General features: G+C 57.7%; 94 protein-coding genes, 3 tRNA genes and 1 riboswitch (1 of these 98 only partly in view). Of the genes, 49 read left to right on the top strand and 48 right to left on the bottom strand.

The window, feature by feature from the left end:
* Window position 1: 1 nt before the first annotated feature.
* From AC2FFP_RS06940 to AC2FFP_RS06915, 6 genes are all read right to left on the bottom strand, one after another.
* Window positions 2-76: transfer RNA gene (locus tag AC2FFP_RS06940), tRNA-Glu, on the bottom strand.
* Between the two features lie 24 nt (window positions 77-100).
* Window positions 101-175, bottom strand: a tRNA-Glu gene (locus tag AC2FFP_RS06935).
* A gap of 98 nt (window positions 176-273) precedes the next feature.
* Window positions 274-2016, bottom strand: coding sequence for a single-stranded-DNA-specific exonuclease RecJ (gene recJ, locus AC2FFP_RS06930; RefSeq protein ID WP_496880845.1), 1743 nt, complete (start codon window positions 2014-2016; stop codon window positions 274-276).
* A gap of 90 nt (window positions 2017-2106) precedes the next feature.
* Window positions 2107-3090: a class II fructose-bisphosphatase gene (gene glpX, locus AC2FFP_RS06925; RefSeq protein ID WP_058274789.1), complete on the bottom strand. Its 984-nt coding sequence runs from the start codon at window positions 3088-3090 to the stop codon at window positions 2107-2109.
* 69 nt (window positions 3091-3159) lie between these two features.
* On the bottom strand, window positions 3160-4446 hold the full coding sequence (locus AC2FFP_RS06920; protein WP_496766858.1) for a homoserine dehydrogenase: 1287 nt from the start codon (window positions 4444-4446) through the stop codon (window positions 3160-3162).
* Between the two features lie 127 nt (window positions 4447-4573).
* Window positions 4574-4822 (bottom strand): hypothetical protein, encoded by a 249-nt coding sequence (locus AC2FFP_RS06915; RefSeq protein WP_058274791.1) that lies wholly within the window; start codon window positions 4820-4822, stop codon window positions 4574-4576.
* A 99-nt stretch (window positions 4823-4921) separates the two neighbouring features.
* On the opposite strand from AC2FFP_RS06915, the gene AC2FFP_RS06910 reads away from it, so the two are divergent.
* Window positions 4922-5509: a TetR/AcrR family transcriptional regulator gene (locus AC2FFP_RS06910; RefSeq protein ID WP_496766857.1), complete on the top strand. Its 588-nt coding sequence runs from the start codon at window positions 4922-4924 to the stop codon at window positions 5507-5509.
* Window positions 5510-5523: 14 nt separating this feature from the next.
* Here the strand turns inward: AC2FFP_RS06910 and AC2FFP_RS06905 are convergent, their stop codons facing one another.
* On the bottom strand, window positions 5524-6435 hold the full coding sequence (locus AC2FFP_RS06905) for a pirin family protein (RefSeq protein WP_496766856.1): 912 nt from the start codon (window positions 6433-6435) through the stop codon (window positions 5524-5526).
* Window positions 6436-6593: 158 nt separating this feature from the next.
* Between AC2FFP_RS06905 and AC2FFP_RS06900 the strand changes: the two genes are divergently transcribed.
* Window positions 6594-7091: a hypothetical protein gene (locus AC2FFP_RS06900; protein WP_496844035.1), complete on the top strand. Its 498-nt coding sequence runs from the start codon at window positions 6594-6596 to the stop codon at window positions 7089-7091.
* Here AC2FFP_RS06900 and AC2FFP_RS06895 read toward each other — a convergent pair.
* From AC2FFP_RS06895 to AC2FFP_RS06885, 3 genes are read right to left on the bottom strand one after another with little or no spacing between them, the layout of a single operon-like run.
* Window positions 7021-7659, bottom strand: coding sequence for a TadE/TadG family type IV pilus assembly protein (locus AC2FFP_RS06895; protein WP_496880844.1), 639 nt, complete (start codon window positions 7657-7659; stop codon window positions 7021-7023). The genes AC2FFP_RS06900 and AC2FFP_RS06895 overlap by 71 nt on opposite strands.
* A 1-nt stretch (window position 7660) precedes the next feature.
* Window positions 7661-8194, bottom strand: a complete 534-nt coding sequence (locus tag AC2FFP_RS06890; protein WP_496722072.1) for a TadE/TadG family type IV pilus assembly protein — start codon at window positions 8192-8194, stop codon at window positions 7661-7663.
* The gene (locus AC2FFP_RS06885) at window positions 8191-9999 is read right to left on the bottom strand and encodes a TadE/TadG family type IV pilus assembly protein (RefSeq protein WP_496766854.1); all 1809 of its coding nucleotides are present in this window, start codon (window positions 9997-9999) and stop codon (window positions 8191-8193) included. The genes AC2FFP_RS06890 and AC2FFP_RS06885 overlap by 4 nt, the downstream gene beginning before the upstream one ends.
* A 325-nt stretch (window positions 10000-10324) precedes the next feature.
* Between AC2FFP_RS06885 and AC2FFP_RS06880 the strand changes: the two genes are divergently transcribed.
* The 4 genes from AC2FFP_RS06880 to rpoD all read left to right on the top strand — a co-directional run bounded on the left by AC2FFP_RS06880 (window position 10325) and on the right by rpoD (window position 16338).
* A complete protein-coding gene (locus tag AC2FFP_RS06880; RefSeq protein WP_496704433.1) occupies window positions 10325-11755 on the top strand; it encodes a Glu/Leu/Phe/Val family dehydrogenase in 1431 nt (476 codons plus the stop codon).
* A gap of 153 nt (window positions 11756-11908) precedes the next feature.
* Complete coding sequence (locus tag AC2FFP_RS06875) at window positions 11909-12205, top strand: hypothetical protein (RefSeq protein ID WP_496738824.1); 297 nt, start codon at window positions 11909-11911, stop codon at window positions 12203-12205.
* An 80-nt stretch (window positions 12206-12285) separates the two neighbouring features.
* Complete coding sequence (gene dnaG / locus AC2FFP_RS06870; protein ID WP_496766853.1) at window positions 12286-14235, top strand: DNA primase; 1950 nt, start codon at window positions 12286-12288, stop codon at window positions 14233-14235.
* A gap of 114 nt (window positions 14236-14349) precedes the next feature.
* The gene (gene rpoD, locus AC2FFP_RS06865) at window positions 14350-16338 is read left to right on the top strand and encodes an RNA polymerase sigma factor RpoD (RefSeq protein ID WP_058277324.1); all 1989 of its coding nucleotides are present in this window, start codon (window positions 14350-14352) and stop codon (window positions 16336-16338) included.
* Window positions 16339-16531: 193 nt separating this feature from the next.
* Here rpoD and AC2FFP_RS06860 read toward each other — a convergent pair whose 3' ends face one another.
* Window positions 16532-17569 (bottom strand): helix-turn-helix domain-containing protein, encoded by a 1038-nt coding sequence (locus tag AC2FFP_RS06860; protein ID WP_496766852.1) that lies wholly within the window; start codon window positions 17567-17569, stop codon window positions 16532-16534.
* A 150-nt stretch (window positions 17570-17719) separates the two neighbouring features.
* Here AC2FFP_RS06860 and AC2FFP_RS06855 point away from each other — a divergent pair, with 150 nt between their 5' ends.
* From AC2FFP_RS06855 to ribD, 6 genes are all read left to right on the top strand, one after another.
* Window positions 17720-18268, top strand: a complete 549-nt coding sequence (locus tag AC2FFP_RS06855; RefSeq protein ID WP_496766851.1) for a thiol-disulfide oxidoreductase DCC family protein — start codon at window positions 17720-17722, stop codon at window positions 18266-18268.
* On the top strand, window positions 18269-18817 hold the full coding sequence (locus AC2FFP_RS06850; RefSeq protein ID WP_496781062.1) for a DUF4166 domain-containing protein: 549 nt from the start codon (window positions 18269-18271) through the stop codon (window positions 18815-18817).
* Window positions 18818-18895: 78 nt separating this feature from the next.
* Window positions 18896-19297, top strand: a complete 402-nt coding sequence (locus tag AC2FFP_RS06845) for a hypothetical protein (protein ID WP_496766849.1) — start codon at window positions 18896-18898, stop codon at window positions 19295-19297.
* Window positions 19298-19315: 18 nt separating this feature from the next.
* Window positions 19316-19729 carry a secondary thiamine-phosphate synthase enzyme YjbQ gene (locus AC2FFP_RS06840; RefSeq protein ID WP_496766848.1) on the top strand — a complete coding sequence of 138 codons (414 nt, stop codon included), beginning with the start codon at window positions 19316-19318 and terminating at the stop codon, window positions 19727-19729.
* Window positions 19730-19850: 121 nt separating this feature from the next.
* Window positions 19851-20321 carry a transcriptional regulator NrdR gene (gene nrdR, locus AC2FFP_RS06835; RefSeq protein ID WP_037307671.1) on the top strand — a complete coding sequence of 157 codons (471 nt, stop codon included), beginning with the start codon at window positions 19851-19853 and terminating at the stop codon, window positions 20319-20321.
* The gene (gene ribD / locus AC2FFP_RS06830) at window positions 20318-21418 is read left to right on the top strand and encodes a bifunctional diaminohydroxyphosphoribosylaminopyrimidine deaminase/5-amino-6-(5-phosphoribosylamino)uracil reductase RibD (protein ID WP_496766847.1); all 1101 of its coding nucleotides are present in this window, start codon (window positions 20318-20320) and stop codon (window positions 21416-21418) included. Before nrdR ends, ribD begins: the two co-directional genes overlap by 4 nt.
* Here the strand turns inward: ribD and AC2FFP_RS06825 are convergent.
* The 3 genes from AC2FFP_RS06825 to AC2FFP_RS06815 form a co-directional block, all read right to left on the bottom strand.
* On the bottom strand, window positions 21415-23412 hold the full coding sequence (locus tag AC2FFP_RS06825; RefSeq protein WP_496844032.1) for a capsule polysaccharide biogenesis protein: 1998 nt from the start codon (window positions 23410-23412) through the stop codon (window positions 21415-21417). The two genes, ribD and AC2FFP_RS06825, sit on opposite strands and share 4 nt — an antisense overlap.
* The gene (locus AC2FFP_RS06820; RefSeq protein ID WP_496880843.1) at window positions 23412-24545 is read right to left on the bottom strand and encodes a polysaccharide biosynthesis/export family protein; all 1134 of its coding nucleotides are present in this window, start codon (window positions 24543-24545) and stop codon (window positions 23412-23414) included. Before AC2FFP_RS06820 ends, AC2FFP_RS06825 begins: the two co-directional genes overlap by 1 nt.
* An 80-nt stretch (window positions 24546-24625) precedes the next feature.
* Window positions 24626-25924 (bottom strand): capsule polysaccharide biogenesis protein, encoded by a 1299-nt coding sequence (locus tag AC2FFP_RS06815; protein ID WP_496766844.1) that lies wholly within the window; start codon window positions 25922-25924, stop codon window positions 24626-24628.
* A 141-nt stretch (window positions 25925-26065) separates the two neighbouring features.
* Here AC2FFP_RS06815 and AC2FFP_RS06810 point away from each other — a divergent pair, with 141 nt between their 5' ends.
* From AC2FFP_RS06810 to nusB, 4 genes are all read left to right on the top strand, one after another.
* The gene (locus tag AC2FFP_RS06810) at window positions 26066-26653 is read left to right on the top strand and encodes a riboflavin synthase (protein WP_496781066.1); all 588 of its coding nucleotides are present in this window, start codon (window positions 26066-26068) and stop codon (window positions 26651-26653) included.
* A gap of 112 nt (window positions 26654-26765) precedes the next feature.
* The gene (gene ribB, locus AC2FFP_RS06805; protein WP_496880842.1) at window positions 26766-27887 is read left to right on the top strand and encodes a 3,4-dihydroxy-2-butanone-4-phosphate synthase; all 1122 of its coding nucleotides are present in this window, start codon (window positions 26766-26768) and stop codon (window positions 27885-27887) included.
* A 2-nt stretch (window positions 27888-27889) separates the two neighbouring features.
* Complete coding sequence (locus tag AC2FFP_RS06800; protein WP_496880841.1) at window positions 27890-28441, top strand: 6,7-dimethyl-8-ribityllumazine synthase; 552 nt, start codon at window positions 27890-27892, stop codon at window positions 28439-28441.
* On the top strand, window positions 28438-28920 hold the full coding sequence (gene nusB / locus AC2FFP_RS06795) for a transcription antitermination factor NusB (protein WP_058274810.1): 483 nt from the start codon (window positions 28438-28440) through the stop codon (window positions 28918-28920). Before AC2FFP_RS06800 ends, nusB begins: the two co-directional genes overlap by 4 nt.
* A gap of 154 nt (window positions 28921-29074) precedes the next feature.
* Here nusB and AC2FFP_RS06790 read toward each other — a convergent pair whose 3' ends face one another.
* The gene (locus AC2FFP_RS06790; protein WP_496880840.1) at window positions 29075-29854 is read right to left on the bottom strand and encodes a helix-turn-helix transcriptional regulator; all 780 of its coding nucleotides are present in this window, start codon (window positions 29852-29854) and stop codon (window positions 29075-29077) included.
* A gap of 94 nt (window positions 29855-29948) precedes the next feature.
* Here AC2FFP_RS06790 and AC2FFP_RS06785 point away from each other — a divergent pair, with 94 nt between their 5' ends.
* The gene (locus AC2FFP_RS06785) at window positions 29949-30245 is read left to right on the top strand and encodes a hypothetical protein (protein ID WP_496722108.1); all 297 of its coding nucleotides are present in this window, start codon (window positions 29949-29951) and stop codon (window positions 30243-30245) included.
* Between the two features lie 255 nt (window positions 30246-30500).
* On the opposite strand, the gene AC2FFP_RS06780 is transcribed toward AC2FFP_RS06785, so the two are convergent.
* Both AC2FFP_RS06780 and AC2FFP_RS06775 read right to left on the bottom strand, forming a co-directional pair.
* Window positions 30501-30926 carry an SRPBCC family protein gene (locus AC2FFP_RS06780; protein WP_496766840.1) on the bottom strand — a complete coding sequence of 142 codons (426 nt, stop codon included), beginning with the start codon at window positions 30924-30926 and terminating at the stop codon, window positions 30501-30503.
* Entirely contained in the window at window positions 30923-31243 is a 321-nt protein-coding gene (locus AC2FFP_RS06775; protein WP_108858970.1) for an ArsR/SmtB family transcription factor, read from the bottom strand. The genes AC2FFP_RS06780 and AC2FFP_RS06775 overlap by 4 nt, the downstream gene beginning before the upstream one ends.
* 116 nt (window positions 31244-31359) lie before the next feature.
* Here AC2FFP_RS06775 and AC2FFP_RS06770 point away from each other — a divergent pair, with 116 nt between their 5' ends.
* Window positions 31360-31791: an MmcB family DNA repair protein gene (locus tag AC2FFP_RS06770; RefSeq protein ID WP_496722113.1), complete on the top strand. Its 432-nt coding sequence runs from the start codon at window positions 31360-31362 to the stop codon at window positions 31789-31791.
* Between the two features lie 4 nt (window positions 31792-31795).
* Here the strand turns inward: AC2FFP_RS06770 and AC2FFP_RS06765 are convergent, their stop codons facing one another.
* Entirely contained in the window at window positions 31796-31984 is a 189-nt protein-coding gene (locus AC2FFP_RS06765) for a DUF6324 family protein (RefSeq protein WP_058274816.1), read from the bottom strand.
* A gap of 77 nt (window positions 31985-32061) precedes the next feature.
* Here AC2FFP_RS06765 and AC2FFP_RS06760 point away from each other — a divergent pair, with 77 nt between their 5' ends.
* Both AC2FFP_RS06760 and AC2FFP_RS06755 read left to right on the top strand, forming a co-directional pair.
* Window positions 32062-32544 carry a GNAT family N-acetyltransferase gene (locus AC2FFP_RS06760; RefSeq protein ID WP_496766839.1) on the top strand — a complete coding sequence of 161 codons (483 nt, stop codon included), beginning with the start codon at window positions 32062-32064 and terminating at the stop codon, window positions 32542-32544.
* A 47-nt stretch (window positions 32545-32591) separates the two neighbouring features.
* Window positions 32592-32668, top strand: a tRNA-His gene (locus tag AC2FFP_RS06755).
* Between the two features lie 105 nt (window positions 32669-32773).
* Here the strand turns inward: AC2FFP_RS06755 and AC2FFP_RS06750 are convergent.
* The 11 genes from AC2FFP_RS06750 to secG form a co-directional block, all read right to left on the bottom strand.
* Complete coding sequence (locus AC2FFP_RS06750; RefSeq protein ID WP_496738807.1) at window positions 32774-33580, bottom strand: ABC transporter permease; 807 nt, start codon at window positions 33578-33580, stop codon at window positions 32774-32776.
* On the bottom strand, window positions 33577-34464 hold the full coding sequence (locus AC2FFP_RS06745; protein WP_108858966.1) for an ABC transporter permease: 888 nt from the start codon (window positions 34462-34464) through the stop codon (window positions 33577-33579). Before AC2FFP_RS06745 ends, AC2FFP_RS06750 begins: the two co-directional genes overlap by 4 nt.
* A gap of 71 nt (window positions 34465-34535) precedes the next feature.
* A complete protein-coding gene (locus AC2FFP_RS06740) occupies window positions 34536-35249 on the bottom strand; it encodes a transporter substrate-binding domain-containing protein (RefSeq protein ID WP_058276110.1) in 714 nt (237 codons plus the stop codon).
* A 31-nt stretch (window positions 35250-35280) separates the two neighbouring features.
* Window positions 35281-36057, bottom strand: a complete 777-nt coding sequence (locus tag AC2FFP_RS06735) for an ABC transporter ATP-binding protein (RefSeq protein ID WP_496766838.1) — start codon at window positions 36055-36057, stop codon at window positions 35281-35283.
* Window positions 36058-36182: 125 nt separating this feature from the next.
* The gene (locus AC2FFP_RS06730; RefSeq protein WP_496880847.1) at window positions 36183-36926 is read right to left on the bottom strand and encodes a phosphate/phosphite/phosphonate ABC transporter substrate-binding protein; all 744 of its coding nucleotides are present in this window, start codon (window positions 36924-36926) and stop codon (window positions 36183-36185) included.
* A 5-nt stretch (window positions 36927-36931) separates the two neighbouring features.
* Window positions 36932-37369, bottom strand: a complete 438-nt coding sequence (locus AC2FFP_RS06725) for a tellurite resistance TerB family protein (RefSeq protein WP_496722123.1) — start codon at window positions 37367-37369, stop codon at window positions 36932-36934.
* 20 nt (window positions 37370-37389) lie between these two features.
* Window positions 37390-37839 carry a tellurite resistance TerB family protein gene (locus tag AC2FFP_RS06720; RefSeq protein WP_058276107.1) on the bottom strand — a complete coding sequence of 150 codons (450 nt, stop codon included), beginning with the start codon at window positions 37837-37839 and terminating at the stop codon, window positions 37390-37392.
* 110 nt (window positions 37840-37949) lie between these two features.
* Window positions 37950-38726, bottom strand: a complete 777-nt coding sequence (locus AC2FFP_RS06715; protein ID WP_058276116.1) for an isocitrate lyase/PEP mutase family protein — start codon at window positions 38724-38726, stop codon at window positions 37950-37952.
* A gap of 160 nt (window positions 38727-38886) precedes the next feature.
* The gene (locus AC2FFP_RS06710) at window positions 38887-39369 is read right to left on the bottom strand and encodes a bacterioferritin (RefSeq protein WP_496722126.1); all 483 of its coding nucleotides are present in this window, start codon (window positions 39367-39369) and stop codon (window positions 38887-38889) included.
* Between the two features lie 123 nt (window positions 39370-39492).
* A complete protein-coding gene (pyrG, locus tag AC2FFP_RS06705) occupies window positions 39493-41136 on the bottom strand; it encodes a CTP synthase (RefSeq protein WP_496844025.1) in 1644 nt (547 codons plus the stop codon).
* Window positions 41137-41294: 158 nt separating this feature from the next.
* Window positions 41295-41660, bottom strand: a complete 366-nt coding sequence (gene secG, locus AC2FFP_RS06700; RefSeq protein WP_058276104.1) for a preprotein translocase subunit SecG — start codon at window positions 41658-41660, stop codon at window positions 41295-41297.
* 150 nt (window positions 41661-41810) lie between these two features.
* Between secG and nthA the strand changes: the two genes are divergently transcribed.
* The 5 genes from nthA to AC2FFP_RS06675 all read left to right on the top strand — a co-directional run bounded on the left by nthA (window position 41811) and on the right by AC2FFP_RS06675 (window position 45181).
* On the top strand, window positions 41811-42425 hold the full coding sequence (gene nthA / locus AC2FFP_RS06695; RefSeq protein WP_496880839.1) for a nitrile hydratase subunit alpha: 615 nt from the start codon (window positions 41811-41813) through the stop codon (window positions 42423-42425).
* Window positions 42422-43099, top strand: a complete 678-nt coding sequence (nthB, locus tag AC2FFP_RS06690; RefSeq protein ID WP_496766834.1) for a nitrile hydratase subunit beta — start codon at window positions 42422-42424, stop codon at window positions 43097-43099. The genes nthA and nthB overlap by 4 nt, the downstream gene beginning before the upstream one ends.
* On the top strand, window positions 43096-43431 hold the full coding sequence (locus AC2FFP_RS06685) for a nitrile hydratase accessory protein (protein ID WP_496766833.1): 336 nt from the start codon (window positions 43096-43098) through the stop codon (window positions 43429-43431). Before nthB ends, AC2FFP_RS06685 begins: the two co-directional genes overlap by 4 nt.
* Window positions 43432-43646: 215 nt before the next feature.
* Window positions 43647-44939, top strand: coding sequence for an adenylosuccinate synthase (locus AC2FFP_RS06680; RefSeq protein WP_496722134.1), 1293 nt, complete (start codon window positions 43647-43649; stop codon window positions 44937-44939).
* Complete coding sequence (locus tag AC2FFP_RS06675) at window positions 44939-45181, top strand: DUF2842 domain-containing protein (protein ID WP_496722135.1); 243 nt, start codon at window positions 44939-44941, stop codon at window positions 45179-45181. The genes AC2FFP_RS06680 and AC2FFP_RS06675 overlap by 1 nt, the downstream gene beginning before the upstream one ends.
* A gap of 73 nt (window positions 45182-45254) precedes the next feature.
* Here the strand turns inward: AC2FFP_RS06675 and AC2FFP_RS06670 are convergent, their stop codons facing one another.
* Window positions 45255-46886, bottom strand: a complete 1632-nt coding sequence (locus AC2FFP_RS06670) for a hypothetical protein (protein ID WP_496766831.1) — start codon at window positions 46884-46886, stop codon at window positions 45255-45257.
* Between the two features lie 121 nt (window positions 46887-47007).
* Here AC2FFP_RS06670 and AC2FFP_RS06665 point away from each other — a divergent pair, with 121 nt between their 5' ends.
* Complete coding sequence (locus AC2FFP_RS06665) at window positions 47008-47715, top strand: thiamine diphosphokinase (RefSeq protein ID WP_496880838.1); 708 nt, start codon at window positions 47008-47010, stop codon at window positions 47713-47715.
* On the opposite strand, the gene AC2FFP_RS06660 is transcribed toward AC2FFP_RS06665, so the two are convergent.
* Genes AC2FFP_RS06660 through AC2FFP_RS06645 form a run of 4 tightly spaced genes read right to left on the bottom strand, consistent with a single transcriptional unit; the run spans window position 47660 to window position 51125 of the window.
* A complete protein-coding gene (locus AC2FFP_RS06660; protein WP_472723490.1) occupies window positions 47660-48574 on the bottom strand; it encodes a DMT family transporter in 915 nt (304 codons plus the stop codon). The genes AC2FFP_RS06665 and AC2FFP_RS06660 overlap by 56 nt on opposite strands.
* Window positions 48575-48613: 39 nt before the next feature.
* Complete coding sequence (locus AC2FFP_RS06655) at window positions 48614-49024, bottom strand: GFA family protein (RefSeq protein WP_496880837.1); 411 nt, start codon at window positions 49022-49024, stop codon at window positions 48614-48616.
* Between the two features lie 24 nt (window positions 49025-49048).
* On the bottom strand, window positions 49049-50422 hold the full coding sequence (locus tag AC2FFP_RS06650) for an L-serine ammonia-lyase (RefSeq protein WP_058274837.1): 1374 nt from the start codon (window positions 50420-50422) through the stop codon (window positions 49049-49051).
* 1 nt (window position 50423) lies between these two features.
* Entirely contained in the window at window positions 50424-51125 is a 702-nt protein-coding gene (locus AC2FFP_RS06645; RefSeq protein WP_496766827.1) for a glutathione S-transferase family protein, read from the bottom strand.
* 167 nt (window positions 51126-51292) lie between these two features.
* On the opposite strand from AC2FFP_RS06645, the gene rpiA reads away from it, so the two are divergent.
* From rpiA to AC2FFP_RS06615, 6 genes are all read left to right on the top strand, one after another.
* Window positions 51293-52078, top strand: a complete 786-nt coding sequence (gene rpiA / locus AC2FFP_RS06640) for a ribose-5-phosphate isomerase RpiA (protein ID WP_496766826.1) — start codon at window positions 51293-51295, stop codon at window positions 52076-52078.
* A 323-nt stretch (window positions 52079-52401) separates the two neighbouring features.
* A complete protein-coding gene (gene gor, locus AC2FFP_RS06635; RefSeq protein ID WP_496722148.1) occupies window positions 52402-53760 on the top strand; it encodes a glutathione-disulfide reductase in 1359 nt (452 codons plus the stop codon).
* A gap of 72 nt (window positions 53761-53832) precedes the next feature.
* On the top strand, window positions 53833-54978 hold the full coding sequence (gene hflK, locus AC2FFP_RS06630) for an FtsH protease activity modulator HflK (RefSeq protein ID WP_108858948.1): 1146 nt from the start codon (window positions 53833-53835) through the stop codon (window positions 54976-54978).
* Window positions 54978-55874, top strand: a complete 897-nt coding sequence (gene hflC, locus AC2FFP_RS06625; protein ID WP_282118761.1) for a protease modulator HflC — start codon at window positions 54978-54980, stop codon at window positions 55872-55874. Before hflK ends, hflC begins: the two co-directional genes overlap by 1 nt.
* Window positions 55874-56068 (top strand): DUF2065 domain-containing protein, encoded by a 195-nt coding sequence (locus tag AC2FFP_RS06620; RefSeq protein ID WP_496766825.1) that lies wholly within the window; start codon window positions 55874-55876, stop codon window positions 56066-56068. Before hflC ends, AC2FFP_RS06620 begins: the two co-directional genes overlap by 1 nt.
* Before the next feature lie 185 nt (window positions 56069-56253).
* Complete coding sequence (locus AC2FFP_RS06615; protein WP_261307915.1) at window positions 56254-57690, top strand: Do family serine endopeptidase; 1437 nt, start codon at window positions 56254-56256, stop codon at window positions 57688-57690.
* A gap of 220 nt (window positions 57691-57910) precedes the next feature.
* On the opposite strand, the gene AC2FFP_RS06610 is transcribed toward AC2FFP_RS06615, so the two are convergent.
* The 5 genes from AC2FFP_RS06610 to AC2FFP_RS06590 all read right to left on the bottom strand — a co-directional run bounded on the left by AC2FFP_RS06610 (window position 57911) and on the right by AC2FFP_RS06590 (window position 62211).
* Window positions 57911-58579, bottom strand: coding sequence for a Crp/Fnr family transcriptional regulator (locus AC2FFP_RS06610; RefSeq protein ID WP_108858944.1), 669 nt, complete (start codon window positions 58577-58579; stop codon window positions 57911-57913).
* 160 nt (window positions 58580-58739) lie between these two features.
* On the bottom strand, window positions 58740-59345 hold the full coding sequence (locus AC2FFP_RS06605) for an inner membrane-spanning protein YciB (protein WP_058274883.1): 606 nt from the start codon (window positions 59343-59345) through the stop codon (window positions 58740-58742).
* 16 nt (window positions 59346-59361) lie between these two features.
* Window positions 59362-60264: a DMT family transporter gene (locus AC2FFP_RS06600; protein WP_282118758.1), complete on the bottom strand. Its 903-nt coding sequence runs from the start codon at window positions 60262-60264 to the stop codon at window positions 59362-59364.
* 86 nt (window positions 60265-60350) lie between these two features.
* Complete coding sequence (gene ftsY / locus AC2FFP_RS06595) at window positions 60351-61514, bottom strand: signal recognition particle-docking protein FtsY (RefSeq protein ID WP_496880836.1); 1164 nt, start codon at window positions 61512-61514, stop codon at window positions 60351-60353.
* Between the two features lie 58 nt (window positions 61515-61572).
* Window positions 61573-62211, bottom strand: coding sequence for a lysoplasmalogenase family protein (locus tag AC2FFP_RS06590; protein ID WP_496695009.1), 639 nt, complete (start codon window positions 62209-62211; stop codon window positions 61573-61575).
* A gap of 134 nt (window positions 62212-62345) precedes the next feature.
* Here AC2FFP_RS06590 and AC2FFP_RS06585 point away from each other — a divergent pair, with 134 nt between their 5' ends.
* Window positions 62346-62741, top strand: coding sequence for a hypothetical protein (locus tag AC2FFP_RS06585; protein WP_496766821.1), 396 nt, complete (start codon window positions 62346-62348; stop codon window positions 62739-62741).
* Between the two features lie 6 nt (window positions 62742-62747).
* On the opposite strand, the gene xseA is transcribed toward AC2FFP_RS06585, so the two are convergent.
* Window positions 62748-64241, bottom strand: a complete 1494-nt coding sequence (gene xseA, locus AC2FFP_RS06580) for an exodeoxyribonuclease VII large subunit (RefSeq protein ID WP_496781425.1) — start codon at window positions 64239-64241, stop codon at window positions 62748-62750.
* Between the two features lie 74 nt (window positions 64242-64315).
* Between xseA and purD the strand changes: the two genes are divergently transcribed.
* Window positions 64316-65578: a phosphoribosylamine--glycine ligase gene (purD, locus tag AC2FFP_RS06575; protein WP_496880835.1), complete on the top strand. Its 1263-nt coding sequence runs from the start codon at window positions 64316-64318 to the stop codon at window positions 65576-65578.
* Between the two features lie 81 nt (window positions 65579-65659).
* On the opposite strand, the gene AC2FFP_RS06570 is transcribed toward purD, so the two are convergent.
* Together AC2FFP_RS06570 and AC2FFP_RS06565 are read right to left on the bottom strand one after the other, a co-directional pair.
* Window positions 65660-66382: an FG-GAP repeat domain-containing protein gene (locus tag AC2FFP_RS06570; protein ID WP_496880834.1), complete on the bottom strand. Its 723-nt coding sequence runs from the start codon at window positions 66380-66382 to the stop codon at window positions 65660-65662.
* Window positions 66382-66705 (bottom strand): 2Fe-2S iron-sulfur cluster-binding protein, encoded by a 324-nt coding sequence (locus AC2FFP_RS06565; protein WP_058273927.1) that lies wholly within the window; start codon window positions 66703-66705, stop codon window positions 66382-66384. Before AC2FFP_RS06565 ends, AC2FFP_RS06570 begins: the two co-directional genes overlap by 1 nt.
* Window positions 66706-66832: 127 nt before the next feature.
* On the opposite strand from AC2FFP_RS06565, the gene AC2FFP_RS06560 reads away from it, so the two are divergent.
* Entirely contained in the window at window positions 66833-67204 is a 372-nt protein-coding gene (locus AC2FFP_RS06560; protein WP_496722965.1) for an OB-fold nucleic acid binding domain-containing protein, read from the top strand.
* Between the two features lie 4 nt (window positions 67205-67208).
* On the opposite strand, the gene AC2FFP_RS06555 is transcribed toward AC2FFP_RS06560, so the two are convergent.
* Window positions 67209-67937 carry an extensin-like domain-containing protein gene (locus tag AC2FFP_RS06555; protein WP_496766818.1) on the bottom strand — a complete coding sequence of 243 codons (729 nt, stop codon included), beginning with the start codon at window positions 67935-67937 and terminating at the stop codon, window positions 67209-67211.
* Between the two features lie 200 nt (window positions 67938-68137).
* On the opposite strand from AC2FFP_RS06555, the gene AC2FFP_RS06550 reads away from it, so the two are divergent.
* Complete coding sequence (locus AC2FFP_RS06550) at window positions 68138-68269, top strand: hypothetical protein (RefSeq protein ID WP_496880833.1); 132 nt, start codon at window positions 68138-68140, stop codon at window positions 68267-68269.
* Between the two features lie 13 nt (window positions 68270-68282).
* On the opposite strand, the gene AC2FFP_RS06545 is transcribed toward AC2FFP_RS06550, so the two are convergent.
* Window positions 68283-68765: an imm11 family protein gene (locus tag AC2FFP_RS06545; RefSeq protein WP_496880832.1), complete on the bottom strand. Its 483-nt coding sequence runs from the start codon at window positions 68763-68765 to the stop codon at window positions 68283-68285.
* Between the two features lie 241 nt (window positions 68766-69006).
* Window positions 69007-69696 (bottom strand): glutathione S-transferase N-terminal domain-containing protein, encoded by a 690-nt coding sequence (locus AC2FFP_RS06540; RefSeq protein WP_496880831.1) that lies wholly within the window; start codon window positions 69694-69696, stop codon window positions 69007-69009.
* Between the two features lie 121 nt (window positions 69697-69817).
* Window positions 69818-69895, top strand: a riboswitch (SAM riboswitch).
* A 65-nt stretch (window positions 69896-69960) separates the two neighbouring features.
* Here AC2FFP_RS06540 and metZ point away from each other — a divergent pair.
* Window positions 69961-71151 (top strand): O-succinylhomoserine sulfhydrylase, encoded by a 1191-nt coding sequence (gene metZ / locus AC2FFP_RS06535; RefSeq protein ID WP_496844014.1) that lies wholly within the window; start codon window positions 69961-69963, stop codon window positions 71149-71151.
* A 169-nt stretch (window positions 71152-71320) separates the two neighbouring features.
* Window positions 71321-72424 (top strand): GTP cyclohydrolase FolE2, encoded by a 1104-nt coding sequence (gene folE2 / locus AC2FFP_RS06530; protein WP_496844013.1) that lies wholly within the window; start codon window positions 71321-71323, stop codon window positions 72422-72424.
* A 334-nt stretch (window positions 72425-72758) separates the two neighbouring features.
* Here folE2 and AC2FFP_RS06525 read toward each other — a convergent pair whose 3' ends face one another.
* Window positions 72759-73481, bottom strand: a complete 723-nt coding sequence (locus AC2FFP_RS06525) for a hypothetical protein (RefSeq protein WP_496766814.1) — start codon at window positions 73479-73481, stop codon at window positions 72759-72761.
* On the opposite strand from AC2FFP_RS06525, the gene AC2FFP_RS06520 reads away from it, so the two are divergent.
* Both AC2FFP_RS06520 and AC2FFP_RS06515 read left to right on the top strand, forming a co-directional pair.
* Window positions 73480-74928, top strand: coding sequence for a TrkH family potassium uptake protein (locus AC2FFP_RS06520; RefSeq protein WP_496844011.1), 1449 nt, complete (start codon window positions 73480-73482; stop codon window positions 74926-74928). The genes AC2FFP_RS06525 and AC2FFP_RS06520 overlap by 2 nt on opposite strands.
* Window positions 74928-76502 (top strand): thiamine pyrophosphate-binding protein, encoded by a 1575-nt coding sequence (locus tag AC2FFP_RS06515; protein ID WP_496844010.1) that lies wholly within the window; start codon window positions 74928-74930, stop codon window positions 76500-76502. The genes AC2FFP_RS06520 and AC2FFP_RS06515 overlap by 1 nt, the downstream gene beginning before the upstream one ends.
* A 55-nt stretch (window positions 76503-76557) precedes the next feature.
* Here AC2FFP_RS06515 and AC2FFP_RS06510 read toward each other — a convergent pair whose 3' ends face one another.
* Window positions 76558-78291, bottom strand: coding sequence for a serine protease (locus tag AC2FFP_RS06510; protein WP_496880830.1), 1734 nt, complete (start codon window positions 78289-78291; stop codon window positions 76558-76560).
* A gap of 205 nt (window positions 78292-78496) precedes the next feature.
* On the opposite strand from AC2FFP_RS06510, the gene AC2FFP_RS06505 reads away from it, so the two are divergent.
* Window positions 78497-79426: a glycine--tRNA ligase subunit alpha gene (locus tag AC2FFP_RS06505; RefSeq protein ID WP_496766811.1), complete on the top strand. Its 930-nt coding sequence runs from the start codon at window positions 78497-78499 to the stop codon at window positions 79424-79426.
* 8 nt (window positions 79427-79434) lie between these two features.
* Here the strand turns inward: AC2FFP_RS06505 and AC2FFP_RS06500 are convergent, their stop codons facing one another.
* The gene (locus AC2FFP_RS06500; RefSeq protein WP_496880829.1) at window positions 79435-80067 is read right to left on the bottom strand and encodes a MarC family protein; all 633 of its coding nucleotides are present in this window, start codon (window positions 80065-80067) and stop codon (window positions 79435-79437) included.
* Window positions 80068-80158: 91 nt separating this feature from the next.
* Between AC2FFP_RS06500 and AC2FFP_RS06495 the strand changes: the two genes are divergently transcribed.
* From AC2FFP_RS06495 to folP, 8 genes are all read left to right on the top strand, one after another.
* Window positions 80159-80683 carry a DUF6446 family protein gene (locus AC2FFP_RS06495; RefSeq protein ID WP_496880828.1) on the top strand — a complete coding sequence of 175 codons (525 nt, stop codon included), beginning with the start codon at window positions 80159-80161 and terminating at the stop codon, window positions 80681-80683.
* A 7-nt stretch (window positions 80684-80690) separates the two neighbouring features.
* Window positions 80691-81905: a sodium/glutamate symporter gene (gltS, locus tag AC2FFP_RS06490; RefSeq protein WP_496766809.1), complete on the top strand. Its 1215-nt coding sequence runs from the start codon at window positions 80691-80693 to the stop codon at window positions 81903-81905.
* Between the two features lie 9 nt (window positions 81906-81914).
* Complete coding sequence (gene glyS / locus AC2FFP_RS06485) at window positions 81915-84134, top strand: glycine--tRNA ligase subunit beta (RefSeq protein ID WP_496766808.1); 2220 nt, start codon at window positions 81915-81917, stop codon at window positions 84132-84134.
* Window positions 84135-84177: 43 nt separating this feature from the next.
* Window positions 84178-86739 (top strand): putative PEP-binding protein, encoded by a 2562-nt coding sequence (locus AC2FFP_RS06480; RefSeq protein WP_496766807.1) that lies wholly within the window; start codon window positions 84178-84180, stop codon window positions 86737-86739.
* 186 nt (window positions 86740-86925) lie between these two features.
* Complete coding sequence (locus AC2FFP_RS06475) at window positions 86926-87567, top strand: cell wall hydrolase (RefSeq protein ID WP_058277625.1); 642 nt, start codon at window positions 86926-86928, stop codon at window positions 87565-87567.
* A 73-nt stretch (window positions 87568-87640) separates the two neighbouring features.
* Window positions 87641-89011: a multicopper oxidase family protein gene (locus tag AC2FFP_RS06470; protein WP_496766806.1), complete on the top strand. Its 1371-nt coding sequence runs from the start codon at window positions 87641-87643 to the stop codon at window positions 89009-89011.
* A 103-nt stretch (window positions 89012-89114) separates the two neighbouring features.
* Window positions 89115-90035: a dihydroneopterin aldolase gene (locus tag AC2FFP_RS06465; RefSeq protein ID WP_496766805.1), complete on the top strand. Its 921-nt coding sequence runs from the start codon at window positions 89115-89117 to the stop codon at window positions 90033-90035.
* Window positions 90032-90624, top strand: partial view of a dihydropteroate synthase gene (gene folP / locus AC2FFP_RS06460; protein WP_496766804.1) — the 5' portion only. The gene runs 406 nt beyond the window's last position; only the first 593 of its 999 coding nucleotides appear in the window; it begins with the start codon at window positions 90032-90034; its stop codon lies beyond the right edge, outside the window. The genes AC2FFP_RS06465 and folP overlap by 4 nt, the downstream gene beginning before the upstream one ends.

Genomic DNA, 90624 nt, shown 5'->3' with positions numbered 1-90624 from the left:
GTGGTAGCCCGTAGGGGAATCGAACCCCTCTTTCCAGGTTGAAAACCTGGCGTCCTAACCGATAGACGAACGGGCCATCTGCCAATGGCACAAGCACAAGTGGTAGCCCGTAGGGGAATCGAACCCCTCTTTCCAGGTTGAAAACCTGGCGTCCTAACCGATAGACGAACGGGCCACGCTGGCTTGTGGAGGGCCTTTTACGGTTTACCTCTGACCCCCGCAAGCCGAAAAATGCAGGGATGCGAAACTTTTTTGGCAGGGCCGGAAATGGGCTCAGTTTGCCTCTGCCGCGTCCTCCAACCTCAGCTGAACGCTTTGCCGTCCACCCCATGTGTTCACTTCAAGCCGTCCGGCGAAATGAAAGCGCGCGCCGCCATGGTTGGACAGCTTTTCACCCATTGGTCCGTCAAAGGCTCCAAAGGCAATGGCATCAAGACCACCACCAACCCCGTCGGACAGCGACAGTTTCAGATGCGATTCCCCCACGCGCTTGGCAAATCGCACCTGCAAGTCCGGCAACGCATAGCGCGGGGCAGGGGCGCTGGCCCCGAAAGGACCGGCTTTTTCTATCTGTTCGATCAGATCGACCGAAGCTGCGCCCGGCATAAGCGCTCCGTCTAGCTTCATGTCTGCAGGACCGCCTTTGCCCGCGCCTTGCTTGGCCAACAACTCGCTGAGGCGTTCCATGGCCAGCTCCAACTGATCCCGCATAACGGTCAACCCAGCGGCCATCTTGTGCCCGCCGCCTTTAACCAAGAGTCCCTCGGCCGCCAACCGTTGGATTGATGCCCCCAGATCAACGCCAGAAACCGACCGCCCTGAACCCTTTCCTTCATCACCATCAAAGCCGATGACAATGGCGGGTCTGTTGGCGCTTTCCTTGAGGCGGGATGCCACGATGCCGACAACGCCGGGATGCCACCCTTCGCCCGCCGCCCAGACTAAGGGGGCATCCAGCCCACGTTCCTCGGCCTGTTCCAGCGCCGCTGCACGGACTGCGTTTTCGATATCACGACGCTCGGTGTTCAACTCATCCAATCTTTGAGAAAGCGCTTCGGCTTCGGTCATCGAGTCCGTGCTGAGCAGTCGCGCGCCCAGATCCGCTTGACCAATCCGCCCGCCCGCATTGACGCGCGGACCCAGAAGAAAACCCAGGTGATAGCTGGTAGGCGCTGAATCCATACGCGCCACATCCGACAGCGCCACTAATCCTGGTCGTTGCCTCTGTGCCATGACCTTAAGGCCTTGCCGCACCAGCGCCCGGTTCGCGTCAATCAGCGGGGCCACGTCTGCAACGGTTGCCAATGCCACAAGATCCAGCAGCCCGATCAGGTCGGGACCCTTAACCTCAGCCTCACGCAGTTGCCGACCAGCCTCAATCAGCATCAGAAACACTACGCCAGCGGCGCAGAAATAACCCAGGTCGCCGCTTTCATCCTGCCGGTTCGGGTTCACTACGGCCACGCAATCCGGCAGCGTTTCACCACCAAGGTGGTGGTCCAACACAATGACATCCGCGCCTTTTGCCGCCGCGATAGGTTCGTGGCTGAGCGTTCCGCAGTCCACGCAGATAATCAGGTCATGCGCGGCCGCCAGTTCCTGCATTGCAGGCACGTTCGGCCCATAACCCTCATCAATTCGGTCTGGCACATACAGCGTGGCTTGCAGCCCCATCTGACGCAGCCAGACAAGTAGCAAAGCCGCCGAACTGCCCCCATCGACGTCGTAATCGGCAAAAACCGCGACCCGCTGCTTATTCCGGACAGCTTCCAAAAACCGCGTTGCGGCGGTCTCCATATCCTTCATGGACCGGGGATCGGGTAGCAATTCCTTCAGCTTTGGTTCAAGAAAGCTTTCGGCTTCCATGGGGGGCACTCCGCGCCGCGCCAGAACCTGACACACTGCACGAGGCAGGCCAGTCTGTTGCACCAGCATTTCTGTTGCCCGTTCGACCTCGGCCTCCGGTCCGATCCAGCGCCGCCCGGTCAGTGACTGCTCAACCCCTAAAAAGCTCATGCCTGCCTCTCATATGCTAAGGCCGGACCCTCTCGGACCCGGCCTCAATGTATCTATCGATACCTATGCCAAAGGCAAAGGTGCAAGCCATCACGCGTTGTCGTGCGGCCAGGTTGGCGTGCGGTAGGACATGCGGCGCACCGACCCGGTTTTGGAACGCATCAACAGGGTGGTGGTTTCAACCCAACCCGGCTGGCGTTTGATCCGCGGCAGCAAAGAACCACCGGTCACGCCAGTTGCGGCAAAGATCACGTCTGCAGTCACCATCTCATCACGAGAATAAACACGGTCCAGATCGGTGATACCCGCCTTGGCGGCACGACCACGCTCGTCATCATTGCGGAACAGCAGGCGGCCAAAGATCTGTCCACCCATGCATTTCAGCGCGGCAGCGGCCAGAACGCCCTCGGGCGCTCCGCCTTGACCCATGTACATATCGATGCCGGTCTCTTCGCTTTCGGCACAGTGCATGACACCAGCCACGTCACCATCGGTGATCAGGCGGATCGAGGCGCCGGTTTCGCGCACTTCAGCGATCATCGCTTCGTGGCGGGGACGCTCCAGAATGCAGACGGTGATGTCGGCAGGCTTGCAGCCTTTGGCATTGGCCAGCGCTTCAACACGCTCGCGTGGGCTCATGTCGAGGTTCACGACGCCTTCGGGAAAGCCCGGACCAATGGCCAGCTTGTCCATATAAACATCGGGTGCGTGAAGCATTGATCCGCGCGGCCCCATAGCTATCACGGTCAGCGCGTTCGGCATGTCCTTGGCGGTCAGAGTCGTGCCCTCAAGCGGGTCCAGTGCGATATCCACACCGGGGCCGTTTCCAGTGCCGACCTCTTCGCCAATATACAGCATCGGTGCTTCGTCACGCTCGCCTTCGCCGATGACAACCACGCCGGCAATGTCCAGCAGGTTCAGCTGCTCGCGCATCGCGTTTACAGCCGCCTGATCCGCAGCCTTTTCGTCACCACGTCCGACCAGCGAGGCCGATGCCAGTGCGGCCTGCTCTGCGACCCGTGCAAGGCCCAGAGACAACAGGCGGTCGTTGAAATCGATTTTGGCAGCGCTCATTTTTCGTATCCTCAGGTCAATAAAGGCGTTTCATCGGGCATAGCCTGCGTTTTGTGCAAGCCGCAAGGGTCAAACCTCTTCAATCCGCAGTGCGACGGGCTCACCCGACACGACATCGGTCGCGCGAAGCCCTTCCAAAGCGACATCCAAAGTGGCCCGCGTGGTTTTGTGGGTCACAATCAGAACCGGCGCGGTGGCTTCGGTGTGCCCGTATTGGCGCATCCGGTCGATCGAGACGCCCGCGTCACCCAGAATGGCGGCCACTTTGGCCAGTGCACCGGGTTTGTCGAACAGCGCGAGGCGCAGATAGTAGGGGGCGGGCAGGCCGGTAATAGCGGGTTTTGCGTCTTCCAATGTTGTTGCTGGGCGGCCAAAGGTCGGGATTTGCAACCCCCGCGCCAGATCGCAGACGTCACCCATCACGGCGCTTGCCGTTGGACCCTCGCCCGCACCGGGGCCGCGCAGGACGACCTGATCGACTGCGTCGCCTTCGATGACGACCATATTCGTGCCGCCTTCCAGCTGACCCAAGGGCGAGCCGCTGGGTACAAGGCATGGCTGCATCCGCTGTTCCAGACCGCGTGCCGAGCGCTGAGCGACACCCAGCAACTTGATACGATAGCCCATGTCGGCTGCCTGATGAATGTCATCCAGACTGATATGCTGGATGCCTTCGATCTGGATGCCGTCGAAATTCGGTTTGGTGCCAAACGCGATCGAGGACAACAGCGCCAGCTTGTGCGCCGCGTCGATGCCGCCCACGTCCAGGTTCGGGTCAGCCTCAAGGTAGCCCAGCTCGGCACATTCTTCGAACAGCGCGTTATACCCCAACTCCTGCGATTGCATCCGCGTCAGGATATAGTTGCAGGTGCCGTTCATCACGCCCATGACGCGGGTGATCTCGTTCCCGGCCAGCCCCTCGGTCAGGGATTTGATCACAGGGATACCACCAGCAACGGCCGCTTCGAAACGGATTACACGGCCTGCGTCCTCGGCTTTTTCAGCCAGCTCCTGACCGTGAATGGCCAACAAAGCCTTGTTTGCGGTCACCACATCCTTGCCGGCGACCAACGCGGCCTCGACAGATGCTTTGGCGGGGCCGTTTTCGCCGCCCATAAGTTCGACAAAAATATCGACATCGTCGCGCTGCGCCAAAGCAACGGGATCAGTCTCCCATGCATACTCCGACAGGTTCACGCCACGGTCTTTGTTTGCGTCGCGTGCAGAAACAGCTGTGATTTCGATCGCACGACCTGTACGCGCCTGCAGCAGGTCCGCATGGCGGCGCACGATCCGCACGACACCCACGCCAACCGTTCCCAAGCCCGCAATTCCCAGCCGCAGCGCCTGTGTCATCCCGTGGGTTCCTTTCCGCTCGAATGTCCTTGGTTTCGGGCTGTTTGCCCGTTCAAAGGTGCCTTAACGGGTTCGGCGCCGAGGCGCAATCCGAGACAGCGGTAACAGTCGGTTGAAACGCTAAAGGTCAGTTGGTTTGCGCGTTCTGCAGCGCTTCGGCCCTTTTGGCCAGCGCTTCGCGGCGCGCGGTCAGGTCTTCTTCAACCTCGGCCGCTTCGTTCACGGGATCTATGGGCGGGCCAAGAATATCCTGAAGTGGGACCAGCTTCGGATACGCGGCCGAGCGCACATTCGGCTGCTCGCGTCCTTCCAATTCCGGAAAGTCCGTGCAGGCAGCGCAAGTCAGAAGCAGGACCAACAATGGCAGAGGCTTCATAACGAACCCTTTCAATAACGACTTAGACTGTGATGCACCTTTTGCTGGGGTCGTTCAAGCGGGGTTCTATATGAACGCTTGTTCATATACGATGGCGGTATGGCACGTACTCAAGGTTCACATTCCGATATCACCGGCCCGCGCATTCGAAAAGCAGCGCTGGGGCTGTTTGCCCGACATGGCTATGCAGCCGTGTCCATGCGCCAGATCGCAAAGGAGGTGGGCGTACAAGCGGGTGCTCTGTATAACTATACGCCAGACAAGCAAAGCCTGCTTTATCGCCTGATGCATGACCATATGCAGGATCTGTTGGCCGCATACGATGAGCTTGAAAAACCTGCCGATGCAGAGGCTGCGCTGCGCCGCTTTGTCGGCTTTCACATTCGGTTTCATTTGGAGCGACCGGATGAAGTCTTTATTGCCTATATGGAGCTGCGCAACCTCACGCCCGAAAACTTCTCGGAAATAGAAGGCCTGCGCCGGGCTTATGAGGATTCGCTTGAAGCCATCTTGCAGGATGGGCAGAAGTCTGGGCTCTTCTCGGTTGCCGATACCAAAATCGCGACCTTGGCCGTGATCGCGATGCTGAACGGTGTGATGACCTGGTATCGTGCAGGCGGACGCTTGTCGCTGGACGAAGTAGAGCAGGTTTATTGGGATATGGTCAGACGCGCCGTAACCGCCTGACCAACTTTGTTTAATCAGTGCGCGGCGCGGATGAATGTGCCATTGCGGAGTTCTTTGAACGCCAGTTCCAGTTCGGCACGCGTGTTCATGACAATTGGACCATGCCATGCGACAGGCTCATCAATGGGCGCGCCGGAGATCAACAGAAACCGGACACCTTCCGGACCAGCTTGAACCGTGACCTCATCACCGGTGCCAAACCGAACCAGAGTGCGGTCACCGGACAGATCACGGATGTTAACCTCTTGTCCCGCGACTTCTTTTTCCAAAAGCACGCCGGTAGGTTGTGATGCATCGGCAAAGGCCGCCTGTCCTTGGAACACATAGGCAAACGCCCGGCGGTAGGTGTCGATGCGAAAGGTCTTTCTCACACCGGCCGGAACCTGAATATCCAAGTACTGCGGGTCGGCGGCAATACCGTCTACCGGGCCGGTTTTGCCCCAGAACTCACCAACAATAACGCGCACGGTGGTGCCGTCATCATCAGTGACCTCGGGGATCTCTTTGCTTTGGACATCCTGATAGCGGGGGGCTGTCATCTTTTGATCTGACGGCAGATTGCCCCACAGCTGGAAACCGTGCATTTGGCCCGCACCGTTTCCCTTGGGCATTTCCTGATGCAGGATTCCGGACCCGGCGGTCATCCACTGAACGTCGCCTGCGCCCAAAATGCCGGTGTTGCCCAGCGAATCCGCATGCTCGACCGAGCCGGACAGGACATAAGTGATGGTTTCGATGCCGCGATGCGGATGCCAGGGGAAGCCTGCCTGATAATCCTTGGGGTGATCATTGCGGAAGTCGTCGAACAACAGGAACGGGTCAAGCTCGGACGGGTCCTGAAATCCAAAGGCCCGGTGCAATTTGACGCCTGCGCCTTCCATGGTTGGCATGGCTTTGCGGGTTTCCAATGTTGGTCTAAGGGACATGACGGCCTCCTGAATTTGTGGGGATCATGTATGCTGTTGGCGATATGCGTCAATTTGCGTGCAAACACGGGTGCTGTGCGCAATTCCATAGTCGGCTTCCCTCTGTTTTTCGGCGGACAAAGCGGATAAACCCGGACCGAGCAGAGCAGGGGACGTCAATGCAACAAGAAATTCTGGCCACGGTCCGACCTTCATCATCCAGGCGCTGGATAGGGGTCGGGATGCTGTCGACCGTGGGTGTGTTGGTCATCTATGTCGCTTTGACCACGCCACCGGAACCGGCCTGGCTTGTTTTTTTGCTTGTCGTTGGTGTGGCGGCGTTCTGGCTAGCCTATCGCATGTGGCAAGCCACCAGCGACTGGATCGAGCTGACAGAGACTGAATTGCGGACCGGATCGGGGCAGGTGATTACGCGTGTCGAAGATATCGAGACCATCGATCAGGGGGTGTTTGCGTTCAAACCGTCAAATGGATTTTTGTTGAGGACAAAGGAAAGCGCAGGAAACAGCTGGGCACCGGGACTCTGGTGGCGATTGGGGCGCCGTGTTGGCATCGGCGGCCTGACCACGGCCGCCGAAACAAAATTCATGATACAGGTGCTACACCCACTGGCTCTACATCCTGCTGACAGAAGTGATCAGAAACGTTCCCCTTGACGATTGGAACAAAACGCGGACGCGTGAAAACAAAGTTATTGAATGTGTGATCTCTGTCCAGCCAAGTGGTGTTCAGCAATGGAACGTAGTCTTTCGACGTTTCGACAATGATCATAGTGTCCAAATCCGCCATTTCCGGAAGCAATTCAATCAAAGGGTCGAGGTTGTCATTGGTCCAATTGCCCTCGAACCCGCAAGTTGTCGACCACTCAATTCTATAGCGCTCTTCTGTACCCGCATCTACATCTGCAGCGATGTACTGGATTACCGACAAACGCATTTTTAGCGGTGAATTGTCGGTCACCATACGGTTGTATACCAAATACATAGATTCCGCATAGTTATCGGTAATTGCATCCTCACCTTCACGTGAAATCAAGTCACTTACTGTGTACGCAGCTTTTAGGTTGGCGGTGTTTTCGCGAAAACCATCAAAGTACGTATATGTAAGTGTAACAGTCCATACGAGGAGAGGTAAAATAATAGCCGTCTCCACGGACAGGTTGCCGTTTTCGTTGCTCGCAAAAGTGCCAAGCGAGTGACGGATACGTGAAGCAATACGCGTCATTTTAAGGCTCCTGAACAAAGGTCGTCGTCGACGTAAGAGTGACCAGACCATCTTCGCCTGACAGAGCTCGCCCCATTGCCGTCGTGGGAAATACTGGATCGACCTTTGCACAGGCGCGCATGATCATCAGTGCGTTGGATCCGCCGTTTTGGAACACGGTAACAGGTTGAACCTCTTCCGCTCTGTCAACGCAGGTGGGCTCGACCGGAAAATCCAAAACGCCACGCGGATTCTGAACAATCATCTCCAAAAGCAGGTTGTCAGAGCATGCGTGCATAACAACCATATGGTCGCAGATGGCATTCTTGATTGTATCGTGCTCAGTATCCGGCAAATTGATCCCAAGTCGAATGTCGCGCACGACCAGATCCATAGAGCGATCCAGCATCGCTTTCTGAATCGTGACCAACGAGTATTCGATGACGCCTAGAATGAAGAATATGTACAAAGGGAACAGTATGGCGAACTCGACGGTCAACGAACCGTCCTCAGTTCGTTTGAACCTGATCACTTTTCCCAGAGCTTTGCGGATCATTGCGTCAGTCTCAGTTGTTTGATTGAAACGGCAATGGAGTCAAAAACTTGTGAAAGCGAGAGGTTATCGTCGCCCAGGCCGCCGCCGTCGTTGACTTTGAAAAAGAAGCCGTCGCCGCTAGAACAGTTATCGATGACCGTGGCACCTGCTTCCGGTGCTTCGAATGCAATGCCATAGACATCAACGTTCTTAGCCTTGATCGCACCGCAAATATCACTCACCCTAGTGTTTTTGGTTCCGCTACCAATCGTTGTGAAGGCATTGTTGTACCAGTCTCGAGTGCGCTGGTATTCGAATGCATAGTTATACTCGGCGTTCCAGTCCAAGTTCACACGATTCCACAGTTCCGGGTAGGTCAGGCGGACGGATTCACCTTCTTCGTTGAAGGGTTCCGTGTGCCCTCTTGTTCCCCTCCGGGTATAGAAAAACTCGGGCGGGTTTTCTGAGATTTGAACACTGTACTCACCAGAGCGAGTCAATGTTCTCCAGCAGTCGTATTTAACCCATACTCCGACGTCCCAGTCATAATACTCGCGACAGTTCCTATAGTCCTTTTCAATACTTGTGCTGGGATTGTACCAAACATCCGATAATCCGTCGCGCAAGTCCTCGTCCAAAATCCAATTGCTGGTGTTCTGCCCGTCTGTCATGACAATCATGATCTTTTTGACATTGGACTCATATGCCAGAGGGCGGTTGCTAAAGGTCGGTGGAACGACTTTGGGGGGAATGTTTCCATCCGCGTCTTTTCCCGTTTCCGGATCAACTACGACGTTCGGGTCGGCGTTCTGCGTTGATAGTCTGCTGATGACCGGCTGGAATTGGGGATCCAGCAGTGCGGCACCCCATTTGACTCCGATATCAATCGACGTGTTTCCGCCCGCAGTCATGGCGTTTATCTGCTTGTGCAGGTCAGTTTTGATATTGGTTACCGGCGTGATGGAACTGCCGGCTCGGGTAGTGCAAACTGAATAGGAGTGGGATTCTCGATCGTATCGGTCACTTTTGTTAGAGCGGTCGAAATGCGCTGTGCGATTGAGTGTTTTGTTCGGATCAATCCAAGATTCTTTGAATTGGTCTTCGATTTCGGTGTCCTTGAAATCCACGCAATTGGAATAACTGTGTTCTGTCGTAACACCCGGCATGTTGTCCAAAAGGTTCGCGCCAGCGTTCACCTGGTTGTTGTAGGGTATGATCGAGATAGAAATCTTGTCCGGGTCTTCGCCAAGATAGATCGTATCCACGAATTGTACGGCGGCCTCTCGAAGCGCCTGTATCTTTGTTTTACCCTCTGTTGCGGATGGATCGCCCATTGAGCCGGAAATATCCAGAACCAACGCGATTTCGAGCGACCCAATGGCCTCTTCAGCAACGCTTGTTACCGAAGCTGTCAGTGTGGGATACCCAAAAAACCACATGAAGTGTGTAGGGACGTCGACTTTAGCGTTTGCGGTAACTTTTCTTGATCCGATGGTCGGATCATCAAAAACGATAGGTTCTTCGGTAAGATCGCCGCGGACGTCGGATTTCTCAATGTAAGAAATGACTACATCTTTTGGGGCGAGTTTTTGTTTGACGTTGGCCGCTGCAAGAACCGCACGGTCCAGAGTTCCTTGAAGGCTCGCTCGGTCACGCTCAAAATTCATAATGTCAACGCCGATACCTGCTGTCGCAAATATGAGCAAAAACCCAACAACCACAAAGATCGTGAACACGCCACCGTCCTCGTCGCGTGAAAAACGACGAGCAGCAGCGGCTGCGTTCTTATAATTCTTGGCGTTGCACTTAAATACGCGCATTTTCATCTAGCCGTCCTCGCTGAGCAGATATCCGACGCTGCTAAGGAAAAGTTAACGTATGAAAACTAACGGCGAATCGTGGCGTGAATTGGGCGGAAGCGCCAGAGTTATGGCAACTTTGGGCTGGAACCGTAGATAATTGAACGACTTTTTCGCCTCTGTTTTCGGTCGGGCGACAATTATTCAGGTGTTGAGCCCAACGCGCGACTCAGCCCGGTCTGAGCGCCTTAATGACGATTTCGGGTTTTATTGTTGCTTAATTATTGATCGTTTAGCCAATGGGTGCGACAAAACGTCAGAACGCTCGTCGTTCGTCGGCACGGAGGATTACATGACGGCCATTAATGAACCCAGCTTTCGCGAAAGTGTAGATTTGATGTTTAACAGGGCAGCGTCCCTTATGGACCTGCCGCCGGGGCTTGAGGAAAAGATCCGTGTCTGCAACGCCACCTACACCGTTCGGTTCGGCGTCCGCCTGCGCGGCGATATTCATACTTTCACCGGCTACCGCTCGGTTCATTCCGAGCATATGGAGCCTGTAAAGGGCGGTATTCGTTACGCCCTTGCTGTGAACCAGGACGAGGTCGAGGCGCTTGCCGCTCTGATGACTTACAAATGTGCTCTGGTCGAAACGCCCTTTGGCGGATCAAAAGGGGGATTGTGCATCGATCCCCGTAAATACGAAGAGCACGAGTTGGAGCAGATCACCCGCCGCTTTGCCTATGAGCTGGCCAAGCGCGATCTGATCAACCCCTCGCAAAACGTACCCGCTCCCGACATGGGAACGGGTGAGCGTGAGATGGCGTGGATGGCGGACCAATACGCCCGGATGAACACGACGGACATCAATGCGCGCGCCTGTGTGACCGGTAAACCACTGAATGCAGGCGGAATCGCCGGCCGGGTCGAAGCAACGGGCCGTGGCATCCAATACGCTCTGCGAGAGTTCTTCCGCCACCCGGAAGACATGCAAAAGGCAGGGTTGTCCGGCAAGCTGGATGGGAAACGTATCATTGTTCAGGGACTGGGCAATGTGGGCTATCACGCCGCAAAGTTCCTGAGCGAGGAGGACGGATCCAGAATTGTCGGCATCATCGAATGGGATGGTGCGCTGTATAATCCCGACGGGATCGACGTGGAATCCGTACGCCAGTGGATCGTCAAGCATGGCGGCGTCAGTGACTATCCAGATGCGACGCACTCGGCCGAGGGTGGTGCAGTTCTTGAAGAAGAATGCGATATCCTCATCCCGGCTGCTCTGGAAGCGGTTATCAACCTGTCTAATGCAGACCGGATCAAAGCGCCTTTGATCATTGAGGCTGCGAATGGCCCGGTGACTGCCGGTGCGGATGAGATTCTGCGCAAGAAGGGTACGGTGATCATTCCGGACATGTACGCAAACGCGGGTGGTGTGACGGTTTCCTATTTCGAATGGGTCAAGAACCTCAGCCATATTCGCTTTGGCCGTATGCAGCGCCGTCAAGAAGAGGCGCGGCATGAGCTGATCGTCAGCGAGTTGGAGCGGCTGGACCGTTACCTAGGCGATGCCTGGTCGATGTCGCCGGACTTTAAGGCCAAGTACCTTCGCGGTGCGGACGAGTTGGAACTGGTGCGCTCGGGCCTCGATGACACGATGCGCATTGCCTATCAATCCATGCGCGAAGTCTGGCACAGCCGTGATGATGTCGAGGATCTGCGGACGGCGGCCTATATTGTGGCCATCGACCGTGTGTCCAAAAGCTATCGCGCCAAAGGGCTATGATGGTTTGAAATCAGGGGCAGCCTGGCTTTGTCAGGCTGCCCCTACGATAAGGGCTGGCGGCCTCAACCCCGGCAGATACGCCGAAAACGGTAATGGCGGGCCGTGCCTGCGACAGGTAAGCTGCAGCGACAGAATCGATTACCGGAGTTTTCTATGTTGCGTATCGCCATTGCAGCCGCTTTGCTGGCTACCCCATTAGCTGCGGAAGAGACCAAAGAGCAAAGCTGCCAATATCAGGCAGACGTTGTTGCGGCGATCCAGAAGGCACGGCTGGACCGTGTAAAAGAGCGCAACGTGCCCCAGGCAGTTGCCGAAACCAGCCCGACTTGGCCCGAAAATTACAATGCTGCCATCCCGTTGATCGCGCCTTGGGTCTACGAACAAAAGATGCGCGACGTGCGCAAAAAGGATCTGGGCGCCGCCTGGCTTGAGCTGTGTTTGCAGCAATAATCCACAGCCCCATCATTTCCCTGTGGACAAACGCGCGCCATACCCTTGGCGCGCGTTCTTGTTTCTGTCAGGTTTGACCCATGTCACTGCCCCCCGGATTTCTGGATGAACTGCGCACCCGCCTAAGCCTGTCTCAGGTCGTCGGGCGCAAAGTCATGTGGGATCAGCGCAAGTCCAATCAGGGCAAGGGGGACATGTGGGCGCCATGCCCGTTTCACCACGAAAAGACCGCGTCCTTCCACGTAGATGACCAAAAGGGGTTTTATTACTGCTTTGGTTGTCACGCCAAAGGCGATGCGATCAGCTTTGTGAAAGAGACCGAGAATGTCTCATTCATCGAAGCTGTTGAGATTTTGGCGCGCGAGGCAGGCATGCCCATGCCCGCGCGCGACCCGAAAGCGCAGGAAAAGCAGGATCGCCGGTCGCAACTGGCCGACGTCATGGAGCAGGCCGCGCAATTCTTCCGCTTGCAACTCAAGACCGGGGCAGGGGGCGTGGCGCGAGACTACCTGACGCGTCGAGGATTGGATGCGCAGGCGTTGGACCGGTGGGAGATCGGGTTTGCGCCGGATGGCTGGCAAGGGTTGTGGGATCACCTGCGCGGAAAGAACGTGGCCGAGGACCTGATCCTTGGGGCCGGGCTGGCCAAACCTTCGAACAAGGGCAAAAAGCCTTATGATACGTTCCGCAATCGGATCATGTACCCTATCCGCGATCCGCGCGGGCGGTGCATCGCGTTTGGCGGTCGGGCAATGGACCCCAATGACAATGCGAAATACCTGAACTCGCCCGAAACGGAATTGTTCGACAAGGGGCGCAGTCTTTATAACCACGGCCCTGCGCGTCAGGCCGCAGGCAAAGGGCAACCTCTGATCGTGGCCGAAGGGTACATGGATGTGATCGCCCTGGCCGAAGCTGGATTTGGGGCGTCGGTCGCCCCATTGGGCACGGCGATCACCGAACATCAGTTGCAACTCCTGTGGCGCATCTCGGATGAGCCGATCATCGCGTTGGATGGCGACACGGCCGGCCTGCGTGCCGCGATGCGGGCCGTTGATCTGGCGTTGCCACTGTTAGAGGCCGGGAAATCTCTGCGCTTTGCCCTGATGCCCGAGGGCAAGGATCCCGATGATTTACTACGAGCCGAGGGACCGGCAGCCGTGAAAACAGTGCTTGAAGGCGCGATTCCGATGGTCAAGCTGCTGTGGCAGCGTGAGACAGAGGGCAAGGTGTTCGACAGCCCGGAACGCAAAGCTGCGTTGGATAAGTCGCTGAGGGACAAGATCAAACTGATCCGCGACCCCTCGATCCGGGCGCATTACGGGCAAGAGATCAAAGACCTGCGCTGGCAATTGTTCCGCCCGCAACGTCAGCCGCAAAATCGCCAATGGCAGCCACGCGGCAAGTGGCAACCTCCGAAACAGCCAGCAACCCCCGGTGCGCGCTCATCTTTTCTGGCGTCTTCAGAAACTGCGGATATCCAGATGCGCGAGGCTGCGATTCTGGCAATCGCCATCCTGAACCCCACTGTTGTGGTCCAATTCGAACATCAACTTGAAGAGATGGAGTGCCACGATCCCGATCATGCCGCCTTGCGCGCCGCCATCCTTCGACATGCGATCGACGACCCAGAGCATCTGAAAGACCACATTTTTGAAACTTTGGGCGGCGAAATCCTTGAAAACCTGCTGGCCCTTCGCCATGTCGCAGTAATCCCTTGTGTGTTCAAACCAGGCGACGTCGAAAAGGCCGAGATGACTCTGGCCGAGGAACTCGCGAAAATCAAAGCGCTCCGGGGATTGGATGCCGAGATTGCCGAAGCTGCAGAGGAACTGTCTGATCTGGCTGATGAAGCGCTGACATACCGGCTGGCCCAGGCCGCCGAAGAGCGTAACCGCACAAGCCGCAGTCAGAACGAGGATAGGTCGGTTTTTGACATCGCCGATAACGGCGCACGAATCAACCGCGACGAGAAAGACGCGTTTCAGGCGATCATGTCTGGCATCAATTTTGAACGGAAACGTCGCTAAAGTGGTGTTTTCGTAAGGCACTGGAAAAGAAAAACGGGTAAACGGGTGGCCGAATCACTTCTACGCGCTAATGATTCGGTACAAACGAATCACCCATCCCTGCAGGAGCATTGAATGGCCGCCAAGGATACAAACGAAGACCGCAAATCCGACGAGCAGGAACAGGAAATCTCGCTGGACATGAGCCAGGCCAACGTCAAGAAAATGATCGCCGAGGCCCGCGAGAAAGGTTACATCACCTACGACCAGCTCAATCAGGTTCTGCCGCCTGATCAGGTCAGTTCGGAACAGATCGAAGACGTTATGTCGATGCTGTCCGAGATGGGCATCAACATCATCGAAGATGAAGAGGCCGAGGAAGAAGAGAACAAAGGCTCGACCGAACTGGTTGCTGCAGAAAGCAACCGAGAGGTTGCGCTGGCGGGTGCTGGTGCTGAAAAGCTGGATCGCACAGATGACCCGGTCCGCATGTATTTGCGCGAGATGGGCAGCGTCGAACTGCTGAGCCGCGAAGGCGAGATTGCCATCGCCAAGCGGATCGAAGCCGGTCGCAACACCATGATTGCCGGTCTGTGCGAAAGCCCGCTGACCTTCCAGGCGATCACCATCTGGCACGACGAATTGTTGTCCGAAGACATTCTGTTGCGCGATGTCATCGATCTGGAGGCCACGTTTGGCAACCAGTTGGATGAAGACGGGGATGTCGAAGAGCCGGTTGTCGACACGTCTGCGGTTCAGGCGGCAAAACCCGCCAAGGATACCGGCCCCGAGCTGGATGCCGACGGCAACCCGCTGAACAATGACGACGACGATGACGATGATGAGCAGGCCAACATGTCGTTGGCCGCGATGGAAGCCGCGCTGAAAGATCAGGTTCTGACTACGCTGGAACGGATCTCGACTGACTTCTCGATGCTGTCGGAAATGCAGGATAGCCGGATCTCGGCGACCCTGAACGAAGACGACACGTTCTCGGAAAAACAAGAGGCGACCTATCAACAGCTGCGGTCTGAGATCGTAGAACTGGTGAACGGTCTGCATCTGCACAACAACCGTATTGAAGCGCTGATTGACCAGCTGTACGGCATTAACCGTCGCATCATGTCTCTGGACAGCTCGATGGTGAAACTGGCGGATCAGGCGCGCATCAACCGTCGTGAGTTTATCGACGCCTATCGTGGGCGCGAACTGGACCCGAACTGGCTGACCGAGATGGCAGAAAAGCCGGGCCGGGGTTGGCAGATGTTCATCGAACGTTCGACCGCCAAGGTCGAGGAACTGCGCAACGATATGGCTCAGGTCGGTCAGTATGTCGGCTTGGACATCCCTGAATTCCGCCGCATCGTGCAGCAGGTTCAAAAGGGTGAGAAAGAGGCGCGTCAGGCCAAGAAAGAAATGGTCGAAGCCAACCTGCGCTTGGTGATCTCGATTGCCAAAAAGTACACGAACCGTGGCCTGCAATTCCTTGATCTTATTCAGGAAGGTAACATTGGCCTGATGAAGGCGGTGGACAAGTTCGAATACCGCCGCGGGTACAAGTTCTCGACCTATGCGACCTGGTGGATCCGTCAGGCGATCACGCGTTCCATCGCGGATCAGGCCCGTACGATCCGTATTCCGGTGCACATGATCGAAACGATCAACAAGCTGGTCCGGACCGGTCGTCAGATGCTGCACGAAATCGGACGTGAGCCGACGCCGGAAGAACTGGCCGAAAAGCTGCAGATGCCGCTGGAGAAGGTTCGCAAGGTGATGAAGATCGCCAAGGAACCGATCAGCCTTGAAACGCCGATTGGCGACGAGGAAGACAGCCAACTGGGCGATTTCATCGAGGATAAGAATGCCGTGCTGCCTTTAGACAGCGCCATTCAGGAAAACCTCAAGGAAACGACCACCCGGGTTCTGGCGTCGCTTACACCGCGTGAGGAACGTGTTCTGCGGATGCGCTTTGGCATCGGTATGAACACGGACCACACTCTGGAAGAAGTTGGCCAGCAATTCAGCGTGACCCGCGAACGTATTCGTCAGATCGAGGCGAAAGCACTGCGGAAACTGAAACATCCAAGCCGATCGCGCAAACTGCGGTCCTTCCTGGATCAGTAATCGAAAAGGCGCCTCAACCGAGGCGCCTTTTTCTTATCCGTTCACGCGTTGATCACGGTGACCGGTTCAAACCTCAAATTGGCGAGAACTCACAAGTCATGCGGCGATGTGGCCCCTATTTCTGCCTTGTCCACTCATGGGACAGGCCGGGGCGAGGCTGTGCCGCTGACGACCCCCGGCCACCCTTTCCGTGTTACGGTCCCAACCGAGTGCGGAACGTGCTGGGTGCCTGACCGGTCCAGCGTTTGAAGGCCGTAGAAAACGCAGGTTGATCCGCATAACCCAGCGAATAGGCGATTTCCGACAAGGGCATCCCGTTGGTGATAAAAGTCTGCGCCAGATCGCACCTCAAGTCTTCGACAATCTCACGATAGCTTGTGCCTTCATCATTCAACCGCCTGGCAAAGGTGCGCGGGCTCATCCCAAGGTTCGAGGCTGCGTCGTCCGCTTGAATAATCGCGCCGGGCATAGACCGGGTGATCAACCCCTCGACTTGCGCCCTGAGTTTTTGCGCGGGCTGGTCACTTTCGGCCTGAACCCTATCGCCATATGACAGAAGATGCTCGCGCAGAGAGGGGTCATATGTCGGCACCGGCAGATCCAATGAGGACAGCGTCAGTATTATTTCCAACCGCTCTGCACCAAAGGACACAGGAAAGCCCGCTAGTTTCTGAAACTCTTTTCCGGCTTCGCCGACCTCGTGCTGAAAGCGGATTTCTATGGGAAAGAAACTTGTCTGCGTTAACGAGCGAATGCGGGCGAGGGCCGCGAAAATCAAAAATTCGGTACGACGGTGATATCGGGCAAAACTGGCATCCTTCCAGTCGGCTTCGATTGAAGCAAAATTTCCAGAAACGCGCAGACTGAAGTATAACGCCGGGTCTATCATCCCGTGAAATCGCGACGAGTTTTCGATCACCTGCTTCAGATCACGCGAGTATTTACTGATATACGCCGTCAGGCTGGAGGACGACCTGAAGCCAAGCCCAGCACTGGCCGAAAAGGTGATGTCATTCAGCGCGTCGCAGGCGTAGCGGACAAACAACGCCTCTTTGTGCGCGCTATAGGCTGTTGCAGGTGGCGCAATGTCGCTGCGGCTCAGACCGGATTTGGCCAGCACGCGATCACCAATCGAAGGATCTTCTGCCCTTTGATCTAGTGTTTTGGACAACACTTGAATGCGGGCAATATCGACGTCCATGTTCAAACCCGAGTTAGCAGCGTATTTCATTTCGCGGCCTTTGTTCCGGCCGCTGTCATCTATTCAAATAACAATGGCAGAATTTCGCAAGCCTACAGTGGGTGTCATACGTATTTTCCGCGTGCTGTCGGGTTAAGCCTTGTGGGGATGAGGTCAGAGCCCAGGAAACTTGTCGCGCAGATGACCCGCGGCTCCCCGACACATATCAATTCGCAAAGATGGCCCAGTGTCGCATTGCCCGAAATGCGCAGTGATGCGAATGTGCGTCAAAACGGGATAGCGAGCGTAACTGGCATGACCAAACTGGCAACAGATGCGGCGGATGGTCAGGATTTCATCGTCTTTGACGGCGAATGCGCTCTGTGCTCGGGGTTTTTTCGTTTCATGGTTGCCCGGGACAAGGCGCAGCGGTTCAAATTTGCCACCGCGCAATCGCCTTTGGGACAAAGGCTATACAAAGAACTTGGACTGCCGACCCGGGATTTTGAAACCAATCTCGTTGTGACCGATGGCGTGGTGCATCAACGGTTGGATGCTTTCGCTGCCGCGATGCACAAGCTGCCAGGGTTCTGGCGTGCTCTTTCGATCTGCAAATACTTTCCAAGTATCATCAAAGACCCACTGTACTACGCGATCGCCAGAAACCGGTATGCCATCTTTGGACGTTCACCGACCTGCATGGTCCCGGACAAAGCTCTGCGGGCTCGTTTCCTGCCCGAGGGGTTCTGAGTGCAGCCTGATCCTTTTTTGCAAACGTTGCCGATGGGAACAAGCCTGCCCAAAGCGTTGCAGGCATTGCATAGTACGGGCGGGTTTTATTCCGGGCGATGTTCGGTCACGCCGGGCAGGGGATGGCTGGCCAAACTCGCGTTGCGCTTTGCCGGTATGCCGTTTGGGGGCGACGATATCCCGGTGCGGCTCGGCGTCGAGAAAGAAGGGAGCGCCTGGATCTGGACGCGCGATTTCGATGGTCACATCACCCGATCGCAGCTGACTTTGGACCAGGACATGGGATGCGTCCGCGAGCAGTTTGGACAGGTTTGCGTTTGGCTGAAACCGGTTGTTGCGAACGAGCGGTTAGAGATCCAGATCCTGCGCCTCAGCATGCTGCGAGTACCTTTCGCAAAGGTGCTTCTGCCGCAATCAAAGACCGTGGAATGGCAGGATGATGACGGACGATTCCGGTTTGATGTTGCGGCCCGAATGCCCTTTGTCGGGGACTTGATCCGGTACAAGGGCTGGCTTACGTACGATCACGCGCTGGCCAGCTTGAACTGAAATGATTGTGAACCAGCTTTGCCCGGTAAGAATGTATACTATTTGAAAAATTACCTCGAAGCGAATGAGAGTATGATTATGAAAAAGGTTATGACTTTGGCGGTTTCCGCCGCGATCTTGCTGACCGTGCCAGTGTCGTCGGCTTCGGCCGCACGAAACGGGTATCAGACGGTTTCAGTCAACAACATTGTGTTCGAAGTGATCCCGCGGGCACGACAGGATGTGGATGGGTATTGGTGCGCGGCTGCGGACTATGCGCGTCGAACTTTGGGTGCCGGTTGGCAGCAGCGAATTTACGTCTGGCGCGGCTATGGCCCCAGCGAAGCGACGGGTCGCCGCACAGCCGTTCAATTCTCGCTGCAGCAACCTACAAACGTTGCCCAGCAAAGCAGCTCGATCTCGGTCGGCTTTAAGGCTGGCGAAAGCATGTCGGTTCAGGGGGCAAACGGACGTTGCAACATCCGCCCGTTCCGCGACTGATCGAGGACTGATCGCCATATGCAGAACGAGTTTATTATTTCGACGAACGGACCAGGGTTGTACGAATTTACCCGGGACGTGCGCAACTGGCTTAACTCGGTCTCAGGCGATGGATTACTTACGCTTTTCGTACGACATACGTCCTGTTCGCTGACCATTCAGGAAAATGCTGATCCTGAGGTGCAAACAGATCTGCACGCATTTTTTGAACGTTTGGTGCCGCCGTCCGACAACCCCGCTATGGCCTATCTGCGCCATACCTACGAAGGCCCAGACGACATGCCCGCCCATATCAAGGCGGCTCTCTTGCCTGTTTCGCTTTCTGTTCCCGTGTCCGCGGGGCAACCGGTGCTGGGAACATGGCAGGGCATTTACCTGTTTGAACACCGCACCGCAGCGCATGTGCGAAAGGTCGCTGCGCACTTCGCCTGACCCCTTTATGTTGCGGTGGAAATTTCCGACTACCCAAATCCTAGCGGCTACCCTATAGTTGTGGATAAGTAAGTCGTAGTGCTTACAAAAAGAGGCGGAACCAGGGACGAGGAGACGGTGGATGCGCTGCCCGTTTTGCGGAAATATCGATACTCAAGTCAAAGATTCACGCCCGGCAGAGGATCACGTTGCGATCCGCAGACGCCGGTTCTGCCCTGCTTGCGGCGGACGTTTTACGACCTACGAACGTGTCCAACTGCGTGACTTGGTGGTCATCAAAACCAACGGCAAACGCGAAGACTTCGATCGGGACAAGTTGGAGCGTTCGATCCGCATTTCGATGCAGAAACGCCCGATTGATCCGGAACGTATTGACCAGATGATTTCTGGAATTGTGCGTCGTCTGGAAAGCATGGGTGAGACCGACATCCCGTCCAGCAAAATTGGCGAGATCGTCATGGAAGCTCTGGCGCGGATCGACACCGTCGCCTATGTTCGCTTTGCGAGCGTATACAAGAATTTCCAGGCGGCCGATGACTTCGAGGAGTTTGTCCACGAACTGCGCCCGCCGCAGCCTTCGACGGACGAGTGAGCGAAACAGATAAGCGATATATGGCGCTTGCCCTGTCTTTGGGGCGGCGCGGTCAAGGAACGTGCTGGCCAAACCCAGCCGTCGGTTGCGTGATCGTGCGTGATGAGCGCATTATGGGGCGCGGCTGGACCCAGCCGGGTGGCCGCCCACACGCCGAACCCCAAGCGCTGGCACAGGCCGGAGACGCGGCGCGGGGTGCAACGGCCTATGTCACGCTTGAACCCTGCGCCCACCACGGCAAAACACCCCCATGCGCCGAGGGCCTGATTGCTGCCGGTGTGGCCCGTGTTGTCGCGGCCATCGAAGACAGCGATCCGCGTGTTGCGGGGCAGGGCTTTGCCATGCTGCGCGAGGCGGGGATCGAAGTTGTCACCGGTGTTCTGGCCGACCAAGCAGCCCAGGATCTTGCGGGGTTCTTCCTGAAAACCGAACAGGGGCGCCCTTTCGTCACCCTGAAACTGGCCAGCAGTTTTGACGGGCGCATTGCCACCGCGACGGGGCATAGCCAATGGATCACCGGCCCAAAGGCGCGGCGTGCGGTGCATGCCATGCGTGCGCGTCATGATGCGGTGATGGTCGGGGCGGGAACCGCGCGCGCCGATGACCCATCCCTGACCGTTCGGGATATTGGGGTCGACGCTCAGCCTGTGCGAATTGTGGTCTCGCGCCATTTGGACATTCCCTTATTGGGGCAGCTGGCACGCACTGCAGCAGAGGTTCCCGTTTGGCTATGTCATGGCCCATCCCCGGATGCCGAGCGTGCCCGCGCGTGGGAAGGGCTGGGCGCGCGCTTGCTGCCCTGCGCGCTGGACGACCACCAGATCGATGCAGCGGACTTGTTGCAGCGGTTGGGTAAAGCAGGTCTGACCCGCGTGTTCTGCGAGGGCGGAGCGGCTTTGGCCGCGTCGTTACTTGCCGCGGATATGGTCGATGAATTGGTCGGGTTCACCGCCGGGCTTGCAATCGGTGCCGAAGGGTTGTCAGCCATCGGTACGCTGGGGCTGGACAAGTTGGACAATGCCCCGCGTTTTGAGTTGATCGAGACCCAGGTCATCGGGCCGGACATCATGCACCGTTGGGCGCGGGTGCTGCGTTAACGACGCCAGATATGTGCATGGGTCGCGAATGCGCCTTGTAGTTTTGACAGAACTCGAAGCAGTGGACCGCCTGCGGGTGCAGAACCTTGTGACAGCCGTTCAACCGCAACTTCTACGGGGCAGGGCTCACCTGTCGCAGGGTCCAAATACCGGGGATAGTCGATCAGCGCCGCGTGGACCAAACCTAAAACCGGTGGTCGAGCGCCCCTGCGGACTGGGACGGTTCCCAAATCGTTTGTCAGCCCCCAACCCGCATAGAAAGGCGCGCCCAGGGTGGTAACACTGACACCGCGCATCAAAGCCTCAAACCCCAGCAATGAGGTCATGGTCCAGACTTCTTGGACCTGCGGCAGCAGAGCTGCCGGGTCGCAATGGGTGGCGATGACATCGGCGAGGTCTGCGGCCTCGATTGCCCCATCGCGCAAGCCTGCTTCGACATCGGGGTGCGGTTTGTAGACCAGAATGGCGTTTGGGTTTGCCTCGCGCACGGCGCGCAACAGATCGGCATTTGTGCGAACAGTGCTGGTGCCCAACTGGATTGAAGCATCGTCTTCGACCTGACCGGGCACCAGTATGCGATGCCCAACTGGCAAATCCGGGGTGCCGACCCCTGTGTTGTACTTGGTGATTTGGGCGGAGACGATTTGCGCGATCAACCTTTCGACACGCAATTCCTGATCTAGCCGCAGAGTTTCCCGGGCGGCAATAAACCCTTCCAGTTGGCTGGGATGCGTCGGGTCGTAGTAAATCCCCTGATTGTCCGTTGCCAATGACAGGGGCGGAACAAGATCTGCGCCCAGCCCGCGCGAGCGCAGAAATCCATCTTCGACCCGGACGGCACTTTCCGTGCCCGTGGCTTTATTTGCCCAGACCATGTGAGGGCGATCTGATTGCGCTGGTCGATCGTCAGTGAAGAGGACCGTTTTCTCGCGCCCAAACATCCGTTGCAGGTGTTTGCGTTTCCACAGGCGCATACCCGAGGCGGTCCATCCCTTGTGATCCTGCCGCCAGGCGCGGGTTCTCGCCTCAAGCGTGTCCAGAATGGTTTCCAACTCGCACAGCTGGTCCCGGTATGGATCGTACCAGGTTGGATAGAGGATCATCGCTGCAGCAAACAATTGCGCGCGCGTCAGGTTGCGTTGGCGGCGTGGCAGGTGTGCTTCATCCTGCGTCAGCCCCCAGCCTGCATAGAAGGGCTGGCCGAAAACACGCGGTTTATGCCCGGCCAAAATTGCCTCGAACCCCATCTGTGAGGATAGGGTGTAAACGCCAACCGCACCTTCCAACAAAGACCACGGGCTGACCGGTGTGCTGATGACCGAGACGCGATCGGATTGGTCAGCGGTGGAGAAATAACCTGAACGATGCCCGGCGATGGTGTCGGGATGTGTCTTGATCAGAACTTTGGCGCCGGGATTCTCTTCCTGCGCCATGACCAGCATTTCGCGAAACCGGGCCTCATCCCCGGCGCTGGCCGTCACAGCCGCGTCGTCGCGGACCTGATCAACCACCAGTACATAGCCAGGGTCAGGGGGCGGAGCGGTCAGATCAAAGGCCGAGTATTTGCTAAGATGCAGCTCGCGCATCCGTTCGATCCCGCCTCGTGCGCGGTTTAGCAGGGCGGTGTCATCCAACGGATGAGTGGCCAATAATGTTTCCAGATCGGACGTCTGGGCCGCGTCGAAATGCAGTCCGGACCGATCAAGCAACAGGCCAAGAGGCGGCTCTCCGCTGCGACCTGGATGCAAAGACCGAAGAAAGGCGTCTTCAACGCGCAGCACCGGGGCATTGTGCCGATCCGCGACAGCAAGGCCGCGATGGGCCGTCGGGCTATTGCCCCAAACCCCGACGGCATCACCGCCTTTTGGCAGGCCAATCCGGATGTCGTAACCGGACAGGGACAGTATTCGGCGAATTCGGCGGGATGTCAGGAAACCACCATTGTAGACAAGCAGCCGGGTGCGTTCAGACCCGGCTGTTGTTTCAGGCGACATCAGTTGCCTGTCAGCGTGGCGACATTGGCCAGCGGAGTAAGGCCGCCGGAGATCAGGGAAATAGACTTTGTCCACTGCGCATATGGTGCTTCGGTCACATAGATTGTGTCATCGTCACGGATCACGAAATCCCGTGCAATGAAAAGCCCGTTGGGGGCCGTCAGGTTCAGCAGGTAAATCATGCGCTGATCGCCCTGCAGGTCCGAACGCCCCATCACTGAACGAGCAATGTCCTGACGTTCCTTTCGCAACACGAAAATGCCGGTCGGATCCGAGGACAGGGGCAGCAATCCGCCAACCTGCGCCAAGGCTTCGAGCGCCGAAAGGTCCTGAGTGTCAAATGCAACCCGAGACTGACCACCGGTTGCGCCAAGTGCAATGTACGACCGGCTGTCGGCTTCAACCAGAATGCGATCCCCGCCACGCAGTGCGACATCCAGCTTGGGGTTGCTGAACAGATCGTCGTACCAGACTGTCCCTTTTTGGTTGCCCCTGAGCAGCGTCACAAGCGCTATGTCGGAACCAACGGATACGCCACCCGCACGTGACAGCATGCCTGAGAGGGTACGGGTAGGAAGTTCAATTGGATAGATCCCCGCCGACCCAATGCTTCCTGTTAGTGAAACGGTCGCACCATCTCCCGCAGCCCGGCGGACTTCAACTTGAGGGTCAGGCGTCTGATCCTGCAATTTTTCAGTAATTATTCGACGCAGTTGCTCGGGCGTGTTTCCAGAGGCGCGCACACGCCCTGCATAGGGCACAAAGATGAAGCCATCGGCGTCAACCTGAACCTCATTGAGTGATGTGGCAGAGCTGACGTCACCTGACAGCAGACCATCATCGACATTTTCCCAGATCGTCAATCCCAACACGTCGCCAGGGCGAACGGTATCCGCCGTCAGGCTCTGCGCGCTGGTGAAGGAGGACGAAAAACCGAATTGGGGGATTTTTGATGTCGCTCGCGCGATTCTGTCATCCACCTCAACGACGAAGGCATTGCCACCATTTTCCACTGAACCGGCCAGAATCTCGGATTTGTTGGGGCCAGATTTAGGGAGCTGGCACGCGGCCAGTACACCACATACAGCCACAAGGGCGGCCCCTCGCACCCAGCGAATTGGAAAGCACTGCACTGCCGATTATCCTCAGTCGTCTTTTGTTTGCGTCAAGTTAACTTGTTCGGGGTCCAACATCCAGCACCAACCAACCCGGCTTAATCGACGAGTTTCAACTGTGGCGTCGACGCCTCGTTGTCGGACAGAACGGACTGATAGGGGTCATGCGCCTGCAGCAGCATGTCGGTGGCGCGGCGCAGCAGTTGCCGTCGCCCACGCAGCGAATAAAAGCCGCCGGGTAACTGGCTGGTTTTCAATAGAAATTTCCGGTAAGCTTGGTAGGATTCGTGGTCTGGTACGTCCGGGTCGGCAAAGAACTGGGCAATGGGTTGTTGCGAGACAAACTCGGGTTTGTCGTAGACGGACTTTCCAAAACTGCGCAACGGGATTCCGCGCCACAAAACTTGTTGACCGGCTGTGGAATTGATCGTCACTGCTGTGTTCGCGTCATCCAGCAATCCGGCCAGTTTGCCGCCGGGAACGTAGTGCACGCGATCCGCCACTTGGTGCGCGCGGGCTATTTCGCGCGCCTTGCGGCGCAGCGGCTCGCGGTGGTTTTCGAGCGGATGTTCCTTCAGAACCAGAAGGTGATGGGCCGGAGCGCCTTTGGCGAAACCTGATATGACATGCTTCAGAAAATCCGACATGCAGGTATAGTTTGAATGGGCCTGCACCGAACTGTCATGACCCAGTTGCAACAGGGCCAAGTGATAGGGTGCACCGTTTTGCCGAACGCGCATGGTGGCCCAGCGACGCCTAATCCTGTGGAAAGGCATCAGTGCAAGTCGTTTGAAGTACAGGCGAAACTCTTTTGAAACAGGCAATTCCCGGTGCGTCTTGAAGTTGGAGTACCTCCGGTTAAGGAACAGGACAAACCAGTGATAAAGCGCGCCGTAGAATATGTGTTGCCGCATATCGCCCCAATGGGATGGTGGCGGTGGAACCAGCGCCTCGGACTGGTCAAGCGCATCCTGCATCTGCGCGACGTCCAAAGACATCAGTCGTGAGTGTCCATTTGATCCGTTCCGTTCGTAAGTGACCCACCACGGGCGCAGATACCCCTCTTCGAAAACATGGACAGTCACTCCCATTTCGCGCGCAATATCCACAGCATTGGCATGAACCGGACGGGTGTCGCCGTATAGGACGATATCTGTGACCGACTGTGACCGGATCAGTTCCCTAAGGGTTTCGGGCCATTGCTCGGAATTGTCCAAAAACGGGATGTAGGTGCTGCGGTCAAACCAGAACGCCTGATCGCCCGCATTAAACCCCACGCGCAAAACATCAGCCCCGGCGGCGCGCAAAGCGCGTGCCAGTGCGCTAAAGAAAGGGCCATGCGGTCCCTGCAAAAACAGGAATACACGGCGATGCGAGCGCGAGGTGAGTGGATGCATCCGGGACTGCTCTTTATCGTTTGGTACCAAAATTATGCCTGTATACATCAATCCGGGCAAGGCAGGGCTTGCCCGCAGCGTTTCTTGGGCTTACCTCGGCGGTTACACATACGCACAGGTTATAAGCTAAGGGTGAAAGCAATGTTCACAGGGATCGTCACCGATATCGGAATTGTTACCGAGTTGGACCAGCAAGGGGATCTGCGTGCCCGGATCAAAACGGGCTATGACACTGTGGGTATTGATATTGGCGCATCCATCGCCAGTGACGGCGTCTGTCTGACCGTGATCGCCATTGGGGATGATTGGTACGATGTGCAGATCAGCGCCGAGACGGTGTCGAAAACCAATCTGAACACATGGCAAGTTGGCAAACGCGTGAACCTTGAACGCGCCCTCAAGGTTGGGGACGAACTGGGTGGGCACATCGTTTCCGGTCATATCGACGGCGTGGCCGAGGTTGTTGCCCTGCAGGACGAAGGCGACAGCACCCGTGTAACGTTGCGCGCGCCCAAGGAATTGGCCCGCTTTGTCGCGCCTAAAGGATCAGTTGCGCTGAACGGAACCTCGCTGACGGTAAATGATGTCGACGGTTGCGATTTCGGGATCAATTTCATCCCCCACACCAAAGAAGTGACGACCTGGGGCGATGTCTCGGTCGGAGATCAGGTAAACCTTGAGATCGACACGCTGGCCCGCTACGTCGCCCGCTTGGCTGAGATGTCCTGAACCACAGTTTGAGACGTCGCGTTTCGGCGGAGTGTAGCAGCAAGCGCTCTGGTATTTGAGCGCTTGGTGGTCTATCCAGCCGTCCAGACACGCTCTTGTGAAAGGCTGCCCCATGAGCTTTGAAACCCCCGGTCCCGTCGAGGCCCAGCTGCGCGACGCGATCAGCCCGATTGAAGATATCATCGAAGAGGCGCGCAAGGGCCGGATGTATATTCTGGTCGATCATGAAGATCGCGAGAACGAGGGTGATCTGGTCATTGCGGCCGAGTTTGCGGATGCCGAGGCGATCAACTTTATGGCCACCCACGGGCGCGGGCTGATCTGCCTGCCGATGACAGCAGAGCGCGTCGAAGCCCTTGGCCTGCCGATGATGGCCGTGAACAACTCATCCCGTCACGAAACCGCATTCACCGTGTCCATCGAGGCGCGCGAAGGCGTATCAACCGGCATCTCGGCAGCAGATCGCGCGCTGACCGTTGAAACGGCGATCAACGAGCAAAATACGATGGCGCACATCGCGACACCGGGTCATATCTTTCCGCTGCGCGCCAAGCGGGGCGGGGTGCTGGTGCGCGCCGGTCATACAGAGGCGGCGGTCGATATCTCTCGGCTTGCCGGGTTGAACCCCTCAGGGGTGATTTGCGAGATCATGAAGCCTGACGGCACTATGGCACGTCTGCCCGATCTGGTCGCGTTCGCCAAAGAACATGACATGAAGATCGGCACGATCAGCGACCTGATCACATATCGCTCGCGCAACGACAATCTGGTTGTCGAAACCTCGCGCAGGACGGTGGCGTCAGAATATGGCGGCGAATGGGAAATGCGCCTGTTCACAGATCAGACACATGGCATCGAACATGTCGTCATGATCAAGGGTGACATCACCACGCCCGAGCCGGTTTTGACACGAACCCATGCACTGCATGAAGCGCCTGATGTTCTGGGCCTGGGTCCAAAATCGCCGCAGGAACTGCCGCGTGCTATGGAAAAGATCGCCGCCGAGGGGCGGGGCGTAGTTTGCCTGTTTCGTGAACCGCGCAACGCGCTATACGCAACCGATGACGAAGGCCCGCGCACCATCAAGCAAACCGGTCTTGGGGCGCAGATCTTGTCCAAACTGGGCATCCAGGAACTGGTGCTACTGACCGATACACCGGAAACGAAATATCTGGGGCTCGACGCGTTTGGAATCTCCATCGTCGGAACCCGTTCCATTCTCAAGGATGATTGATCGTGGCTGAACAAGACAAACACGGCGTGCTGCCAACGCCGACATTCGACAAGCCTGTGAAACTTTTGATCGTGGTGGCCCCGTTCTATCGCGCCATTGCCGACAATCTGGTTACTGGTGCCAAGGCCGAGATCGAAGCCGCCGGCGGCACATGCGAAGTTGTTGAGGTTCCGGGCGCGCTGGAAATCCCGACCGCCATCGCCATGGCGGATCGCCAGTGCAACTATGATGGCTACGTGGCGCTGGGCTGTGTCATTCGTGGCGAGACCACGCATTATGAAACGGTGTGCAACGACTCGAGTCGGGCGATCCAGTTGATGGGTCTGCAGGGTCTTCTTATTGGAAATGGCATCCTGACGGTCGAGAATGACGATCAGGCCGAAGTACGCGCAAATCCCGAAAAGATGAATAAAGGCGGTGGTGCGGCCGCTGCGGCCTTGCATCTGATCGCACTCAGCCGTAAGTGGGGCTCTTCCAAAAAGGGCGTCGGGTTCAAGCCGCCGTCCGAGTCCATCCTTGTGGCGGGCGACAACAACGGACCCACAACAGCATGACCCAGACAGACGCGCCGAAACCGGCCAACCAGAAACGCCTGATGAAATCCGCCGCCCGGCTTTATGCCGTGCAGGCGCTGTTCCAGATGGAGCAATCGGGCCAAACGACGGAAGCAGTCGTGAACGAGTTTTTGGATCATCGGTTTGGCGCTGTCTATGAGGGTGAGGAAATGCTGGACGGCGATATCCGCGTGTTCCGCAAGTTGGTTGAAGACGCGGTGAATTATCAGGCGCCGATTGACCAGATGACCGACCGCGCTTTGGTCGCCAAATGGCCGATCGCGCGCATCGACCCGACCCTGCGCGCCACCTTCCGTGCAGCCGGGGCCGAACTGACCCAAGGCGATACGCCACCAAAGGTCGTCATCACCGAGTTCGTTGATGTGGCGCGCGCGTTCTTCCCGGAAGGTAAAGAACCGAAATTCGTCAACGCAGTTTTGGATCACATGGCCCGCGAAGCACAGCCAGAGGCGTTTTGAGTTAAGCCTTAGTCCAGTTGAATAAGGCGCAGCCACACAAAGCGCTGCGCCTGAAATCTAAAAATACACTTGTTCAAACAAGTCTTCGGCCTCCACCACTCACAGTTTTTTCCAAAGACACCAACATTTTACCGGAACGTAGCCGGCGTGCCACCTATCGATTCCGATAGCCCGGCGGATTGATCAGGCCAAGTTGCATCGCACGGACCAGTGCGGATTCACGGGTCGGGGCTCTCAATTTTTCGCGCGCATTCTTCAAATGGGTTCGTACCGTAATTTCCGAGAGGTTCAACAGTTCGGCGATTCTGTCGTTTCGGTGCCCAAGAGCCAAAAGGTTCAGGACCTGCAGCTCTCGTGGCGTCAGGTCCGGAGTGGTTGGAGCAATGCTTGTGATGTCGTACACACGACCGTGATTGCTGGGGATATCCGATCCCAGATTGGTGGCCAGCACGGTTGCCAGGACACGCATTTCGCGCTGCCGTTCAGTCATTTGAGCCTGGGCGTCCGGTCGGTCCGATGACAGAACCACCAGCTTGGCCTCGTTGTCGGGGCAGGGAACCACCAGAGAGTAAAGGTGAATATATCCGGCCTTTTCCAGATCGTGGTTCAAACCCAGCGCCTTGGTGGAATGGCCGTCCGCAGGCCGGAGGCTTGCGGCCTGCACGTAGAGGCTTTCCCCGCCATTTTGAACCTGCGCCAGCATCGGATCCGCTTCGGCGTACCCTTGGCTGTCATAGCGGTTCAGCCAACCTTTGGACATTGAACTTCGAACCCAATGAATGGCGCCAGTCTCGGGTGTAAAGCAAAGCATGTTCAGTGCGTTAAACCCGATCTCAGCCAGCCGGTCTAACGTGAACTCCCACCGTTCCTGATCATCATGGCGCAGAGAAAGTTCTTCGAGAAGATCCAACGTGAACAGGCTGAGGGCATTCATAGAGACTCCGAATATAGTGTCGCACCCGTTGAGGCCGCGGTTTACTCAGCACGACCATGCGCTATCATCACGGTATCAGACAAGGAGCTTTGTCGTGCCCAAACTGATCCGCCTTTACATCACGCAAGTTGCATGGGGATTTGTCATCTCGGCCCTGTTTGTCGGGGTGCTGCTGGCCCTGAACGTGGCCAACTTGCGCGGCCTGATTTTCGGATCCGAGATCGGGTTGATCGCTCTGGCAATGATCTGGTTCATGAACGGCATCGTGTTCGCCGGTGTTCAGTTCGCCTACGCGATCATGAGCTTGGCGGAAAAGCCAACAGGCCCCAGGCGCGGTACACCCGTTGCGGCCAAGTTCGAACCCGCCCGCGTTGCGGTGGACAAGGGCTGAGCCAACCTATTTCGGAAAATGAAGACTCTCCCAGACCGGGCGAGAGATAAGTTTATGTGGCGGGACCGCCAGTCAACCGTGCGGTGTGATTCCCGAGGACCTGTATGTACAGGTGGGCGCCAGGTAATCAGGCCAGGACCTGAACAGAGCCAGCCCCCTCGGAATTGCTTAAGGCCACCAGAATGCTACCAATCACAAGAAGGGCAGAACCCGCCACGGGCCTAAGTAGGGGTTGCGGCGGGTTTGCACAAGGGGTCAGGCGTCAACAGTTTCGTGCAGCGCATTGCGCATCTTGCCCAAATGTTCGTCCCAACCGTCATCGAGTGCAAGGATCAGGCCAAATGCCTCTGCGCCTTGCGGCAGCCCTTCGTGAACCAAGCCCAGCCGGGTACCGCCCGGTACAGGGTCCAGCGTCCATTTTACGACACTAACAGCGTCTCCCATGGGTTTGATGGTGAATGTATATTCCAGATATTCGGGCGGACGGGCAGCGCGTACCTCACCCCAGATCAGAAGATCGCCACTGGTAGTCCCGAACATCTCAAGTTTCTGACCGGTGGCCAACGGACGCTCTGGTTTGTGAAACCACTCTGCCAAGCGGGCGGGTTCGGTCAAATAGGCCCATACGGTTTCCGGCGTGGCCCTCAGGAAAATCTGTTTTTGCAGAACTGCATTCGTCATTTTTTATTCCTTTCAATAGCTTCCTTCAGATTATTCAGGCGATCATCCCAGAACTGGTCAAAATAGCTGAACCAGTCGAGGATGGGGGCCATTCCATTCGGCTCCAGCCGGTTAATGCGCTCACGTCCACGTGCCTCGACGGTGATGAGGCCGCCATCGGAAAGAACAGTCAGGTGCTTTTTGACCGCTGCACGGGTCATATCGAACTGATCGGTCAGCTGCGCGATCGTCATGTCGCCAGAGGCAAGGATCTGGACGATCTCCCGTCGGGTCGGGTCCGCAAGGGCGCGGAACGCGTTTTGAATTTGCGTCTGCATTCGTCACCACAATAGTGATACCATTTGGTATTGTAGTTTATGGGATACCAAATGGTATCACGTCAAGAGTCTTTCAGGCGCTTGATTTTTGTTCACGAATTGTTCACATTTCGGGAATGACACTGGATTTACAGCCCGGACAAAAACTGGCCCGTGGGGTTTCGCGCCATTTATTGGCTCATGGCTTTGTATCTGTTGAGGAATTTGTCCCCACCCGCGGTCTGCGAGTCGACGTCATGGGATTGGGTCCCAAGGGGGAACTGTGGGTGATCGAGTGCAAATCCAGCCGCGCAGATTATCTGACGGATTCTAAATGGCAGGGGTATCTGGATTGGTGTGATCGCTTTTTCTGGGCGGTGGACACCGATTTCCCGACAGACTTGTTGCCAGTAGAGACCGGTCTGATCATCGCAGATGCCTATGACGCCGAAATCATCCGAATGGCACCGGAAGATAAGCTGGCGCCAGCGCGGCGCAAGAAGATGATTCAGAAGTTTGCAACAGACACAGCCCGCAGATTGCAGGCATTGCGTGATCCAAGAATTTGAACTGTCAGTCTTTTACGATCCGGGCAGCTTGCACAGCGGCGAGGATTTCGTCAGCGATTTCTTCCGCTTCTTCAGGTTCGAAGTCCATTGGAATTTCGACGCCGTCGGCCTCGATGAACAGGCGCACCATGCCATGGTCGGTCGGGCCGATCTGAAGGTTCGCCTGAATGTCACGTTCGGTGTTAATGCCCATTTGCGCCTCCGGGACTGAGCGTTCCTGCTAGCGCGCAAAGGGTTGAGAATCAAGCCGCCTTTGAGGTCAGGTAAAGCATGGAAGATATTCTGATCAGAGCTTTCCGCCCAGATGATGCGCCCTGGTTGGTCGAACAGCACGGCCGCCTCTATCAGCGGGACAACGGGTTTGATGACACGTTCGCGCCCCTTGTCGAAAGCATTCTGGCCGACTTCGTCACGTCACACGATCCAGCGCGCGAGAGGGGTTGGATCGCGGAGCTGGGTGGCGCGCGCATGGGCAGTATCTTTTGCGTCGCACTAGACGACCACACCGCAAAATTGCGATTGTTTTTGCTGCTGCCAGAGGCTCGTGGGAAGGGCTTGGGCAAACGTATGCTCAACACATGCATGGGGTTCGCGCGCAGCGCTGGTTATCGTGATATGGCCTTATGGACCCATGAAAGCCATCGGGCGGCCTGCGCCCTTTACAAGGCGTCGGGGTGGCAATTGACCGGCAGCAAAAAGGTTCATTCCTTTGGCCGCGATCTTGTCGAACAAAGCTGGGAATTTCGTCTTTAATCCTCTTGCAATCCGTGTGCGCGTTCGGTACATCGCCCCTCACGAGTGCCGCCTTAGCTCAGTTGGTTAGAGCGCTGGATTGTGGATCCAGAGGTCCCCTGTTCAAGCCAGGGAGGCGGTACCATCTTCCCCTGATACGCAAGCCTCCGCAGAACGTTCCTAGGAAGTTTTGACGAGAAAAAACCGGGCTTAAAACAAGCCCGGTTGTTACAGTGTTGGATTGTTTGAATTAGCGCGCCAGATTCAAACGAAACCTCATCTTGGCCTTTCTGGCGGCCGGCAGGTGGCGATTCAGTCGTTTGTTGATCAGCCCGAACACTCCGACCACCACTAGCGTCAGCAGGATGAAGTAGAAGGCCAGGATCGGGTAGGGGATGAACGGGTTGAACGTCTTGTCGGCGAAATAGCTGGCGTAGTAAAGCGCGTCGCCACGTTGCTGCCAGGCGGGGAAGGCCGAGAAGAAGACCAGCGTTGTGGCGTGAAACAAGAAGATTGCTTCGTTCGTGTACGCAGGCCACGCCAGACGTAGCATGGTGGGCCAAACGATCCGGCGGAACCGCGACCAACCCGACATACCATAGGCATCAGCGGCCTCGATATCGCCCTTGGGGATCGAGCGCAGCGCGCCATAGAAGATCTCACCGGTATAGGCGGCGGTGTTCAGGAACAGAACGATCAACGCCCCCAGCCATGCCGATGTCAGGGCGTCGAACATCGGGTAAGATTTCTTCAGCGACAGGAAGAAGAAATAGGCAAAGAAGAACTGGATGAACAGCGGTGAGCCGCGGAAGATAAAGATGAACCACTCGGAGGGTTTGCGCAGCCACTTGTTGGTAGATGCTTTACCCATTGCCACGGCGGTTGCCAGAAAGAACCCGGTGACCAGTGCCATGATGCCGAAATAGATATTCCAGATCATACCTGAACCGATCAGGGTGAATTGCTCACACAGGGTAAAATCGTTGCGCGGCAGTAGCCGCTCACCAAGGCCCAGGGAACGCAGGCCGTAGTCCTGAATGGTCTGGATGCAGCTCATGCGGTGGTCTCCTTGCGCAGAAGCTCTCCGCCCGACGTGGCCTGGCCGTGGGACAGGCGGCGCATCAGCTTTTCAAGCCCGATTTCCGAGACGCGGGTCATGCCGAGGTAGAAGATCAGCAGAGCCAGGAAGTACCACATGCGCCAATCGCCGTGGGGGTATTGCGTGAATTTTGTGGTTTTCGTGCCGCCCAATTCGCGGGCCCAATAGACGATGTCTTCGATACCAAGCAGGAACAGCAATGGAGTGGCTTTGATCAGCACCATCCACAGGTTCGACAGGCCGGGCAGGGCGTAAACCCACATTTGCGGCACGAGGATGCGCCAGAATGTCTGGCTTGGGGACAGGCCATAAGCGGCTGCTGTTTCCAGCTGCGCATGGGGAACCGCCCGCATGCCGCCAAACAGCACGTTGGCCGCAAAAGCACCGAAAACGATCGAGAATGTGATGACTGCGAGGAAGAAACCATAGGTCTCATGCACAAATTCCGGCGCGGTGCTGAGCGGTAGTTTTGCCGACTGGCAAACGATGAAGTCGTTGCCCTGGCGGATCGGGTCCGGCCAATCGGGGCAAAGGATCTTATGGCGCGTCCATTCAAAAGCCTGATCCAAGGCGATCACGAAGAACATGAAGAAGGCGATGTCCGGCACACCCCGTACAATCGCGATATAGCCCTTGCCCAGCCAGCTGACGGGGGGGATATGCGAGCGGGCGGCCATGGCACCAACGAACCCGAAACTCAACGCTACGGGCGCTGTGACGGCTAGCAACAGCAGAACCTTCAGGAACGACAGGTAGAACGACCAGTGTACGCCGTTGGTGAGGTAGCAAGAAAACCAGCGGAACGTGCCCAGCGTATCGGGATCAGTGCAAAACGAGAAAATGGCGGGCCTCTTGAGGTGCTAAGGCTCAGGGGCGGCGCGCCCCGGTATTGGGGCGCGCAACCTGAATCAGATCAGAAGGTCGAGGACACTTCCCATTTGGTGATCAGCTCGTTCAGGCTGCCGTCGTCCTTCATGGACTGGATGGCAGTGTTGAGCTTCTCTTTCAGATCACCGTCCGACTCGCGCACACCGATGCCGACACCACCGCCCAGCGGGACATCTTCGGCGACAAAGCGCAGGTCCGCGTCTTCATCTGCAATCGGCGCAAGGAAAGACTTATCGGCCAGAACGGCGTCAGCTTCGCCATTGCGCACGGCTGCGATGGTTTCTTCGGGGCTGGCGAACTCGACCAGAGTTGCACCGGATTCAGCAATGTAACCGGCCTGAATGGTGCCGGTCTGTGCCGCAACAACGCCGTTCGCGACATCTACGTCGTCGGAGGTTGCAACATAAGCCGACGGATCTGGCGGCGTGTAGTTCTGAGTGAAATCAATCACTTCGTCGCGCTCGTCAGTGATCGACATGCCCGCGATGATGACGTCATAGTTGCCCGACACCAGGTTCGGAATAATCGAATCCCAGTCGTTCTTGACCCATTCGCATTCCAGATTTGCGCGCTTGCACAGCTCGTCACCCAGCTCACGCTCAAAACCGTCGATCTCTCCAGCGTCATTGATGAAGTTCCACGGAGGGTAGGCACCCTCGGTGCCCATGCGGACCGTATCGGCCATGGCCATACCGGCGCTCAGCGCCAGTGCTGCTGTGGTCAGAATCAGGTTTTTCATTGTTACTCCCCTTTTTGGTTCTGTCCTGAATTTATGCCGCCATGGTGGCGGAGAGAAAACCCTGAAGTCGCGTGGATTCAGGGGTCGTAAAGATGTCTTCCGGCAGGCCTTCTTCTTCGATGAGGCCTTGATGCAGGAACACCACATGGCTTGAGATATCGGCAGCCATTTTCATATCGTGTGTCACGATGATCATGGTGCGACCCTCGGCGGCCAGATCCTTGATCACTTTGATCACTTCCTGTTCCAGTTCGGGGTCCAGCGCCGAAGTCGGTTCGTCGAACAGCAGGGCCTGAGGCTCCATGCACAGGCCGCGCGCAATTGCGGCGCGCTGCTGCTGACCGCCCGACAGTTGCGCAGGATACGCGTCGCATTTGTCGCCGATGCCGACCTTTTCCAGATACCTACGGGCGCTGTCTTCAACCTCGGCCTTGTCGCGGCCCATGACGGTCACTGGGGCCTCCATCACGTTTTGCAGGATGGTCATATGGGCCCACAGATTGAACTGCTGAAAAACCATCGACAGGTTTGTGCGAATACGCAGGACCTGTTTGGGATCGGCCGGACGGCGGTTATGTGCGTTGCCAGTCCAGCGGACAGGTTCGCCCTTGAATAGGATTTCGCCCTCTTGGCTGTCTTCCAGCAGGTTGCAACAACGCAGAAGTGTCGATTTTCCGGACCCTGATGAGCCGATCAGAGAAACGACGTCGCCGCGTCTGGCGGTGATATCCACCCCTTTCAATACCTCAAGATTGCCAAAGCTCTTGTGTAGGTTCTTGATCTCGATGACCGGAGTGGAATCTGTCACGGGTGGTCCAGTTGTTATTGGTGTTGGTGCGGTACTAGGGCTGAAAATTCAGTGCAATGCAATGCGCAAATGACACGGAACGGGCCACAAACTGTCAAATTGATCAGACGTTCTGGCCAAAGTGGTCACGGATCGATCAATTTGGCAGCCTCAGGGGACAGGTCGGGAACGGCAAGGTAATGCTCGGCTGGAATGTCGATCAGACCGCGCAAATGCAAACTCTTTTGGTCAGCGGGGGAAAGATCGTTGATGGCTGCACGAACCGCCTTTGCAATCTGGGGCGCATCCTGACCATTGGCCGTGATGTAGGGCAGGGCGGGCGAAGGTTCCGTTGCTGAGACCTCGCGAAGCTCAGCGTCCAAATTCGTGTGTTCCTTGAGCAATTCCCACGTAAGCGCATCCAGCGCGGCATAATCCGCGCGGCCTTCCGCAACAGCGGCTACCGAAAGGGCATGACCGCCAGTTTCCAACACAGAACTTGGAAGGCGGCTGTGACGTGACAGATGAACCATGGGCGCAGCCCAACCGGATTGAGACAATGCCTCATTGTAAGCAAAGGTGCCGTTGGCAAGCTGATCCAGATCGCGGGTATCGTCTTTTAGGGCCACGATAACAGACCGGTAGTATCCTGGCGGACAGCCTGCCAAACCGTAGTCCGGCGTACCAACAAGCTGAACTTTACCGTGCAATAGGGTGCGGTAAGGCATGCCGCAGGTTTGGGAGAAAACAAGGTCGGGGCTATGCCAGATATCCCAAACGTCGGCGCCACGTGTCAGGTGCGTGGGGCCAAAACCAAGATGCGCCCGAATCAACGACCAGAACCGATCATTGGCTGGTTGCAGCGCGGGCATGTCATACATGCCCAGCATTGCAATCACGATTTGGCTGCCTTTTGCCGGGCCAGGGCAGAATCGACATCGCTGACACCCAGCAAGCTGACAACCAGACGCAGCAGCGAGTCTTCTTCGCCGGTCCGATGCCCATCGGCCAGTGCGACCGACCACATCGCCTGAACCACGGCCAATCGGTCATCGTAAGCGACAGCCTCTTTGATCGCGCGTGTAAAGCGGACAGTATCGGGGGCTTCGGCTTCTAGATCCTCGGCGCTAGCGCGAAGGGCTGCGGCCTCAAAAGGGGACAGGCCATAGCGTTCCGTCGAAATCCGGTCGATTCGGGCCATTTCCGTGTCGGCATAGTCGTTGTCGGATCTGGCGATGCGAACCAGAAGGGCCGTAAGGGCCAAACGGGCGTCGTTATCGGCAAGTGGGTCGGGCTGCGGCTGCGTGAGCCGGGACAGAAAATCGCTGAACATGAATTGGTTATAGAAGCGGACTACTTCTGTTCCAAGCGCGTTTGTACCCGTTCATGCGCTTCTTGGCTGTCTTTAAAGCTCAGGCCCATGGCGATGCGGGCTTCTTCGACGATCTTCATTTCGCCTTCGTCCGAATTGCCATCGGCCAGAACGACCTCCCACAAAGCGTCCAGCGCGGCCAGACGTTCCTGCAGGTCGGTTGTTTCGCGGATCAACTTGCCGAATGTATCGGTGTCTGGCGCGGCGGCGTGCAATTTTTCGCAGGTGGCGCGGACCTTGGCGGCCTCGATCGCGTTGTGCTGATAGAGCCGCGCAAGAATGCGGTCGATCAGGCTGATTTCTTCCAGTTTGTAATCCCGATCCGCCTGCGCCACGCGCACCATCAAAGCACCCAAAGCCAGTTCGGCGTCAGGATCGGGCAAATGGTCGTGCTGTGGCGGGCGAAACGCCTGAAGGAATTTTTTCAACATGCCGCGAGGTTATTCCATATTTTGTGGCCCGCCAAGCGCTGACTACCCGTCATAGCCCTGAATGGTCACAACTTTGCCGGTATCCGCTTGTATCGGTATCTACCCGCTGGCTAGGCGCCTGACTGCAGTGCCTGTTTCGCTTGTTCCTGCAGCCAGCCCAGCATCTTCCGATACGGCACAGGCCCATAACTGATCCGGGCGACGCCCAGCGACGCAAGCGTCGCGGTATCCGGCGTCCCGGGCAGGGCAATGATATTCACAGGTAGATCAGTCGATTCGCAAAGCCGGGCGATCATGTCCTCATCCTTGAGGCCGGGTGCAAAGAACCCGTTGGCACCCGCATCGGCATAGGCTTTGGCGCGGGCCATCGCATCGTCCAGCATCGCCTCGTCATGCGTTTCCGGCGCAGCCTTCAGGAAGATGTCCGTTCTGGCGTTGATAAAAGCAGGGACGCCAGCGACGTCACACCCTTCGCGCATCGCACCAACGCGGGCGGCTTGGGTTTCGATGTCGTATAGGTCCTTGGTGCCGACAATCTGGTCTTCGAAGTTGAAGCCGACGACACCTGTTTCAAGTGCACTTTGGACATTGGCGATGATTCCCACCGCGTCCTCGGCATAGGCCCCCTCGAAATCCAAAGAAACAGGAAGGTCTACGGCGCTGACGATTCGGCCGGCGTTGTCCAAAGCGACATCCAGCGGGATGTTCTGGCCGTCGCCAAACCCCTGCGCCATTGCAACGGGTGCGCTGCCGGTCGCCAATGCCATGGCGCCTGCATCCCGCACGGCACCGGCGCTGCCAGCGTCCCAGATGTTAAAAAGGATGACCGGATCGCCCTTTTTGTGCAGGGCCGCAAAGGTTTCTGCGTTTTGGATTTGATCGGTCATTTGGGCCTCTCCTGTCATCATTTACTTAACAGTAACCACTTGGAACCGTGCCCGAGTAGTGTTTTTTGGCCGCACACCGTCACTTTGCGGTGACGAACGAAAATGGGCCAACATTTGTTGGCCCGAATCCTTCGACATGGTGAGATCAGTTGCTGAGGAGTCAGTCTTCGCCGGCTGTGCTCGACACGTATCGAGCGCTGAACGCCGGCTCACCCAATCGTTTGAGCAGCGACAATTCGGTCTCCAGCCACGCCTTGTGACCTTCTTCTTCCAGCAGAATTCGCTCAAACAGGGTTCGGGTTCCCACGTCACCGGCCTCAGCCGCCTGTGCCGCAGCTTGGGTGTAGAAGTCGATGGCTTCCATTTCATCCTTCAGGTCCGCGGTAAACATCTCTTCCAGGTCGTCCGCCGCCTTTGGGTTTTTCTGAAGCTCAAGCTCTGGCTTTGCGCCAAGGAAAAGAATGCGTTCGATATAGGCATCAGAATGCCCCAACTCTTCCTGCATCTCGCCTCGCATCTTCTCGGCCAGGATGTCCAAACCCCAATCGTTCAGTACATGCGAATGCAGCTGGTATTGATGCGCTGCGGTCATTTCCATGTGAAGCGCTTGTTGGAGGTTTGTTATCGTTGTCGCATTGCTCATCTGAAAACTCCTAAATCTTTGAACTGCATCCATGGTGCACGGCAGGTGGACCTGCTTGTTCAAATAGTTAGGAGGTTACACCCCACAAAACAATGCGGGGTGACAGTCCGACACAGACACCACTTAAACGAGGCGCGAGGTGTCTTTCGCTGCGCGCACAAAGTCGCGGAACAGGGGGTGTGGATCAAATGGCTTGGACTTCAGTTCCGGATGGTACTGTACGCCGATGAACCACGGATGGTCTGACCATTCTACGATTTCCGGCAGACGGCCATCGGGCGACATCCCCGAGAAGTTCAAGCCAGCTTTTTCCAGCTTGTCGCGGTACTTGATGTCCACCTCATAACGGTGCCGGTGGCGTTCTTCGATATTGGTGCCGCCGTATACCTCTGCCACTTTCGAGCCATCGGCCAGTACCGCGTCATAGGCGCCCAAACGCATGGTACCGCCTTTATCGTCACCGACCTTGCGTTCGACCTTGTGATTGCCCTGCACCCATTCTTTCAGGTGATAAACAACAGGCTCAAAACGTTTTTTGCCCGCTTCGTGGTCGAACTCTTCTGAGCCCGCCTCTGTGATGCCAGCGGCGTTGCGGGCTGCTTCGATTACAGCCATCTGCATACCAAGGCAGATTCCCAGATAGGGCACTTTGTGTTCGCGCGCGTATTGCGCGGCTTTGATCTTGCCTTCAGTGCCGCGTTCGCCAAATCCACCGGGAACGAGGATCGCGTGGAAGCCTTCCAGATGCGGGGCTGCGTCTTCGGTATCAAATACCTCGGCATCGACCCACTCGACCTTTACGCGAACCCGGTTGGCCATACCGCCATGGGTCAGGGCCTCGGCAATCGACTTATAGGCATCTTCAAGCTGCGTGTATTTGCCGACGATGGCGACTTTGACTTCGCCTTCAGCATTGTGGATGCGGTCGCTGACATCTTCCCATTTTGTCAGATCGGGCTTGGGGGCAGGGCTGATCTGGAACGCATCCAGAACCGCCTGATCCAGTCCTTCGCGGTGATAGGCCAGTGGGGCGTCATAAATGGTCGACAGATCCTGTGCCGCGATCACGCTGTCGGGGCGCACGTTACAGAACAACGCCAACTTTTCGCGTTCTTTGACCGGGATGGGACCCTCGGAGCGACAGACCAGAATGTCAGGGGCCAGACCGATCGAGCGCAGCTCTTTCACCGAGTGCTGCGTCGGCTTGGTTTTCAATTCGCCCGAGGCCTTGATGTAAGGTAGCAAGGTCAAGTGCATGAACAGGCATTGGCCGCGTGGCTTATCCTGGCTGAACTGACGGATGGCTTCGAAGAAGGGTAGGCCTTCGATATCGCCGACTGTGCCGCCAATCTCGCACAGCATGAAATCGACCTCATCCTCACCGATCGAGATAAAGTCTTTGATCTCGTTGGTGACGTGCGGAATCACCTGAATGGTCTTGCCCAGATAGTCGCCGCGGCGCTCTTTCTCGAGTACGTTGGAATAAATCCGACCCGAACTGACCGAGTCGGTTTTGCGCGCTGCCACACCGGTGAAACGTTCGTAGTGACCAAGATCCAGGTCGGTTTCGGCTCCGTCATCGGTCACGAACACTTCGCCATGCTCGAACGGTGACATCGTGCCGGGGTCAACGTTGAGATAGGGGTCCAGCTTGCGCAGACGTACCGAATACCCTCGGGCCTGCAACAGCGCGCCCAAAGCCGCCGAAGCCAGTCCTTTACCCAAAGACGAAACCACACCACCAGTGATGAAAATAAAACGCGCCATGTTTTCGGCTGCTCCCGTGAGACGTCAAAATCAGCTGCCCGACGGTTCCGAAAAACCGCTGCACCACGGGACTTCACATATAAAGGATTCGCGCCAATAGCGCAAGAGAACCGCAAGATGCTGTTGCAGTTCTCTTTCAAGTTTCTAGGTTTTGTGGATCAGTTGGCTTGTGGGATCAGCGGCGCGTTGTCGCCATCTGCCGGAGGCAGCAGATCGTCAGCCGACGGAACCGCAGGTGTGCTTTCCTCGGTCGGTGCTGGTGCCGGAACGCCCAAACGGTCGATCACCGAACTGCCCGAGGATTTCTGAGCGGCCAGAATGGTCAGCGTGATTGAAGTCACGATGAAACAAGCGGCCAGGATCCACGTCACCTTGCCCAAAGCAGTCGCTGCGGCGCGTCCGGTCATGGCGCCGCCGCCCCCGCCGCCCATGCCAAGGCCACCGCCTTCGGACCGCTGCATCAGAACAACGGCAATCAGGCCAAGGGCCAGGAGGAGGTGGATGATGAGAACGACGTTTTCCATGGTGTTCCTGTACAGCGTGGCGTGTATCGCGTGGTACTTATGCAAGTTTGCCAGCGGGGGCAAGTGAGGAGTTGGCATCAAGATCGGTGATGTTCCGGATCACGGCAAAGGGACTGGACAGCATGGCCGCACCTCGCGCAGGCTGCGGCCATGCCACATGATGATCACGACCACCCGCACACCCTTTTGCCACCTGATCCTGCGCTGCGGGTAAAGGCGCTGGAAACGATTCTGACTCGTAAAGGTCTGATCGATCCGGCGGCGCTGGATGAAATTATTGATACCTATCAGAACAAGATAGGTCCGCAGAATGGCGCGCGGGTCGTTGCCAAAGCCTGGACCGACCCGGACTTCAAAGCCGCATTACTGAAAGATGCCACATCGGTTGTCGCCAATCTGGGTTATTACGGGCGTCAGGGTGAACACATGGTTGTCGTCGCAAATACCCATGAACAGCACAACATGGTCGTATGCACCCTGTGCAGCTGTTACCCGTGGCCGCTGCTTGGTATTCCGCCGGGTTGGTACAAATCCGATGCCTATCGGGCGCGGGCTGTGCGTGAGCCGCGCAAGGTTCTGGCGGAATTTGGTGTGACCCTGCCCGAAACTTCCTCAGTTCGCGTTTGGGATTCGACGGCCGAGGTGCGGTACCTTGTGCTTCCGATGCGGCCAGAAGACACGGATGGCTTAACAGAAGACGAGTTGGCGGCGCTTGTCACACGCGACAGCATGATCGGAACCGGTTTGCCAAAGGTGCCATCATGACCCGAGTTCACGATATGGGCGGGCGCTTTGGCGATGGGCCTGTGCTCCCTGAACCCGAAGATGCCCCGGTCTTTGCCGAAGACTGGCATGCAAGGGCATTGGCCGTAACACTGGCAGCGGGATCGCTTGGGCAGTGGAACATCGACGTATCCCGGCATGCGCGCGAGAGATTGTCGCCTAAGGACTACGCCCGTTTTTCTTATTACGAGAAATGGATTTCGGGGCTTGCGGACCTTCTCGTCGAAACAGGCGTGCTGACAGATGAGGATCTGCGCGGCGAGACAGACGGCGACAATCACCCCCTGGCAAGCCGCGTGCTGAAGTCTGACGCGGTTGCGAAAGTGTTGGCCAGCGGCGGGCCTGCGGATCGCCCTTCAAATGTGCGGGTGAAATTTGAACCGGGGCAAAAAGTTGTGACCGCCCGTCAAGCCGCGAACCGCCTTGTCGACGGCGGGCATACGCGTTTGCCCATGTACGCCACCGGGGCAAAAGGGCGCATCCTTATGATGCACGGAACGCATGTGCTGCCGGACTCTAGTGCTCATAGGTTGGGGGATGCACCCGAGCCGCTTTACGCCGTGGTCTTTCCGGCATCCGAGCTTTGGGCCAATCCCGAACACTCGCAGGATGAAGTCGTTTTGGATCTTTGGCAAAGCTATCTGGAACTCGCATGAGCGACTGCATAACTCATACTGCTCCCGAACCAGCCTTCGCAGAGCCCTGGCACGCTCAGGTCTTTGCTGTGACGGTTGCCTTAAACGAGGCCGGACGGTTCGACTGGCCGGATTGGGCGGCGCGCTTTTCGGCCAGCTTGAAACAGAACGGTTTGGATCGCGAACTGAATGGAGGGGATGACTACTTTTTTGCCTGGCTGGAAACGCTCGAGGCGTTTTTGGCCGAGCAAGGTGTCGCAGCTCCAGATGAAGTGGTCCAATTTCGCGACAAGTGGGAAGAGGCTTATTTGACCACCTCTCATGGACAGCCGGTGCGGTTGGCCAAGGGGTAGGGGGCTCTGCACTCGTTGCCCGTGCCGGGCACTTCCCCCGGGGGTATCTTCAGCCAGATGAAGCGGGGGATCCGTTTCTTCACCTGGCCAAAAATATCCCCGCCGGAGGCATCGTGCGCAGCACGATCTCTGCATGCGTCGAATTACCGGTTTCCCTGTCGCTTTCCCCCCGTTATACGAGCCGAGTTTGATAACTCAGCGCAAAAGGACCGGATATGGCCAATGTGGTTGTTGTCGGCGCCCAGTGGGGTGACGAAGGAAAAGGCAAGATCGTCGACTGGCTCAGCGAGCGTGCAGACGTGATTGCACGCTTTCAGGGCGGACATAACGCCGGGCACACGCTGGTCATCGACGGAGAAGTATACAAGCTGCACGCGCTGCCGTCGGGTGTTGTGCGTGGCGGCAAGTTGAGTGTCATCGGCAACGGTGTCGTTCTGGACCCATGGCACCTAATCAAAGAGATCGGAACCATCCAGGCGCAGGGCGTTGAAATCACCCCTGAAAACCTGATGATTGCGGAAAACACACCGTTGATCCTGCCCTTCCACGGGGAACTGGATCGGGCACGTGAAAGTCAAAACTCGGTTGCGAAAATCGGGACGACCGGTCGCGGAATTGGTCCTTGTTACGAAGACAAGGTTGGTCGCCGCGTGATCCGTGTGGCTGATCTGGCTGACGATGCAACGCTGGCATTGCGAGTTGATCGCGCTCTGGTTCACCACAATGCGCTGCGAAACGGGCTTGGACTGGAGCCAATTGACCGAAATGCACTGATTGCCCAGCTGAAAGAGATCGCGCCAAAAATCCTACCCTTTGCCGCGCCGGTTTGGAAAGTGCTGAACGAAAAGCGCAAGGCTGGCAAACGCATCCTGTTCGAGGGCGCACAGGGGGCGCTGCTGGATATCGACTTCGGTACATATCCGTTTGTAACCTCGTCCAACGTCATTGCCGGTCAGGCATCAACAGGCGTCGGCATCGGTCCCGGTTCGATTGACTTCGTTCTGGGCATTGTCAAAGCCTATACAACCCGCGTGGGTGAGGGCCCGTTCCCAACCGAGTTGGACGACGACGATGGTCAGCGGCTTGGTGAGCGCGGGCACGAGTTCGGGACCACCACGGGCCGTAAGCGCCGTTGTGGGTGGTTTGACGCCTGCCTTGTGCGCCAGACCTGTGCGACCAGCGGTGTGAACGGCATCTCGCTGACCAAGCTGGATGTTCTGGACGGTTTCGAGACCCTGAAAATCTGCGTTGGGTATGAGCTGGACGGCGAACGTCTGGACTACCTTCCGACGGCCGCGGATCAACAGGCGCGCTGCAAACCGATTTACGAAGAGATGCCGGGTTGGAGCGAATCCACCGAAGGGGCGCGCAGCTGGGCGGATCTGCCGGCCAATGCCATCAAATACGTGCGCCGGGTCGAAGAGCTGATCGATTGCCCTGTCGCCCTTTTGTCCACCAGCCCGGAGCGGGATGACACCATTTTGGTGACTGACCCGTTTGCAGACTGATGGCAGAGGAACAGAAACGAGGCCTCAGCTATAAAGCGCGCCGTCGCTGGTCACTAGTGCTGCTGCTGGTTGGGTTGCCTCTTTATATTGTGGCGGTCGTGACGGTTGTGAATTGGCTAGACCGCCCGCCGCTCTGGCTTGAGCTGCTAGTCTATATCGGTCTGGGCATCGTGTGGGCCTTGCCTTTCAAATTCGTGTTCAAAGGCGTTGGGCAAGCAGACCCGGATCAGTCGCAAGACTGAGAGGGCGATTCATTTCCCGTACAAAAAAGGGCCGATGATTGCATCGGCCCCGTTTCTTTTGATTTTCTTAAGTTCAGCCTGCAGCGCGCTCGTCATCGGGGCGGAACCCGATCTGTGTTGAGGCGGCAAAACGACCACCACCGGCTTTTTCGATCTTGCCGTCCCGAAGCAATTGACCGAACGAGCGCAGGCTTTCTTCGCGGTTGAAGTCGTCCTGCTTGAGTGAGCGGATCTTATTCATCAGCTGCGGGCGCGAGAATTGTTCCTGACCTTCGATGAACGACAGGTAAGCGGCGGCAGCCTCTAACAGGTCAGGCAGAGATTGTGCACCTTGTTCCTGTGCAAAAAGGGCAAAACCACCTTCTTCGTTGGAATCGTCGGCTTCGTCTTCTGATTTGGACGTGACGCGGCGGGGGGTCACGGGGCCGGCGTCCTGTTCATTTGTGTCAACCCGCTGTTCTGCAACCAGCTTCAAGGGGGATGAAGTGTCGGATTGCGGGCGCATGCTGGTGACTTGAATCTCGGGGCGGCGCGGGCTTACGACCGACGTCAGATCGCCACGATATCCGCTTTCTTCGGAGTCTTCGTCCCGCGGCTGGTTCCCGCGCTCAGCTTCGGTCGCAGCGACTGCCGTGCGCAGATGTGAATATGTTTCGCGCTGCGTGCTGGTCGCCGGGTCATCCATCTGGCTGTCCGCCTTGTCCATCAGGCGGGACAAATCCTGATCCAGGGCCGTTTCGTTCGGTGATTGACCACCCATTGCGGCCTCAACCTTCGAGATCTCGCTTAGAACATTGGCCTCATCCTCGGCGGTCAGATAACCCTCTTGGGTCTCTGCGACTTCATCTATCAGATCCTCTTCGGTCTCTTCGCTCAGGATATTGACGGGCTCATCAGTTTCGGTCGTTTCCTCAAGATCGGTGAACAGCGCCGAGGGTGCAGGCGCCTCTTCCTCGTCTTCATAATCTGCGTCCTGCTGCATCGAGAATGGCTGCACGGATTCTACCGGTTCTTCCGTTGCTTCGGCCTCTGCCGCTGGCGCTGCCACGGCGGGGGTATCCGCGATTTCTTCTGCTTCAAAAGCCGGCGCCATCGGTTCAACAGCTGCGTCGGGCTTGTCCGTTTCCGAAAGGTCCGATGCGTCGAGCGAGCCTGCCTCAAACGCGGCGGCGATCGCATCCATCGGTGCAGCTGGCTGACTACCCAGGCTTGCGTCCTCGTCTTCTGTATAAATCACCGAGTTTTCTTCGGAATGCGAAACGACGGCGCGGATGCGCTGCAGTTTGGCGGCAATGCTGTCCGCAGCCGGGGCAGGCGCGCTTTCGACCGGCACGGCGTCAGCGAAAAACGAGTCGGCCCGTTGTGCAGGGGGGGTGGCACTGTGGCTCATCACATGGGGGTCTGCTTGCGCAGCGGTTGGAACCGCAGCAGGGGCTGGCTTTGCAGCCTGCTGGGTTGCACGCAGCAACAGGCCGGAATCGCTCTGGCTGGCTTCTACATGTTTTGCGGCGTCGCGCCGTGCGATCCGGGTCAGCATTTCTGCGTCAGGTTGCGGGGGTTCAGAACCAAAATACCGATCATCGGCAGAAAGATCACGGAAGTATTCAGCGATTGCCTTCATCGTTTCGAATGAATCGTCGAATCCTTCCAAAGTGCAGGAGAAGGTTCCATAAGAAACGGTCAATACCTTGTTGTTCTGTACCATCAGACGCACGTCCTCTACAAACTACGAGAGCCAACCACCTTATGCAGGCACACCCATTGGCTCGGAACTCTTTGCATGAACCTATCATTTTGTGGTCTCAATGTGTCCAAATCCGGGAAAAATGATCAATCTAAGTAAAAATCGCCCAATTGTGCGGTCATTTGAGCCAATTGCACTGGTCGGAGGCGGGGAAATCGGCCCTGACGACCTAAATGTGATGCTGATTCGCGCCAAGACGGTTGTGGCGGCCGATGGTGGGGCAGCCCCTTTGGTAGAATCGGGTCGCATTCCGGATGCCGTGATTGGCGATTTTGATTCGCTGGACAGCCGGCACAAAGACCAAATTCCGGTGGACCGGTTGTATCCTATACGGGAACAAAACAGCACGGATTTTGACAAGGCTCTGCGCAGCATCGAAGCGCCTGTCGTGTTGGGGGCCGGGTTCCTGGGCGGGCGGCTGGATCATCAGCTTGCTGTTCTTAACACATTGGTCCAGAGGCAGGATCGCCCCTGCGTCTTATTGGGTGAGACTGAGGTCGTCTTTCACGCGCCGCCGCGGGTTTCCCTTAGTATCACACCCGGCGATGTCGTTTCACTGTTTCCGTTCCAACGGGTAACCGGTGCCAGCAAAGGCCTTGAATGGGCCATCGACGATCTGGTTATGGAACCCGGCGGGCAAGTAGGCACATCCAACCGTGCGCTGGCAGATGTTGAGCTGACGGTGGATGCGCCGGGATTGCTGGTGATGGTGCCGCGATACGCTCTGGATCAGGTTATGCAGGCGTTTCTGTCGGGGCAGACCGGGCGCTGGCCCGCTCGCGCAGAATGACATACAGGCCTGCGGCGACGGTGATACCAATGCCGACAGCGGCCATGCCATCCGGAAGGTCATGGAAGATCAACCAGCCAAAGAACGTCGCCACCGGGATCTCAAGATACTGCATGGGGGCCAGCGTGGCGGACGGCGCATAGCGCAACGACCACGTCATGAATAGATGCGCGACAGTGCCCAGGACACCGATTCCGATCAGCAGCAGGTGACTTTCACGCTCGGGAACAATGAAAGACAGCTCCCAAACATTGCCGAGTGTTCCCAGCGCCAGAACCGGCAGCAGCAGAACCGTCGCCATCACTCCGGATACGGCCTGCAAGGCTATTGGGTCGGTTTCCTTGGCAATCTGTCGTGTCACCAACATGAAAAGGGAAAAGACAATCGCAACGACCAAGGGTAACAGAGCGGCGGCACCGACCTGAACAAAGCTGGGCTGGATGACCAGCAGAGTGCCCACGAACCCGACAACACAGGCGATCAGGCGGCGCATACCGACCTCTTCACCCAGCACGTACTTGCCCAGCAACAACATTATGAAGGGCATGACAAAGGCGATGGCGACTGCATCCGCCAGCGGCAAGTATTGCAGTGCGCTGAACATTGCCGCGATAGCGACGATATGCAGAACCGTTCGGATGAACGCCAGCCACACAAGACGTCCACGCATGCGCCAGTGCCGCCTGGTCAGGGCCACCAAAGGTATCAGGATCAACGCCTGAACGGCAAAGCGAATAAACACCAGAACGCCGACCGGTGTCGTCTCACCCAGCAGCTTGGCGATGGAATCGCCCATCGGTGCAAGCACGCAAAAACACAGCATCAAGAAGATGCCAAAGACGGGACGATCCTGGGTCATGCGGCGACGCTACGGGTTTTGGCACCCGGTTGAAAGCTTCTATGAAATCGGCTGCACCTTCGTGTAGTCGGGTCCGATGCAGACGGGCAGGTCGTCGTCCAGTTTCAGCCAATCCAGCCGTTCTTCATGGGCCACGTGCAGCGTGGGCTGCAATTGGTTGGGATCCTCTAATGTGGCGACATACAGATGCAGCACGTCCGACATGGCTTGGGATCGAAACGAGATCGGCGTGCCGCAATTGGGACAAAAGCTGCGCTCGACACCGGGCGAGGAGTTAAAGGTTTTCGGAGACTCGCCAATCCAGCGCCATTGCCCGTCGCGCACGCCAAAATAGGTCGTCATCGGGGCCGCACATTGCCTGCGGCAACTATCGCAATGGCAGCTCACGCAGGACAGGACCGGAGGAACAACCTCGTACCGAATCGTTCCGCACAGGCAATGTCCTTGCATCGTTGACCTCCATTGCTGTCACTGTCAGCAGTTTGGCACGTTTACGGCCAACCCGCCCAGAGACGTTTCCTTGTACTTCTCGTGCATATCATGCCCGGTTTGGCGCATGGTTTCGATCACTGAATCCAGCGGCACGAAGTGTTTCCCATCGCCACGCAGCGCAAGTGAAGCAGCCGAGACGGCTTTGATGGCCGCCAACCCGTTGCGTTCGATGCAAGGAACTTGCACCAGACCAGCGACCGGGTCGCAGGTCATGCCTAGATGATGCTCCAATGCAATTTCGGCGGCGTTTTCGACCTGCTCGGGCGTACCACCCATCACGGCGCAGAGGCCCGCTGCAGCCATTGCCGAGGCGCTTCCAACTTCAGCCTGACAACCGGCTTCTGCACCCGAGATCGAGGCGTTGTATTTGACCAGCCCGCCAATGGCCGCTGCCGTAAGGAGGAAGTCCTCGATATGGCTTTCCGAGGCACCGGGAACGTGGTCGAGGTAATAGCGCAGTACGGCAGGCATCGTACCAGCTGCCCCGTTTGTGGGCGCAGTGACGACTTGCCCGCCAGCCGCGTTTTCCTCGTTTATCGCCATCGCATAGACGCTCATCCAGTCGTTGATGGTGTGCGGCGCGTTCAAGTTCATACCCCGTTCGGCCAACAACGCGTCATGGATGCCCTTGGCGCGGCGGCGCACTTTCAGGCCGCCGGGCAGAATGCCATCCGTCTTCAGTCCACGTTCGATACAGTTGTTCATGACTTCCCAAAGCCGGGCGGTGCCTTTGGCGAAACTGTCCGCACAGCCCCGCGCGATTTCATTCTCGCGCTTCATCTGGGCGATGCTTTTGCCGCTGGCGTTTGCCATCTCAAGCATTTCGGCCGCCGAGTGGAACGGGAAAGGCACGGCAGGGCCGTCATTGGTGGCTTTGCCTTCGGCGAGTTCCTCTTCGGTCAGAACAAAACCGCCGCCTACGGAATAATAGACTTGCCGCAGAATCACGTCGCCTTGCGCATCGGTGGCCATCAGGATCATCCCATTGGCATGGCCGGGCAGGTTGTGGTCGTAGTCAAAGATCAGATCGGCCTTTGGATCGAATTGCAGGGTCGGCAACCCCTCGGGCGTGACAGAGTGCGTTTCAGCAATAGCAGCCAGCGCGGCCTCGGCCTTGTCGTTGTCATAGGTGTCAGGAACAAACCCGGCCAGCCCAAGGATCGTAGCCCGGTCGGTTGCGTGGCCCACACCGGTAAAGGCCAGCGATCCGTGCAGCGATCCGCGAAGACCGGCGAATTCAAACGGCGAGGCGCGCATTAGGTCCAGAAACCGTGCGGCGGCAACCATCGGCCCCATTGTGTGTGACGAGGACGGGCCGATGCCCACTTTGAACATATCAAAAACAGACAAGAACATATCAGGTAGCAGAGCCTTCTGGAGGGTGAGCATAAGATGGACTGGTGAAGGGGGTAACCCCCAACCCCTCGGCCGCGATGGCAGCCCGGGTTGCGGGACGGCTTTCCAGGCGCATCAGAATGGATTGCAGGTAAGGCGTATCCGCCAGTTGATACCAACTGCGATCAGCGCGCTCCGGGTAAAGGGCCATCCACCGCATCTGGCAGGCAAGGTAGTATGTAAGAACCGAGGGCTGATCCGCGTTCAACCAGTTGGGCGCAGTTTTTGCCACGTCATCCAGAACCCGAAGATGTTGGCGCAGGCGCGGGCGGATACCGTTGCGCAAGGTTTCGGCCTGTGCCGTGTCGATGTATTTTTCGGCATAGAACAGGATGCGCAGATCGGCATGTAAAGTGTTCGATGCGAAAAAGAGCCATTTCAGGAACGCAGCCCGATCCGGGTTGTCAGGGGCGGGAGCCAGTTGCGCATGCGTATCTGCCAGCCACAAAAGGATGGCGGCTGTTTCAAAGATCGGACCTTGTGGCGTTTCAAGAACCGGGATCAGGCCGTTCGGATTCAACCCTCTGTAAGCCGCGCCATCCTGTGCGTTTTGCCGACGATCCACCAAAGCCGTCTCATAAGGCAGGCCCATCTCTTCCAGCACCAGTCTGATCACCAGAGAGGCATTGTCGGGGGCAAAGTGCAATCTATAGGGCGCGTTCATGGGCTGTATCTATACACCAGCAGGGATGTCGAACGTCTCGATTGCGACGTTTCCAATAGGAAACGCGTAGTTTCGCGACAAGTTGGCCTGTTGGATCGGCGAATTGGCGCTCGCAGTTGCGTCGGACATTCCGTATAAATTCCGCAATACCAAGGGGGAATGCAACAATGACCGGAGATTTGTCACCCATAGACAAAGCCAAATTTGTCGCGGCGCGACGGGCCGCCGATATAGTTCAGGACGGGATGCGTGTTGGGCTGGGCACCGGATCAACGGCCGCCTGGATGGTCCGCCGTCTGGGAGAGCGGGTGCAACAGGAAGGTTTGCGGATCAAGGCTGTTCCGACCTCAACCCGTACCGCGCAACTGGCCCGTGAGTTGGGGATCGAGGTTGTCTCGCTGGATCAGGCGGGTTGGCTGGACCTGACCATCGACGGCGCGGATGAATTCGACGGCGATCTGAACCTGATCAAAGGTGGAGGCGGCGCGCATCTGCAGGAAAAGATTGTAGCCACGGCCAGCGATCAGATGATCGTTATTGCAGATGCCGGGAAAGAGGTCGAAACGCTGGGCGCATTCCCGTTGCCGGTTGAGGTGATCCCTTTTGGCTGGCAGACCACGCGAACTCTGATTCAAGAAGCGCTCGATACGATGGACGTTCTTGGCACTTCGGCGGTGTTGCGTATGAACGGCGAAGCACCGTTTGTCACGGACGAGGGCAATCACATTCTGGACCTTCACCTTCAGCGCATCGGAAATGCCAGGCAACTGGCGCTGGTGCTGAATCAGGTGCCGGGTGTGGTCGAAAATGGTTTATTCATCGACATCTGTGACAAAGTTGTGATCGGCCACGGCGATGGTCGGGTCGAGCTGCGCGATATCAACGATGGAGTGATCGACTTGGATCATTTGGTCGATGGTGGTGAAAACCTGTTTTCGGATCTGGCGGATTAAGCGGAACAGACACAGATCGCTCTAGGTCACTCGTTATTTGTGGGCGATGCATTGACTTAAGTGAAGTCGTAACCACGAACGATTTGGGACACGTTTTATTGGACACTTGGCGTGACTACTCCAAGATGCAGAGGCTGCCGTTGAATAAAACAAATGCAACCATATCTGGGCGTTTGATCACAACGCTGCAGCGGTTCCCTGCGCAAGTTCGAGAACTCGGAGAGGCTGGAGTCCCGGCGATCACTCTGGACAGCAGCGCGAGATAGAGTACACCTCATGCAAGGCCTGCGGGCGCTTGCGGAAATTTGAAAGAGGCAGGACAAATGAGCTTTGACTATGATCTGTTCGTTATCGGCGGAGGCTCAGGCGGGGTCCGTGCGGCGCGTGTGGCAGCTGGCGAAAACGGTGCCAAAGTGGCGCTGGCCGAAGAGGATCGCTATGGCGGAACCTGTGTCATCCGGGGCTGTGTGCCCAAGAAGCTGATGGTCTTCGCCAGTGAATTCTCGGGCATGGTCGGTGATGCGCAGGCCTATGGCTGGGACATTCAGACCGGTGCTTTGAATTGGGATACCTTTCACGGCAAGCTGGTGACCGAACTGGACCGGCTTGAAGGCATCTACCGCAATATCCTGAAAAACAACGGCGTCGAAAGCTTTGATCAACGTGCAACCGTAGTCGATCCACATACGGTCGAATTGGCGGATGGGACACGCAAGACAGCCAAGCACATCCTGATCGCCACAGGTGGTCGTCCGGTCGTGCCCGAGTTCCCGGGATCGGACTTGGCGATTACGTCGAACGAGATCTTTCACCTTGAAAAACTGCCCCAAAGCATTCTGATCGTCGGTGGCGGCTACATTGCCAGCGAGTTTGCCGGAATCATGAACGGGTTGGGAGTCCAGACCACTCAGTTCTATCGCGGTGCGCAAATCCTGCGTGGCTTCGACGAAGAAGCACGTGGCCTGATCTGCGAAGAGATGCGCCAGAACGGCATTGATGTTCGTCTGGGCACCAACGTGCTGGAAATGACCAAGGAAGGCGACAAGATCCGCGTTAAGGCCACCGATGGCACCGAGGATCAGTTCGACGTGGTCATGTACGCCACAGGGCGTGCGCCGAATGCAGACAACCTGGGCCTTGAGGCGCTGGGCGTGGAACGTGGCCGCAAAGGTGAGATTGTAGTCGATGAGTACAGCCAGACAGGCGTGCCCTCGATCTATGCCATTGGCGATGTTACCGACCGCGTAAATCTGACGCCGGTTGCGATCCGTGAAGGCATGGCGTTTGTAGAGACCGTTTTCAAAGGCAACCCGACTCCGGTGGATCATGAACTGATCCCGACCGCGATCTTCACCCAACCGGAATTCGGCACTGTGGGCTTAAGCGAAGAAGAAGGCGCGGCACAGGAACCGATTGAGGTTTACGCGACATCGTTCAAGCCGATGCAAAAGGCCTTTGCCGGTGGAACGCAGCGCGTGTTGATGAAGCTGATTGTCAGCCAGGCGACCCGTAAGGTTCTGGGTTGCCACATCGTCGCGCCGGGCGCGGGTGAGATGATCCAGCTGGCTGGCATCGCCGTTAAAATGGGCGCAACCAAGGAAGATTTCGACCGCACGGTTGCCGTTCATCCGGTGATGGCAGAGGAATTGGTAACAATGCGGCAACCTGTGCGCACTGCTTGATTTGCAACCGCGCGCACACAAGTTACAAGGGAACCCGTGATCACACGGTCCAACACAAGGGAATAGATACATATGGCGGGCAATAGCGGCGGCCCCTGGGGGGGCGGAGGCTCTTCGGGCGGCGGAGGAAATCGGGGTGATAACGGTGATGGGCGCAAGCCCCCCGAAGGCGATGGTCCGCAGATCCCCGAGATTGATGAATTGATGAAGAAAGGCCAGGAACAGCTGCGCGTCCTGATGGGCGGCCGCGGTGGTTCAGGCCGCGGTGGCAACGGTCAGGGCTCTGGCGGCGGTGGCCCTATCTTCACAAAAGGTACGGTTCTTATTGGTGTCGTCGTCGCGGCGGTATTGTGGGGGGCGGCCAGTTTTTACACAGTCAAGCCTGAAGAACAGTCGGTTGAGTTGTTCCTCGGCGAATTCTCGGCCGTCGGAAATCCGGGTCTGAACTTTGCGCCGTGGCCTTTCGTTACCGCCGAGGTCATCCCGGTCACCCGCGAACAGAACGAAGATATGGGCGGCGCGCGCGGCAGCGATGATGGCTTGATGCTGACCGGCGACGAAAACGTGGTCGATATCGACTATCAAGTCGTCTGGAACATCAACGACCCTGCGAAGTTCCTGTTCAACTTGCGTGATCCGCGCCAAACGATCCGTGCGGTGTCGGAATCAGCGATGCGCGAGATTATTGCTCAAAGCGAGCTTGCACCGATCCTGAACCGGGATCGTGGTGTTATCGCGGATCGCTTGCAGGAACTGATCCAGTCCACAATGGACAGCTATGATTCAGGGATCAACATTGTCCGCGTGAACTTTGACAAAGCCGACCCGCCTCAGGATGTGATCGCCGCCTTCCGCGACGTTCAAGCTGCTGCGCAGGAACGGGACCGGTTGCAGAACGTAGCCGATGCCTATGCGAACAAGGTGTTGGCAGAAGCGCGCGGCGAAGCTGCGCAGGTTCTGGAAGAGGCAGAAGGATATCGTGCCCAACAGATCAACAGTGCGCGGGGTGAAGCCAGCCGCTTTAGCGCAGTTCTGGAAGAATACTCCAAAGCACCCGATGTGACGCGTAAGCGTCTGTATCTGGAGCGTATGGAGCAGATTCTGGGTGACGTTGACAAAATCATTCTGGACCAGAACTCATCCGGGCAAGGGCAGGGTGTTGTGCCCTATCTGCCGCTGAACGAGCTGCGTCGTAGCCCAGCCGGGGAGAGCAACTGATGCGTAAATCACCCATTATCCTCATTCTTGTCGTGATCCTTGGCGTCGTTGGCCTGTCTTCGATCTTCATCGTGGATGAACGTGAACGCGCGCTGGTCCTGCAATTTGGTCGTGTCGTCGCGGTCAAGGAAGACCCCGGTTTGGCGTTCAAAATCCCGGTGATTCAAGAAGTTGTCCGCTATGACGACCGTATCCTGTCTATTGACGTACAGCCCCTTGAGGTGACCCCTCTGGACGATCGGCGTCTGGTTGTCGATGCATTCGCACGTTACCGGATTTCAGATCTGAACCAGTTCCGTCAGGCCGTTGGTGTCGGTGGTATCCCGGTTGCCGAGGATCGTCTGGATCGTATTTTGCGGGCCGAAACCCGCGAAGTTCTGGGCTCGGTTTCGTCCCGTGACATCCTGAGCTCGGACCGTGCGGCACTGATGCTGCGCATCCGAAACAGCGCGATTGCCGAAGCTCAGGCGCTGGGCGTGACTGTAATCGACGTGCGATTGAAGGCGACCGACTTGCCACAGGCCAACCTTGAGGCGACCTTCGATCGCATGAAGGCCGAGCGGGAGCGTGAAGCAACAGACGAACGTGCCCGTGGTAACGAGGCGGCGCAGCGTGTGCGTGCGCAAGCTGACCGGACGGTGGTCGAACTAGTTTCAGATGCACGTCGTGAGGCCGAGATCACCCGTGGTGTAGCGGACGCCGAACGTAACGCGATCTTTGCGGAAGCCTATGGCGCGGACCCGGAGTTCTTTGAATTCTACCGTTCGCTGACCGCGTATGAGAATGCGTTGCAGGGCGGCAATAGCTCGTTGGTTCTGAGCCCGGATTCCGAGTTCTTCAACTACCTCGGTTCGCCAACCGGACGGCAAGCTCCGGCTGCTGCGGCCTCCGAATAATGGGGCTGATCCTTCTGGCTTTCGGGCTGGTATTGATTGTAGAGGGGCTGGCCTATGCGCTGGCCCCTTCGCTTATTGAGCGCATGTTAGAGGCATTGCGGTCACTGCCCGAGCAGGCGCGGCGGCTGGCCGGTTTGCTGAGCTTGGTCAGTGGGTTTATCCTGCTTTGGGGGGCTTATCAGGTCGGGTTTTGATGCGGTGACCTCACTTGCAGGTGATTTCCCCGAGATCCCGAGTTGCGGGCAAGGACAAACCGACTACATTGGTTCCTGAGAAGATTTGCCCGAGGGCAGTATTTCAAGACTTGTTGACAAGGAGTTCCCAAGTGCAGGCACAAGCACGCAGTATTTCAGTCCGGCAGGACGAGGGTGTTGGTTTCATGCGGCTGATGTGGCTGGCCATTGCGGGGATGATTCTTGTTCTGGCCCAATCCGTCGCAGCACAGGCGCGGAGCGAAAGCCTGGCGCCGCTGGCAGAAAAGATCAGCCCGGCCGTGGTCAACATTACCACCTCGACGTTGATCGAAGGCCAGACCGGCCCGCAGGGCATTGTGCCCGAAGGATCGCCGTTCGAGGATTTCTTCCGCGATTTTCAGGACCGGAACGGTGATGATGAAAATCGCCCACGCCGCAGCAACGCGCTGGGTTCGGGGTTCGTGATTTCCGAGGACGGCTACATCGTCACCAACAATCACGTGATCGCCGAAGCCGATGAAATCCTGGTGGAGTTCTTCCCCGGTGATGGGCAGCCGCCAGAAGAACTACCCGCCAAGGTGATCGGCACAGACGAGAAAACCGATATTGCGCTGCTGAAGGTCGAGGCCCCGGGCCCGCTGCAATACGTGCAGTTTGGCGACAGTGACGTCGCCCGGGTCGGTGATTGGGTTATTGCCATGGGCAACCCGTTGGGGCAGGGCTTCTCGGTTTCGGCCGGGATCGTTTCGGCCCGCAACAGGGCGCTGAGCGGCTCGTATGACGACTACATCCAGACCGACGCGGCCATCAACCGAGGCAACTCGGGCGGTCCGCTGTTCAACATGAATGGCGAAGTGATTGGTGTGAATACAGCGATTTTGTCGCCCAACGGCGGCTCGATCGGGATCGGCTTTTCGATGGCGTCCAACGTTGTGGTCAAGGTGGTCGACCAACTGCGCGAATTCGGCGAAACCCGCCGCGGTTGGCTGGGCGTTCGCATTCAGGATGTGACCGAGGACATGGCCGAGGCAATGGGGTTGGCCAAGCCGGGCGGTGCGCTGATCAGCGATGTTCCGGATGGGCCGGCGAAAGATGCTGGTCTGCTGGCTGGTGACGTGATCCTCAGTTTTGATGGGGTCGAGGTCGAAGATACACGCGGCCTTGTGCGTCAGGTCGGCGAGACAACCGTGGGCAAAGCCGTGCGTGTTGTCGTGCATCGCGATGGCGGAACACAGACCGTCCTGGTTACTCTGGGGCGTCGTGAGGATGCCGAACGGGCTGATCAGGGCGACGAGGAAACGTCTGAGGCTCCAACGGAAGAGAATGCTGACATTCTTGGTCTGACCATTTCGCCGCTGACGGACACGCTACGCACGGATCTTGGTCTGGAAGAAGACGCCGATGGGCTGGTTGTGACCGAAGTGGATGAAGCCTCTGAGGCGTTCTCCAAAGGGTTGCGCGCCGGCGATCTGATCACCGAGGCTGGACAGCAAAAGGTGACGTCGATTGAAGACCTGGAAGCACGCATGGAAGAAGCGCGTGAGGCCGGGCGTAAATCGCTGTTGTTGCTTGTACGACGCGGTGGCGACCCCCGCTTTGTGGCGCTGAGCTTGGGCGAGTAACGCACCACATCAAACGTGATGACAAGGCCGGGGCAATGCCTCGGCCTTTTCCGTTCTACGTTGCGCTGAAAGTAAGTGAGCCACACGCCGGGGAGGCGCATGGCTCTGGTACAGGGAGAGGCCAGTGGACAGATATCGGGGATGATTCTCTGGCCCCCTACGGTAACAGCTACGACGATAGCCATTTCGGCACACATCGTATGTGAAGGAGGTCACAAGGTCAGATTAAGTCGGATTCGGCGAGTTCTTTCAGGGCGTTGAAGTCCTGGATCATCAACCCGCCGCGGGATGCCTCGACAACATTGTCGCGTTTCCAGGTGGAAATCGTCTTGGATACAGCCTCGCGCGTGGCACCGACGAACTCGGCCAATTCGCTTTGGGACAAGGTGATCCGCATGGCGGGGTCGTCCTGAAGGGCAGACAGATGCAGCAATTTGCGCGCCAGACGAATGGGCATCGGCAGGAATACCTGTTCGTTCAGCTGTGACCCCATCCAGCGCATGCGCAGGCCCGCCAGACGGATCATGTCGACGGCAAGGTCAGGATGCTGGCGGATCTGGTCCATCACGTCTCTGCGGCGCACGCGCAGCACGCTAGATGGCTCGGCCGCTGCTATCGTGGCGGTCCGCGGCCCGCTGTCGAACAACGCAATTTCGCCAAACACTTCGCCCGGCTTCATAAGGGTCAAAGACAGCTTGCGCCCGCTCATCGCAAGGAATGAAACCTCAAGCGTGCCCTCAGAAATCACATAGAGCGCATCGCCTTCGTCCCCCTGCTCAAACAGCACCTGGCCTTGATCCAAGGAAATCTCGGTCGCGAGTGCCGAAAGCATAGCCCTGAGTCGGTCTGATGCCTCGGACAGGAATCCGCTGTTTGGGAGTGCCTTCATGTGGTTGAGGGGTCTCCGGCTGCTGGTGTTGAGTGGTGCCCCAATGTTCCACAGCCGGGCTATTATTCCAAGGTTTTTATTGGTTTGTCTGATTGCGCGCTGTGCGATGGCTCAATATGAAAGCAAACGCTTAAGCTGCGCGCCGATTATAAGTGTTCGCCTATTGGTGGTCGGGGTCATCCATGTAGCGTTGCAACAGACTGAACTGAAGCATCAGAAACGCCATCAGCGCGATCGGAAAGGCGAAAGTTTCAATTTTGACCCACAGGTCCGTCGACATTGTTCGCCAGACAAATTCATTGGCAACGGCCAGAACCGCAAAGCAGCCGCACAACCGGCGGGTCAGGATCATCCAGCCCTCATGGCGCATCGGCAGCATATCTTCGAGGACATAGGCCAGGTAAGATTTCCCTTGCAGAAGGCCAATTCCAAGGATGACCGAGAAAAAACCGTAAACCAGCGTGGTTTTCATCTTGAAGAACCGCTCATCATTGAACCAAGCGGTCAGGCCGCCAAAGAAGATGACCATGAAGGCGGTGAATATCTGCATCCGGCTCAGTTTGCCGGTCAGGACCCAGAGGATGCCCATGGCGGCCAGCATCAGCGGGACGAAGATGATCGTCGCAATGATAAAGCCTGAATATTCAATGCCTCCGATCAGGAAACTGTCGTCACGCAGACGTAGGTAGATGAAGAAAAAGGCCAGTGGCGGCCCAAGCTCTAACGCTTGTTTCAGAAATGGATTGATTTCTTTTTTGCCTGGCATGTCTGTTTCCTGATTTTTACCCACCCATTTCAACTATTACGGCGCCCAATGCAATCAATGCCATCAGCGCGACCCGTCTTGGCCCCACAGTTTCTTTTAACACCAGCCACCCGATAAGCGCCGCGAAGACTGTCGAGGTTTCTCGCAGAACGGCGGCTTCGCCGACCTTGTCCAGACGGGTGGCCAGCATGATTGCTCCGAAGGACATAGGGGCGATGATGCCTCCGGCCAAGCCCCGCAACATCAATGGGCCAACGGCAGGGCGGTTGATCATGGCGCGCCATCTGAGGAATGCGTAAATCGGCATCGCAAACCCGTCGATCATAAAAAACCACGCCAGAAAGGTGAACGGGTCGGCGGTGGCACGGATACCATAGGCGTCATAAGTGGTGTAGAGCGCGACGAACAGGCCGGTTGCGATGGCCAGTACCAGCGCGATGCCCAGCGTTTCCCGGTTGGTTTCCAGAAAACGCAAATTATAGGCGGCCAGGCCGAAGATACCGGCCAGCAGAACCAAAACACCAAACCATTGAATCCCGGTAAAGGTCTCGCCGAAGAGCAGATAGGCGCCGATGACCGTGAATAGGGGGCCAGTGCCGCGTACGACCGGGTAGACGACAGTGTATGAACCCTTTGTATAGGCCATCGCCTGAAGGACCTTGTAGGCGATGTGGATCACCCAGACCACGGCGAAGATGGACCACATGTAGGGTTCAGGCCACGGCACCACGAAAAAGGCAAAAGGGGCCGCCATCAGGCAATAGCAGGCGTCGATTGCGCCACGGGACAGCCAGGGATCGTGACGGCCTTTCTGCAGCGCTCCAAATACCGCATGCAGGAAGGCGGCCATCAGAGCGAGGCCAAGAGCCAGCTGATGGCCCGCTTCGGTGCCTTCGAGAGAAATCAGCCAGTCGCTCAAATGTCAGTCTTTTCGCTGGGTGGAGAGGCTGGGGGCTTTCCACCCCCAGACCCCCGGAGGATATTTGGGGCGAGATAGAGGGGGGATCAGGTTTGGTCCAGGCCAGTGAGGGCGGCGGCGAACTCTTCGGGGTCGAAGGGGGCGAGGTCGTCGATCTGTTCTCCGACGCCGATGGCATGGATTGGCAGGCCGAATTTGTCGGCCAGTGCAACCAATACGCCACCCTTGGCGGTGCCGTCGAGTTTGGTCATGACCAGCCCTGACACGTCAGCGAGGTCGCGGAATGTCCGAACCTGGCTTAGCGCGTTCTGGCCCGTAGTGGCGTCCAGCACCAGCAGCGTGTTGTGCGGGGCGGTCTCGTCGATTTTGCGGATTACGCGGACGATCTTCGCCAGTTCCTCCATCAGGTCCGCCCGGTTTTGCAGGCGACCGGCCGTGTCGATCATCAGCAGGTCTGCGCCGTCTTGCTGCGCGCGGGTCAGGGCGTCGAAAGCCAAGGAGGCCGGGTCAGACCCCTCGGGTGCGGTCAGCACCGGCACGCCGGCGCGGTCGCCCCAGACCTGGAGCTGTTCGACGGCGGCAGCGCGGAATGTGTCCCCGGCGGCGATGACGACCTTTTTGCCGGCGGCCTTGAACTGGCTGGCCAGCTTACCGATGGTTGTGGTTTTGCCGGACCCGTTGACGCCAACGACCAGCACGACCTGCGGGCGCTTGGGGTAGATGGGCAGAGGCTTGGCAACCGGCTCCATCACACGGGCGACTTCCTGGGCGAGCAATTGTTTGATCTCTTGCGTGGAGAGTTTCCGGCCCAATCGCCCCTCGGCCATGTTGGATGTGACCCGCAAAGCGGTGTCGACGCCCATATCCGAGGCGATCAGCAGTTCCTCTAGCTGCTCAAGCATATCGTCGTCCAACGTACGACGGATGACGGCCTTGGCTTCGTTCCGGCCAAACAGGCGTCCCAACACCCCTTTGGATGGCGCGGCCTCAGGCGGGGGCGGAGCAGGGGTTGGATCGACCGGTGCGGGTTCAGGTGTTTCGACCGGCTGTGGCACAGGGGCGGGTTCAGGTGTCTCTGGCACCGGCTGCGGAATTTCGGGAACCGGTTCTGGCTGCGGCTCAGGCTCGGGGATAACTGGATCGGGCGCGGTCGTTTCCTCGCCACCGTCTTCGACGATGGCATCCAGCCCCTGTTCGAGGCGGGACGAGGATTTGAACAGCTTGTCCTTGAGCTTTGAGAAAAACGCCATTTTTAGTCTCCGCAGGTGTTCCTCTCACCTAATGCGGATTTGCGGCAGTTGCAAAGGGTCACAAAAACGCAATCAACAGCCCCGCTTGCGCGCCCCAGTATAGGATCCAGATCATATAGGGCGTGATGCGTAGCGCCGGATGGCCGTCAGGCAGCAGAAACTTTTCAGTCGCCAGTATCAGGTCCGACGCGATGAAGGCCAGTGCGGCGGGCAGGGCCCAGCGTAACGCGCCCGCCTCGGGCAAGGCGAGGACCGTAATGCCCATGCCAAGGATGATCGGGATATAGCCCAGAACCGGTACCTTGAGGTCACCGGCGCGGGGGGCGAGCAGGGTTGCAGCAACGATCCCGAGGATGATCAGCGACCAAAAGATGCCGGGCTTGTCGAAGATCAGAGCGGTGTCGCTGGATGGGTGGCTGAGGAACAGAGCGATATAGGCCAGGTGGCCTGCTGCAAATGCACCGATCCCTGCCATGAAGGTCGAGTCCGTCTCGCGTGATAACAGCGCGTCGCCCAAGGCGCACAGGACTAGCGCAAGGGTCAGTAGCATGGGGGCGCCACTTAAGACAGCAACCAGCGCCAGTAGCGCGACAGAGGCCGTCTTGAAGAGGGATCGCAGGGGGCTGGCCGGGCGCGGTGACATCGGCAAATAGGCCAGCGCGCTCGCGGCAGCGATCCAGAAAAAAGCGGTTGTCATCAAATGTCCCCCATTTGGCTTTTTTTGGCAGCATCACCGGGATCGCCATTACAACTCAAGCGGTGACGTGAAGGCAGCCGTTTGTGGGGAATTGTTTATTGGCGATGCCGAACTGCATCTGCCAAAATGATCTCATGCTGACGCGTCTTGCGATTCTTATGACACTCACTGCGCAGGCGGCCGTTGCCCAGCCGGCCTTGTCCGGGTCTGAGTTTGACAGTTATACGCGCGGAAAAACCATGTTCTATGGGTTTCAGGGAACGGTTTACGGCGTCGAACGCTATTTGCCCAATAAACGCGTGATCTGGTCGTTTCTGGATGGCAATTGCAAAGAGGGCGTTTGGTACGAACAAGGAGGGCAGATCTGCTTCATCTATGAAGACAGGATTGATCCGCAATGCTGGGTCTTTTCCAAGACCGACAGGGGGTTGACCGCCTTGTTCGAAGGCAACTCGGAAGCCACCGAGCTGTACGAGGCCGAAGATATCAATGAAGAGATGGTCTGTCTCGGCCCCGAGATTGGCGTCTGAAGGTCGCTAGAACAGAGAGCCCTGATCAGGTGCATCTTTCTTGGCCGGTTTTTTTGGTGCCGCCCGCGAAGCCGTGGGCTGACCAGTATTTAGGAGGCCATCCGCGAATTCGATCTCGAACGTGCTGTGTTTCGAGGCCTGTTTCTTGGTCGTAAGAACCTCTCCCTCGGCCCGGACCACAGCATAACCACGTTGCAGTGTAGCTTTGTAGCTTAGTGTTTCACGCAGGCGGTCGGCGGCGTCCAGCTGTTGCCGCATCCGATCCAGTCGCGTGGCCTGCGCCGTGTTCATTCGTTCTGCCAACCTGTTGATATTTTGTTGTTGTTGTTCGATTTCGCGCCGGATTGGGCGCAGGGAAAGCCGGGATGACAGGTTGCGCAAGGCCTCGTTTCTGGACGAAACGAGATTGCGCAACGTCGACGGGCGCAGATGTGCGGACAGCTCGACAACCTGCAGACGTCGGTTTTGCACGCCGCGATTCAGTGCGGGCGCAAGTCGATCTGCAATCAAATCAAGTCGTTGGCGTGGGGTGTTCAACAGGCTTTCCGGGCGCGGCAACGCGCGGGACAGGTCGCGAAGCCGTTGAGACCGCCTTTGAACCGCGTCCGTCGCGGCACGAGACAAACGCGCGCCTTGCTCACCCGTCCAAGCCAGTAGTTCCATTCGAACCGGCACGGCAAGCTCGGCCGCGGCGGTCGGCGTTGGCGCGCGGCGGTCTGATACAAAGTCGATCAGCGTCGTATCTGTTTCGTGACCAACGGCCGAAATCAGCGGAATGTCCGAAGCGGCCGTCGCACGCGCGACAATTTCTTCGTTGAACCCCCAAAGGTCTTCAATCGAACCGCCGCCACGGGCGACGATAATCAGGTCGGGTCGAGGCAGTGAGCCGCCCGGCGTCAGTTTGTTGAAACCGTCGATGGCCCGCGCAACTTCTGGTGCGCAGTTGGAGCCCTGTACAGCGACGGGCCAGATCAGCACCTTGCGCGGGAAGCGATCCCGCAGGCGGTGCAGGATGTCCCGGATCACAGCGCCAGATGGTGATGTCACCACGCCAATAATCTGGGGCAGGTAGGGCAGAGGCATTTTACGTTCGGGTGCGAACAAACCTTCAGCCTCAAGCTGTTTCTTGCGCTTTTCCAGCAGCGCCATCAAAGCGCCTTGCCCGGCGACCGCGACCTCATCGACGTTCAGGTTGTATTTCGACTGCGCGCCAAAAGCCGTCAGGCGACCGGTGACCACGACCTCAAGACCTTCTTCCGGCACCACCGATAGGCCGGAAACCTGACCTTTCCATGTTGTGCAGGCCAACACGTTCCGGTCATCCTTGATGTCATAGTACAGGTGGCCCGACCGCGCCGTGAACACGCGGCCGACCTCACCACGCACACGGATTCGCCCGAACGTGCCTTCCAGCGTGCGTTTCACCTCACCCGAGATGTCCGAAACGGTATATTCTGGTGTGTTTTGGCCCGGGATCGGGTCATCAAGCAGGTCGGACATTTCAGCGCCTTGTGTCAAATGCCCGGCCAGCTTAGAACGCCCGGAAGGCGAGGCCAAGCAGATCGGAGACCTTCATGAACATCCTTATTCTCGGCAGCGGCGGGCGCGAACACAGCCTCGCCTGGGCGGTGATGCAAAACCCCAAATGTGACCGTCTGATCGTTGCCCCGGGAAATGCCGGAATTGCGCAGATCGCTGAGTGCGCAGCGCTCGATACTGAAAACGGCGGCGCGGTTGTCAGCTTTGCTGAAGAGAACGCGATTGATTTCGTGATTGTTGGCCCCGAGGCCCCATTGGCCGCTGGCGTCGCAGATCGTCTGCGTGAAGCGGGTGTGCTGGTCTTTGGACCGTCGGCCGATGCAGCGCAGCTGGAAGCCTCGAAGAGTTTTACCAAAGAAATCTGTGACGCGGCGAACGCTCCGACCGCAGCTTATGCAAGGTTCACCGAGGCCGAGCCTGCCAAAGCCTATATCCGCGAACAGGGCGCGCCGATCGTGGTCAAAGCCGATGGTTTGGCGGCAGGCAAGGGTGTGATCGTCGCGATGGACGAACAGACCGCGCTGGAGGGCATCGACGACATGTTCGGCGGCGCTTTTGGTGGCGCAGGGGCCGAGGTGGTGATTGAGGAGTTCATGGAGGGCGAAGAGGCGTCTCTCTTCGTCTTGTGTGATGGAGAGGACATCCTGTCCATTGGCACGGCTCAGGACCACAAGCGCGTGGGAGAAGGTGATACGGGCCCGAACACGGGCGGTATGGGAGCCTATTCCCCAGCGCCGGTCCTGAGTGCCGAGATCGAGGCGCGGGCGATGGAAGAGATCGTGCGTCCGACTATGGCCGAGATGAAGCGCCGAGGCATGCCGTTTCAGGGCGTTTTGTATGCTGGCCTGATGATCAAGGACGGCCAACCGAGGTTGGTCGAATACAACGTCCGCTTTGGTGACCCGGAATGCCAGGTTCTGATGATGCGGCTTGGTGCCCAGGTTCTGGACCTACTTCATGCCGCGGCCGAGGGCCGTTTGAGCGAGACGCAGGTAAACTGGGCCGACGATCATGCGATCACTGTTGTGATGGCGGCACAGGGGTATCCGGGCTCCTACGTAAAAGGATCTGCGATCAAGGGGTTGGATGCGCTTCCTGAAGACAGCAGCAACATGATCTTCCACGCGGGCACCAAGGCCGTTGATGGGCAAGTGCAAGCCGCAGGCGGGCGCGTTCTGAATGTGACTGCGCGTGGGAATACATTGCAAGAGGCGCGGGACCGGGCATATGCGATGGTTGAAGGTGTGGATTGGCCCGAAGGCTTTTACCGCCGCGATATCGGCTGGCGAGCTCTTTGAACAGTCGGTAGGTCAGGGGGCTTTGCTCCTTCGGCCTATCGCCTCACTCACAGGAAATTTTTAGCCAGATGAAGAGGCGGATCAGCACTTGAGCGCGTTGTTCAGGCTTTTGTGGCCGGTAAACGCGCCGAGGTCGCGGGTGGTCCAGTCGTTTTCGTAAGTGACGCTGATGACGCGTGTCCAGTTGCCGTTGGCGAGGATCAGTTCCGGAGTGCCGCCGCAATCGCGCAGACCGCCGGAGATGAAATCTTCTCCAATACGGTGATTGGTGAGATTGGGCAGCGATGCGATTTCGGTCAGCTCGCCGTCTGCAAATCGCCATATGCGCAGGGTTTTGGCCAAGTGAGGGCGATCAACGTAGGCGATCTCGACGTTGCCGTCGCCATCCATGTCGGCCGCTCCGACCGGAGCGAGCCAGCGAAAGCGGGTTCCGATGTAGGGCGTAGCGGCGATCAGGCCGCCGCCATTGTAGATTGCAAGCCGTGCACCTTTGTCACGATGGCTTTCAACCACCAGAGCTTCGCGACGGCCATCGTTGTCAATATCAATCAGGCGCGGTCGGATATCTTCGAAAACGCGCTCTTTTGGCAGCCGGATTGTGTATTTCGCCCATTCCGGCGCATATTGCAGGATCAGGGCGCCGTATTCAATCTGATCACCGAGTACCCCGTGCGGGTATCGCGCAGTGGGTTCGGAGTACTCTGCCGAACCCAGCGGCTCATACTGCCATGGCTGCTGAGATCTTGTCTGGCTCGGAAAGATTCCAATTGCGATCGCGGCAGCCGCGATCGCTTTGAAAAGCATCAGATCTGCTTTTCGGGCATTTGAACAACCAGCCCGTCCAATTCGTCAGTGACCTTGATCTGGCAGGTCAAGCGCGAGCGGGCCGGGTCGGGTTCAAAGGCGAAATCCAGCATGTCCTCTTCCATGTCGTCCTTGGCCGGAACCTTCTCGACCCAGTCGGGGTGGATATAGACATGGCAGGTCGAACAGGCGCAGGCGCCGCCGCAATCGGCCTCGATGCCGGGGATATTGTTGTCACGGGCCCCTTCCATGACGGTCAGGCCGCTGGCGACTTCGACTGTATGTTCGGTACCGCCGTGCTCGACATAGGTAATCTTTGCCATTGCGTGCGTCTTCCTCTTTCGCTTGTCGAATTCTTCCATAGTGAAGGCATTTAGGTCTTTCCAGCCTCATTTGCGACTCGTCACGCCGTCTATGGACTTTCCTTGCGTATGTTCTATTTTTGTTCTCATGATTGTGTTGCCTACCCGCCCTATATCTACGAACCGGAACTGGCCGCGGCCGCCCGCGTGTCTGCCCGCCAATCGGTTGAACGACCCGCCCGAGGGCGCGCTGGTGGCGGTCGCGGGGCTGGTGATCTTGCGGCAGCGGCCCGGGACGGCCAAGGGGGTGATCTTTGTCACGCTCGAGGATGAGACCGGCATCGTGAACGTGGTGGTCTGGCGCAAGATCTATGAACGTTTCCGCCGGGCGGTGATCTCGGGGCGGCTGCTGCGGGTCACGGGCCGGATGCAGCGGGCGCATTCGGTGACCCATGTGATCGCGGAAGAGGTCGAGGATATCTCGGGCATGCTGGATGTGCTGGTGCGGGGGGAGGGGTAGTCCGTCAGCGGCAAACGGGTCCACTACGGCGGCGCGCTGTGTCAAAATGGAAGTGCCCTTTGTGATAGCGATCGGCGTCAGGACCCAGCACGGTGCCAAACAGACCGCAGGCGCCTGCGTGCAGTTCGTGCATAACATCGCTTGTATCTTCGGCTGCCCATCCGTCGCGCACAGTGATCACGGTGCCATCTAAAAGTATGAAGGATGAAATGTCGATTGCGCGGCCACGGGCATGTTCCGAAATCCGCGCGCGTGGCTGATTGTTCTGCGTCTTGCACGCATAATGACCAGCCAGACGCAATCCTTTCAGGCCGCCGCCCAGATTCGCAAAGGCCGGTTTGGCTGTGTTCTCCAACCATGTTTTGAGTGTGACGGCGGTTTCGCAATCCATCAACGCCAATTGGCTGAGAAGGACGTCAGATACCATGCGGATGCGCACGGGATCAGCAATGCCGCATCCCTGGTACTTTCCTCTAAAGGGTTTTCGCTTTTCGCCGAGAATAGTCCAGTCGCCACACACTGCACCACGTTCGCGCATCCTTTCGCGGCCGACTTCGATCTGACGAAACTTGCAGGGCCGCAGCCGCGGTCTGGGGGACACAGTCAGCTCTTGCTTAGGGGGAACAGGTGCGGTGTCTTCCTCCAAAAGAACGTCCAGTTCAGTGGACGGTTCATACGCCACAAGCTCATGCGCTTGAGCAGGTTCTTCGCAATCCGGCATGGCGCTCGCCATACCTGCGCATAATACAAACAGAGGGGCCAATACTCGCATAAAATAACTCGTTCCCTTGTCGGCTCGGACCGATTGTATCATGACCGGTCTTGGTACGTCTGCGCGAAGTGCGGATAGGGCGGGGCTTTGTATTATCCTTTTCCTGCGCAAAGCCAGAGTATAGCAGAAAATCCTTATCGCTTGAACAAACTGCTCTGCGCTTGCTTGCCCCGGTTGCCCGAGCTCAAACCAACATTCAGCGGGCGCATTCGGTGTCCCATGTGATCGCGGAAGAGGTCGAGGATATCTCGGGGATGCTGGACATGCTGGTGCGGGGAGAGGGGTCGGGCTGACCCCAGAATAAGACTATCGCTCTTCTGCGCGCCAAAAATGGTAGGCCTTGATCTTTTGAGCTTTAAACTCAGCATGCATTTCGTTGGACATTAGCAGTGGTAGATATGGATATCGTTTTTCACGCCAAAGATTGTGCTCTGCAGCCCTGTCCTTGCGGATAAAAAGGTTCCGTGCCGTGGGCGGATCTAACTCCATTTGATCTCGTGACTTCTCGCCAACTATCTGAAAGGCCATCTTAACACTGGAGGCCTCATCGATAGCTGTGTCGAGGTGCTTGGTCACGTTCAAGAAAAAGTATGCTGTATCGGGCTTTGAGCCATCTCTGTAGAAGGCTTCGATTGGCAAAATTTGGTGTACACTTGGATCGAATGTTTCCAAAATTTGACGCACTCGTTCAGAGATGATCCGTACACCACTTCTCGCAGAAAAGATATCTGGGAGACTCGCCGCCTGTTTTTTAAACAGCACTTTCTCCGGTGCTTCGCTTAACTCCAATCGGCGTTGGCCTGTATGAAAAACGCTCGGGACATCATTCGAGATTTTTCATGCGTTATACCTTTCTTGCCAACCGGGTAAGTCGAAACCCTTTAGGTAACGACCCGTTGCAGGGTAATAGCAAACATAAGCCATTCAAATCTCTCGTCAAAAAAAGCGAGTAAAACCCAGTACGCGGTGTGTCATTTATATGCAAGGATTGACAACGGAGTTTTGTGGTGACCAGAGAATGAGATGGGTTTCACCGCTTAAACAATACCCCTTGCGATTGCTTATCCCGATGATCCCCGCGCAACTCCGCATGTAGCTCGCGCCCTGCCTGAACACCGGGGCGGGCACTGACCGTTTCAAGCCACCGAGTGAAATGCGGTTTGTCTTCCAACACCTGTTGCTGGCCTTCCCATAGGCTGGCCCAGCCCCAGATCGACATGTCCGCGATCGAATAGAAATCGCCCGCGACGTATTCATTTTCGGCCAACCGCCGGTCCAATACTCCGTACAACCGCCCGACCTCGGCGCGGTAGCGGTCTTTGGCATAGGGCAGGTCCTGCGGCGGCTCGAGGTTTGGCGCGTATTTCAGGAAGTGATGCGCCTGACCGGCCATTGGGCCGACGCCGCCCATTTGCCACATCAGCCATTCCTCGACGGCGATCCGGTCACGTTCGGTTTTGCCATAAAAGCGCCCGGTCTTGTGGGCGAGATACATTAGGATCGCGCCGCTTTCGAACACCGAGATAGGTGCGCCATCCGGGCCGTCCGGGTCAACGATGGCAGGCATCCGGTTGTTAGGCGCGATTTTAAGGAACTCGGGGTCGAACTGATCACCCTTGCCGATATTGATCAGGTGAGTGGTGTAGGGAAGGTCCATCTCTTCCAAAGCGATGGACGCCTTCCAGCCATTCGGCGTGGGCCAGAAATACAGATCGATCATGGTGCCTCCTCAGGTTGAAGCGATCATGCGGTATTCTGCGCAATCAGCAAGAGGCGGTTACGAAAGCGTGACACAGGGCAACCGGGCTTGACGGCCAAGAATGCGCGGCGTATTTGCATCGCAGAAGCTACGTGGCGATTTGTTACCGGATTGCGGGCCACGCTAAACAACACCGCTAAAAGGTCAGGATGAAAGGCCCCTTTCGCTTGACCGCGTCTGGGGTTTTTTTGATGCCCTTGCCAGACAAGGGTCGAGAGGAATGAGATGAGCGAGAGCTGGAACAAACGCACCCAAGCCGTCCATGGCGGCATCCGTCGCAGCCAATACAACGAAGTCAGTGAAGCAATTTTTCTGACACAGGGCTTCGTCTATGAGACAGCCGAACAAGCCGAGGCGCGGTTTATCGAATCCGGCCCGGATGAGTTTATTTATGCCCGCTATGGCAACCCGACCGTTTCGATGTTCGAACAGCGCATCGCGGCGCTGGAAGGTGGCGAGGACGCGTTTGCCACAGCATCCGGCATGGCTGCAGTGAACGCGGCGCTGACCTCGATGTTACAGGCGGGCGACCATGTGGTGTCGGCCAAGGCATTGTTCGGGTCCTGTCTGTATATCCTCGAAAACATCCTTTCCCGTTATGGCGTGGACGTCACCTTTGTTGACGGCACCGATCTGGACGCCTGGAAAGCGGCGATCCGCCCTGAGACCAAGGCGGTTTTCTTCGAATCCATGTCAAACCCGACGCTTGAGGTCATTGATATCGAGGCGGTTGCCAAACTGGCCCATGTGGTTGGCGCGCTTGTCATCGTGGATAACGTCTTTTCCACGCCTGTCTTCTCGCGCGCAATCGAACAGGGGGCGGATGTCGTGGTCTATTCCGCGACCAAACATATCGACGGGCAGGGGCGTGCTTTGGGCGGCGTCATCATTGGCACCAAGGATTTCATCCGGGGAACGGTCGAGCCCTATCTGAAGCACACCGGTGGAGCGCTGAGCCCGTTTAACGCCTGGGTCATGCTGAAGGGTCTGGAAACGATGGCGCTGCGCGTTAACGCTCAGGCCGAGACGGCACAGACCATTGCCGAAGCGCTTGAGGGGCATCCGGCGCTGGAACGGACGCTTTATCCGGGTCTGAAAACCCATGCGCAAAACGCATTGGTCCAAGCTCAATTGGGTGGCAAAGGCGGAACAGTTCTGTCACTGGACATCAAGGGCGGCAAGGACGCAGCGTTTGCATTCCTGAACGCGCTGACGATCCCTGTCATTTCGAACAATCTGGGCGATGCCAAATCAATCGCGACACACCCCGCAACGACCACGCACCAGCGTCTGAGCGACGATCAGAAGGATGAATTGGGCATCACGCCCGGCCTGATCCGCTTTTCCGTCGGGTTGGAGGACGCGGGCGATCTGCTTGCAGACATCAAACACGCGCTGGATGTGTCGCAACGTTAACTGACGGCTGCGGTTTACTGACAACCGGGTCGAAACTAGGTGAAAATGACGTAAGTCATGCGATTTTCGCCGAATTTCGATCCGGGCTGTGTTTTTCAGCGTATAAAGCTACACTGGAACGCAAGCCGAACACGAATATGGTCCGGCGACCAACCGAGGAACCCGATCGATGAACGTGCACCCCCGCGACATTGAGGATATGCCCGACAATGACGAAGCCGCAGCCGCTCTGAAGACACTGCGCAAATGGGCCGAGTCAGCAACCGAGACCGAGATCAGCCAGCTCGACCCGGCAATTGCGCGTCTGGTGCCTGGTCTGGTGCCCATAAACTATCCGTCCCTGTCGCGCGAATACCCCGAGGGGTTCGCGGTCGACAGTGCGTATCGCGCGACCTTGCCGGATCTGCAGAATGGCCCGTCCAGTCTGATCCGGGGTGCAAAACAGCAAATCCAGCATGTTGGTATCTCGAATTTCCGCCTGCCGATCCGGTTTCATCGCAAGCGCGGCGATGATCTGACGCTAGAGACCTCGGTGACCGGGACTGTCAGTCTGGATGCCGAAAAGAAGGGCATCAACATGTCCCGGATCATGCGCTCGTTTTACAAACACGCCGAGCGTACGTTCAGCTTTGAAGTCATGGAGGCCGCGCTGGATGACTATATGACCGATCTGGACAGCTTTGACGCCCGTATCCAGATGCGGTTTTCCTATCCCGACCGTGTGCAAAGCCTGCGGTCCGGTTTGGAAGGGTACCAGTATTACGACATCGCACTTGAGCTGGTTGAACAGGGCGGAGTGCGCCAGAAGATCATGCATCTGGACTATGTCTATTCCTCAACATGTCCCTGTTCGCTGGAACTCAGCGAGCACGCACGCGCAACACGTGGACAGCTGGCCACACCGCATTCGCAACGTTCAGTGGCGCGGATATCTGTTGTGGTCGACTGCGACACGGATTGCCTGTGGTTCGAGGATCTGATTGCCTTGTGCCGCCGTGCCGTTCCGACAGAAACGCAGGTGATGGTCAAACGCGAGGATGAACAGGCCTTTGCCGAGCTTAATGCGGCCAATCCGATCTTTGTCGAAGACGCTGCCCGTTTGTTCTGTGCCGAATTGCTGGCCGATCACCATATCGGCGATTTCCGCGTGGTCGCAAGCCACCAGGAAAGCCTGCACAGCCACGATGCGGTGTCGGTTCTGACCGAAGGTCCGACCTTTGTGTCACCCAGCCTGGACCCGCGGCTGTTCACCACCCTGTTCCACGTCGGGTGACGGGGCAGGGTGGATCAATAAAGTATCATTTTTAGACTAAGAGCGGTTTTCCGCCGCAGCGCGGCAATTCGTGCTGCATTTGCACGATCCTTCAAGTAACACTGGTGTGGAATGCAGCCGTGGCAGGCGAATTTCTGTTCGTGCGTCTGCCACTCTGAAGGGAAGCTGAGACGTGCGACGCTCAGGACTTCGTGACTTCTTGATCCGCCCGAAAATCGGGACGGGCAGCTCAATTCACTCTTTTGCAGGCTGCATCGCTTTCAGAGGAGAACTAAAGTATGAATCCAATTTCCCAACCGCTGGAATTTCAGGCTGCGGCCATCAGAATGGCCGGCTATGCGGTTAGCAACCAAATGAAAATTATGCAGATTTTGACTCGTTCGGCGATGGAGCTGCCGTTTGTGTCGGTTAGTGCCTTGCACGCGTCGGCTGCTGCTCCGGCCCCGGCTGCACCCTCGGCAAAACCCGCGCCCAAGGCCAAACCGGTCGCCAAGGCAAAACCTGCGGTGGTGGCCAAACCCAAGCCTGTGGCCCGCAAGAAAGCTGCTGCAAGGCCCAAGGTCGAATCACCAAAGCCGACCGCGTCCAAAACGGTGGCTGAAGTGACCAAACCCACCCCGGTGGCGGCCAAATCGACCGAAGTTGCAGAAAAGCCTGCCGCCAAGCCTGCGGTCGCCAAAGGGCAGCCATCGGCCAAACCCGCAGCGGCAGCCAAACCAAAGCCTGCCGTTGCTAGAAAAACACCTGCGCCAAAACCGGCAGCGGTTGCCAAGCCGAAACCTGTGGCAGCGAACACAACTGCGCCAAAGACCCCGGCCAAACCAGCCGCACCCAAGCCGGTCGCGGCGAAACCTGCACCCGCCAAGCCGGTCGCGGCGCAGCCTGCGCCTGCAAAAGCCGTTGCCGCAAAGCCCGAAGGGGTACAGGCAACTCCGGCGCGTCGCCCGCGCGCCCCGTCTAATCCGCCCGCGATGCCAACAACGGCCCGCAAAACGGACGGGTAAAACCCGACACTGGCTTGACACAGTCGTGCAGGCGCGCCAACGCTGCGCCTCATGACGGATATGCGCCCGGTTGGATATGTGATTGGCCTATTGGTCGCCATTCTTGGGGCGACCATGCTGCTGCCTATGCTTGCGGACTTCATCGAAGGCCGAGGCGAGTGGCACGTTTTTCTCGAAAGCGGCGTCATCACGATTCTGACCGGCGTCGTTCTGGCGATGAGTTGCTCGAACGGAGTAGGCGAAGGTCTAACGATCCGTCAGACCTTTTTACTGACCACAGGGGTCTGGGTCGCACTGCCATTTTTTGGCGCCATTCCGTTTCTTTTGGGCGAGACCGAACTGCGCTTTGTCGACGCGTATTTCGAGGCGATGTCGGGCCTGACGACGACAGGCTCGACAGTGATTTCCGGCCTCGATAACCTGCCACAGGGGTTGCTGCTTTGGCGTGGCCTTCTGCAATGGTTGGGCGGCATCGGCATCATCGTCGTGGCCATGGTTTTCTTGCCCGAGCTTCGCGTCGGGGGGATGCAAATCTTCCGCTCGGAAGGATTTGAAACCATGGGGAAAATTCTGCCGCGTGCGCAAGAGATCGCGGGCCAGATTTCCCTGATCTACGTCTTTCTGACGATTGTTTGCGCGCTGGTCTATGCAGGTCTGGGGATGGGCTTTTTTGATGCCGTGGTGCACGCCCTGACGACGATCTCAACGGGCGGGTTTTCAAATTATGACGCGTCCTTTGGCACGTTTTCCGGCCCGGCAGAATATGCGGCCGCTGTCTTCATGATCCTCGCTGCACTGCCTTTCGTGCGCTACGTCCAATTCGCCAATGGCAATGCGAGGTCCATTTTCCGCGACAGCCAGATACGGACCTTTCTGGCGACCATTCTGGTGCTGGTGGTCATTATGGCGGTCTTTCTGACCTCCGTTTTCCCGCATCATTGGGAACAGGCTGTTCGGGAATCCCTGTTCAATATCACCTCGATCATTTCGGGTACCGGGTATGCCAGCGTCGATTACATGGGCTGGGGCAGTTTCCCGATCATGATGTTCTTTCTGATCGGTCTGATTGGCGGCTGCGCGGGTTCAACCGCCTGTTCTATCAAGATCTTCCGGTATCAACTGCTGTTTGCTTCGATCAAAACCCAGATCCGCCGCATCCGCTCACCTCATGGTGTTTTCAAGCCGCAATATGATGGCCGGTCGATTGGTCCAGACGTACTGACCTCGGTTATGAGCTTCTTTATGTTTTTCGTGCTCTCGTTGGGCGTGCTGGCCTGGGCGCTGGCACTGACGGGATTGGATTTCATAACTGCCGTCTCCGGTGCAGCCACAGCGCTGGCCAATGTAGGGCCGGGGCTGGGGGATCAAATCGGACCGGCTGGCAACTTTGCAGGGCTCAGCGACACCGCGAAATGGCTGCTTTCAATCGGAATGCTGGTAGGGCGGCTTGAGCTTTTGGCCGTTTATGCACTCTTCACTGTCCAGTTCTGGAGGAATTGATGAAAAGACCCCTTGGTGCGCAGATTTCGCATATGCTGCGGGATCGCGGAGTGGATGTGATCTTTGGTATTCCCGGCGTGCACAATCAGGAAATGTATCGCGGGATCGAAGAGGCCGGAATCACCCATGTGCTGGCCCGGCACGAGCAGGGGGCAGGGTTCATGGCCGACGGCTATGCCCGTGCGACCGGCAAGCCGGGTGTTGCATATGTCATCACCGGACCGGGGTTGTGCAATATCATGACACCGATGGGGCAGGCCTATACGGACTCGGTCCCGATGCTGGTGATGTCCTCGTGCCTTGATGAAACGCAAGGGGTGCACGGGCAATTGCACCAGATGAAAGACCAGCGTGCTGCGGCTGAAACCGTGACGGACTGGTCGCATCAGGCCAATACGGCGCAGGCAGCCTACAATCTGGTCGAGCGTGCTTTTGAGGAGTTCGAACTCAACCGCCCACGCCCAAAACACATCCAAGTGCCGATTGCACAGCTTGAGGCCGATGCTGATCCTGCACCGTTTCCCCACCAACCTGGTTTGCGCTCAAAAGTTTTGCCGCCGGATTTGGCTCCGGTAATGTCCATGCTGAACATCGCACGGCGCCCGTTGTTTATTCTGGGTGGGGGCGCGCGGTCGAATCTGTGGCGGCAAATCCTGACGCAGTTGGGCGCGGCCTGTTTCACCACGTATGCCGGGCGCGGAATGGCGGGGTTGGGCTATGCCTTGGACTATGGAGCCATGTTGCCACGACCGGGCAGCGCTGATGTTATCGCCTCGGCCGATCTTGTGGTCGTCGTGGGCGCGGAATTGGGCGAGGTCGACTTGTGGCGAAGCACATTGGGCCACACGGCCAATCTGGTGCGTATAGATCTGGACCCGAAGGTGCTGTCGGATCAGCATCGCGCAGCGGTCAAGCTGCAAGCTGACGGGGAAAGCTTTGCCCATGCGCTTTGGGCAGCCATTGATCATGTCAAACCTGCAACGGGCTGGACAGCGGAAGAAGTAGCCGACGCCCGCCGACGTTGGCGGGCCGAAGTGGATGCGGAACGACCGGGCATCGTCCCGGTGCTGGATGCCCTTCGCGCGGCGATGCCCGGCGACACCATGATCTATTCTGACATGACCCAGTTCGCTTATGTCGCCAAAGAAGTTTGGGATATGGTCTATCCCTATCACTGGCACCATCCGACCGGGTTCGGTACACTTGGCTATGCGCTGCCGGCCGGAATTGGCGGCGCCGTGGCGCGTCGAGGTAAGCCTACAGCGGTGATCGCTGGCGATTACGGTTTTCACTATACGATGCAAGAGCTTGGGGCAGCGGTCGAATTGGGCCTGTCTCTGCCGATCATCCTTTGGGACAATGGAAAACTCAAAGAGATCGAGGACAGCATGGTCAGAGGTCAGATCGCACCGAATGCGGTTGTCGCGCGCAACCCGGATTTCTGCAAACTGGCCGAGGCCTTCGGCGCGTTGTCGTCTGCGCCCTCCAGCTTACCCGAGATGCAGGAGGCGGTCCGAGCCGCCTTTACGGCCCCGGTCCCGACACTGATCCGTGTCACGCCGGATATCCTTTAGCCAACAAAAAAGCGCCGCTCGGACGAGCGGCGCTTTGTGCGATTTGGCGCAGAGATCAATCCCAGCAATGAACCAATACGGTCATTCCGGTCGCCCGGCGGCTGAGTTCATTGGGCGAGATTTGTGCCGTCGGCTGACCCGATTGACCGGATACACCCGCCTTGGCTAGAACCTCACTCAGGCTGTTGGCCGTTGCAGCGAGGCTGACGGACGCGGGCAGGGTGCGTCCTTCGGTCGGGGTCGGCAGCAGCATGCCAACAACCTGGCCATTGCCGTCAAACACTGGCCCGCCCGCATCGCCGGGCTGGGCTGCCAACGCCAGGCGTTTCACGCCGTCTTCTCCGTTCAGGCCGCGCACATCAGCGATTTGGCCAAAGGTAAGCGTCGGTGCGCCCAAAGCGCCCTCATACGAGAAACCCGACACCGCGATCTCAGATTGAATGCGCGGTGCATCGGCACTGAACTCTGCCACGTTGACCGGAACCAGATTGCGGTTGGGGCGCAGAACCGCCACACCCAGATCGGCATCAGACGAGGCGAGCTGAAGCTCTTGATCGTCATCCAACGTAATGCGTGTGCAGCTGTCAGCGGCCTCAAAAACGGTCAGAACCGTGCCGCTTGCATCAGCGAAGAAACCGGAACGGGACAGACGCGGTGTGCGCACCTGCAGCCCGGACACCAGATCAATCCGCTGCTCGGCATTGGCACCTGCTGCTGCGTCCAGTACTGCGCCAGTTGCAGTAAAGCCGGTCTTCATTGCGGCCAGCACTCTGGCGCGCCGGGCATCGTCATCCTCTGGCCAAACCAGTGTAAAGCCTTTGATCTGGCCATCGTCCAACCGTGCTTCGCTATAGGTCACGATCCCATTACCACGCCCTTCCAGCGTAAAGCTGTCGCCGCGCAGTTGTCGTGGGCCGTCGAGTGGAACGATTTCCAGCGATTGCAGCACTTCATAAAGGGCGCGCAGCGTGGCCTTGTCGCCCTTCTGACTGATCAACAGGGCCTTGGCGTTCAGATCGGTTGTGCTTTTGAAGTGAACAAACGGGGCCTCATAACGGTCGAATGCGATGACACCCATCGGCAGATCCACATCGATACCGGCCTGCGGGTCGGAATAACGCTCCATTCCAACGCTCAGAAGGGGGGCGTTAAAGTCGTCAATCAACGCCTTGCGCTGTGCGGTCGTCAGAACGCCGGTAGGCTCAAAGCCATTGAACCGCTGCCAGTCGCCCATGGAGCGGCGCGTGCCTTGGCCAAATGCGCCATCGATCGTTGAATTGTAAAAACCCGCGGCCTGCAAAGCGGTTTGCAAATTCATGCGTTCCTGAGTGCTTAGAAGACGTTCGCTTTGCAGCGCTTGTGAGCGTGTCTCGTCCGAGGCCTGCGGGGTTACGCCAACAGCAGGCTGTTCAGGCTGGGATTCAACTGGTGGCGTCACGACGCCCCGGTCCAGAATGTTCTCTCCAACCGGCCAGAATTGCTGTCCCAATGCGCTGGAAAAAGCGATGTAGCTGTCCGCAGGGATTTGCCCCTCGGCGCGGTAAACGCTTAGAACCTGTTCCGCGTCGCTACGCAAATAGGGCCCGATAACAATGGCATACCAACCAGAGTTCAAGCGAAACCCGTTTACGTCCGGTAGGGTGCTGGCATAGGCCCGCGCGCGTTCCTGCGCTTCGCGCAGCGAGGGCTGCGCTTCGACCTGCACCCAGACGCCTGCGTCCTGCTGTGCAAAAACAGCGCGCGCGCCGATGAGAAAAAGAAACAAAATTGCCGTAAATATGCGAGTCATTGTCTGCCCGTGTCCGCAGTGTTTTATCTTTGCCGGACCCTACGCGAACTCACGTACCGAAAGCCATGCCCGGAATACGGGGAATTTACAGTGTGGCTGCGCAGTGACAGCATAGGCTTTGCCGCCCGTTGACGCCCAACGGCCCCTTGCATAGGAAGGGCAAAACCCAACGGAACCGGGCGCAGTGGCGTCCAAAGGGAATGTCATGACCGACCAGTCCAGCGCACCACGTTCTTTTCAAGAGATTATCTTGCGGCTTCAGACCTATTGGGCCTCGAAAGGCTGCGCTATTCTGCAGCCCTATGACATGGAGGTTGGTGCAGGCACGTTCCACCCGGCGACCACCTTGCGCGCGTTGGGGTCGAAAACCTGGGCCGCAGCTTATGTGCAGCCTTCGCGCCGTCCGACGGACGGACGCTACGGCGAGAACCCCAACCGGTTGCAGCACTATTATCAGTATCAGGTGCTGATCAAACCCAGCCCGCCGGATTTGCAGGACCTGTATCTCGGCAGCCTCGAAGCCATCGGCATCGACATGAACCTGCATGACATCCGGTTTGTCGAAGACGACTGGGAAAGCCCCACTCTGGGTGCCTGGGGTTTGGGTTGGGAAGTCTGGTGCGACGGCATGGAAGTCAGCCAGTTCACGTATTTCCAGCAGGTCGGTGGCCATGATTGCGCACCGGTCTCGGGCGAGCTGACCTATGGTCTGGAGCGTCTGGCGATGTATGTACTTGGTATCGATCACGTGATGGACATGCCATTCAATGATCCGCAGTCACCAAGCCCGCTTTCCTATGGCGACATCTTCAAACAGACCGAAGAAGAATACGCCCGCTGGAACTTTGACGTGGCCAACACCGAAGTGTTGTTGCGCCACTTCGAAGAAGCCGAGGCCGAATGCGCGGCCATTCTGGCACAAGAGCATGACGACCCAAAAACCGGCAAGCGCATCATCATGGCGCACCCGGCCTATGATCAGTGCATCAAGGCCAGTCACGTGTTCAACCTGCTGGACGCGCGCGGCGTGATCTCGGTAACCGAACGTCAGGCCTATATCGGCCGCGTGCGGGCTTTGGCGAAGCAATGCGCGGACGCATTTCTGCTGACCGAGGCCGCCGGGTTCGAGGCTTGATGCGCCGCTCAGGCCAGTCCGGGCAGCAAGACCTTAAGGCCAGCCGCGATCATGCTGATTGCGATGGCAGACAGGATCATGCCCATGAACCTGCTCATGATAACACGGGCATTGTCAGACAGACGTTTGGCAATGGCTGCGGCGTTCCAGAATGTCACGAACAGCAACAACAGAACGGCCAGAAAAACGCCAGCGTAAACAATGGCATCTACCGGTTTATGGATGTGGTTCGCATACAGAATCAACGTGGTAATTGTGCCCGGTCCGACAAGGATCGGAAAGGCCAGCGGATAAAAGGCAACCGTGTCCGGTTCAGGATAGGATTGCCGTTCCCCCTCGGTTCCGTGATGCGACGTGCTGGGCTTTCCGTTCAGCATGTTCAGGCCAATCATCAGAACGACCAGACCACCCGCGACGCGCAGGTCATCGACGCTGATGCCGAACAGGCTGAGCGTTTGACTTCCCACAGCCGCAAACGATGCGCCAAGGATCAGGCAGTAGAACGCCGTCTTTGTAGCCACTTTGCGTTGCTCAGCCGGGGCAAGGCCGTCGGTGACGCTAAGGAACACTGGCAGGTTCGTGATTGGATTCATGATCGCAAAAAGCGCTCCGAAGAATCCTACTGCAAGGGTGCTGTCCATTTCAAAAGTCTCTTTGCGGCCTGTAATCAATTGGAACTTGTCCTATTTTCACCGTTCGTGAAAGAGGCATCGTGAGCAGAAGGAAAAGACGATGACAGGAAAAGTGCTTGCGATCATAGTGCTGATCTCGGCGGCAGTAGCCGGTGTCGGGATGTATTACCTGCAGATCTACGGATTTTACTATGACGTGGAATCCAAGCCCGGACAGGATGTTATGTTGATGACTGAGGGGGCCGAGGCGCCCGCACCAATTTCTTACAGTGCGTTTCAGGCGATTGACGCAGACAGCTCACCCATCCGCTACCGTGCCTGTTTCGAAACGGACCTGACGCTTGCGCAGATTGAGGAAACCTATGTCGTAGTCGAGAATGCAGAGCCGCTGACCGCGCCCGGATGGTTCGATTGCTTTGACGCCGTGGCGGTAGCGAATGCCCTGAAAACAGGCGAGGCCAAGGCCTTTCTGGGTGCAAAAAACATCCACTTTGGCGTTGACCGAATTGTTGCGGTTACAAATGGCGGCAAAGGCTATGTCTGGCACGCGCTGAACAATTGCGGCGAAAAGGCCTATGACGGCACCGTGATCGGTGAAGAATGCCCGGACCGGCCACAGAATTGAGGATATGATGACCGCCGAGACCCTGCAGATACCTGATTTCCTGACCGCTACGTTGGGCTTTGCTGTGTATCTTTTGGGGGTCGAGATCAATGCGCGCGTCGCCGCATTGCGCCAGTTTAACATTCCCGAACCTGTCACGGGTGGCCTGCTGGCCTCACTGGTCGTGTTGTTGTTGTATCTGGCCTTCGATCTTGAGCTGTCGTTTGACCTTGCCACACGGGATTTTCTTTTGGTGGTGTTCTTTGCGGGCATCGGGTTAAACGCACGACTCTCTGACTTGATATCAGGCGGCAAGCCTCTGTTTTTACTTTTGATCCTGACTTTGGCTACGATTGTTGCGCAAAACGGGATCGGGGCAATTGGGGCGTCTATGTTCGGGTATCCGGCGCAGGCTGGGGTTTTGTTCGGCTCGGCATCTCTGATCGGCGGGCACGGAACTGCGATTGCCTGGGCCCCCGAGGTTGCCGAGGCCACCGGCCTGGACGGCGCAACTGAGCTAGGCGTTGCCGTTGCAACACTTGGGCTTGTTCTGGCTGCTTTGGTTGGTGGACCGATAGCGCGGCTTCTGGTCGAAGGGCGCAACCTCAGCCCTGCACGCCCCGACGAGGATCACACAGTGGGGCTTCCCACTGACGGCGATGACGTGTCCAACGAAATCGATCATCTGTCGATCATGCGCGTTCTCCTGTTCCTCAACCTGGCGATCATTGCGGGGTATTCGCTGGGCGAGGCGATCAGCGCTGCCGGTTTGAAGCTGCCGCTGTTCGTGCCTTGTCTCATCATGGGCATCGTCATCGCGAACCTGCGCGCATGGCTTGCGCCCAGCCGCCCACCAATTGAACGCACCCCCTCGCTGGCGTTGATTTCGGAATTCTCGCTGGGTGCGTTTTTGGCCATGTCATTAATGAGCCTGCAGCTTTGGACCATCGCGGAACTCGGCCTTGCCATTGTGGTCATCATGTCGGCCCAGACCTTGTTCGCAGTGGCTTTTGTGATCTGGGTTCTGTTTCCTGTCATGGGCAGCAATTACCGCGCCGCCGTTCTGGCCGCCGGTTTCGGAGGCTTCGCCCTAGGCGCCACCCCGACCGCTATTGCAAATATGACCGCTGTCACCAAACGATATGGCCCATCGCCTATTGCTTTTATCGTATTGCCCCTTGTATCCGCATTCTTTGTGGATATCGCTAATGCCATCGTCATTCAGACGATCGTAAATTTCTAAGGACCGAATATGCCCGACCTGCTGATCGAATTGTTTTCCGAGGAAATCCCCGCGCGCATGCAGACCCGTGCCGGCGAAGACCTGAAAAAGCGGATCACCGATGGTTTGGTCGAGGCCGGTTTGACCTACGCATCTGCTGCTTCGCTGACAACGCCGCGCCGCCTGACACTGGCGGTCGAAGGATTGCTGGCGGAAAGCCCCATGATCCGCGAAGAACGCAAGGGCCCAAAGGTAGACGCGCCGGACAAAGCCATCGAAGGGTTTCTGCGCGGCGCAGGTCTGAGCCGCGATCAGTTGGAAGAGCGTGAGACCCCCAAAGGCTCGGTCTATTTCGCCACCATCGAAAAGCCCGGCCGTCCTGCGGCCGAGATCGTGGCCGAAGTGCTTGAGGCGACAATCCGCAATTTCCCCTGGCCGAAATCGATGCGCTGGGGCAGTGGCGGTCTGCGCTGGGTGCGCCCGCTGCACTCGATCCTGTGCATTCTGACCGACGAGACCGGCGCGCAGGTTGTGCCAATGGAAGTCGACGGCATCCAGTCCGGCGACACCACCGAAGGTCACCGTTTCATGGCGCCGGGTCGCTTTGCGGTCTCGTCCTTCGAGGATTACGCCGCCAAGCTGAAGCGCGCGTTTGTGGTGCTGTCGCCTGCGGAGCGCGCAGAGCACATCTGGAACGACGCCCAGAACCTTGCCTTTGCGGCGGGGCTTGAGGTCGTTGACGACAAGGGCCTGCTGGCAGAGGTCGCAGGTCTGGTCGAATGGCCAGTTGTCCTGATGGGGCAGATCGATGATGAGTTTCTGGAACTGCCTCCCGAGGTTCTGCAGACCTCGATGAAAGAGCATCAGAAGTTCTTTTCCGTGAAGAACCCCAAGACGGGCCGGATTGAGCGGTTCATCACTGTTGCGAACCGTGAAACCACTGATAATGGCACGACCATTCTGGCAGGGAACCAAAAGGTGCTGTCGGCTCGTCTGGCGGATGCCAAGTTCTTTTGGGAGAACGATCTGCGCGTTGCCAAATCGGACATCGCCCAATGGACCCGCGCGCTGGAGAATGTGACCTTCCACAACAAGCTGGGAACTCAAGTCGAGCGGATCGACCGCATCGCGGCGCTTGCCCGCGAATTGGCCCCGGTGACGGGCGCGGATGCCGATCAGGCCGAGAAAGCCGCTCGTCTGGCCAAGGCCGATTTGAGCTCCGAGATGGTCTATGAATTCCCGGAACTTCAAGGGCTTATGGGTCGTTATTACGTCGAAGCCGCCGGCGAGGACGCCGCCGTGGCCGCCGTGGCGCAGGAACATTACTCGCCGTTGGGGCCGTCGGATGATGTGCCCACCGCGCCGTTGTCAGTAACTGTGGCGCTGGCCGACAAGTTGGACACGCTGACCGGGTTCTGGGCGATTGAGGAAAAGCCCACGGGATCGAAAGACCCGTTTGCCCTACGCCGCGCGGCGTTGGGCGTGACGCGATTGATACTCGAAAACGATTTGCGTCTAAGATTGGATCGGTTCTTTGATAGCCAGTTGGTTCGGGCAGAGGGTGCCATCAATGACGCGTTGCCGAAATCAGATGTCGAGGACCTGCTGGAAGAAATCGCGGATCACGGCGTCTTCGGTGCAGCCTTCAAAGCGGTCAAAGACAATCTCGGCGACAAGCCGACCGCTGAATTTCTGGGGTTGGAGAAGAAAGTCCCGGACGCGTCCGACGATCTCCTCTCCTTCTTCCATGACCGCCTCAAAACCTTCCTCCGGGACGAGGGCATCCGCCACGACATCATCGACGCATGTATCGCGATGGAGGGAAATGACGACCTCAACCTGCTGGTCAAACGCGCCCGCGCGCTGAATGCCGTGATCGCGACAGAGGATGGCGAGAACCTCGTGCAGGGGTTCAAGCGCGCCAACAATATTCTGACCCAGGCCGAGGAGAAGGACGGGGTCGAGTACTCCTATGGTGCGGATATCAAGTTTGCAGAGACCGACAGTGAAAAAGCTCTGTTCGGCGCGTTGGAAGCTGCACAGGCCAAGATAGACCCGGCGCTGAAGGCCGAGGATTTCCCCGCCGCCATGTCGGCCATGGCCGATCTGCGCGGCCCGGTGGATGCGTTCTTTGAGGATGTTCAGGTCAATACCGACAACGACATCCTGCGCCGTAACCGTCTGAACCTGCTAAGCCAGATCCGTCAGGTCTGTTCCAGTGTTGCCGATCTGAGCCGCATCGACGGCTGATCCAGAACGCCCTTGCGCCATTGGTGCAGGGGCTTATGCTGCGGTGAAACCAAAAGGTGCCGCAGTGCAGAATAATCCGCATACTACGCTTATCACGTCCGAAGCGCCCGTTGCCGCCAACACGCATGGCGGGCGCGCGAAATGTTTGCAACGTCTGGTTCGTCTGGAACTGCCGGTTCCACGAACGGTCGCGTTGTCGTTTGATGCGGTGCATCAGATATCAGACGGACAGGTGCCGGATTTAGCTGCTGTTCTTGAGCAGTTTGATCAGACTGCGCTGCTGTGTGTCCGGCCCAGTTCCGAAGATCCCGATTGGGGCGGCCCGGGTGCCATCCTGAACATCGGCATGAATGACGCGCGCTATGTCGACCTGTCGGATTCGATGGGGGTCGAGGCCGCCGCAGCGCTGTATCTGCGCTTTGTCCAAAGCTATGCCGTTCATGTTGCGCGGCTGGACCCCGATGTGTTTGACGAGATCGATGCAGATGGCCGTGAAGGTCTGCAGGAATCTCTGCGGGCTTACGAGGACGAGACGGACGAAGCCTTTCCACAGGATCGCGGAGAGCAGCTGATTGCCGTGCTGCGTTCGATGGCCCGGGCATGGGAGGGCACCTCGGCCCGATTGTTGCGTCAGGCCAAGGGTGCGCCGGCGGACGCGGGTCTGGGTTTGGTGATCCAAGAGATGATCCCCGGCGTCGGGCAGGGCGAGTGCGGATCGGGTGTGCTGCAACTGATTGATCCGACCACTGGATTGCCTCAGATCACCGGTCGGTATCTGAGCCAAAGTCAGGGACGGGATGCGCTAGGGGAAGGCGTCGCGGCGCTGTACCTCGAAAAGGACCCGCGCGGAGTGTCTTTGGAAGATGTCGCGCCCGAGGCTTTTGCGGACCTCAAGACGCATGCAGCGCTGATGCGGGTCAAGCTGCGCGAGGAAATGCAGGTCGAGTTCGTGATCGAAAACGGCCACGTTCACATTTTGGACGGTGTACGGGTGCAACGCAGTGCCCGGGCCGCGATGCGCATCGCCGTGCGGCTTGCGGAAGACGGGATCATCCCGCCGCAAGAGGCGGTGATGCGGGTGGATCCGCATTCCCTGAACGAGCTGTTGCACCGACAGGTTCACCCTGATGCGGAACGGGACATCCTGACCACCGGAATTGCCGCCAGTCCGGGTGCTGCGACCGGCAAGATCGTGTTCACCTCGGCCGAGGCGCAGGCAAGCGCTGCGCGTGGGGAACCGTGCATTCTGGTTCGGCGCGAGACCTCTCCGGAAGATGTACGGGGCATGCATGCCGCCGTGGCGGTCCTGACGGAAAAGGGCGGCATGACCAGCCACGCGGCCGTGATTGGCCGGGGTTTGGGCCTGCCGTGCATCGTCGGCGCGTCCGAGATGCGGTTTCAGACAAAGAAAAAACAGCTGATGGCTCCCGACGGGCGGGTATTCAATACAGGCGACACATTGACCATCGACGGTAGCTCGGGTCAGGTGTTGGCTGGGCAACCGACCATGCTGGAGGCTGCGCTGGATGACTGTTTCCAGACCCTGATGGGCTGGGCGGACGCAGAGCGGGATATTGCCATCCGCGCCAATGCGGACACACCTGCAGACGCGCAAACCGCGCGGAACTTCATGGCACAAGGGATCGGGTTGTGCCGGACCGAGCACATGTTCTTTGACCCCGGCCGCCTGATCGTGATGCGCGAAATGATCTTTGCGCAGACCTCATCCGGTCGCGAAGCGGTCTTGGAACGCTTGCTGCCGATGCAACGCGATGATTTCGCGCAGCTATTCCGGATCATGGAAGGCCAGCCTGTCTGTATCCGTCTATTCGATCCACCGTTGCACGAGTTTCTTCCGACCACGCGCACCGGCCAACGCGAACTTGCCGAAGCGCTGGACCTGCCGGTCTCAGATGTCGAACGCAGGGTCGACGCCATGACCGAATACAACCCGATGCTGGGCCTGCGCGGAGTTCGTCTGGGCGTGACGGTTCCCGAAATATACGACATGCAGGCGCGTGCGATTTTCGAGGCGACGCTTGAAGCCAGCAAAGACGGGGCACCGGTGGTGCCCGAGGTGATGATCCCGCTTGTCTCTGCCAAGCGCGAGGTCGAGCTGGTCAAGGCGCGCATCGATTCCGTGGCGGCAGCCGTCGCCGCTGAACGCGGGCAGGAATTTGAGTACCGGCTGGGCGTGATGGTCGAAACCCCTCGGGCTTGTTTGCGGGCAGCCGAGATCGCGCCGCAAACCGCGTTTTTAAGTTTCGGAACCAACGACCTGACGCAGATGACCTATGGCCTGTCCCGCGATGACGCAGGCCGGTTCATGTCGGCTTATGTCCGGCAGGGTGTCTTTGTCGAAGATCCGTTTCATGTGTTGGACGCGGACGGAGTTGGCGAATTGCTTAAACTGGGAGCTGAACGCGGCAGGCAAGCACAACCAGAAGTCACATTGTCAGTTTGCGGCGAACATGGCGGGAACCCCGAATCAATCGCCATTTGCCGGGAATTGGGCTTTGACTATGTGTCCTGTTCGCCCTTCCGGGTGCCCGTCGCTCGGCTGGCTGCCGCTCAACTGGCGATTTCGTCCAGACTTGGGGGTTGACAGAAGGGCGGCACTCTAGAATTAGTAGGTAACAGAAAGCGCCGTCGTCAAATATTGTTGACGAAACGGCGATTTTCCACTTGCTTTTTCGTCAGAACTGGACGTCGCCGTTTGAATTCGGTATGAGCCTCATCGCGCCCGCCGGGGGAGGGTCTGGCGCTAATTGTGCCTGTGCGAGGTTATCTGATGCTACGATACATATTGGCTGTTGCCACATTGGCAGCAACCGTGCTGCCGAGTGTTTCCGTCGCCGAGAGGGAAGCCACCGAATCTGCCAAACGCGAACTTGTAACCCGAAGCGAATTGCCCGGGCAAAAGTTCCGTGATTACTTGGGCCTGTTTAAGCCACGTAAAGAACCCGTGCTGCAACAGGTGTCCTATTCCAAGGATTGGCTGGATCAACTGCCGACTGCCGCTGGTGACGAGAACTTCAAATGTCTGGCTGAGGCGCTTTACTTTGAAGCGCGCGGCGAAAGCGTTCGCGGTCAGTTTGCCGTGGCCGAGGTGATCCTGAACCGGGTCAAAAGTAGCCGCTTTCCAAGTTCGCTGTGCGGGGTGATCAAGCAGGGAACCGGTAAGAAGTACCAATGCCAGTTCACCTACACCTGCGATGGTCAGAAAGAAGTTATCCGCGAGAAAAGAGCCTATGAGCGTGTGTCCAAGGTTGCCCGTGCGGCAATCGACGGCGTTGGCGTCGGGCTGACCGAAGGGGCGACCCATTACCACACCAAGGCGGTGCGCCCGTCATGGTCGCGCGTCTACAAAGAAACGGCCCGGATCGGCGTTCACATTTTCTACCGCCACAACTATCGGACCGCGAGCAACTGATTGACGCACCCGCGCTGGAACCTTGATTGCGCGGGGCGTTTTCTGCCTTATGTAGCGGACCAGGAGGTCCGCCATGATGTTATCCCGCAGACGGTTTCTGCAAACTTCGACCGCGCTTGCCTTGCTGCCAAAGGTGGCGCATGCGGCCAGCTCCGATCTGGTTGCGCAAGAAGCGGTGCAACAGATTGCGCCTGACGGATATCCAGCTACGCCGGTTTGGACCTATGGCGGCCGCGTTCCCGGAGTCGACATCCGATTGCCTCAGGGCGGGCGCGTCAGTCGCAAGCTGATAAACAACCTGTCTCAACCGACGGCAGTGCATTGGCACGGAATTCGGATCGACAACGCCATGGATGGCGTGCCGGGGTTGACGCAGGACGCGGTCGAGACGGGCCAATCCTTCGACTATGACTTTGTTGCACCCGATGCAGGAACCTATTGGTATCACTCGCATAACCGGTCTACCGAACAGGTTACCCGAGGTCTCTATGGATCTCTGATTGTTGAAGAATCCAGCCCGCCGGATGTTGATCAGGATCTGACGCTGATGCTGGACGACTGGCGGCTGGACCCGGAAACCGCGCATATCGTGGACGATTTTGACAATGGGCACGATCTTAGCCATGCGGGGCGGCTGGGTAATCTGGTGTCCGTCAATGGCGGTTTCGATCCGGCATACCCTGTTGGATCGGGGGAACGATTGCGATTACGCCTGATCAACGCATCGAACGCTCGGATATTTGATTTGGCGTTAGACGGGCTTGCAGGTTGGATTGTGGCTTTGGATGGGATGCCGCTGGCAGTTCCATTGCCTGTAGAGGACAGCTTCCCACTTGCGCCCGCACAACGGGCGGACCTTGTCGTGGATGTAACGTCCGCGTCCGGGGAAGTCGCGGGTCTCGCCAGTATCGAGCGGGACGGCGGCTATGGCTTGGTACGCTTTCAAGTTTCCGAGGCCTCCATATCGCAAAGGCAGGGTATTGAACCATTGCCTGCGAACAATATGCCTGAATTTCAGTATGATCAGGCACCGCTGCATCGCATGTCCCTGCAGGGCGGCGCGATGCGATGGCTGGAAGGGGCCAAGCTTGGCGATCAGGACCTGACAGGCCGTGAGCTGGCTCAACTGGGCAGGTTCTGGGCGTTGAACGGATACGCGGAACGACCCAAGGATCCGTTTCTGGATGCGCGTCTGGGTCAGGTGCACCGGATCGAGTTTGTGAACGAAACCGTTTTCCCTCATGCCATGCACCTGCATGGTCACCACTTCCGGCTCATCCTGCCGGATGGCAGTTTGGGGCCTTGGCGCGACACTATACTGGTGGACCGGGGCCAGACCCGTCAAATCGCTCTGGTCACAGATAACCCAGGCGATTGGCTGCTGCATTGCCACATGCTGGGACACGCCGCCTCGGGCATGATGAGCTGGTTCCGCGTCAGCTGACGCCGCATTCGATGGCTGGAAAGACGCATGTTGCGGTGCTATACGCGCGCGCATCGTTTATTTTGGGCAAACACGTCCACAAAGCCCGAAAAGGTCCGCCTGTATGAGCTCTGAAATCCGTCTTGCCTTTGCGCACCCGTCCGAGCGGTCCGAAGCGACCGCTGCCCGGGGGCCGTTGGACCGAATTTCTCTGCGCGATCATATCGTCGAGGTTGAAATCGGCGCGTTTCAGGCCGAGCGTGGTACGACCCAGCGTATTTGTTTTAACATAGTAGTGGAAGTTCGCCCGCTGACCGATCCCATCGACGATGACGTGGATCGCATCCTGTCCTACGACCGGGTGACTGAGGCGATCGCGTACGAGCTTGCGGCGGAACGTCTTAACCTGCTTGAGACGTTGGCAGACCGGGTGGCCGAGCGAATTTTACTTGAGCCGCAGGCCGTAAGAGCGTTTGTCAGAATAGAAAAACTTGATCGAGGTCCCGGCGCCTTGGGTGTCGAGATTGTGCGCGGAAAAGACAAGGCTCATCACGACGTCGTCGAGGAAGAGCGCCCGCATCCCCGGCTGGCCTTTCTGTCGAACGAGGCTATCGCATCGCCCAATCTGACCGGATGGATCGATCAGCTGGAAAATCGTGAACGCCCGTTGATCCTATGTGTCGGCGCGGCGGATATGCCTGTTTCACAGACTGGCCACGCGATGACCCAACGCCGAATTGATCTGTTGGCGATTGAACAGAACGCCTGGGTTTTGGCTGCCCGCGATCACCGCTGTGTTGTCGTTTCAACGCGGACTGAGCTGGATTGGGCCATGAAAAATGGTCAGATTTGCGTCTGGGCACCCTCAAAAATCGTGCTGGATGCTGTTGACGGCCAATCGGCGGCACCTTCGGATGCAGTGGCGCTGGCGGCATGGTTTGCTGCCACTTTTGAAGCGAGTGAGATGATGGTGATCGGCGGCGCGCTGCCCGACGCCCCTGAAACCCCGTTGCGTGCGATCTCGGTGGATCAGGCACAACTGTGACCGCGTATTTTCGACCTTTGGTTCAGCACGGTCCGAACCGTCCGTTGGGGGCTGTACCAATTGCGGGCCAGCCGCTGTGGTTTACCGATGTCGAACGGTTAAGCCGTGAAGAGCCCCCAAGGATCATTGCCGTGCAGGATGTGCCGGACGACGCGCTGGACCGTCTGACGCGTCCGCGTGCCGATGTCGCCGGCCTTGCCATGGATCGCCCGCACATTATGGGCATTCTGAATGCAACGCCGGACAGTTTCTCGGATGGCGGCGTGCACAATTCGGTCAGTTCGGCCCAATCTGCGGCTGAACAGATGGTGTCACAAGATGCAACCATTCTGGATATTGGCGGCGAATCGACCCGACCCGGAGCAACTTTCGTGCCCGAAGATGAAGAGATCGCGCGAACCCGCCCCCTGATCGAAGCGATCAAATCCCGCACTGATGCGCTGATATCCATCGATACGCGCAAATCCGCCGTCGCCAAAGCAGCGTGGAAGGCCGGAGCAGGGCTGATCAACGATGTAACAGGATTTACCTTTGACCCACAGCTTGCGCCGTTTTGCGCACAAGTTGGCGCTCCGGTCTGTGTGATGCA

The organism is Ruegeria sp. YTSC004 (genome assembly GCF_059609805.1).
The sequence above is the reverse complement of the archived record's forward strand: the minus strand, read 5'-3'. Positions and strand labels throughout refer to the sequence as shown.

Bases quoted from the DNA above. Each gene is read 5' to 3' on its own strand.
- recJ (WP_496880845.1), bottom strand. From the start codon at position 2,016: ATGAGCTTTTTAGGGGTTGAGCAGTCACTGACCGGGCGGCGCTGGATC.
- glpX (WP_058274789.1), bottom strand. From the start codon at position 3,090: ATGAGCGCTGCCAAAATCGATTTCAACGACCGCCTGTTGTCTCTGGGC.
- AC2FFP_RS06920 (WP_496766858.1), bottom strand. From the start codon at position 4,446: ATGACACAGGCGCTGCGGCTGGGAATTGCGGGCTTGGGAACGGTTGGC.
- AC2FFP_RS06915 (WP_058274791.1), bottom strand. From the start codon at position 4,822: ATGAAGCCTCTGCCATTGTTGGTCCTGCTTCTGACTTGCGCTGCCTGC.
- AC2FFP_RS06910 (WP_496766857.1), top strand. From the start codon at position 4,922: ATGGCACGTACTCAAGGTTCACATTCCGATATCACCGGCCCGCGCATT.
- AC2FFP_RS06905 (WP_496766856.1), bottom strand. From the start codon at position 6,435: ATGTCCCTTAGACCAACATTGGAAACCCGCAAAGCCATGCCAACCATG.
- AC2FFP_RS06900 (WP_496844035.1), top strand. From the start codon at position 6,594: ATGCAACAAGAAATTCTGGCCACGGTCCGACCTTCATCATCCAGGCGC.
- AC2FFP_RS06895 (WP_496880844.1), bottom strand. From the start codon at position 7,659: ATGACGCGTATTGCTTCACGTATCCGTCACTCGCTTGGCACTTTTGCG.
- AC2FFP_RS06890 (WP_496722072.1), bottom strand. From the start codon at position 8,194: ATGATCCGCAAAGCTCTGGGAAAAGTGATCAGGTTCAAACGAACTGAG.
- AC2FFP_RS06885 (WP_496766854.1), bottom strand. From the start codon at position 9,999: ATGAAAATGCGCGTATTTAAGTGCAACGCCAAGAATTATAAGAACGCA.
- AC2FFP_RS06880 (WP_496704433.1), top strand. From the start codon at position 10,325: ATGACGGCCATTAATGAACCCAGCTTTCGCGAAAGTGTAGATTTGATG.
- AC2FFP_RS06875 (WP_496738824.1), top strand. From the start codon at position 11,909: ATGTTGCGTATCGCCATTGCAGCCGCTTTGCTGGCTACCCCATTAGCT.
- dnaG (WP_496766853.1), top strand. From the start codon at position 12,286: ATGTCACTGCCCCCCGGATTTCTGGATGAACTGCGCACCCGCCTAAGC.
- rpoD (WP_058277324.1), top strand. From the start codon at position 14,350: ATGGCCGCCAAGGATACAAACGAAGACCGCAAATCCGACGAGCAGGAA.
- AC2FFP_RS06860 (WP_496766852.1), bottom strand. From the start codon at position 17,569: ATGAAATACGCTGCTAACTCGGGTTTGAACATGGACGTCGATATTGCC.
- AC2FFP_RS06855 (WP_496766851.1), top strand. From the start codon at position 17,720: ATGACCCGCGGCTCCCCGACACATATCAATTCGCAAAGATGGCCCAGT.
- AC2FFP_RS06845 (WP_496766849.1), top strand. From the start codon at position 18,896: ATGAAAAAGGTTATGACTTTGGCGGTTTCCGCCGCGATCTTGCTGACC.
- AC2FFP_RS06840 (WP_496766848.1), top strand. From the start codon at position 19,316: ATGCAGAACGAGTTTATTATTTCGACGAACGGACCAGGGTTGTACGAA.
- nrdR (WP_037307671.1), top strand. From the start codon at position 19,851: ATGCGCTGCCCGTTTTGCGGAAATATCGATACTCAAGTCAAAGATTCA.
- AC2FFP_RS06825 (WP_496844032.1), bottom strand. From the start codon at position 23,412: ATGTCGCCTGAAACAACAGCCGGGTCTGAACGCACCCGGCTGCTTGTC.
- AC2FFP_RS06815 (WP_496766844.1), bottom strand. From the start codon at position 25,924: ATGCATCCACTCACCTCGCGCTCGCATCGCCGTGTATTCCTGTTTTTG.
- AC2FFP_RS06810 (WP_496781066.1), top strand. From the start codon at position 26,066: ATGTTCACAGGGATCGTCACCGATATCGGAATTGTTACCGAGTTGGAC.
- ribB (WP_496880842.1), top strand. From the start codon at position 26,766: ATGAGCTTTGAAACCCCCGGTCCCGTCGAGGCCCAGCTGCGCGACGCG.
- nusB (WP_058274810.1), top strand. From the start codon at position 28,438: ATGACCCAGACAGACGCGCCGAAACCGGCCAACCAGAAACGCCTGATG.
- AC2FFP_RS06790 (WP_496880840.1), bottom strand. From the start codon at position 29,854: ATGAATGCCCTCAGCCTGTTCACGTTGGATCTTCTCGAAGAACTTTCT.
- AC2FFP_RS06780 (WP_496766840.1), bottom strand. From the start codon at position 30,926: ATGACGAATGCAGTTCTGCAAAAACAGATTTTCCTGAGGGCCACGCCG.
- AC2FFP_RS06775 (WP_108858970.1), bottom strand. From the start codon at position 31,243: ATGCAGACGCAAATTCAAAACGCGTTCCGCGCCCTTGCGGACCCGACC.
- AC2FFP_RS06770 (WP_496722113.1), top strand. From the start codon at position 31,360: ATGACACTGGATTTACAGCCCGGACAAAAACTGGCCCGTGGGGTTTCG.
- AC2FFP_RS06765 (WP_058274816.1), bottom strand. From the start codon at position 31,984: ATGGGCATTAACACCGAACGTGACATTCAGGCGAACCTTCAGATCGGC.
- AC2FFP_RS06760 (WP_496766839.1), top strand. From the start codon at position 32,062: ATGGAAGATATTCTGATCAGAGCTTTCCGCCCAGATGATGCGCCCTGG.
- AC2FFP_RS06750 (WP_496738807.1), bottom strand. From the start codon at position 33,580: ATGAGCTGCATCCAGACCATTCAGGACTACGGCCTGCGTTCCCTGGGC.
- AC2FFP_RS06740 (WP_058276110.1), bottom strand. From the start codon at position 35,249: ATGAAAAACCTGATTCTGACCACAGCAGCACTGGCGCTGAGCGCCGGT.
- AC2FFP_RS06730 (WP_496880847.1), bottom strand. From the start codon at position 36,926: ATGCTGGGCATGTATGACATGCCCGCGCTGCAACCAGCCAATGATCGG.
- AC2FFP_RS06725 (WP_496722123.1), bottom strand. From the start codon at position 37,369: ATGTTCAGCGATTTTCTGTCCCGGCTCACGCAGCCGCAGCCCGACCCA.
- AC2FFP_RS06720 (WP_058276107.1), bottom strand. From the start codon at position 37,839: ATGTTGAAAAAATTCCTTCAGGCGTTTCGCCCGCCACAGCACGACCAT.
- AC2FFP_RS06715 (WP_058276116.1), bottom strand. From the start codon at position 38,726: ATGACCGATCAAATCCAAAACGCAGAAACCTTTGCGGCCCTGCACAAA.
- AC2FFP_RS06710 (WP_496722126.1), bottom strand. From the start codon at position 39,369: ATGAGCAATGCGACAACGATAACAAACCTCCAACAAGCGCTTCACATG.
- pyrG (WP_496844025.1), bottom strand. From the start codon at position 41,136: ATGGCGCGTTTTATTTTCATCACTGGTGGTGTGGTTTCGTCTTTGGGT.
- secG (WP_058276104.1), bottom strand. From the start codon at position 41,660: ATGGAAAACGTCGTTCTCATCATCCACCTCCTCCTGGCCCTTGGCCTG.
- nthA (WP_496880839.1), top strand. From the start codon at position 41,811: ATGCCACATGATGATCACGACCACCCGCACACCCTTTTGCCACCTGAT.
- nthB (WP_496766834.1), top strand. From the start codon at position 42,422: ATGACCCGAGTTCACGATATGGGCGGGCGCTTTGGCGATGGGCCTGTG.
- AC2FFP_RS06685 (WP_496766833.1), top strand. From the start codon at position 43,096: ATGAGCGACTGCATAACTCATACTGCTCCCGAACCAGCCTTCGCAGAG.
- AC2FFP_RS06680 (WP_496722134.1), top strand. From the start codon at position 43,647: ATGGCCAATGTGGTTGTTGTCGGCGCCCAGTGGGGTGACGAAGGAAAA.
- AC2FFP_RS06675 (WP_496722135.1), top strand. From the start codon at position 44,939: ATGGCAGAGGAACAGAAACGAGGCCTCAGCTATAAAGCGCGCCGTCGC.
- AC2FFP_RS06670 (WP_496766831.1), bottom strand. From the start codon at position 46,886: ATGGTACAGAACAACAAGGTATTGACCGTTTCTTATGGAACCTTCTCC.
- AC2FFP_RS06665 (WP_496880838.1), top strand. From the start codon at position 47,008: ATGATCAATCTAAGTAAAAATCGCCCAATTGTGCGGTCATTTGAGCCA.
- AC2FFP_RS06660 (WP_472723490.1), bottom strand. From the start codon at position 48,574: ATGACCCAGGATCGTCCCGTCTTTGGCATCTTCTTGATGCTGTGTTTT.
- AC2FFP_RS06655 (WP_496880837.1), bottom strand. From the start codon at position 49,024: ATGCAAGGACATTGCCTGTGCGGAACGATTCGGTACGAGGTTGTTCCT.
- AC2FFP_RS06650 (WP_058274837.1), bottom strand. From the start codon at position 50,422: ATGTTCTTGTCTGTTTTTGATATGTTCAAAGTGGGCATCGGCCCGTCC.
- AC2FFP_RS06645 (WP_496766827.1), bottom strand. From the start codon at position 51,125: ATGAACGCGCCCTATAGATTGCACTTTGCCCCCGACAATGCCTCTCTG.
- rpiA (WP_496766826.1), top strand. From the start codon at position 51,293: ATGACCGGAGATTTGTCACCCATAGACAAAGCCAAATTTGTCGCGGCG.
- gor (WP_496722148.1), top strand. From the start codon at position 52,402: ATGAGCTTTGACTATGATCTGTTCGTTATCGGCGGAGGCTCAGGCGGG.
- hflK (WP_108858948.1), top strand. From the start codon at position 53,833: ATGGCGGGCAATAGCGGCGGCCCCTGGGGGGGCGGAGGCTCTTCGGGC.
- hflC (WP_282118761.1), top strand. From the start codon at position 54,978: ATGCGTAAATCACCCATTATCCTCATTCTTGTCGTGATCCTTGGCGTC.
- AC2FFP_RS06620 (WP_496766825.1), top strand. From the start codon at position 55,874: ATGGGGCTGATCCTTCTGGCTTTCGGGCTGGTATTGATTGTAGAGGGG.
- AC2FFP_RS06615 (WP_261307915.1), top strand. From the start codon at position 56,254: ATGCGGCTGATGTGGCTGGCCATTGCGGGGATGATTCTTGTTCTGGCC.
- AC2FFP_RS06610 (WP_108858944.1), bottom strand. From the start codon at position 58,579: ATGAAGGCACTCCCAAACAGCGGATTCCTGTCCGAGGCATCAGACCGA.
- AC2FFP_RS06605 (WP_058274883.1), bottom strand. From the start codon at position 59,345: ATGCCAGGCAAAAAAGAAATCAATCCATTTCTGAAACAAGCGTTAGAG.
- ftsY (WP_496880836.1), bottom strand. From the start codon at position 61,514: ATGGCGTTTTTCTCAAAGCTCAAGGACAAGCTGTTCAAATCCTCGTCC.
- AC2FFP_RS06590 (WP_496695009.1), bottom strand. From the start codon at position 62,211: ATGACAACCGCTTTTTTCTGGATCGCTGCCGCGAGCGCGCTGGCCTAT.
- AC2FFP_RS06585 (WP_496766821.1), top strand. From the start codon at position 62,346: ATGCTGACGCGTCTTGCGATTCTTATGACACTCACTGCGCAGGCGGCC.
- xseA (WP_496781425.1), bottom strand. From the start codon at position 64,241: ATGTCCGACCTGCTTGATGACCCGATCCCGGGCCAAAACACACCAGAA.
- purD (WP_496880835.1), top strand. From the start codon at position 64,316: ATGAACATCCTTATTCTCGGCAGCGGCGGGCGCGAACACAGCCTCGCC.
- AC2FFP_RS06570 (WP_496880834.1), bottom strand. From the start codon at position 66,382: ATGCTTTTCAAAGCGATCGCGGCTGCCGCGATCGCAATTGGAATCTTT.
- AC2FFP_RS06565 (WP_058273927.1), bottom strand. From the start codon at position 66,705: ATGGCAAAGATTACCTATGTCGAGCACGGCGGTACCGAACATACAGTC.
- AC2FFP_RS06560 (WP_496722965.1), top strand. From the start codon at position 66,833: ATGATTGTGTTGCCTACCCGCCCTATATCTACGAACCGGAACTGGCCG.
- AC2FFP_RS06555 (WP_496766818.1), bottom strand. From the start codon at position 67,937: ATGGCGAGCGCCATGCCGGATTGCGAAGAACCTGCTCAAGCGCATGAG.
- AC2FFP_RS06540 (WP_496880831.1), bottom strand. From the start codon at position 69,696: ATGATCGATCTGTATTTCTGGCCCACGCCGAATGGCTGGAAGGCGTCC.
- metZ (WP_496844014.1), top strand. From the start codon at position 69,961: ATGAGCGAGAGCTGGAACAAACGCACCCAAGCCGTCCATGGCGGCATC.
- folE2 (WP_496844013.1), top strand. From the start codon at position 71,321: ATGAACGTGCACCCCCGCGACATTGAGGATATGCCCGACAATGACGAA.
- AC2FFP_RS06520 (WP_496844011.1), top strand. From the start codon at position 73,480: ATGACGGATATGCGCCCGGTTGGATATGTGATTGGCCTATTGGTCGCC.
- AC2FFP_RS06525 (WP_496766814.1), bottom strand. From the start codon at position 73,481: ATGAGGCGCAGCGTTGGCGCGCCTGCACGACTGTGTCAAGCCAGTGTC.
- AC2FFP_RS06515 (WP_496844010.1), top strand. From the start codon at position 74,928: ATGAAAAGACCCCTTGGTGCGCAGATTTCGCATATGCTGCGGGATCGC.
- AC2FFP_RS06510 (WP_496880830.1), bottom strand. From the start codon at position 78,291: ATGACTCGCATATTTACGGCAATTTTGTTTCTTTTTCTCATCGGCGCG.
- AC2FFP_RS06505 (WP_496766811.1), top strand. From the start codon at position 78,497: ATGACCGACCAGTCCAGCGCACCACGTTCTTTTCAAGAGATTATCTTG.
- AC2FFP_RS06500 (WP_496880829.1), bottom strand. From the start codon at position 80,067: ATGGACAGCACCCTTGCAGTAGGATTCTTCGGAGCGCTTTTTGCGATC.
- AC2FFP_RS06495 (WP_496880828.1), top strand. From the start codon at position 80,159: ATGACAGGAAAAGTGCTTGCGATCATAGTGCTGATCTCGGCGGCAGTA.
- gltS (WP_496766809.1), top strand. From the start codon at position 80,691: ATGACCGCCGAGACCCTGCAGATACCTGATTTCCTGACCGCTACGTTG.
- glyS (WP_496766808.1), top strand. From the start codon at position 81,915: ATGCCCGACCTGCTGATCGAATTGTTTTCCGAGGAAATCCCCGCGCGC.
- AC2FFP_RS06475 (WP_058277625.1), top strand. From the start codon at position 86,926: ATGCTACGATACATATTGGCTGTTGCCACATTGGCAGCAACCGTGCTG.
- AC2FFP_RS06470 (WP_496766806.1), top strand. From the start codon at position 87,641: ATGATGTTATCCCGCAGACGGTTTCTGCAAACTTCGACCGCGCTTGCC.
- AC2FFP_RS06465 (WP_496766805.1), top strand. From the start codon at position 89,115: ATGAGCTCTGAAATCCGTCTTGCCTTTGCGCACCCGTCCGAGCGGTCC.